The sequence below is a fragment of the Rudaea sp. genome, from assembly GCF_047601565.1.
GTDB lineage: Bacteria > Pseudomonadota > Gammaproteobacteria > Xanthomonadales > Rhodanobacteraceae > Rudaea.
In genome coordinates this window covers 3381952-3496704 of record NZ_JASGIY010000001.1, presented here as the reverse complement: position 1 = coordinate 3496704, position 114753 = coordinate 3381952, and the positions used below count along the sequence as shown (strand labels likewise).

The 114753-nt window shown below is 65.1% G+C and carries 96 protein-coding genes, 6 tRNA genes, 1 other RNA gene and 9 pseudogenes (2 of these 112 cut by a window edge); 72 read left to right on the top strand and 40 right to left on the bottom strand.

What is annotated here, in order from left to right; all coding sequences use genetic code 11:
- The 3 genes from orn to QM741_RS15510 all read left to right on the top strand — a co-directional run.
- Nucleotides 1-491: the 3' portion of an oligoribonuclease gene (gene orn / locus QM741_RS15520; protein ID WP_415208553.1), read on the top strand. Its footprint begins 79 nt before the window's first position; the window shows 491 of its 570 coding nt (coding positions 80-570); its start codon lies off the left edge, out of view; it ends in the stop codon at nt 489-491.
- A gap of 76 nt (nt 492-567) precedes the next feature.
- Nucleotides 568-658 (top strand) — tRNA-Ser (locus QM741_RS15515).
- A gap of 132 nt (nt 659-790) precedes the next feature.
- Nucleotides 791-1192 carry a DUF6165 family protein gene (locus tag QM741_RS15510; protein WP_415208552.1) on the top strand — a complete coding sequence of 134 codons (402 nt, stop codon included), beginning with the start codon at nt 791-793 and terminating at the stop codon, nt 1190-1192.
- A gap of 39 nt (nt 1193-1231) precedes the next feature.
- On the opposite strand, the gene QM741_RS15505 is transcribed toward QM741_RS15510, so the two are convergent.
- On the bottom strand, nt 1232-2293 hold the full coding sequence (locus QM741_RS15505; protein ID WP_415208551.1) for a glycosyltransferase family 9 protein: 1062 nt from the start codon (nt 2291-2293) through the stop codon (nt 1232-1234).
- Between the two features lie 54 nt (nt 2294-2347).
- On the opposite strand from QM741_RS15505, the gene QM741_RS15500 reads away from it, so the two are divergent.
- The 14 genes from QM741_RS15500 (at nt 2348) to mobF (ending at nt 14268) form a co-directional block, all read left to right on the top strand.
- Nucleotides 2348-3121 carry a 3-deoxy-D-manno-octulosonic acid kinase gene (locus tag QM741_RS15500; RefSeq protein WP_415208550.1) on the top strand — a complete coding sequence of 258 codons (774 nt, stop codon included), beginning with the start codon at nt 2348-2350 and terminating at the stop codon, nt 3119-3121.
- On the top strand, nt 3118-3876 hold the full coding sequence (locus QM741_RS15495) for an MBL fold metallo-hydrolase (RefSeq protein ID WP_415208549.1): 759 nt from the start codon (nt 3118-3120) through the stop codon (nt 3874-3876). Before QM741_RS15500 ends, QM741_RS15495 begins: the two co-directional genes overlap by 4 nt.
- 17 nt (nt 3877-3893) lie before the next feature.
- Nucleotides 3894-4937 carry a GTP 3',8-cyclase MoaA gene (gene moaA, locus QM741_RS15490; protein ID WP_415208548.1) on the top strand — a complete coding sequence of 348 codons (1044 nt, stop codon included), beginning with the start codon at nt 3894-3896 and terminating at the stop codon, nt 4935-4937.
- Between the two features lie 92 nt (nt 4938-5029).
- Nucleotides 5030-5533 carry a cyclic pyranopterin monophosphate synthase MoaC gene (gene moaC / locus QM741_RS15485; RefSeq protein WP_415208547.1) on the top strand — a complete coding sequence of 168 codons (504 nt, stop codon included), beginning with the start codon at nt 5030-5032 and terminating at the stop codon, nt 5531-5533.
- The gene (locus QM741_RS15480; RefSeq protein WP_415208546.1) at nt 5530-5769 is read left to right on the top strand and encodes a MoaD/ThiS family protein; all 240 of its coding nucleotides are present in this window, start codon (nt 5530-5532) and stop codon (nt 5767-5769) included. Before moaC ends, QM741_RS15480 begins: the two co-directional genes overlap by 4 nt.
- Nucleotides 5770-5773: 4 nt before the next feature.
- Nucleotides 5774-6205, top strand: coding sequence for a molybdenum cofactor biosynthesis protein MoaE (locus QM741_RS15475; protein WP_415208545.1), 432 nt, complete (start codon nt 5774-5776; stop codon nt 6203-6205).
- An 80-nt stretch (nt 6206-6285) separates the two neighbouring features.
- Nucleotides 6286-6378: transfer RNA gene (locus tag QM741_RS15470), tRNA-Ser, on the top strand.
- 139 nt (nt 6379-6517) lie between these two features.
- Nucleotides 6518-7681: a tyrosine-type recombinase/integrase gene (locus tag QM741_RS15465; RefSeq protein WP_415208544.1), complete on the top strand. Its 1164-nt coding sequence runs from the start codon at nt 6518-6520 to the stop codon at nt 7679-7681.
- Nucleotides 7678-8634: a hypothetical protein gene (locus QM741_RS15460; RefSeq protein ID WP_415208543.1), complete on the top strand. Its 957-nt coding sequence runs from the start codon at nt 7678-7680 to the stop codon at nt 8632-8634. Before QM741_RS15465 ends, QM741_RS15460 begins: the two co-directional genes overlap by 4 nt.
- 127 nt (nt 8635-8761) lie before the next feature.
- On the top strand, nt 8762-8968 hold the full coding sequence (locus QM741_RS15455; RefSeq protein WP_415208542.1) for a helix-turn-helix transcriptional regulator: 207 nt from the start codon (nt 8762-8764) through the stop codon (nt 8966-8968).
- Between the two features lie 115 nt (nt 8969-9083).
- Nucleotides 9084-9632 carry a hypothetical protein gene (locus tag QM741_RS15450; RefSeq protein ID WP_415208541.1) on the top strand — a complete coding sequence of 183 codons (549 nt, stop codon included), beginning with the start codon at nt 9084-9086 and terminating at the stop codon, nt 9630-9632.
- A 207-nt stretch (nt 9633-9839) separates the two neighbouring features.
- A complete protein-coding gene (locus QM741_RS15445) occupies nt 9840-10211 on the top strand; it encodes a hypothetical protein (RefSeq protein ID WP_415208540.1) in 372 nt (123 codons plus the stop codon).
- Complete coding sequence (locus tag QM741_RS15440) at nt 10208-12064, top strand: type IV secretion system DNA-binding domain-containing protein (RefSeq protein ID WP_415208539.1); 1857 nt, start codon at nt 10208-10210, stop codon at nt 12062-12064. The genes QM741_RS15445 and QM741_RS15440 overlap by 4 nt, the downstream gene beginning before the upstream one ends.
- On the top strand, nt 12064-14268 hold the full coding sequence (mobF, locus tag QM741_RS15435; RefSeq protein WP_415208538.1) for a MobF family relaxase: 2205 nt from the start codon (nt 12064-12066) through the stop codon (nt 14266-14268). Before QM741_RS15440 ends, mobF begins: the two co-directional genes overlap by 1 nt.
- A gap of 81 nt (nt 14269-14349) precedes the next feature.
- On the opposite strand, the gene QM741_RS15430 is transcribed toward mobF, so the two are convergent.
- Genes QM741_RS15430 through QM741_RS15415 form a run of 4 tightly spaced genes read right to left on the bottom strand, consistent with a single transcriptional unit; the run spans nt 14350 to nt 17709 of the window.
- Complete coding sequence (locus QM741_RS15430) at nt 14350-14766, bottom strand: very short patch repair endonuclease (RefSeq protein WP_415208537.1); 417 nt, start codon at nt 14764-14766, stop codon at nt 14350-14352.
- Nucleotides 14763-15623 (bottom strand): hypothetical protein, encoded by an 861-nt coding sequence (locus QM741_RS15425; protein WP_415208536.1) that lies wholly within the window; start codon nt 15621-15623, stop codon nt 14763-14765. The genes QM741_RS15430 and QM741_RS15425 overlap by 4 nt, the downstream gene beginning before the upstream one ends.
- A complete protein-coding gene (locus tag QM741_RS15420) occupies nt 15620-16567 on the bottom strand; it encodes a DUF4928 family protein (RefSeq protein WP_415208535.1) in 948 nt (315 codons plus the stop codon). Before QM741_RS15420 ends, QM741_RS15425 begins: the two co-directional genes overlap by 4 nt.
- The gene (locus tag QM741_RS15415; RefSeq protein WP_415208534.1) at nt 16564-17709 is read right to left on the bottom strand and encodes a DNA cytosine methyltransferase; all 1146 of its coding nucleotides are present in this window, start codon (nt 17707-17709) and stop codon (nt 16564-16566) included. Before QM741_RS15415 ends, QM741_RS15420 begins: the two co-directional genes overlap by 4 nt.
- 498 nt (nt 17710-18207) lie before the next feature.
- Here QM741_RS15415 and ffs point away from each other — a divergent pair.
- From ffs to QM741_RS15390, 5 genes are all read left to right on the top strand, one after another.
- Nucleotides 18208-18304, top strand: an RNA gene (gene ffs, locus QM741_RS15410) — signal recognition particle sRNA small type.
- 194 nt (nt 18305-18498) lie between these two features.
- Nucleotides 18499-20196, top strand: a complete 1698-nt coding sequence (dnaX, locus tag QM741_RS15405; RefSeq protein ID WP_415208533.1) for a DNA polymerase III subunit gamma/tau — start codon at nt 18499-18501, stop codon at nt 20194-20196.
- Between the two features lie 30 nt (nt 20197-20226).
- On the top strand, nt 20227-20550 hold the full coding sequence (locus QM741_RS15400; protein WP_415208532.1) for a YbaB/EbfC family nucleoid-associated protein: 324 nt from the start codon (nt 20227-20229) through the stop codon (nt 20548-20550).
- 53 nt (nt 20551-20603) lie between these two features.
- Entirely contained in the window at nt 20604-21203 is a 600-nt protein-coding gene (gene recR / locus QM741_RS15395; RefSeq protein ID WP_415208531.1) for a recombination mediator RecR, read from the top strand.
- An 11-nt stretch (nt 21204-21214) separates the two neighbouring features.
- The gene (locus QM741_RS15390; RefSeq protein WP_415208530.1) at nt 21215-21559 is read left to right on the top strand and encodes a histidine triad nucleotide-binding protein; all 345 of its coding nucleotides are present in this window, start codon (nt 21215-21217) and stop codon (nt 21557-21559) included.
- A gap of 12 nt (nt 21560-21571) precedes the next feature.
- On the opposite strand, the gene QM741_RS15385 is transcribed toward QM741_RS15390, so the two are convergent.
- From QM741_RS15385 to QM741_RS15360, 6 genes and pseudogenes are all read right to left on the bottom strand, one after another.
- A complete protein-coding gene (locus tag QM741_RS15385) occupies nt 21572-22189 on the bottom strand; it encodes a Slp family lipoprotein (RefSeq protein WP_415209142.1) in 618 nt (205 codons plus the stop codon).
- Between the two features lie 110 nt (nt 22190-22299).
- Entirely contained in the window at nt 22300-23349 is a 1050-nt protein-coding gene (locus tag QM741_RS15380; RefSeq protein ID WP_415209141.1) for a transglutaminase-like domain-containing protein, read from the bottom strand.
- Nucleotides 23341-24287, bottom strand: a pseudogene (locus QM741_RS15375) (DUF3488 domain-containing protein); the annotation flags it as partial. The pseudogene QM741_RS15375 and the gene QM741_RS15380, both read right to left, overlap by 9 nt.
- Complete coding sequence (locus QM741_RS15370) at nt 24284-25279, bottom strand: DUF58 domain-containing protein (RefSeq protein WP_415208529.1); 996 nt, start codon at nt 25277-25279, stop codon at nt 24284-24286. The gene QM741_RS15370 and the pseudogene QM741_RS15375, both read right to left, overlap by 4 nt.
- A 34-nt stretch (nt 25280-25313) precedes the next feature.
- Nucleotides 25314-26279, bottom strand: coding sequence for an AAA family ATPase (locus tag QM741_RS15365; RefSeq protein ID WP_415208528.1), 966 nt, complete (start codon nt 26277-26279; stop codon nt 25314-25316).
- 96 nt (nt 26280-26375) lie between these two features.
- A complete protein-coding gene (locus QM741_RS15360; protein ID WP_415208527.1) occupies nt 26376-26975 on the bottom strand; it encodes a Maf family protein in 600 nt (199 codons plus the stop codon).
- 105 nt (nt 26976-27080) lie between these two features.
- Here QM741_RS15360 and QM741_RS15355 point away from each other — a divergent pair, with 105 nt between their 5' ends.
- The 21 genes and pseudogenes from QM741_RS15355 (at nt 27081) to QM741_RS15255 (ending at nt 46765) form a co-directional block, all read left to right on the top strand.
- The gene (locus QM741_RS15355; protein WP_415208526.1) at nt 27081-27584 is read left to right on the top strand and encodes a YceD family protein; all 504 of its coding nucleotides are present in this window, start codon (nt 27081-27083) and stop codon (nt 27582-27584) included.
- Between the two features lie 23 nt (nt 27585-27607).
- On the top strand, nt 27608-27802 hold the full coding sequence (gene rpmF / locus QM741_RS15350) for a 50S ribosomal protein L32 (RefSeq protein WP_415208525.1): 195 nt from the start codon (nt 27608-27610) through the stop codon (nt 27800-27802).
- Between the two features lie 138 nt (nt 27803-27940).
- Complete coding sequence (locus QM741_RS15345; protein ID WP_415208524.1) at nt 27941-28909, top strand: beta-ketoacyl-ACP synthase III; 969 nt, start codon at nt 27941-27943, stop codon at nt 28907-28909.
- Between the two features lie 54 nt (nt 28910-28963).
- A complete protein-coding gene (gene fabD, locus QM741_RS15340; RefSeq protein ID WP_415208523.1) occupies nt 28964-29938 on the top strand; it encodes an ACP S-malonyltransferase in 975 nt (324 codons plus the stop codon).
- A 37-nt stretch (nt 29939-29975) separates the two neighbouring features.
- Nucleotides 29976-30719 carry a 3-oxoacyl-ACP reductase FabG gene (gene fabG / locus QM741_RS15335; RefSeq protein ID WP_415208522.1) on the top strand — a complete coding sequence of 248 codons (744 nt, stop codon included), beginning with the start codon at nt 29976-29978 and terminating at the stop codon, nt 30717-30719.
- Between the two features lie 111 nt (nt 30720-30830).
- Entirely contained in the window at nt 30831-31070 is a 240-nt protein-coding gene (acpP, locus tag QM741_RS15330) for an acyl carrier protein (RefSeq protein ID WP_018974565.1), read from the top strand.
- Between the two features lie 193 nt (nt 31071-31263).
- Entirely contained in the window at nt 31264-32502 is a 1239-nt protein-coding gene (fabF, locus tag QM741_RS15325) for a beta-ketoacyl-ACP synthase II (protein ID WP_415208521.1), read from the top strand.
- A gap of 10 nt (nt 32503-32512) precedes the next feature.
- Complete coding sequence (locus QM741_RS15320) at nt 32513-33868, top strand: aminodeoxychorismate synthase component I (protein WP_415208520.1); 1356 nt, start codon at nt 32513-32515, stop codon at nt 33866-33868.
- A 79-nt stretch (nt 33869-33947) separates the two neighbouring features.
- On the top strand, nt 33948-34973 hold the full coding sequence (gene mltG / locus QM741_RS15315; RefSeq protein WP_415209140.1) for an endolytic transglycosylase MltG: 1026 nt from the start codon (nt 33948-33950) through the stop codon (nt 34971-34973).
- Complete coding sequence (gene tmk, locus QM741_RS15310; RefSeq protein ID WP_415208519.1) at nt 34970-35626, top strand: dTMP kinase; 657 nt, start codon at nt 34970-34972, stop codon at nt 35624-35626. Before mltG ends, tmk begins: the two co-directional genes overlap by 4 nt.
- Entirely contained in the window at nt 35623-36696 is a 1074-nt protein-coding gene (locus QM741_RS15305; RefSeq protein ID WP_415208518.1) for a DNA polymerase III subunit delta', read from the top strand. The genes tmk and QM741_RS15305 overlap by 4 nt, the downstream gene beginning before the upstream one ends.
- On the top strand, nt 36696-37061 hold the full coding sequence (locus tag QM741_RS15300) for a PilZ domain-containing protein (RefSeq protein WP_415208517.1): 366 nt from the start codon (nt 36696-36698) through the stop codon (nt 37059-37061). Before QM741_RS15305 ends, QM741_RS15300 begins: the two co-directional genes overlap by 1 nt.
- 67 nt (nt 37062-37128) lie before the next feature.
- Nucleotides 37129-38487 carry a phosphoglucosamine mutase gene (gene glmM / locus QM741_RS15295; protein ID WP_415208516.1) on the top strand — a complete coding sequence of 453 codons (1359 nt, stop codon included), beginning with the start codon at nt 37129-37131 and terminating at the stop codon, nt 38485-38487.
- A gap of 139 nt (nt 38488-38626) precedes the next feature.
- The gene (locus tag QM741_RS15290) at nt 38627-39568 is read left to right on the top strand and encodes an isopenicillin N synthase family dioxygenase (protein WP_415208515.1); all 942 of its coding nucleotides are present in this window, start codon (nt 38627-38629) and stop codon (nt 39566-39568) included.
- 176 nt (nt 39569-39744) lie between these two features.
- Nucleotides 39745-40890, top strand: coding sequence for a pyridoxal phosphate-dependent aminotransferase (locus QM741_RS15285; protein ID WP_415208514.1), 1146 nt, complete (start codon nt 39745-39747; stop codon nt 40888-40890).
- Nucleotides 40878-41675, top strand: coding sequence for an amidohydrolase (locus QM741_RS15280; protein WP_415208513.1), 798 nt, complete (start codon nt 40878-40880; stop codon nt 41673-41675). The genes QM741_RS15285 and QM741_RS15280 overlap by 13 nt, the downstream gene beginning before the upstream one ends.
- Nucleotides 41676-41680: 5 nt before the next feature.
- Nucleotides 41681-42361 (top strand): SGNH/GDSL hydrolase family protein, encoded by a 681-nt coding sequence (locus tag QM741_RS15275; protein ID WP_415208512.1) that lies wholly within the window; start codon nt 41681-41683, stop codon nt 42359-42361.
- A 64-nt stretch (nt 42362-42425) separates the two neighbouring features.
- The gene (serC, locus tag QM741_RS15270; protein ID WP_415208511.1) at nt 42426-43511 is read left to right on the top strand and encodes a 3-phosphoserine/phosphohydroxythreonine transaminase; all 1086 of its coding nucleotides are present in this window, start codon (nt 42426-42428) and stop codon (nt 43509-43511) included.
- A 74-nt stretch (nt 43512-43585) separates the two neighbouring features.
- A pseudogene (gene pheA, locus QM741_RS15265) lies at nt 43586-44729 on the top strand (prephenate dehydratase).
- Nucleotides 44729-46042, top strand: coding sequence for a 3-phosphoshikimate 1-carboxyvinyltransferase (gene aroA, locus QM741_RS15260; protein ID WP_415208510.1), 1314 nt, complete (start codon nt 44729-44731; stop codon nt 46040-46042). Before pheA ends, aroA begins: the two are co-directional and overlap by 1 nt.
- A 69-nt stretch (nt 46043-46111) precedes the next feature.
- Nucleotides 46112-46765, top strand: a complete 654-nt coding sequence (locus QM741_RS15255) for a response regulator (RefSeq protein WP_415208509.1) — start codon at nt 46112-46114, stop codon at nt 46763-46765.
- Nucleotides 46766-46835: 70 nt separating this feature from the next.
- Here the strand turns inward: QM741_RS15255 and rne are convergent, their stop codons facing one another.
- Complete coding sequence (gene rne / locus QM741_RS15250; protein ID WP_415208508.1) at nt 46836-49640, bottom strand: ribonuclease E; 2805 nt, start codon at nt 49638-49640, stop codon at nt 46836-46838.
- A 480-nt stretch (nt 49641-50120) separates the two neighbouring features.
- On the opposite strand from rne, the gene QM741_RS15245 reads away from it, so the two are divergent.
- A complete protein-coding gene (locus QM741_RS15245) occupies nt 50121-51062 on the top strand; it encodes an RluA family pseudouridine synthase (protein WP_415208507.1) in 942 nt (313 codons plus the stop codon).
- Here the strand turns inward: QM741_RS15245 and QM741_RS15240 are convergent.
- Nucleotides 51059-51412 (bottom strand): 4a-hydroxytetrahydrobiopterin dehydratase, encoded by a 354-nt coding sequence (locus tag QM741_RS15240; RefSeq protein WP_415208506.1) that lies wholly within the window; start codon nt 51410-51412, stop codon nt 51059-51061. The genes QM741_RS15245 and QM741_RS15240 overlap by 4 nt on opposite strands.
- 143 nt (nt 51413-51555) lie before the next feature.
- On the opposite strand from QM741_RS15240, the gene QM741_RS15235 reads away from it, so the two are divergent.
- Nucleotides 51556-52164 carry an NfuA family Fe-S biogenesis protein gene (locus tag QM741_RS15235; protein ID WP_415208505.1) on the top strand — a complete coding sequence of 203 codons (609 nt, stop codon included), beginning with the start codon at nt 51556-51558 and terminating at the stop codon, nt 52162-52164.
- Between the two features lie 78 nt (nt 52165-52242).
- On the opposite strand, the gene QM741_RS15230 is transcribed toward QM741_RS15235, so the two are convergent.
- Both QM741_RS15230 and QM741_RS15225 read right to left on the bottom strand, forming a co-directional pair.
- A complete protein-coding gene (locus QM741_RS15230) occupies nt 52243-52587 on the bottom strand; it encodes a c-type cytochrome (RefSeq protein ID WP_415208504.1) in 345 nt (114 codons plus the stop codon).
- A 23-nt stretch (nt 52588-52610) separates the two neighbouring features.
- Complete coding sequence (locus QM741_RS15225) at nt 52611-52949, bottom strand: c-type cytochrome (RefSeq protein ID WP_415209139.1); 339 nt, start codon at nt 52947-52949, stop codon at nt 52611-52613.
- A 506-nt stretch (nt 52950-53455) separates the two neighbouring features.
- Here QM741_RS15225 and QM741_RS15220 point away from each other — a divergent pair.
- The 6 genes and pseudogenes from QM741_RS15220 to QM741_RS15195 all read left to right on the top strand — a co-directional run bounded on the left by QM741_RS15220 (nt 53456) and on the right by QM741_RS15195 (nt 65740).
- Nucleotides 53456-54658, top strand: a complete 1203-nt coding sequence (locus tag QM741_RS15220) for an efflux RND transporter periplasmic adaptor subunit (protein WP_415208503.1) — start codon at nt 53456-53458, stop codon at nt 54656-54658.
- A gap of 9 nt (nt 54659-54667) precedes the next feature.
- Nucleotides 54668-57166, top strand: a pseudogene (locus QM741_RS15215) (efflux RND transporter permease subunit); the annotation flags it as partial.
- A 138-nt stretch (nt 57167-57304) separates the two neighbouring features.
- Nucleotides 57305-58147 (top strand): annotated as a pseudogene (locus tag QM741_RS15210) (efflux RND transporter permease subunit); the annotation flags it as partial.
- Between the two features lie 40 nt (nt 58148-58187).
- Nucleotides 58188-61262 (top strand): efflux RND transporter permease subunit, encoded by a 3075-nt coding sequence (locus QM741_RS15205; protein WP_415208502.1) that lies wholly within the window; start codon nt 58188-58190, stop codon nt 61260-61262.
- Between the two features lie 148 nt (nt 61263-61410).
- Nucleotides 61411-64470, top strand: coding sequence for an efflux RND transporter permease subunit (locus QM741_RS15200; protein WP_415208501.1), 3060 nt, complete (start codon nt 61411-61413; stop codon nt 64468-64470).
- A 55-nt stretch (nt 64471-64525) separates the two neighbouring features.
- The gene (locus QM741_RS15195; protein ID WP_415208500.1) at nt 64526-65740 is read left to right on the top strand and encodes an amidohydrolase family protein; all 1215 of its coding nucleotides are present in this window, start codon (nt 64526-64528) and stop codon (nt 65738-65740) included.
- Between the two features lie 132 nt (nt 65741-65872).
- Here QM741_RS15195 and QM741_RS15190 read toward each other — a convergent pair whose 3' ends face one another.
- The 4 genes and pseudogenes from QM741_RS15190 to QM741_RS15175 all read right to left on the bottom strand — a co-directional run bounded on the left by QM741_RS15190 (nt 65873) and on the right by QM741_RS15175 (nt 73861).
- On the bottom strand, nt 65873-67273 hold the full coding sequence (locus tag QM741_RS15190; RefSeq protein WP_415209138.1) for an MGH1-like glycoside hydrolase domain-containing protein: 1401 nt from the start codon (nt 67271-67273) through the stop codon (nt 65873-65875).
- A 54-nt stretch (nt 67274-67327) separates the two neighbouring features.
- Nucleotides 67328-67744 (bottom strand): annotated as a pseudogene (locus QM741_RS15185) (hypothetical protein); the annotation flags it as partial.
- 259 nt (nt 67745-68003) lie between these two features.
- The gene (locus tag QM741_RS15180; RefSeq protein WP_415208499.1) at nt 68004-70538 is read right to left on the bottom strand and encodes a TonB-dependent receptor; all 2535 of its coding nucleotides are present in this window, start codon (nt 70536-70538) and stop codon (nt 68004-68006) included.
- A 263-nt stretch (nt 70539-70801) separates the two neighbouring features.
- Complete coding sequence (locus QM741_RS15175; protein ID WP_415208498.1) at nt 70802-73861, bottom strand: aminotransferase class III-fold pyridoxal phosphate-dependent enzyme; 3060 nt, start codon at nt 73859-73861, stop codon at nt 70802-70804.
- Between the two features lie 131 nt (nt 73862-73992).
- On the opposite strand from QM741_RS15175, the gene QM741_RS15170 reads away from it, so the two are divergent.
- Entirely contained in the window at nt 73993-74451 is a 459-nt protein-coding gene (locus tag QM741_RS15170; protein WP_415208497.1) for an Lrp/AsnC family transcriptional regulator, read from the top strand.
- Between the two features lie 11 nt (nt 74452-74462).
- On the opposite strand, the gene QM741_RS15165 is transcribed toward QM741_RS15170, so the two are convergent.
- Nucleotides 74463-75776 carry an amino acid permease gene (locus tag QM741_RS15165; RefSeq protein WP_415208496.1) on the bottom strand — a complete coding sequence of 438 codons (1314 nt, stop codon included), beginning with the start codon at nt 75774-75776 and terminating at the stop codon, nt 74463-74465.
- Between the two features lie 257 nt (nt 75777-76033).
- On the opposite strand from QM741_RS15165, the gene QM741_RS15160 reads away from it, so the two are divergent.
- Entirely contained in the window at nt 76034-78166 is a 2133-nt protein-coding gene (locus QM741_RS15160) for a beta-galactosidase (RefSeq protein ID WP_415208495.1), read from the top strand.
- 10 nt (nt 78167-78176) lie between these two features.
- Here QM741_RS15160 and QM741_RS15155 read toward each other — a convergent pair whose 3' ends face one another.
- The 6 genes from QM741_RS15155 to ykgO form a co-directional block, all read right to left on the bottom strand.
- Nucleotides 78177-80651, bottom strand: coding sequence for a DUF349 domain-containing protein (locus QM741_RS15155; RefSeq protein ID WP_415208494.1), 2475 nt, complete (start codon nt 80649-80651; stop codon nt 78177-78179).
- Nucleotides 80648-81868 (bottom strand): TraB/GumN family protein, encoded by a 1221-nt coding sequence (locus tag QM741_RS15150; RefSeq protein ID WP_415208493.1) that lies wholly within the window; start codon nt 81866-81868, stop codon nt 80648-80650. Before QM741_RS15150 ends, QM741_RS15155 begins: the two co-directional genes overlap by 4 nt.
- Nucleotides 81869-81982: 114 nt before the next feature.
- Nucleotides 81983-82867, bottom strand: a complete 885-nt coding sequence (locus QM741_RS15145; protein WP_415208492.1) for a carbon-nitrogen hydrolase — start codon at nt 82865-82867, stop codon at nt 81983-81985.
- Nucleotides 82864-83898 carry an agmatine deiminase family protein gene (locus QM741_RS15140; protein ID WP_415208491.1) on the bottom strand — a complete coding sequence of 345 codons (1035 nt, stop codon included), beginning with the start codon at nt 83896-83898 and terminating at the stop codon, nt 82864-82866. The genes QM741_RS15145 and QM741_RS15140 overlap by 4 nt, the downstream gene beginning before the upstream one ends.
- A complete protein-coding gene (locus QM741_RS15135) occupies nt 83895-84239 on the bottom strand; it encodes a hypothetical protein (protein WP_415208490.1) in 345 nt (114 codons plus the stop codon). The genes QM741_RS15140 and QM741_RS15135 overlap by 4 nt, the downstream gene beginning before the upstream one ends.
- 167 nt (nt 84240-84406) lie before the next feature.
- Nucleotides 84407-84532: a type B 50S ribosomal protein L36 gene (gene ykgO, locus QM741_RS15130; protein ID WP_298070998.1), complete on the bottom strand. Its 126-nt coding sequence runs from the start codon at nt 84530-84532 to the stop codon at nt 84407-84409.
- A gap of 130 nt (nt 84533-84662) precedes the next feature.
- Between ykgO and QM741_RS15125 the strand changes: the two genes are divergently transcribed.
- The 10 genes from QM741_RS15125 (at nt 84663) to QM741_RS15080 (ending at nt 92685) form a co-directional block, all read left to right on the top strand.
- A tRNA-His gene (locus tag QM741_RS15125) sits at nt 84663-84739 on the top strand.
- An 84-nt stretch (nt 84740-84823) separates the two neighbouring features.
- Nucleotides 84824-84899 (top strand) — tRNA-Lys (locus QM741_RS15120).
- A gap of 131 nt (nt 84900-85030) precedes the next feature.
- Nucleotides 85031-85115, top strand: a tRNA-Leu gene (locus tag QM741_RS15115).
- A 105-nt stretch (nt 85116-85220) separates the two neighbouring features.
- Nucleotides 85221-86525: a trigger factor gene (tig, locus tag QM741_RS15110; protein ID WP_415208489.1), complete on the top strand. Its 1305-nt coding sequence runs from the start codon at nt 85221-85223 to the stop codon at nt 86523-86525.
- Between the two features lie 89 nt (nt 86526-86614).
- Nucleotides 86615-87250 (top strand): ATP-dependent Clp endopeptidase proteolytic subunit ClpP, encoded by a 636-nt coding sequence (gene clpP / locus QM741_RS15105; RefSeq protein ID WP_415208488.1) that lies wholly within the window; start codon nt 86615-86617, stop codon nt 87248-87250.
- A gap of 193 nt (nt 87251-87443) precedes the next feature.
- On the top strand, nt 87444-88718 hold the full coding sequence (clpX, locus tag QM741_RS15100) for an ATP-dependent Clp protease ATP-binding subunit ClpX (RefSeq protein WP_415208487.1): 1275 nt from the start codon (nt 87444-87446) through the stop codon (nt 88716-88718).
- Between the two features lie 28 nt (nt 88719-88746).
- Nucleotides 88747-89238, top strand: coding sequence for a regulatory protein RecX (locus QM741_RS15095; protein WP_415208486.1), 492 nt, complete (start codon nt 88747-88749; stop codon nt 89236-89238).
- Between the two features lie 162 nt (nt 89239-89400).
- Complete coding sequence (alaS, locus tag QM741_RS15090) at nt 89401-92034, top strand: alanine--tRNA ligase (protein WP_415208485.1); 2634 nt, start codon at nt 89401-89403, stop codon at nt 92032-92034.
- A 246-nt stretch (nt 92035-92280) separates the two neighbouring features.
- Nucleotides 92281-92484 (top strand): carbon storage regulator CsrA, encoded by a 204-nt coding sequence (csrA, locus tag QM741_RS15085; protein ID WP_415208484.1) that lies wholly within the window; start codon nt 92281-92283, stop codon nt 92482-92484.
- 108 nt (nt 92485-92592) lie between these two features.
- A tRNA-Ser gene (locus QM741_RS15080) sits at nt 92593-92685 on the top strand.
- Between the two features lie 251 nt (nt 92686-92936).
- Here the strand turns inward: QM741_RS15080 and QM741_RS15075 are convergent.
- Both QM741_RS15075 and tadA read right to left on the bottom strand, forming a co-directional pair.
- A complete protein-coding gene (locus tag QM741_RS15075) occupies nt 92937-93524 on the bottom strand; it encodes a hypothetical protein (RefSeq protein ID WP_415208483.1) in 588 nt (195 codons plus the stop codon).
- A gap of 75 nt (nt 93525-93599) precedes the next feature.
- Complete coding sequence (gene tadA, locus QM741_RS15070; protein WP_415208482.1) at nt 93600-94094, bottom strand: tRNA adenosine(34) deaminase TadA; 495 nt, start codon at nt 94092-94094, stop codon at nt 93600-93602.
- A gap of 86 nt (nt 94095-94180) precedes the next feature.
- On the opposite strand from tadA, the gene QM741_RS15065 reads away from it, so the two are divergent.
- Complete coding sequence (locus tag QM741_RS15065) at nt 94181-95224, top strand: threonine aldolase family protein (protein WP_415208481.1); 1044 nt, start codon at nt 94181-94183, stop codon at nt 95222-95224.
- A gap of 30 nt (nt 95225-95254) precedes the next feature.
- Here the strand turns inward: QM741_RS15065 and QM741_RS15060 are convergent, their stop codons facing one another.
- Nucleotides 95255-96268: a zinc-binding alcohol dehydrogenase family protein gene (locus tag QM741_RS15060; protein ID WP_415208480.1), complete on the bottom strand. Its 1014-nt coding sequence runs from the start codon at nt 96266-96268 to the stop codon at nt 95255-95257.
- A gap of 136 nt (nt 96269-96404) precedes the next feature.
- Between QM741_RS15060 and QM741_RS15055 the strand changes: the two genes are divergently transcribed.
- Nucleotides 96405-97193 (top strand): sulfite exporter TauE/SafE family protein, encoded by a 789-nt coding sequence (locus QM741_RS15055; RefSeq protein WP_415208479.1) that lies wholly within the window; start codon nt 96405-96407, stop codon nt 97191-97193.
- On the opposite strand, the gene QM741_RS15050 is transcribed toward QM741_RS15055, so the two are convergent.
- From QM741_RS15050 to QM741_RS15040, 3 genes and pseudogenes are all read right to left on the bottom strand, one after another.
- A complete protein-coding gene (locus tag QM741_RS15050; protein WP_415209137.1) occupies nt 97190-97396 on the bottom strand; it encodes a hypothetical protein in 207 nt (68 codons plus the stop codon). The two genes, QM741_RS15055 and QM741_RS15050, sit on opposite strands and share 4 nt — an antisense overlap.
- 167 nt (nt 97397-97563) lie before the next feature.
- Nucleotides 97564-98535 carry a PDDEXK nuclease domain-containing protein gene (locus QM741_RS15045; RefSeq protein WP_415209136.1) on the bottom strand — a complete coding sequence of 324 codons (972 nt, stop codon included), beginning with the start codon at nt 98533-98535 and terminating at the stop codon, nt 97564-97566.
- Nucleotides 98536-98553: 18 nt separating this feature from the next.
- A pseudogene (locus QM741_RS15040) lies at nt 98554-99051 on the bottom strand (type IV secretory system conjugative DNA transfer family protein); the annotation flags it as partial.
- A gap of 189 nt (nt 99052-99240) precedes the next feature.
- Between QM741_RS15040 and QM741_RS15035 the strand changes: the two are divergent.
- A complete protein-coding gene (locus QM741_RS15035; RefSeq protein ID WP_415208478.1) occupies nt 99241-99669 on the top strand; it encodes a nuclear transport factor 2 family protein in 429 nt (142 codons plus the stop codon).
- 348 nt (nt 99670-100017) lie between these two features.
- On the opposite strand, the pseudogene QM741_RS15030 reads toward QM741_RS15035, so the two are convergent.
- A pseudogene (locus QM741_RS15030) lies at nt 100018-100110 on the bottom strand (DUF2958 domain-containing protein); the annotation flags it as partial.
- A 229-nt stretch (nt 100111-100339) separates the two neighbouring features.
- On the opposite strand from QM741_RS15030, the gene QM741_RS15025 reads away from it, so the two are divergent.
- On the top strand, nt 100340-101419 hold the full coding sequence (locus QM741_RS15025; protein ID WP_415208477.1) for a hypothetical protein: 1080 nt from the start codon (nt 100340-100342) through the stop codon (nt 101417-101419).
- Here QM741_RS15025 and QM741_RS15020 read toward each other — a convergent pair.
- Together QM741_RS15020 and QM741_RS15015 are read right to left on the bottom strand one after the other, a co-directional pair.
- Complete coding sequence (locus tag QM741_RS15020) at nt 101341-102108, bottom strand: hypothetical protein (protein WP_415208476.1); 768 nt, start codon at nt 102106-102108, stop codon at nt 101341-101343. The two genes, QM741_RS15025 and QM741_RS15020, sit on opposite strands and share 79 nt — an antisense overlap.
- A 7-nt stretch (nt 102109-102115) precedes the next feature.
- Nucleotides 102116-102454, bottom strand: coding sequence for a DNA-binding protein (locus QM741_RS15015; protein WP_415208475.1), 339 nt, complete (start codon nt 102452-102454; stop codon nt 102116-102118).
- A 102-nt stretch (nt 102455-102556) separates the two neighbouring features.
- Here QM741_RS15015 and QM741_RS15010 point away from each other — a divergent pair, with 102 nt between their 5' ends.
- The 5 genes and pseudogenes from QM741_RS15010 to QM741_RS14990 form a co-directional block, all read left to right on the top strand.
- Entirely contained in the window at nt 102557-103636 is a 1080-nt protein-coding gene (locus tag QM741_RS15010; protein ID WP_415208474.1) for a site-specific integrase, read from the top strand.
- A gap of 254 nt (nt 103637-103890) precedes the next feature.
- Nucleotides 103891-104787: a nucleotidyltransferase gene (locus QM741_RS15005; RefSeq protein WP_415208473.1), complete on the top strand. Its 897-nt coding sequence runs from the start codon at nt 103891-103893 to the stop codon at nt 104785-104787.
- Between the two features lie 437 nt (nt 104788-105224).
- Nucleotides 105225-105581 (top strand): hypothetical protein, encoded by a 357-nt coding sequence (locus tag QM741_RS15000; RefSeq protein WP_415208472.1) that lies wholly within the window; start codon nt 105225-105227, stop codon nt 105579-105581.
- A 44-nt stretch (nt 105582-105625) separates the two neighbouring features.
- Nucleotides 105626-106735 (top strand): HNH endonuclease, encoded by a 1110-nt coding sequence (locus QM741_RS14995; protein ID WP_415208471.1) that lies wholly within the window; start codon nt 105626-105628, stop codon nt 106733-106735.
- A 322-nt stretch (nt 106736-107057) separates the two neighbouring features.
- Nucleotides 107058-107183: pseudogene (locus QM741_RS14990) on the top strand (short-chain fatty acyl-CoA regulator family protein); the annotation flags it as partial.
- A gap of 173 nt (nt 107184-107356) precedes the next feature.
- Here the strand turns inward: QM741_RS14990 and QM741_RS14985 are convergent.
- The 5 genes and pseudogenes from QM741_RS14985 to QM741_RS14965 form a co-directional block, all read right to left on the bottom strand.
- Nucleotides 107357-108593, bottom strand: a pseudogene (locus QM741_RS14985) (electron transfer flavoprotein-ubiquinone oxidoreductase).
- A gap of 90 nt (nt 108594-108683) precedes the next feature.
- The gene (locus tag QM741_RS14980) at nt 108684-109622 is read right to left on the bottom strand and encodes an electron transfer flavoprotein subunit alpha/FixB family protein (protein ID WP_415208470.1); all 939 of its coding nucleotides are present in this window, start codon (nt 109620-109622) and stop codon (nt 108684-108686) included.
- A 157-nt stretch (nt 109623-109779) separates the two neighbouring features.
- A complete protein-coding gene (locus QM741_RS14975) occupies nt 109780-110526 on the bottom strand; it encodes an electron transfer flavoprotein subunit beta/FixA family protein (protein WP_415208469.1) in 747 nt (248 codons plus the stop codon).
- Nucleotides 110527-110601: 75 nt separating this feature from the next.
- A complete protein-coding gene (locus QM741_RS14970) occupies nt 110602-114204 on the bottom strand; it encodes a methylmalonyl-CoA mutase family protein (protein WP_415208468.1) in 3603 nt (1200 codons plus the stop codon).
- Nucleotides 114205-114214: 10 nt separating this feature from the next.
- On the bottom strand, nt 114215-114753 hold the 3' portion of the coding sequence (locus tag QM741_RS14965; protein ID WP_415208467.1) for an SDR family oxidoreductase. Its footprint extends 373 nt past the window's final position; only the last 539 of its 912 coding nucleotides appear in the window; its start codon lies off the right edge, out of view; it ends in the stop codon at nt 114215-114217.

Sequence of the window (114753 nt, the reverse complement as noted above, 5' to 3'; positions counted from 1 at the left end):
CCATTCTCGAAATCGCCACAATAATCACCGATAACTCATTGAATATCCTTGCTGAAGGACCGGAAATTGCGGTCGTGCATCCGCTTTCCCGATTGCAGGCGATGGACGACTGGAATCGCAGCCAGCATGCCAAGTCGGGCCTCTGGCAGCGCGTGCTCGATTCGCAGATCGACATGGCGCGCGCCGAAGCGCTGACGATGGATTTCCTCACGCGCTGGGTGCCGGCGGGCAAGTCGCCGATGTGCGGCAATTCGATCTGCCAGGATCGCCGTTTCCTGCATCGGCTGATGCCGCGGCTCGAACGGTTTTTCCACTACCGCAACCTCGACGTGTCGACGGTCAAGGAATTGGCCCGCCGCTGGGCGCCGGAACTGGCGCTCGGGTTCGCGAAGGAATCGCGGCACACGGCGTTGTCGGACATCCGCGATTCGATCGCCGAACTGCGTTACTACCGGCAATTCATGGGCGAGTTGGCCGGGCGAAGGGACTGAGCGCACTCGTTGCGCGGTTGTAACTTTGCGCCGCGGCCCTTATCATGCGCGCCCTTCGATCGTCGAAACCTTTTTCGGAGAGGTGGCAGAGTGGTCGATTGTACCTGACTCGAAATCAGGCGTGCGTTCATAGCGCACCGTGGGTTCGAATCCCACCCTCTCCGCCAGAAAAGCACAACGGCCCTTCGCGGGCCGTTGTGCTTTTCTGATGGTGCGAGGTTAGTGGACGAACCCTTCGGGCGATCTGGCAAAGAATGATCGTCGGTTAGAATCCGCTTTTCGCCAACATCCTCCTTCCCATGTCCGAACTTCTCACCCCGATTTCCTACGGCGAACTGATCGACAAGATCACGATTCTCGAAATCAAGGCCGTGCACATCCGCGACGCCGCCAAGCTCGCCAACGTGCGCACCGAACTGGACTTGCTCAACGCGACCTGGGCTGCGCATCCGGCGTCCGCCACCGACATCTCCGCCGAACGCGCGCAATTGAAGGCCGTCAACGAGGCGTTGTGGAAGATCGAAGACGACATCCGCCTCAAGGAGAAGGCGCAGGCCTTCGACTCCGAGTTCGTCGAGCTGGCGCGCGCGGTCTACTTCCGCAACGACGAGCGCGCCGCGGTGAAGAAGGCGATCAACCTCAAGCTCGGTTCGAAGCTGATCGAAGAAAAATCCTATCAGGACTACAAAGCCCAAAATTGAAGAGTGCGGCCAAGGATGGCCGCTTCGTGATCTTCGCGATCAGGGATGAGCGCACGAGAAGCGGTCGAAGCGTTCGATCACTGCTTCGGTTTCGATCAACTCCATCACACCCGGATACTCGATCTTCGTGCCCCACGGCAGTTCGGCGGCGGGTTTGCCCTTGTACTTGCGCGCGGCGGCATCGTAGCGGTCCACGCACCAACGGCGATCGGAGTAGGGGCCGGAACGGTGGGGATTGCTGGCCGCGTGCAGCCCGAGCACCTTGGTGCCAGTCGCGTTGGCCATGTGCATCGGTCCCGAGTCGGGCGTCAGCACGAGTCGCGCGCGCCGGCACAGCGCGAGGAATTGCTTGAGCGTGTCGCGGCCGATCAGGTCGAGCGGCTTGCTGCGGCATCGGGCGACGATGGCGTCGCCGAACTCGCGCTCGAATTTGCCAGGGCCGCCACAAAGCGCGACGCGCCAGCCTTGCGCAGCCGCGTGGTCCATCACAGCTGCGTAGCGCTCCGGCAGCCAGTTGCGCACGACATGACTGGAACACGGGCTGACGAGCAACGTCTTTGCGTCGCCCGGCAGGTGCGTTTCGGCGAATTCCGTGGCCGTATCGGGAATCGGGATGTCCCAGCACGTTTCGGTCTGTTTCAGTCCCAGCGGTTCGAGGAAACTCGCCATCGCGTCGAGCACGTGTTCGCCGCTGCGCGCGGCGATGCGACGATTGACGAACAGACCGTGCAGGTCTTTCGAGCGCGCGGGGTCGTAGCCGATGCGCAGCGGCGCGCGCACGCAGGCACTGATCAGATTGGCGCGCAGCGCGACCTGCATGTGCAGCAGGGCATCGAAGCGCCGCGCGGCAAGCCGGGCGCGCAGGTCGCGCAGGCCACGCCAGGCGGCGCCCTTGTCGAAGACGAGGAACTCGACGCCGGGCAGGTCGCCGACCAGCTTGTGTTCGAGCTTGCCGACGATCCAGGTCAGCGTCGTCTGCGGCGCCTTGGCCTGCAAGGTGCGAATCATCGGCACGACGTGGGTCACGTCGCCGAGCGCCGAGGTGCGCAGCAGGCAGAGCGAATGCGGCAGGCGCGGCACGGAAGAAAGGATATCGGGCATCAGGCTTGCTAGACTTCAGCAACGAGGTTGCAACGGGACACGAGTCGGGCAATCATGACGGGGGCGGGCACCAACGCGATACGCCGGCAGGAAACCGCCGACGGCGCGATTCTGTTCGACGCGGGCGCGCTCGCGCAAGGCGAGCGCTTCGACCCGCGCTGGTTCGAGGCCGATTTCTGGCGCTTGCAGGGCCGCGCCACCGAGGCGCCGGGCGGGCGCGGCGGCATCGTGTTCGCGCACACCCCCTGCGGCGACTGGGCGTTGCGCCACTACCGGCGCGGTGGTTTCGCCGCGCGCGTGCTCGGCGACCGGTACTTGTGGAGCGGTGCCGGGAATACGCGCAGCTTCGCCGAGTTTCGCCTGCTGCACGATCTGGGGGAACGCGGCTTCGATGTGTCGCGGCCGGTCGCCGCGCGCTACCGGCGCAGCGGCGCCCACTACCGCGCCGACCTGATCACGCAGTTCATTCCCGATGCGGCCACGCTGACCTGGCGCATGCAGCATGGAGGCATCGACGCTGCGACGCTGGCGCGGGCCGGCGAGGCGATCGCGCGGCTGCATGCGGCCGGCGTGTACCACGCGGATCTGAACGCGCACAACGTGCTGGTCGATGCGCACAAGGTCTGGCTGATCGATTTCGACCGCGGCGAATTGCGCGCCCCACGGAGGGCGTGGCAGCGCGCCAACCTCTTGCGCCTCAAGCGGTCGCTGGTCAAGATCGGCGCCGCGCGCGACGGCGAGGGAGCGTTCGAGCGCGACGTCTGGCGACCGTTGATGGACGCTTACGAAAACCGCTTGCACGCGCCCGTGGGGGAAACCGGCCGATGAACCTGACGTTGCGATTCCTGGGCGTCGGCGCGGCGCAGGCGGTGGAACTGGGCTCGTCGGGCGCCGTGCTCGAACGCGACGGCGCACCGCTGCTGCTGATCGATTGCGGCCCGGAAACGCTGACCACGTTCGAGGCGGTCTACGCCTCGCTGCCTCGCGCGGTATACGTCACGCATACGCACATGGACCACGTCGGCGGGCTCGAGCGCCTGTTCTACCGGGCCTATTTCGATCCTGCCCTGCGCGGCAAGGTGCGGCTGTATGCGCATGCGGCGCTGATTACGCATCTGCAGAGCCGCGTCGCCGACTATCCGGACGTCGTCGCCGAGGGCGGCGCGAATTTCTGGGACGGCTATCAGCTCGTGCCGTGCTCGCGCGGCTTCTGGCACGAGGGGTTGTGGTTCGACGTCTTTCCGACCCGCCACCACATGCCGATGACCTCGTTCGCGCTGGCGCTGCGCGGCAGCTTCGTCTGGACCGGCGACACGCGGCCGATTCCCGAGATGCTCGCGCAGTACGCCGCGCACGGCGAAACGGTGGCGCACGATTGCGGCCTGATCGGCAATCCCTCGCACACCGGCGTGGACGACCTCGACCGCGAGTATCCGGACGAGTTGCGTTCGCGCCTCGTGCTCTACCACTACGGCAGCGAGGCCGACGGCGCCGCGCTGGCCGCGCGCGGCCAGCGCATCGCGCGTGCGGGCGACACGCTTGCGCTGGCGCCGCCGCGCCCCGATGTCATGGTCGAAGCCTGAACGAAGCGCATGCGGTGATGACCAGACTCATTCCAGTCGAACTGCTTTCGCCGCCGCACGACGCGCTCGCGCGTCCGCTGCGCGACCTGCGCATCTCGGTGATCGACCGCTGCAACTTCCGCTGTCCGTATTGCATGCCCGCGGACCAATACGCGCAGGACTACGAATTCCTCGCCAAGGACCAGCGCCTGCGCTTCGAGGAAATCGAGCGCCTGGCACGCGCCTTCGCCGCGCTCGGCGTGCGCAAGCTGCGCCTGACCGGCGGCGAACCGTTGCTGCGCCGCGACCTGCCGCGGCTGGTCGAGCGGCTCGCGTGCATTTCCGGCATCGACGACCTTGCGATGACGACCAACGGCGTGCTGTTGCCGAAATTCGCGCAGGCGCTGCGCGATGCGGGGTTGCGCCGCTTGACCGTCTCGCTCGATACGCTCGATCCGGCGACGTTTCGCACATTGTCCGGCGGTCGCGGCGAGGTCGACGACGTGCTGGCAGGCCTTGCTGCGGCCGAGCGCGCTGGTTTCGCCAGGATCAAGATCAACTGCGTCGTCGTGCGCGGGGTCAACGACGCGCACGCGCCCGATCTCGTCGAGCGCTTCCGCGGCACCGGGCATATCGTTCGCTTCATCGAGTACATGGACGTCGGCACGCTCAACCACTGGCGCGGCGACGCCGTCGTTCCCAGCGCCGAACTGATCGCGCGCATCGGCGCGCGTTGGCCGCTCGAACCACTGGAACCGAACTACCGTGGCGAGGTCGCCGAACGCCATCGTTTCAGGGACGGCGCGGGCGAGATCGGCTTCATCAGTTCGGTTTCGCAGCCGTTCTGCGGCGATTGTTCGCGCGCGCGCTTGTCGGCCGACGGCAAGCTCTACACTTGCCTGTTCGCGCGCAGCGGCCACGACCTGCGCGGACCGTTGCGCGCCGGCGCAAGCGACGCGGAATTGGCCTCATTGATATCGCAACGCTGGTCGCGGCGCGCCGATCGCTACAGCGAACAGCGTGCCGAATTGCGCGCATGCGGCGAACAGAAGCACGTCGAGATGTTTGCGGTGGGTGGGTGATGAAGCGCGCGCGTACTTCGAAACCGTCATTCCCGCGAAAGCGTGAATCCAGCTTTTTACCCTCGGTGGAAGGCAAGGAACTGGATTCCGACTTGCGCCGGAATGATGGGCAAAGACTGAGCCATCTCGATGCCAGCAACCGCCCGCGCATGGTCGATGTCGGCGCCAAGGCCGTCACCGCGCGCAGCGCGACCGCGCAAGCCATCGTGCGCTTCCCGCGCGAAGTCGCGCGCGCGCTGCGCGAGGGTGGCATGCGCGCGAAGAAGGGCCCGGTGATCGATACGGCGATCATCGCCGGGACGCTCGCGGCCAAGCGCACGCACGAGCTGATCCCGTTCTGTCATCCGCTCATGATCGAGCGCTGCGATATCGCGGCAGGATTCATCAACGAGATTGATCTCGAAATCCGCTGCACCGTAGCGGTTTCGCACAAGACCGGCATCGAGATGGAAGCGCTGACCGGCGCGAGCGTGGCCGCGCTGACCGTCTACGATATGTGCAAGGCGCTGTCTCACGAGATCGTGATTGCCGACCTTCGCCTCGTCGAAAAAAACGGCGGCAAGCGCAAGGTGCAAGGCGGTAAAATCATCAAATGAATTATCGCGTGCTTTATTTCGCCTCGCTGCGCGATCGTGCAGGCGTGGATTGCGAGGAGATCGACTCGTTCGCGGTCGACGCGCGTGGCCTGTATGGTGAACTTCGCGCGCGCCACGGGTTCGGCATGAACGAAGACCGCCTGCGCGTGGCGGTCAACGGCGAATTCGCGGCCTGGGACCACGCGCTGAACGACGGCGACGAAGTCGTTTTCATTCCGCCGGTATCGGGAGGCTGAGCGCATGCGCTTTTGCATCAGCGCCGAAGCCATCGACGTCGTTGCGCAGGCGCGCACACTGGCGAGCGCGCAGGCCGGCGCAAGCGTGAGCTTCGAGGGCCGGGTGCGCGACCACAACGAAGGCCGCGCGGTCGTGCGGCTCGACTACCAGGCCTACGCACCGCTCGCGCAGGCGGAAGGCGAGCGCATCGTCGCCGAAGCCTGCGCGCGTTTCGCGACCGTCGACGCCGCATGCGTGCACCGCGTCGGCGCGCTCGCGATCGGTGATCTCGCCGTCTGGGTCGGCGTCAGCGCAGCGCACCGCGGCGCCGCGTTCGACGCCTGCCGCTACGTCATCGATGAAGTGAAGAAGCGCGTGCCGATCTGGAAGAACGAGCACTATGCCGATGGAGAGTCGGGGTGGTTGCATCCGGACGATACGCCGGTCGGGCAATAGGGGTATACAATTCGCTCGTTGCACAAAGGGTTTGCTTGTTTGCCGCGCCTTCGTCCTGTATCCTGCGCGACCTTTCCCGCGGAGCGGTGTCCGAGTGGTTGAAGGAGCACGCCTGGAAAGTGTGTAAGCGGCTTATACCCGCTTCGCGGGTTCGAATCCCGCCCGCTCCGCCAACACCCTTTTTCACCACATTTCAAATCGTATCAAAAACGGCTGATTTCAGCTGGTTTTCGGCGTTTTGATGTTCGATTGCGTATGCTCCGATTGCATGGTATCCCACATATCACGTGGTAATAAATGTGGGAGCATATCATGGGCCGATTGTCCGCAACGGCGGTTAGGGCGGCGAAGCAGCCGGGGCGCTACGGCGACGGCGACGGCCTCTATCTGCTGATCGGGCGCACGGGCGCGCGTTCATGGGTCTGCCGGGTGCAGAAAGACGGCAAGCGGCGCGACATTGGCCTTGGCAGCGTCAAGAAGGTGTCGCTCGCCTTGGCGCGGGAGCGCGCGGCCAAGGTCCGCACTCAGGTCGAGGTCGGCCTCGATCCCATCGCCGAGCGGCGCAAGGAGGCGGGTATTCCCACATTCCGCGAAGCTGCCGCCAGCGTCTTTGCCGAGAACAAGAAGAACTGGGGCAACGCCAAGCATCGCGACCAATGGCTGACAACCCTCACCAAATACGCCTTTCCCCATTTTGGCGACATGGCGGTGAGCAAGGTCGATGGGCCGCATGTGCGCGATGCGCTGGTGGCTATCTGGCTCGACAAGCCAGAAACCGCGCGGCGGGTGCGTCAGCGTATCGTCAGTGTGATCGACTGGGCCATTGCCAAGGGCTACCGAGACGCGCCCTTGCCGATTGCGGCGATGAACAAGTCGCTGCCCAAAGTGAAGGCCAAGCCCGTTCACCACAGTGCCTTGCCCTATACTGATGTTCCCGCCTTCGTCGCCAAGCTGCGCGAACGGGAATCGGTTGGCCGTCTCGCGTTCGAAGCACTCGTGCTGACCGCCGCCCGTTCGGGCGAGATACGCGGCGCGACGTGGAGCGAACTCGACCTTGAGAAGAAACTCTGGACGATCCCGGCGGACCGGATGAAGGCGGGGCGCGAACATATCGTGCCGCTGTCGGATGCAGCCGTGAGCGTGTTCGAGCGGGCGAAAGCTTACCGGGAGGCACGCAGCGATCTTGTCTTTCCGGGGGTGCGCCACGGCAAGCCGCTGTCCGACATGACGCTGACCAAAATTTGCCGCGATATGGAGATTGCCGCCGTGCCGCACGGGTTCCGGTCCAGCTTCCGCGATTGGGTTGCCGAGGAAACCGATTTCGACGGCGCGGTGGCGGAAATGGTGCTGGCGCATACCATCGAGAACAAGGTGGAAGCCGCTTACCGGCGCGGCAACCTGCTGGAAAAGCGCCGTGCGCTCATGGACGCATGGGAGCAATATTGCTTGCCCGGATCAGCGGAACTGGCCTCGTGATCGAGGTTGAACTACTATGTGATGTTGCGGCCCGCCACAGGGTTCCGCTGGCCCCTGACAAGGGAGAACGGCAGATCGAAGCCCTTGCAAGGCCGCTCTATCGTCGGCTTACGAAGATCAATATAGGCCGCTCCGTGATCGGTGCCTTGGGCGGGCTGGCGGCTATTGTGGGGTTTGCCGTTATCGTCAATGATCCGTCGCAACCCGGTATCTGGATCGCCCAATCGATGGCCGTAGGCGGGGCATCGGCTGCAATGATGAGTTGGTATGCCGGTCGATTGATCCAACGACGCAGGCGCTTCTTCGCGGAGCGCCCGTATGACATTCCGCTTACCCCGGAAATCGAGCAATTGCTGGCCGATCTCGCATCGGGGCGAATGCGGGCCATGATGTCCACGGGATACGGCCCCATCAGCGCGAGCGCGCTACGCGCAACCGATGGGCAGCTTTTCGACATTGTTCTCGCACCGGAGACATTTGCCAATCGGTTCGCACCGATTCTGCTGCTGCGCGATCACCAAACTTTCTCCGCCTTGTGGATGCCGTGGGGTCGCGCTTTGGACCGCCCCATCTATGTCGAGAAAACACCAGCGGAAGAACCGCAGGTCGAGCAGGAGCCGCCGTCCGGGCCACAGGTCGAAACACACTGGATCGCGAAAATCCCGCCGGAGCGATTCGCGGACTGGAAATCCCATGTGCAACAGCGCGGGCCTTGGGATGGCTACGCCCAGATCGAGGTCGGGCAGGTTTTGGACGGCGCGCGCAGGAAGGCCGAAAGCGATGCGCTGGCGGGAAAGAGGTTCAGCGTGAACGGCTTTGCAAAGCGCGCGAGAACGCCGCGACTCGCTGCCGAAACCATCCGCAAGCTGATCGCATGGTCCGGCGACCATGATTATGACTGGGTTCGGAAAAGCGCGGAAACGGCCTCAATTGGTAACGATCAGGTAGGATGATCGAGAATAATACGATATGAATCAGAGGTATATAAAATACCAAGATCAGGTTTTCCGGTAGCCGGATTGCTCGCAACGACGAAGCACATGCAGCCTTGGGCATCTCATCCAGTCAGGAGATTACCCGATGCCGCCCGACGATCCGCCGACACTATTGCTCACCATTGACGATGTGATGCGCCTCACCGGCTACAAAAGCCGGTCGAGCATCTATCGCCTTGTTCGCCAGAACCGTTGTCCGCCGCCCGTTGTGATTGGCGGCGGCAGGGTGCGCTGGCGATCCGGCGAGGTCGAACACTGGCTGCAAGGTCTGCCTATTCAGACTTACGTCTGAGCAGACGCTACGCAGCCCCAGCCTTTTGAGTTGGCGGGCCGCTCCGCGCCTGCGGGCGCTTCCCTACGAACCTCACCAATCATCGCAACCCGTGTTTCACGGGAAAGGAATTGCTATGTCTATTTTCCACCGCGTTCTGGACCGGATCGCCGATTGGCGCTGGACGGGCCGCAAGATCAATCTGCGCTTCGTCGCCGAATATCGCACCGCCTGTTTCGCCTTGCCGATCATCAACGCCATGCTGGCCGAGGACGAGGACGGCGTGACCTACCGCGCCGCGCTGACCGACTGGCGCAGGGCCGAACGCCCGCCGCTCGCCCTCTATCATGGCGACACCAGCTTTTGCCGGATCGATGGGCCGCGCCAGTGGGTGAAAGACCGTCCCTTTCCGCTGGGCGGGTTGATCCTCTCCCCCGGCGTGACCGCGCACCTTGATCCGTTCGAGGCGAGAGAACTGCAAGAGCATATGGAATGGGCCATCGAGCAAGCTATCCGGCAATGGATCGCCGACCATGATCTTCACGACCTTTCCCCGGTCCCGGTGGAGTTCGACCGGCGCGAGGCCGACCGCAAGGCGAAAGCGAAAATCGCGGACTGGGCCGCCCGACAGGAGTGGAGCCGCCCGGTTGCCGATGACGACGCGGAAGGGCCGGATCATGGTTGAGCCGGATCGCCGGAAGGCAATGTTGCGGGGCTGCGATGCTACGCATCGAGCCAGCAATTCAGATACACACCTCACGCACGGGTGCATCCAGCTTTTCCGCCGTTTTTCGAGGCGGCGATCCGACAGCGCCTTTTTCCGGCGTCCCGGAAATGGCGGAAATCTGCCATTTTTCGAGACAGCGGATCGCTGTCACCGGGGAGGTGGACAATGAAGCTGGTCCGCCACACCATTCGCCTGCCGGAATCGCTCGACAAGGCCCTTCGGGTGCTGGCCGAACGGCACGGCATCAGCGTTTACGCATTGCTCCCGCGCGCCGTGAAGGCTGGCGTTGCCGTGCTCGCCAATCCGCCCGCGCCCGACACCTTGCCGCGTGAGATCGTGACCGAACTGGCGTCGGTCAGCACCCGCATCGTGGACGTGGAGCGGACGCTGGACCGGGCCTTGTTCACCGCCTGCGCCGCCTATTGCTACGCCCGCAGCGCGGCGCTGGGCGCGCGCACGAATGACGAAACCATCACCGCCGAGATCAATGCGGCCTATGACCGCCAGCGGCGGCTTTCACAGGAGAAGCGCCCATGACCGCGCGCAGCCAGCCCCATGACCGACGCATCCATGCCGATGCCTTGCGGAAGCAATATCGCGGCAACCAGTGGGACCGCTTCAAGCGGCATTGCGTCATCATGGCGTCATCGGTCGCCCTGGGCGCGGTCGCCGTGCCCTATATCATGCTGGATCAGGACCGGACGGACGCGATAGCCGCCTATGCCACGGCGAAGGCCAAGCTGGCCGTTACGTTCGGCAGGAACGCCGATGCTCCGATCAGCATTCGCTTCCAAGGCCAGACCCTTGACGGCAAGTCTGCCCGCGCGACCATCGCGCATCCCTATTATCGCCAGTCGGTCCACCTCGCCTTTGCCTATGCCATACGCGGCGCGCAATTCGGTTTTGCCGCTTGGCTGTCCGGCCTGTTCCTGTTTCATGGAGCCATGCAGCGGCGGCGCGAACGCGCCTTGCGGGATCGCGTCATCACCGGAACACGGGTCATACCCGAAAAGAAGCTGGCGAAGATGACGCGCCGGGATGCCGGTGCCCGCGCGCTCGCGATCGGCACGGTACCCATTCCGTCCCGTCTGGAAACCCGGCACATGGCGATGATCGGCACGACCGGCAGCGGCAAGACCACGGCCTTGCGGCAATTGCTGGACGGGATCGAGGCGCGGGGCGAGGCCGCCTTGGTCTATGACACCAGCGGCGAGTTCATCGCGCACTATTATAATCCGGCGCGCGGCGACGTGATCCTCAATCCCTTCGATGATCGGTGCGCCTATTGGACACCCTTCGCCGAGATCGCCCATCCCGCCGACGCCGCCCGCATCGCGCACCATTTCATCACCGAGGCGCACGGTCAGCACGGCAATGATGTATGGGTGGAGATCAGCCGCATCCTTGTCGCCAATATCCTTCGTGAACTCTGGAAGCAGGACAAGCCCACATTGGCCGACCTGTTGGCCATGTTGCAGAACATGACCAAGGAGCAATTGAAGGAGCGGCTGAAAGACACGTCATCAGCCCGCACCTTCGCCGAGGATGCCGACCGGGCAACGGGCAGCGTCTTGTTCATGCTCGCCAAGGCTGCCGACCTGCTCCAGTTTCTCCGAGTCAAGGACAGCGGCGGCAAGCCCTTCGCCTTCCGCGACTTCATTCATGGGCTGGACAAGCGCGAAGGTCCGCGCCCGTGGATATTCGTTCCGCGCAAGGAGGATTATTTCGAGGCGTCGAAACCCCTGCTGGCCTGCTGGCTGGAATGCGCGGCCAGCGCCGTGCTGGGCCTTCCCCCGTCACCCGACCGGCGCATCTGGTTCGTGCTGGACGAGCTGGCCGACTTGCCCCGCGTCGATAATCTGGCGCGGCTGTTGCCGGAGGGGCGCAAGTTCGGCGCGGCGGTAGTGCTGACCTTTCAGGCGCTGGGTCAGATGCAGAACCGCTATGGTCCGCAGATTGCGGAATCGATGCTGGGCTGCTGCAACACCAAGCTGTTCCTGCAAACCATCGACGCGGAAACCCGGCAATGGGCGAGCGATGCCATCGGCAGTCAGGAGGTCGAGATCCAGACCATGACCGACGCGCTGGCCGATGGAGACAACGACCCTCGCACCACCTTGGGCCGGATACGCAGGGAGCGGCCCGCCGTGCTGGAAAGCGAATTACGGCTTCCCGCATATCAGGGCTATTTGCTGTTCCCGGACGGCTTGCCGGTGGCCCGGATCAGCCTGACCGCCGATCATATCCAAAGGCGCGGGTCTGCCCGCCAGCCCGGATTCATCGCGGGCAAACCGGGCATGACGCTTTGGGAGCAAATGGGGCTGGCCCCGCCCGAACTGTCGCCGCCGCCGAACCCGCCCGCACCGCCCACCAGTCAGGGGCCGGTATAATGGTCGCGTCCGTTTCCGCGCTCACCAGTTCGGCGCAGGCCGCCAGCTATTACGAGGCCGACGACTATTATTCCGAAGGCGGATTGTCGCCTTCCGAATGGCAGGGCACGGGCGCGGAGGCGCTGGGCCTGTCCGGCGAGGTGGACCGCGACCAGTTCCGCGATTTGCTGGACGGCAAGGTTGCGGGCGAGCAGCTTGGCACGTTTCGGGACGGCCAGCTTGAGCATCGCCCCGGCTGGGACGTAACCTTGAGCGCGCCCAAGTCCGTGTCGATCATGGCCGAGGTCGCGGGCGACCGCCGCTTGATCGCGGCGCATGGCGAGGCCGTGAAGGTGGCGATGACCCATGTAGAAAAGCACATGGCCGCCACCCGCATTCGTGACGGCGGCACCGTCAGTCGGGAGGCGACCGGCAATCTGGTGATCGCGAGTTTCCAGCACGGCACCAGCCGCGCCCAAGACCCGCAGCTTCATACCCATAACGTCATAATGAACGCCACGCGGAACGAGGACGGCGCATGGCGCAGCCTTGAACCGCGCGCCCTCTACCAGCTTCAAAAGCAGATCGGCGCGATCTACCGGCAGGAACTGGCGGTGAAGGTGCGCGAACTCGGTTATGACATCGAGTCGCGGAAAGAGTCCATATTGCGGATCGAGGCGGACGGGCGCGGCGCTCTCTCCCCCATCGCATCCCCGCTTGAGGCCGCAAAGGCTGTTGCCGCCGCATCGGCGCAGGCCGAGCGCGCCTGTCATAGCTGGAACGCGGATCAACGCAGCGCGACCGCGCAGCTTCTAACCAGCCGCAACCGGATCACCGCCGTTCAGGGCTATGCAGGCACCGCCAAGACCACGACCGTTCTGGCAACCTTCGCCCGCGAGGCAGAGGCGCGGGGCGTGTCCATAGTGGCGCTCGCGCCCACCGCATCGGCGGCGATGGTGCTGGGCGAGGCGCTGGACGCGCGCAGCGATACCGTTGCCCGTCATCTGCTGTCGCCGGAGCGTCCCGACCCCACCCGCCCCGCCGCGTGGATCGTGGACGAGGCTTCGCTTTTGTCGGCGCGCGATACCGCGCGGTTGTTCGACCTGGCCGACAAGTATGATGCCCGCATCATCCTTGTCGGCGACGTGAAACAGCTTGGTTCGGTCGAGGCTGGCGCGGCCTTCGCGCAGTTGCAGGGCGCGGGTATGGAAACCGCCAAGCTGGCCGAAATAGTGCGGCAGACCAACGCGGCGACGAAAGACGCGGTGTTGGCGTCTATCGAAGGGGACGCCAGAAAGGCGCTGGCCGCGTTGGACCGGGGCGGCGGGCAGATTATCGAGAACGCTGACCGCGCACAGCGGTTCGCTGCTATCGCCGAGCGATATGCCGGGATGGGTAAGGAAGCGCGCGCTCGCACCCTTGTTATCGAGCCGTCCCGCGAAGGGCGCGATGCCCTCACCGCCGATATTCGCGCGGCGCTCACCCAATCGGGCGCGCTGACCGGCCCCGCCGTCACCGTGGAGAGCCTTGCCAACAAGGGGCTGACTCGTGCCGAGGCCCGCGACCCGATGAGTTACGACAGGGGCGATGTTGTCCGCTTCACCCGTGATTATGCCGACAAGGGTGTGACGCGCGGCGAAGCCTACCGCGTTGAAGCCATCGACCCGGCCAAATCCGCCATCGCGCTCAAATCGGAGGATGGCCGCGAGGTGGATTGGCGGTTGCGGCAATGGGGCGCGGGCCATGCCCAAGCCTTCGCGCCGCAGCCGATGGATCTGAAAACCGGCGACGCCATCCGGTTCACCCGAAACGACCGCGAGGCAGGCCGGATCAACGGCGGGCGCGGCGAGGTGATCGCGGTGGACCAGCAGACCCGAACCGCCACCATCCAGACCGCGCGGGGAACGACCGAAACGCTGAATCTAGATTCCGCCCGCGACCGGCATATTGCCCATGCCTATGTCGATACCGCCTTTGCCGCCCAAGGTCGCACCGCCGATCATGTGATGGTCCATGCTGACAGCGGGGCGACCAACCTTGTCGATCAAAAGAGCTTCTATGTCGGCATATCCCGCGCCAAGGAGTCCGCCACCATCTTCACCAATGATCGCGGCAGGCTGGTATCCGCGATCAATGAGCGCGCCGGGCAGATTCAAACGGCCATCGCGCAGGCGGCCATGACCACGCCAGTTGCTGACAAGGTGGCGGGGGCTGGATTGGGGTAGAAATGGGAACGCTGCCGGAGATGCAGCGGACGCCAGCGAGCAGAGCGGGGCGGCGCTCATTCCAATCTGGAACCTTGCACATCAGCAGTCGCCATCCAGAAACTGCGAAACACGGGCCAAGACAGCTTCAGTGTCCTTCAACTGGCACTCCCAAACAATGGACACACGCCATCCGGCGGTTTGTAGCGCATCCAGCGAACGCACATCCCGCGCAATGTTTCGGGCGATCTTCGCGCGCCAATATTCGGCATTGGCTTTTGGGGCGCGTGCGCCACGTTTGCAGTCATGGCCGTGCCAAAAGCAGCCATGAACGAAGATCACAGCTTTGCGGGCAGGAAATACAAGATCGGGCGAGCCGGGAAGGTCTTTGCGGTGAAGCCGGAAACGAAAACCGGCGCGATGCAATAGGCGGCGCAGCTTTAATTCAGGCGTAGTGTCCTTTGACCGGACAGCCCGCATTGTGCGGCTACGAAGTTCGCTGGGCGCTGGGCCGGTCATGTGCGCCTGATAGCGGTCGCCCCGGATTCCATGACAGTAGCGCCGCCACGCTGAATATGGGTCGTCCGCACGGTGTCCACCCCGGCATATTCAACCTTGAAATCAACATAGCTCACTTCATCCTCACGCCCCTGAAAGCAATCATGCAAGGCTTGGAGAAAATGAACATCGGCGAGCTGCTGCGAAGGCGGATGGGGATTGTTGCGCGCAGTCGGCACGGTCGCAGGAAACACATAGAGGCATGGAGGCGGCAACTCGTAGGGGCCGATAGCCGTGATGCGCGGCTGCCCTTCCTGCTCGATCTTCGGACATGGGCGGCCAATCGTGCCGCACACCATATCCCAGATAATCAGACCATCGACCCTCTGCTGACGGGAGATGATCTCGGCGCTTAATCGGGTGTGGATGCCTGACCATGCGTTGTGTCGCGGGTCAGCGCCCGGATTGGTGCAGACGCTCCAGATAACAAACTCGTTGGCTTGTGGCGGACGGTCGAAAATGTTGGTGTTGTTGCCGTCAAGGCAGCCCTTCAATTCGATGACGGACGTGCGGCCGGACGGCATGGTGACGGTGTAATCATGCCGGTTGGCTTCACCGGCCGATTGCCAGTCGAGGATGAAGTTTTGGTCCTGCATGTAGTTGAGGACGTGCCGGACAAACTCGCGCTTCTCGCGCATCGTCGCGGAAAACTGCCCGCGCACACGCTCAATCGCGCCACGAAAAAGGCCGCTGTTATAGAACTCGGCCTCGTCCAGCCCGTGATCCCCCAGCCTATGCGCCTCGGTTTTCAGCACCTCGGCGTAACGCTCGATCAGTTGGCGCAGTTGGGCGTTTTGCAGGCAGGGCGTGACCGTCATCCGTCAAACTCAATCCTCAAGCTGGGATCGCTCTCGCAATCCGCGACGATGGCATTGTAGCGCGTAACAATTTCGCCAACAGTCGAGGAACGGTTCTCGCGCTGGAATTTGCTCCACTCATAGACGTTGGTGGCGATAAATTGCTCGATCTCGATAATGTCGAGCCGGTCATCAATTCCAGCCTGACGGGCCAGCGCCTTCGCGCCGCCAACGCCATCTTCGGTGGTGACGATCACGGGCCGCAGGCCCGAACCAAGATTGTTCTGGCACTTGTGAATAAGCGCCTCGCCCGGCGCGGTCGTGACATGAATAGCCACGTCACCAATCAGGAAGTCACCGGCGCGGTTCGAGGGCGCGTCTGCGACAGACGCTCCGTGATGGGTGAGGCCGCCGCCCGTCACAATGTCGAGCTTGGCGCCAACAAGGTGCTGCATCACGGCGCCCGCATACATGGTGCCGCGCACTTCGCGCTGCCGTTCAACTGCTTGGGCGAGCAGGTCACGCACCGAAGCCCGAAGGGAGCGCGAAGGATCGAGGCGCAGCGTGAACGGCTGGGAATCGAAAAACTCCAACGCCTTCTCGACCCAGAACGCCTCGGCGGTAGCAAGGTCGAGCGAACCGGAGGCGTGTAGCCCGTTGAGAAGATCAACATATGCTTCCATCCTCTCCATGTTGCCCCGGCTCGTGCGCCCGCCCTCGCTGGAAAGAATACGGTCAATGCCGTGATCGGCGAGTATCTTCTTGACAGCGCCGCCGCCAAGACCCGCGACCTGTCCGCCCTTGCCCGTCACGAAGTCGGCCTTATCGAGCGGAAAATCTTTGGCCTGCGCGTTGCGGGTCAGGATCAGCACCAGCGAAAGCGAGCCTTTGGAAAGCCCGATATGCTGGTCGAAGAATTGATTGAGGCGGTCGCGCTGGATGTTTGTCGATGGAGTCGAACTCATGCAGCCGCCCTTAGTGGATTGTCGTTGTGGTCGATTACGGGGCCAAGGATATGTTCTGCGAGGAAACGGACGACTGGCACGGCCACGCCGTCCCCAGTCAGGTGATACGCCTCGTTATAATTCTCCGGCAGCTTGTATTCGTCGGGCAAGCCCATGAGGCGCGCGGTTTCGCGACTGGAAATCAGCCGTGAACGAACCTTGTCGCCGTCCACGACAAGGATAAGCTGGCGGCTTGACCCGCCAGCAGGCGTGCGCAGGCATCCGGCAATATCGTCAAAGCGCACTTCGGCGCGTTGAACCTTACGGCCATTCTCATCCAAGCGTGTGCGCTTGTAGATGCCACCGACCATGCGCCGCCCCGCCTTTTTGGCGGCGATGACTTTGGCGCGATTAACGTCGCTCATCATGGCAAGTAGGGCGCGGGTTTCCGCTTGCGTGTGCCACGCAACGCTGGTCGGCGCTTCTTCGATCAGGTCCGCGAAGGTGGTGTTGCGGCGCGCTGGTGCCGGCAGGCTCCACCAAATCCAGCCGCGCTTGAGGCGCGGCGGCAGGCGGTCGTGGGCGTTGCGCAGCGCGCGGGTGTGGAATGGCAGGCTGGGCGCGTCAGCGACAAGCGATGCCGGAATCTCCATGTCGCCCCGGATGCCGATAACGAACAGGCGTGGGCGCGAGTGCGGAACGAAATGCGCCGCGTCCACGATCAGCGCGCCGAAACGGTAATCCGCCTGATAGAGCGCATTGCAAATGGCGATGAAGTCCTTGCCGCCGTGTGAGGTCAAGGTGCCATTGACGTTTTCCAGCACGATCACGCTGGGCGCGCGATCATCCTCCTTCAAACCCTTCATCAAAGACCAGAACGGCCAGAACGTGCCGGATCGGTCGCCCTTGAGGCCCGCGCCGCCGCCAGCAAGTGACAGGTCTTGGCAGGGGAACGATCCCCATACGAGATCGGCATAATCGGGAAGCTCTGCGACCTTCACCTTGCGCACGTCGCCGGTGACAAGCTCCTTGTCGCCCCAGTTGTCCTTATAGACGCGGCCCTTCTTATGATCGAAGTCGTTGGCGAACAGGCATTGCCAATCCGCGCCGAGACCAGCGCGCGCCATGCCGCCGCCCGCGAAAAATTCGTAGAAGCTAGGCACGCTTTTCCCCCTCCGGCTCATCGCGCTCCAACTTTTCGAGGATTGCCTCTGTTATCCAAGTGTTGCGCGAGATATTCCCTGGACGTCTAATGCGCGCGCGGTCAATCCTCGCACCGATACCTTGATCGAGGCGAAGCGTGGCGCATGAACGGTCTGAACTGGTGCGGGCTGGTTGCGTCATGAAATCATCATGGCGCCACCTTGGCGCCAAAAGCAAGGACATTTGCAGAACATTCCAACTTCAAGGACAGGAATCTGCTATTTTTCGGGGTTAAGGCTGGCGCGATAGTCTGCCTATTGGCACATTGCATCGATCCGGCGAAGGCGAATTACCGCCCAAATGGACACGAAAAATCCGGCAGGGTTTGCCGGTCGATTTGCGAAATGTGGGAGTTGGTGTGGGAGCAGAAATTTACCCTAAGCGCCAAAAGTATAAGAAAACAAACAATTTTCTGAAATGTTCTACGGACTCCCGCTCCGCCAGTTCAATGGCGGTCCCGCTGGTTCTCTCGCGACGATAGTTTGCAAACCCCGCCAGGGCCGGAAGGCAGCAACGGTAGTGAATGATTCGGGTGCCGGGATGCTGCTGGCGGGACTGCCACCCTTTTGTTCTTGCGTTCGTCCGTGAACGCGAAGATCACGAAGCGGCCATCCTTGGCCGCACTTCTCGACAACGATAGACCCATGCCGGCGTATGCCGGCATTCGTTTTCTCTTTGTTTCAATTCCCGATCTTTGCCTTGCCTGCGGCAACTTGCGACAATCACGGCTTGCAAAAACGGAACGAGCTGTGTCCTACCAAGTCCTCGCGCGCAAGTGGCGGCCGAAGAAGTTCTCCGAACTGGTCGGCCAAGAGCACGTCGTGCGCGCGCTCGGCAACGCGCTCGACACCGGGCGCATGCATCACGCTTTCCTGTTCACCGGCACGCGCGGCGTCGGCAAGACCACGATCGCGCGCATCTTCGCCAAGTCGCTGAACTGCGAAAAAGGACAGTCGTCGAATCCGTGCGGCGAATGCGCGGCCTGTCTCGACATCGATGCCGGCCGGTTCATGGATCTGCTCGAGATCGACGCCGCCAGCAACACCGGCGTGGACGACGTGCGCGAAGTGATCGAGAACGCGCAGTACACGCCTTCGCGCGGACGATTCAAGGTCTACCTGATCGACGAAGTGCACATGCTGTCGAAGTCGGCGTTCAACGCGCTGCTGAAGACGCTCGAGGAGCCGCCGCCGCACGTGAAGTTCCTGTTGGCGACGACCGATCCGCAGAAGCTGCCGGTGACGGTGCTGTCGCGTTGCCTCAAGTTCAATCTGAAGCGCCTGTTGCCCGAGCAGATTTCGGGACAGATGCGGCGCATCCTCGAGGCCGAGCGGATCGCGTTCGAGCCCGAGGCGCTGGCCGAACTCGCGCGCAGCGCCGACGGTTCGCTGCGCGACGGCCTCTCGCTGCTCGACCAGGCCATCGCCTACGGCGCGGGCGCGGTGCGCGCGGACGAGGTGCGTGCGATGCTCGGCACGATCGCGCGCGGCCAGGTGCACGCGCTGGTCGGCCACGTGCATGCCGGCGACGGCGTGGCGCTGGTGGCCGAGGTCGATCGCCTCGCCGAATTTTCGCCGGACTTCGCCCAGGTGCTCGACGAGATCGCCGCCGTGCTGCATCGCGTGCAGCTCAGGCAACTCGTGCGCGACTATGCCGGAACCGAGGAGGACGGCGAGGCGGACATCGCCGCGCTTGCGGCGGCGATGTCGCCCGAAGAAACGCAGTTGTACTATCAGTTGGCCATCGTAGGCCGCCGCGATTTGCCGCTGGCGCCGACGACAAGGGCCGGATTCGAAATGGCCTTGTTGCGCATGCTGGCATTCAGGCCGGCCGGGGATTCAGGATCGGGAATTCGACAAGGCAGCGCCGGCGCTCAAGATCCAAAGGCGATGCCGCCGCAAAAAACCGATGCTGCGTCCAGAACGGTAACGGCGTCTGTCCCCGAACATGCGGCAAAGCCGGTTTCTCCGCCGCCACCGGTATCGGCATTGCGCGCAGCCGAACAGCCGGTTCGCAGGGAGCGGCTCGCATCGAATCCCGAACCCCGAATCCCGAGTCCGGGTTCCCATGACTGGGCCGCTCTGATCGAAACCGCCGGACTCAAGGGCCCGGTCGGCGCGCTCGCCGAACACTGCATGCTGATAGCGATCGAACAAAACGCGGTACGCCTTGCGCTCAAGCCCGAGCACGAGCACTTCAGTGCGCCGCCGCTGGTCGCGGCGATGGAGGACAAGCTCGGGCAGGCGCTGGGCCGCGCGGTCAAGGTACGTTTCGAAAAGAACACTGCCGTGCAGCAGACCGAGACGCTGGCCGAGGCGGCCGGTCGCGCGCGCGACGCGCGCCAGCAGGCGGCCGAGCGCGCGCTCAACGACGATCCGATCGTGCAGGCGTTGATGCGCGACTTCGATGCGCGCCTGATTCCCGAATCCATAAAGCCGGTTGCCTGACCGGAACGACCAACGAGGCGAGGTGGAGAAATGCGCGGACCGATGGCGCAATTGATGCAGCAGGCGCAACGCATGCAGGACGACCTGAAGCGCGCGCAGGAAGAGATCGCCAAGCTCGAGGTGACCGGCCAGGCCGGCGGCGGCATGGTCAGCGTGACGATGAACGGCCGCCACGAAGTGCGCCGCGTCGCGATCGACAGAAAGACGATGGCCGACGATCCGGAGATGACCGAAGACCTGATCGCCGCCGCGTTCAACGACGCGGTCAACAAGGTCGCTGCCGCGAGTCAGGAGAAGATGAGCGGGGTTGCCGGCGGGCTCAATCTGCCGGCCGGGTTCAAGTTGCCGTTCTGATATATCAGCCGTCATTCCCGCTTTCGCGGGAATGACGGCAAAAGCGAAGCACAATGTCGTCACCTTTGCTCAATGAACTGATCGACGCGCTGCGCTGCCTGCCCGGCGTCGGCGCAAAGACTGCGCAGCGCATGGCCTTCCACGTGCTCGAACGCGATCGCACGGGGGCGAAGAAGCTGTCGGACAAACTCGCAGCGGCGGTCGAGCGCATCGGCAACTGCACGCGCTGCCGCACGTTCAGCGAGGACACGGTCTGCGCCACCTGCGCCAGCGCGCAACGCGATGCGAGCCTGCTTTGCGTCGTCGAAACGCCGGTCGACCAGCTCGCGGTCGAGCAGGCGACGGGCTATCGCGGACGCTACTTCGTCCTGCTCGGCCGGCTGTCGCCGCTCGACGGCATGGGGCCCAGGGAGCTCGGCATCGACCTGCTCGCCGCGCGCCTGGCCGAAGGCGAAGTGCGCGAGCTGATCGTCGCGACCAATCCCACCGTGGAAGGCGAGGCCACCGCGCATCTGTTGAGCCAGGTCGCACGCGCCGCGAATGTGCGCGCCACGCGCCTCGCGCACGGCGTACCGCTCGGCGGCGAACTCGAATTCATCGACCGCGGCACGCTGGCGCACGCGTTTGGCGGCCGCCAACTTATCGGCAACTGACGGAGAAGAAAATGGCCGACACCCTGTTCGACAAGATCATCCGCCGCGAAATCCCGGCCGATATCGTTTACGAGGACGACGACGTGCTCGCATTCCGCGACATCAATCCGCAGGCGCCCGTGCACGTGCTGTTCATCCCGAAGAAGCCGTTCGCGACGCTGAACGACGTGACGGCCGGCGATGCGGCCATCTTCGGCAAGCTGCTCGTCGCAGCGACATCGTGGGCCAAGACGCAGGGCTTCGCCGACAACGGTTACCGTTGCGTATTCAACTGCAACAAGGACGGCGGCCAGACCGTCTACCACATCCATCTGCACCTGCTCGCCGGACGGCAGATGCATTGGCCTCCGGGCTGAGCCGCCGCGCCGTCAGTTGCCGGACTTCGGCGTCGGCGGCGGATTCGGCCGCACGATCACGACCGGCGGTGCGCCCCAGTAGCCGCCCCAGCCCCAGCGTCCGCAGCCGCCCCAGCCGGGGCCCCAGAACGGGTCGAAGCACGGCCCGCCCCAGAACGGATCGTAGAAGCCGGGCGGATAGTTCACGCGCTTGGGCCACAGGTAGATCTCGCTCGCGTCGACCTTGGCGAAGGTGTAGTCGTAGTCGCCGACCTTGTGCCGCTCGCTGCCGTCGACGGCGCCGACCACGGTGACATCGCGGCCGGTCGGGTATTCGGCCGGATCGAGGAAGCCCTGCTTGCAGGCGACGAAACGGCCCTGGCTGCGGTCGTCGCGCTTCGGCCGCGCGTCGCTCCAGAGTTCGCGCGCGAGAATCTCGAAGCAGGTGCGGTCTGCGCGCGGTTCGACGCGGATGATCTCGCCGCCCCAGCGCACGCGCTGGCCGCTCGCGTTCTGCGCGACGACCTGCTGCGGCGTGGTCGCGGCGAAATCGTTGCCGGCGAGCGGCGCGGGCACGGTCGCGCAGCCGGCGAGCAGGGCGCCGGCGCCGAGCGCGAATGCCGATGACGATGCTTTCAGGACATGACGCATAAACACCTCGCTGGCTGTCGCTATGGGTACGGACATGGGACCGTTGCGTCACATTTTAAGCGGGTCGTAGCGGCCGGAAACGTAAACATTTGCAAGTGATCGTCGTCCGTTCAGCGGCGATTCGCCAGCCTGAGCCGGCGCACGTCGCGGACGAATCGCGCGATGTCCTGCGCGGAAGGAAACGCACGAGCGTAACGCAGGCTGACATAGTCGGCGATGAGCCGCTGCGCTTCCCCTGCGCGGTCTGCGGACGACGTCGGCGCCACGCGCAGGCGGGCCGCGTAGTCGTACGGGCCCTCGTTCGCGGCGCGTGCTGCGGCGACGCGCGCGAGCTTGGCGCAGAGCGCATCGTAGGCGGCGTCGAGCGGTGCCGCACGCGCACGCGCGGCGCGCATCGCCCACAGGGTCGCCGCCGCGATCAGCGCGCCGGCCGTGGCCACGAGCAGCCAGAGCAGCGTCGCCGGTTCGATACGCTCGATGCCGAACGGGCTCAGCAGCGAAGACTGGCGTTGCGCGTCGAACTGCACGACGAGGTTGTTCCAGCCGCGATTGATCAGGTCGACCCGGTTGCGCAGCGCGAGCAGCCAGCCGCCGCGGTACCAACCGCGCTCGCCGGCCATCGCCGCCTGCGCGCCGAGCTCGACGCGCTGCGGGCTCACGGCCGCGGTCGGATCCACGCGCACCCAGCCGCGGCCGGCCAGCCACACTTCGGCCCAGGCGTGCGCGTCGGACTGGCGCACGAGCAGGTAGTTGCCGACCGTGTTGAAGTAGCCGCCCTGATAGCCGGTGACGACGCGCGCGGGTATGCCGGCGGCGCGCATCAGCACGACGAAGGCCGCGGCGTAGTGTTCGCAGAATCCGCGCTTCGTGCCGAACAGGAAATCGTCCATCGCGTCGCGTCCGAGCAGTGGCGGCGACAAAGTATAAAAGAACGCATTGTGGAAAAGTTCCAGCGCGGCGCGCACGATCGCGCCGTCGTCGCCGAGCTCGCTGCGCCAGTTGCGGCCTTGCTCGACGCTGCGCGGATTGAATCCCCGCGGCAGCGCGAGCGCGGCCGCGCGCAGGTCGGCCGGCAGCGCCGCGTCGAGGCGCAGGCCCGGTGCCGAACGCGCGCGGTAGCGGAACAGGTCGGTGACCGGGCGCCGCCGGATCAGGCTCATGTCGCGGCTGCGCAGCGTGTCCGCGGGAATTTCCACCGGTAGGTCGAGGGCGAACAGCCACGGCTTGTCGCTGGCCTCGAGCGTGACTTCGTAGCTTACCGTGGCGGTATCCGCAGCCACGGTATTCGCCTGCGGCATCGATAAGCCGATGTCGCGCCGCCGCCAGATCTCGCCGTCGAAATCGGTCAGCACGGGGCCGCGCCAGTACAACTGTGCGCGCGGCGGCGGCGCGCCGTCGAAGCCGACGCGGAATGCGGCGCTGTCGTCGAGCAGCAGGTTCTGCACGGCGCCCGGGGTCATCGTGTCGCTGATGCCGGTGCGCCCGCCCGCGTCGGCCGGCGTACGCCACAGCGGGGAGTCGAAGCGCGGGATGAACAGGAACCCGCACAGCGCAAGCGGCGCCGCGAGCGCCAGCGACAGCAGGCTCGCGCGCAGCGGCGGCCAGTACGCGCGCCATTTCCGCACGGGGCGGGAACGGCACTCGTACCCGGTTCCAGCTCGCGCAGCGCGGCGAGCAGCAGGACGAGGCCGGAAAAGGTCGCCAGCGTGAACGCGAGGCTCGTATCGAACAGCAACGCGCTCATCAGGGTGAAGCTGGCGAACGCGATCGCGGCAAGTCCGTCGCGGCGCGCGCGCGTTTCGAGCAGCTTCAGCGCGAGCATCGCGCAGGCGAGCGCGCTGCCGGGTTCGCGGCCCAGCGGGTTGCGGTATTGCAAGATCAACACGAGCGCGAACAGCGCGATCAGGACGAGCTTGGTCCAGCCCGGCAGCGCGAGGCCGCGCCGGCGCAGCAGCCAGGCGACGACGATGATGGCGCCGACGAAGGCGAAGATCGCCGCCGGCAGGTGCGGCGCATGCGCGAGCACGGCCGCGCACACGGCCGCGCCGACGAAGGCGAACTGGCGGGTCGTGAGCGCGGCTGCCGAGCCGCGGCTCATGGCGCGTGCCCCGGCAGCAGCGCGAGTTCGCGCAGGCAGGCATGCCGGTGCGCGGCGCCGAGCGCGGGCCCGATGGCCGCCTGCGGCAGTTCGAGGCGATAGGCGATCTGCGCCGCTTCCGCGCGCTCGACCCAGGCGGCGAGGCGCGAGATGCGCGCCTCGGCATCGAGGCCGTCGAGGCGGTTCCAGGCCAGCACCACTTCGTTGCCGCGCGGCGATTCGAACTGCTTGACCAGGAGATGGTCCTGGCGCGCGCTGGCCTTCCATGCAATCCGCCGGCGCGGATCGCCACTGCGGTATTCGCGCAGCAGGCCGAATTCGTCTTCGTCGCGGCGAACGCTCAGCGCGGCTGCCTCGCCGCCGGCCCGCGGCAGCGGCGGCGCGTCCGCGTCGAGGCGCGGATAGACGAGCGCGTGCGCGTCGGGATGCAGCCAGCTCCAGACGTGGAACAGGCCGTAGGGATATTCCGTCCACACGCTCACGCGCCCGACCGGCAGCCAGCCGCGGCGCGGCGCGGGCAGGCTCGCGGCGACGGTCCGCGTGCCGTTCGCCGCAAGCCCGAATACGGCTTCGTCGGCCGCATCGTCATTCTCCATGCGCAGGCGCAGGCCGCGTTTGGCTGCGGCCTGCGCCGTGGCGAACTGCAGCGACAGGGACAGCCGGCCGCCGGCGTGGCAGGGCGGCATCTGCACGGTTTTCAATTCGACGCGGTTGAGTGCGCGGAAGCCGGCGAACACGCTCAGGTACGCCGCCGCGCCGAGCACGCAGGTCAGCAGCAGCGCGGGGTTGTTCGCATAGTTGAGCGAGCCGATCAGCATGACCAGCAGCATCGTCGAATAGATCAGGCCGAAGCGCGACGGCACGACATAGATGCGGCGGCGATGGAGCAGGATCGGCAGGGTCTCGGCGCGCTTCAGGCGTGTCAGCGCGGGCAGGCGGCGTTCGGCGTGTTGCAGCAGCTTCCACCAGGGCGTCGCGGTTTCGGTTCTCATGCAGGAAAAGGGACGTCGAAGCGCCTTTCGCTTTTCAACGCACCGGCACTTCGTCGAGCAGGCGGCGCGCAAGCGGATCGCGTGCGGCGTGGTCGGTCGCCGCCGGGATCAGCCGGTGCGCGGCGACCGCGACGAACACGGCCTGCACGTCCTCGGGCAGCACGAAGCCGCGGCCGTCGAGCAGCGCATGCGCGCGCGCTGCCTGCAGCAGCGCCAGTCCGGCGCGCGGCGACAGGCCGACGCGGATGGCGGCGTGGCCGCGGCTCGCGGCGAGCAGGGCCTGCACGTAGTCGATCAGTGCGGCGCTGGCGAGCACCTGCGCGACCGCGCCGCGCAACGCGGCGACCTGGGCGGCGTCGAGGCAGGGCGCGAGCCGCGCGATCAGTTCGCGGCGGTCGCTTGCGGTCAACAGGGCGCGCTCGGCGTCGCGATCCGGATAGTCGAGGCCGATGCGCAGCATGAAGCGGTCGAGCTGCGAGTCGGGCAGGGCGAACGTGCCGGCGAGGTCGAGCGGGTTCTGCGTGGCGACGACGAAGAACGGCTGCGGCAGCGCGTGGGTCGTCCCGTCGGCGGTGACCTGCTGCTCGGCCATCGCCTCGAGCAGCGCGCTCTGCGCCTTCGGCGTCGCGCGGTTGATCTCGTCGGCGAGCACGAGCTGGGCGAACAGCGGGCCCGGATGGAACTTGAACGCGCCGTCGCCGCGTTCGTAGATGCCCACGCCGATGATGTCGGACGGCAGCAGGTCGGCGGTGAACTGGATGCGCGAGAACGACAGGTCCAGCGTCGCCGCGAGCGCGTGCGCGAGCGTGGTCTTGCCGACGCCGGGCAGATCTTCGATCAGGAGATGGCCGCCGGCGAGGAAACAGGCGAAGGCGAGCTTCACCGGCGCGGCCTTGCCGAGGACGACGCCGTTGACCTGGGCCACGGCGGCGTCCAAGGCGCGGGCAAGGGCGGGATCGAGCGGCGCGGATGCGGCGGATGAAACGAGCGAGACGGACATGTGTTCTGTGCGGACTCGGGGTGAATGGAGTATAGGCGTCTCGGGTGCAGGCAAGTTCCGCTTTTGCCGTCATTCCCGCTTCGGAAATGCTCGCGTCTACATAATGCTGATGCCCGCCTCGCGCAGCAACCGGCACAGCGCGATCAAAGGCAGGCCGATCAAGGCCGTCGGATCGTGCGATTCGATGCGTTCGAACAGGGCGATGCCGAGTCCCTCCGACTTGAAGCTGCCGGCGCAGTCGAACGGCTGCTCGCGAGCGAGATAGCGCTCGGTTTCCGCCTCGTCGAGGCGACGAAACGCAACCGTGGTCGTATCGAGCGCGTGAAACTCGCGCGCTGGCGCGACACGGGTGTCGATCAGACAGATCGCCGTATGGAAGACGACACGACGGCCGCTGCTCGCGCGCAGTTGCCGGCGCGCGTTGCCGAGGTCGCCGGGCTTGCCGAGGATGCGGCCGTCGCAGTCGGCGACCTGGTCCGAGCCGATCACGAGTGCGTTCGCGTTGCCGGCAGCGACCGCGCGAGCCTTGGTTGCGGCCAGGCGCGCGGCGAGCCGGTCGGGCGGCTCGTCGGGTAGCGCGGTTTCGTCGCTGAGCGGCGACTGCCGGCGAAACGGCGCGCCAAGCCGCGCGAGCAGTTCGCGGCGGTAGGCGGAGGTCGAGGCGAGGACGAGATCGACGTCGGCGAGCGCAGTCATGCACGTATTGTCGCCCGAAACCGCACTCAGGGGCATGTCCAAGGTCGGCGCTAAAACCCGGAAATGATTGACTTTGTGCGCCGCGGAACCTACCATCGCGCACCCGTGAATCACTCCCTGCCCGAGTTGGTCGATCCGTGGCGCATGGTGAGTGCGAGGCGCACGTTCGCGGGTCGCCTGCCTTTGGCCGCCATGAAGCGTCTGGCGGGCGGCCTTGCGGATTCCGTGGGGGAGATCGAATACGAACTCGATTTCGACAAGGATCAGGCCGGCGTGTCCGGCGTCCGCGTCAGGGCCAGCACGGCGTTGCCGCTGATCTGTCAGCGCACGCTGGAACGGTTCGAATACCCGGTCGAGATCGACGCCCGGCTCGGTTTCATCGTCAACGAGGAAGACGAGGCCGCTTTGCCCGCCGGCTACGAGCCTTTGTTGCTCGATCCGGCTGGCTTGCATCCGGCCGACGTGATCGAGGACGAATTGATCCTGGCGTTGCCGGTGTTCCCGGTGAAGCCGGGGACGCAGGAAATGCAGCATGAATGGAAGGAGGCGAATGAGGTCGAAGCGGCCAAGCCCAACCCGTTCGCTGCGCTGAAGAATGTAAAACTGTAGTTGTATATTTTTGGAGAAACAAAATGGCCGTTGCCAAGAGCCGTAAATCCCCATCCCGCCGCGGCATGCGCCGCGCGCACAATGCGTTGAGCGCCAAGCAGCTCGGCACCGACCCGACCTCGGGCGAGACCCATTTGCGCCACAACGTCACCAAGGACGGCTACTATCGCGGCCGCAAGGTGATCGACAGCAAGACGCAGGTTCACGAAGAAGATTGATTCACGGGACTTGCGAACCGCAAGCCGTGATGGCCGCTTCCGCGCCGTCGACAAGCATGTATCGTATCGCCGCCGCGGCCAGGCCGCGGTGTGCGTATGTGCGCGTGTTTTGCGCCTGAATCGGGGATCGGGGAAACCATGAGCTACGCACGCATTGCCGGCACCGGCAGCGCTTTGCCGGAACGCGTCGTCACCAATGCGGAACTGGCCGCGCGCGTCGAGACCTCGGACGAGTGGATCGCCGAGCGCACCGGCATCCGCCAGCGCCATATCGCGGCCGGCGGCCAGACCACGGGCGACCTTGCCTTCGAGGCGGCTAACGCCGCGTTGCAAGCGGCCGGGGTCGATGCCAAGCAGATCGACCTGATCGTGGTCGGCACGACCACGCCCGATCTCGTTTTTCCCTCGACCGCCTGCCTGCTGCAGCATCGCCTCGGTGCGAACGGCTGTGCGGCGTTCGACGTCAACGCGGCCTGTTCCGGCTTCATCTACGCGCTCACCGTCGCCAACCAGTTCATTCGCGCGGGCACGGCGAAGAATGCGCTGGTGATCGGCGCGGAGACGCTCTCGCGTTTCCTCGACTGGTCCGACCGCGCCACCTGCGTACTGTTCGGCGACGGCGCCGGCGCGGTCGTGCTCAAGGCCGCCGACGAACCGGGCATCCTGTCCAGCCACATCCATGCCGACGGCGGTTACAAGGAACTGCTGTGGAATCCGGTCGGCATTTCCGCAGGCTTCAAGGACGAACCGAACCACGGCCTGCGCGTGATCATGCAGGGCCGCGACGTGTTCAAGGTCGCGGTGAAGACGCTCGACCGCGTGGTCGAGGAAACGCTCGAGGCGAACCAGCTCGACCGCCACCAGCTCGACTGGCTGATCCCGCACCAGGCCAACCTGCGCATCATCGAGGCGACCGCGAAAAGGCTCGACATGCCGATGGACCGCGTCATCGTCACCGTCGACAAGCACGCCAACACTTCGGCCGCTTCCGTGCCGCTCGCGCTCGACTACGCGGTGCGCTCGGGCAAGGTCCAGCGCGGCCAACTGCTGCTGCTCGAAGCCTTCGGCGGCGGCTTCACCTGGGGCTCGGCGCTGCTGCGCTACTGAGCGGCGCTGCGTTTCCGCAGGCATTTCATTCATCGCACTCTCGTTTTTCCGCACATGAACGCATCCAGCGCACCCGTGGATCAAGCCGTTTCGAACAAACTCGCCTTCGTCATCCCGGGCCAGGGCTCGCAGTCGTTGAACATGCTGTCCGACCTCGCCGGCGAATTCGCCATCGTCGAGGAAACGTTCAAGGAAGCGTCGGGCAGCGCCGGCGTGGACCTGTGGAAGCTGTCGCAGGAAGGGCCGGAGGACGCGCTCAATCGCACCGAAAACACGCAGCCCGCCTTGCTTGCCGCGGGCGTTGCCGTATGGCGCGTCTGGCGGCAGCTCGGCGGCGCAAAGCCGGATGTGCTGGCCGGGCACAGCCTCGGCGAATACACCGCACTGGTCTGCGCCGAAGCGCTGTCGCTGGCCGACGGCGCCGCGCTCGTCGCCGAACGCGGGCGCCTGATGCAAGCGGCGGTGCCCGCCGGCGTCGGCGCGATGGCCGCCGTGCTCGGCGGCGACGATGCGCAGATCGCGCAGGTCTGCGCCGAGGTGGCGCAAGGGCAAGTCGTCGCGCCGGCGAACTACAACGCGCCGGGACAACTCGTCGTCGCCGGCAACGCCGAGGCGGTCGATCGCGCGCTCGCGCGCCTGGCCGAACTCGGCGTGAAGAAGGCGGTGAAGCTCGCGGTCAGCGTGCCGTCGCATTGCCTGTTGATGCGCGGCGCGGCAGACAAACTGGCCGAGCGCTTCGACAAGATCGCCTGGCAGGCGCCGAGGATTCCCGTCGTGCAGAATGCCGATGCGAAGTCGTTCGATTCGCTGGCGCATATCCGCGCCGCTCTGGCGCGCCAGCTCTACCAGCCGGTGCGCTGGACGGAGAGCGTGCAGGCGCTCGCCGCCGCCGGCGTCCGTCGCGCGGCCGAATGCGGTCCGGGCAAGGTGCTGACCGGCCTGCTCAAGCGCATCGATCGCACGATCGACGGTCGCGCGATCGGCACGCCGGCCGATCTGCAGCAGGCGATCGCCGACTGGAAGAACTGAGCGACCTTTCGACAACCTTATTCACTTCGAGGTGACCATGTCCGCAAGTCTCCAAGGCGAAATCGCCCTCGTCACCGGCGCGAGCCGCGGCATCGGCGCCGCGATCGCCGACAAGCTCGCCGCGCTCGGCGCGAAGGTGATCGGCACGGCCACGACCGATTCGGGCGCGGCCGCGATCGGCGAACGCCTGGCCGCGCACGGCGGCGTCGGCCGCGCGCTCAACGTCACCGACGGTGCCGCGGTCGAGAAACTGATCGACGACATCGCCAAGGAATTCGGCCCGGTCACGATTCTGGTCAACAACGCCGGCATCACGCGCGATCAGCTGCTGATGCGCATGAAGGACGAGGACTGGCAGGCGATCCTCGACACGAACCTGACCTCGGTCTACCGCACGAGCAAGGCGGTGATGCGCGGCATGATGAAGGCGCGCAAGGGGCGCATCGTCAGCATCGCCTCCGTCGTCGGCGTCACCGGCAATCCGGGGCAAGCGAACTACGCGGCGGCCAAGGCCGGCATCATTGCGTTTTCCAAGTCGCTCGCGCGCGAGATCGGCTCGCGCGGGATCACCGTCAACGTCGTTGCGCCGGGTTTCATCGACACCGACATGACGCGCGCGCTTACGGAAGAACAGCGCGGCGCGCTGCTCGGCCAGATCGCGCTCGGCCGCCTCGGCGCGGCGGAGGACATCGCCAACGCGGTGGCCTTCCTCGCGTCGCCTGCGGCGGCTTACGTCACCGGCGAAACGTTGCATGTCAACGGCGGCATGTACATGCCGTAAGACGGTCCGGGCCGCGCTGGTGCGATTGCCGCGTATGCCCTACAATCCGCCGGGTTCGGGGTTATCCCTTTTTCGTAACTTTTCTGCCTACCTTGTGAGGTAAGTACCACCATGAGCACCATCGAAGAGCGCGTCAAGAAGATCGTCGTCGAACAACTGGGCGTCAAGGAAGATGAGGTGACGCCGAACGCGTCCTTCGTCGACGACCTCGGTGCCGATTCGCTCGACACCGTCGAACTGGTCATGGCGCTCGAAGAGGAATTCGAATGCGAAATTCCGGACGAGGAAGCCGAGAAGATCACCACCGTGCAACAGGCGGTGGACTACATCAAGGCGCACGTCAAGCCCTGATCTCTTCGCCATCCGGCGGTACGAACTGCGCCCATGCGGCGCAGTTTGCATTTCTGCTTTCGCGGAACGGCCGTTTGAAAATGCGTTAATCCTGGCTGATTTTTATTGGATAGTGCGGCCATGGATGGCCGCTTCTTGATTTTCGCGATCAAGGACGAGCGCAAAGGTAAATTGCAAAGGCAAACCAAATCTCATGAGCAAGCGGCGCGTAGTGGTCACCGGCCTCGGCATCGTCAGCCCGGTCGGCAACGATGTGGCGACGGCGTGGAAGAACATCCGCGAGGGCGTGAGCGGCATCGGTCCGGTCACGCACTTCGATGCGAGCGCATTCCCGACGCGCATCGCCGGCGAGGTCCGCGACTTTGATCCCGAGGTCTACATCCCGCACAAGGATGTGAAGAAGATGGACCCGTTCATCCACTACGGCGTCGCCGCCTCGGTGCAGGCGCTGAACGACGCGGGCCTGTCGACGCACGAGCACGACGCCGAGCGCATCGGCGTCGCCGTCGGCGCGGGCATCGGCGGCATCCACACGATCGAGGAAACCGCGATTACCTACCACGAGCGCGGCCCGCGTCGGATCTCGCCGTTCTTCGTGCCGAGCTCGATCATCAACATGGCCTCGGGCAACCTGTCGATCATGCTCGGCCTCAAGGGACCGAACATCGCCTGTGTGACCGCGTGCACGACGGCGACGCACAACATCGGCCTGGCGATGCGCATGATCCAGTACGGCGATGCCGACGCGATGGTCGCCGGAGGCGCCGAGTATTCGACCTGCGGCACCGCGATGGGCGGTTTCTGCTCGGCGCGCGCCATGTCCACGCGCAACGACGAGCCGACCAAGGCGAGCCGGCCGTGGGACAAGGACCGCGACGGTTTCGTGCTCTCCGACGGCGCCGGCGTGATCGTGCTCGAGGAATACGAGCACGCGAAGAAACGCGGCGCGAAGATCTACTGCGAACTCGTCGGCTTCGGCATGTCCGGCGACGCCTACCACATCACCGCGCCGAGCGAGGGCGGCGAGGGCGCGGCGCGCTGCATGCGCAACGCGCTCAACGACGGCGGCATCAACCCGGCCGAGGTCCAATACATCAACGCGCACGGCACCTCGACGCCGCTTGGCGACGTCGGCGAGGTGCTCGCGGCCAAGACCGTGTTCGGCGATCACGCCTACAAGCTCGCGGTCAGCTCGACCAAGTCGATGACCGGCCACCTGCTCGGCGCGGCCGGCGGCATCGAGGCGATCTTCTCGATCCTCGCGCTGCGCGACGGCGTGCTGCCGCCGACGATCAACCTCGACGAGCCCGGCGAAGGCTGCGACCTCGACTTCGTGCCGCACACGGCACGCGACGCGAAGATCGACATCGCGGTGTCGAACTCGTTCGGCTTCGGCGGCACCAACGGTTCGCTGGTGTTCCGCCGTATCTGATCCGGCCGCGATGAACTGCGTCCGGCGCGAGCTGCCCGGCGCGCGCGATCTGCTTGCACTCGCGGCGCGTCGGCCGGCACGCTATCCCGGCCTGCTCGAAAGCGCGGCGCAGGGCGGTTCGGCGGCGCGTTTCGACATGCTCTTCGCCACGGACGGCACGGGACTCGTGCTCGACGGCGACGGCCGCGTGCGCGATCTGCGCGGTGCGGATCGCGGCGATTCGTTCCTTGCCGCGCTCGATGCGGACTGGCGATCCTCATCCGCCGGCTGCGCCGATGCGCAATTGCCGTTCCGCGGCGGCTGGCTGGTGTATCTCGGCTACGAACTGGCCGGCGAAATCGAGCCGCGGCTGCGTTCGTGTCTTGCGAGTTGCGCTTTGACGCCCGCCGCGTTGGCGTTGCGCTGCCCGGTCGCGGCGGTCGTCGACCGCCTCGCGCAGAAAACGTGGCTGGTCGCCGAAGCGGGCCAGGAGCACTGGCTCGATGTCCTGACCGCCGATCTCGCGGAACCGGCCGGAACCGCGGCCGCAGCGCTGCCGCAAGCGCGGATCGAGGAAGACGATCCGCAGCGGTTCCTCGACGGCGTCGCGCGCATTCACGAGTATCTGCGCGCCGGCGACACGTTCCAGGTGAACCTGTCGCGCGAGTGGCGCGTGCGCTTCGACCGCGCGCCGACACCCGCGAGTGTTTACGTGTCGCTGCGGCGCGCGAATCCGGCGCCGTTCGCGGGGCTGCTGCAATGGGGCGATTGGGCGGTCGTCAGTTCGTCGCCGGAGCGCCTGCTCGAAATTCGCGGCGGTCTCGCGCAGACGCGCCCGATCGCGGGCACGCGCCCGCGCCGCACCGGCGAGGACGACGCAGTGCGCATCGCCGAACTGGTCGGCCACGCCAAGGAACGCGCCGAGCACGTCATGCTGCTTGATCTCGAACGCAACGATCTCGGCCGCATCTGCGCGCCCGGTTCGGTCGCCGTCGACGAATTGATGACGGTCGAAAGCTATGCGCACGTGCACCATATCGTTTCCAACGTGCGCGGCCGGCTGCGCGCCGGCATCACTCCGGCGCAGGCGATCCGCGCGGTATTTCCGGGCGGCACGATCACCGGCGCGCCGAAGGTGCGCACGATGGAGATCATCGCCGAACTCGAGGCGTGCGCGCGCGGCGCCTATACGGGCGCGCTCGGCTACCTCAATCGCGACGGCGACATGGACCTCAACATCCTGATCCGCACGATGGAGTTGCGGGGACGCGAGGCACGCTTCCGCGCCGGTGCCGGCATCGTCGCTGATTCGGTTGCCGCGCGCGAGCTCGAGGAGACGCGGCACAAGGCGCGCGGACTGCTGCGCGCGCTCGATGCGGCGGAGTAGGGCACAATAGCCATCTCGCTCGACCGGAATGTTCGTGAACCCGCCCGATCCTCGCCGCCGCTTCAGTTTCAAGCGCGTTCTGTTCAACGTCTTCGTGATCCTCGTGCTCGGCGCGCTGGTGCTGGCGGGAAATCTGTATGCGCAGTACCGGCGCTTCGCCGACGCGCCGATCGCCGGACTCGCGCAGGCCACGCAGATCGACGTGCCGATCGGCGCGCGCCTGCCTGCGATCGTCGGCCTGCTCGACGAGCGCGGCCTGCAGCCGGGCAATGCGTATTTCTGGCGCCTGCTCGCGCGCGAGCTCGGCGTCGCCGGCAAGCTGCACGCGGGCGAATATGCGCTCGACGCGGGCATGACACCGCGCGCGCTGCTGAAGAAGATGGCCGCAGGCGAGGTGATCCGGCACAGGTTCACGATCGTCGAAGGCTGGACGTTCCGGCAATTGCGCAAGGCGCTCGATGCAGAGGCGGGTCTGAGCAAGGACGCGTGCGCTGGTGCGGGCGCGTGCGAGGGAAGGGAATTGATGGCGCGCCTCGGTGAGGCGGACGCGGAGCCCGAAGGCCAGTTCCTGCCCGAAACCTACAGTTTCATCAAGGGCATGAGCGACGTCGACGTCCTGCGCCGCGCGCACGAGGCGATGAAGAAGGCGCTCGACAAGCTCTGGGCCGAGCGCGCGGCCGACACGCCGCTGAAATCGCCCTACGAAGCCTTGATCCTCGCCTCGATCATCGAGAAGGAGACCGCGCGCAGCGAAGAGCAGCCGCAGATCGCGCGCGTGTTCCTCTCGCGGCTCAAGCTCGGCATGAAACTGCAGACCGATCCGACCGTGATCTACGGCATGGGCGCAGGCTACAACGGCAATATCCGCCGCAGCGACCTCGACACCGATACGCCGTACAACACCTACACGCGCACCGGCCTGCCGCCGACGCCGATCGCGTTGCCGGGCAAGGCCGCGCTCGAAGCGGTGATCCACCCGGCGCAGACCGATGCGCTGTATTTCGTCGCGCGCGGCAACGGCGCGCACGAGTTCTCGTCCACGCTCGAAGCGCATAATCGCGCCGTGGCCAGATACCAATTGAATCGGCAGTTGCATTCGCAATGAACGCGGCGCGCGGAAAGTTCATCACGCTCGAGGGCGGCGAAGGCGCGGGCAAGAGCACGGTGCTCAACGCGGTGCGCGAGCTGCTTGCCGCGCACGGGCTCGACGTCGTTGTCACGCGCGAGCCGGGCGGTACCACGGCGGGCGAGGCGATCCGCGGCGTACTGCTTGATCCGACCTTGCACGGCCGCATCGCACCCGAGACCGAACTGCTGCTGATGTTCGCCGCGCGCGCGCAGCACGTGCGCGAGACGATCGTGCCGGCGCTCGCGGCCGGACGCTGGGTGCTCGGCGACCGCTTCACCGACGCGAGCTACGCCTATCAGGGCGGCGGACGCGGGCAACCGGATGAACGCATCGCCGAGCTGGAGCGCTGGGCCGCGGCCGGCTTACAGCCCGACCTGACCCTGCTGCTCGACCTGCCGGTCGGCGTTGGCCTCGAGCGCGTCCGCGGGCGCGGGCCGGCGGACCGCATCGAACTCGAAGCACACGAGTTCTTCGAGCGCGTGCGCGCCGCGTATCGCGCGCGCGCGGCCGCGCAGCCGGCGCGCTTCCGCGTGATCGACGCAAGCAGGTCGCTGGACGAGGTGTTGACCCAGGTACGCGCCGCCGTGACGGATTTCCTTGCGGTGAACGCTGCGCGAGGCGCGGCATGACGCTTGCGCCTTGGCAGGAAGAGGCCTGGCGCCTGCTCGCCGCGCGGCGCGCGCGCGGCGCGATGCCGCACGCGATCTTGCTGTGCGGCGCGCCCGGCTTGGGTCAGCGCGATTTCGCCGAGCGCCTCGGCGCGTGGTTGCTGTGCGAGCAGGACGGCGACACGCCGTGTGGGACCTGCCGCGCCTGCCGACTCTACGCCGTGCGCACGCAGCGCGACCCCGAGGAAACGCGCCCCGACGGCGCACTCGCCCAGCCGCACGGCCATCCGAACCATCCCGATGCGCGCTTCGTCGGCTACGCGTGGAACGCGAAGGCGAGCCCGAAGAAGATGTACGGCGAACTGGTCGTCGAGCAGATTCGCGAGTTGTCGGACTGGCTCGCGCTGCCGCCGCAATTCGGCCGCGCGCAGGTGGCGCTCGTCGAGCCGGCCGAGGCGCTCAACGTCGCCGCGGCGAACGCGCTGTTGAAAACGCTCGAAGAGCCCGGCCCGGGCAGGCACCTGATTCTCGTCACGACGCAGCCGGCGCGCCTGCCGGCGACGATCCGCAGCCGCTGTCAGCGCGTGGAACTGCACCCGCCGGCGCTCGCGACCGCCGAAGCCTGGTTGCGCGGGCGCGGCATCGCGGACGCGACCGCGCGTCAGGCGCTCGTCGCCAGCGACGGCAACCCGGGCCAGGCGCTGGAGTGGATCGAAGCGGACAAGCTCAAGTTGCGCAACGAGGTGGCCAAGGATCTGCGCGAGCTGAGCGCGGGCATCGCCGCACCGTTCGAGGTTGCCCAGCGCTGGAGCCGCGACGAGGCCGACTTGCGCCTGCGCTTCGCCGCCGCGCTGGTGCAGCAGCAGGGCCGCGTCCAGGCGCAGGCCGCGTCATCCGCCCCTGCCGGCGGCCCGCTCGCCTTGACCCGCGCAGTGGATTTGGCCAAGCTTGCCGCCTGGTTCGACCGTGCCAACCGCACGCGCGACCTGTTGCGCGGGCCGATCCGGCCGGAACTGGCCATGCTCGAACTGCTCGGCGCATGGCCGACAACGCGGGCATCGGACGGCGGTGTTCAGTCAGGAGTGAAATGATGGTTGCGGGTCCCGCGGGCGGCGCACCGCTGCAAGGCATCTTGTCGCTGTCGATCAAGGACAAGAACGCGCTGTACAACGCCTATATGCCGTTCGTGCGCGGCGGCGGCATTTTCGTGCCGACGGCGAAGCGCTACGGCCTCGGCGACGACGTGTTCATCCTGCTGTCGCTGATGGCCGAGGCCGAGCGCATGCCGATCGCCGGCAAAGTGGTCTGGATCACGCCGCCCGGCGCGCAGGGCAACCGCGTCGCCGGCATCGGCGTGCAGTTCAACGATTCGCCGGAGTGCGAGTCCGCGCGCGTCAAGATCGAGGCGATACTCGCCGAATTGCAAGGGTCGGAAAAGCCGACCAATACGATGTGAAGCGGGGCGGGGGCGAGAAAAGCCGTTTGTGCAAGTCGCCTCCCAACCCTGACCCCTCATAGTGACCATGACCAAACGCTATTTCGGCACCGACGGCATCCGCGGCCGCGTCGGCGAAGAGCCGATCACCGCGGAATTCATGCTGCGTCTCGGGCAGGCGCTGGGCCACGTGCTCGGCGCGGCGCAAGGCGCGGCAGATCGCCGCCCCAGCGTCGTGATCGGCAAGGACACGCGCGTGTCCGGCTACATGTTCGAAGCCGCGCTCGAGGCCGGCCTTGTTTCGGCGGGGACGAACGTGCAAATGCTCGGACCGATGCCGACGCCGGCCGTCGCCTGGCTCGTGCGCGAACTGGGCGCCGACGCGGGCATCGTCATCAGCGCCTCGCACAACCCGTACTACGACAACGGCATCAAGTTTTTCAGCGCGGTCGGCGAGAAGCTCTCCGACGAGGTCGAGCTGGCGATCGAAGCCGCGCTGCGCCTGCCGCTCGGCACGTTGTCGTCGGAGAAACTCGGCAAGGCCGTGCGCGTCGACGACGCGCCCGCGCGCTATCTGGACTACTGCGCGCGCAGCGCGCCGGGCCTGTCGCTGCGCGGCCAACGCATCGTGCTCGACTGCGCGCACGGCGCCACCTATCACGTCGCGCCACGGCTGTTCGCCGAGCTGGGCGCCGAGGTGGTTACGATCGGCGTGCAGCCGGACGGGTTCAACATCAACGACGGCTGCGGCTCCACCCATCTCGGCGCACTCGTGCGCGCCGTGCCCGAACACCGCGCCGACCTCGGCATCGCCTTCGACGGCGACGGCGACCGTGTGCTGATGGTCGACGCGCAAGGCCGCGTCGTCGACGGCGACGACATCATCTACCTGCTCGCGAAAGACCTGATCGCGCAGGGGCAACTGCGCGGCCCGGTGGTCGGCACGCTGATGACCAACTACGGCACCGAACTGGCGCTGCAAAAGCTCGGCGCCGGATTCCTGCGTGCGAACGTCGGCGACCGCTACGTGCTGCAGATGCTGCGCGAGAACGGCGGCGTGCTCGGCGGCGAAGCGTCGGGGCACGTGTTGAACCTGGATCGCAGCGGCACCGGCGACGGCATCCTCAACGCGTTGTTCGTGTTCGAGGCGCTGCGGCGCCTGAACATGCCGCTGGCGGACGTGCGCGCCGAACTGCACCGCTTCCCGCAAGTGCTGCTCAACGTGCGCGCGGCCGGCGGCGCGGCGCTCGTCGCGCACGCCGACGTGCAGCGCGCGCTCGCGGAAGCGCAACGGATCCTGCACGGTCGCGGTCGCGTGGTGTTGCGGCCCTCGGGCACCGAACCGCTGGTGCGCGTGACCGTGGAAGGCGAAAATGCGGACGAGGTGCGGCGATTGGCGCAAGGTCTGGCCGACACCGTAGAATCGGCAGCTTCCGCCAGGCAGTGACCGGCCCGGACCGTTCGCGTTGAGCGTAGTTCGCACGGCGAGTGGAGACGAGGCGTCCGGCAACTTCCGACTTCGCGCCTTCGGTGTACGCTCAAAACGGACGGACTTTGTCCACTGCGACTCACATCGGACGAACATCATGGCGAACCAGGTTCCCACCCTCGACATCCGCCGCTACGACAGTGACCGCAAGGCCTTCGTCGCAGAGATCGGCGCCGCTTATCGCGAATACGGTTTCTGCGGCATTTCCGGCCACGGCATTCCCCAGGAACTGGTCGACCAGTCCTACGACGTGTTCCAGCGGTTCTTCGCGCTGCCTCGCGATGCGAAGATGAAGTACCACGTGCCCGGCACGGGCGGTGCGCGCGGCTACACGCCGTTCGGTGTCGAGACGGCGAAGGATTCGAAGTATTTCGACCTCAAGGAATTCTGGCACGTCGGCCGCGAACTGCCTGCCGGTTCGAAGTACGCCGGGTACATGGCGCCGAATCTGTGGCCGACCGAAGTGCCGGGCTTCAAGGAATATGGCTACGGTTTGTACTCCGCGCTCGACGCGCTCGGCACACGCGTGCTGCGCGCGCTGGCGCTGCATATCGATCTGCCGGAGAGATACTTCGACGACAAGACCGATTTTGGTAATTCCATTCTTCGTCCGATCCACTATCCGCCGATCACGCAGGAGGAAATCCCGAACGTCCGCGCCGGCGCGCACGAGGACATCAACTTCATCACCCTGCTCGTCGGCGCGAGCGCGGAAGGGCTGCAACTGCTCCAACGCGACGGCGAATGGCTGCCGATCACGACGCAGGGCGACACGATCGTGGTCAACATCGGCGACATGTTGCAGCGCCTGACCAACCACGTCTATCCGTCGACGACGCATCGCGTGGTCAATCCGCCGGGCGAAAAGGCGCGCCAGCCGCGTTACTCGGTGCCGTTTTTCCTGCACCCGAACCCGGACGTGGTGCTCGATCCGCTGCCGCAGACGGTCACGGCCGACAACCCGAGCCGCTACGATACCTCGATCACCTCGCACGAGTACCTGCAGCAGCGGCTGCGCGAGATCAAGTTGATCAAGTGAGCGTGAATGAGCGGAGACCGTTTCTTCCCTTCTCCCTGCGGGAGAAGATGCCCGAAGGGCGGATGAGGGAAAGGCCTCGCATGAATCACTGCCGCTGAAATTTGTTACGCTCGTCCCTCATCCGGCGCTTCGCGCCACCTTCTCCCGGCGGGGGAAGGGAAGCAAGGCATCCGTCAATGCAAATCGAAAGCAAACTGCCCAAGGTCGGCACCACCATTTTCACCGTGATGTCGCAGCTCGCCGTGCAGCACAAGGCGGTGAACCTAGGACAGGGGTTTCCCGATTTCGAAGGTCCACAGGCTCTGCGCGATGCGCTCGCGCGCGCGATGAACGAGCACAAGAACCAATACGCGCCGATGACCGGGATTCCCGCGCTACGAGCGCAGATCGCGCTGAAGACCGAAAAGCTCTATGGCGCGAAGGTCAATGCCGATACCGAAGTGACGGTGACGAGCGGCGCGACCGAGGCGCTGTTCGCCGCGATCGCCGCGGTCGTGCATGCGGGCGACGAGGCGATCGTGCTCGATCCGTGCTACGACAGCTACGAGCCCGCGATCGAACTGGCCGGCGGCCGCGCCGTGCACGTGCCGCTGCGCCTGCCGGATTTCTCCGTCGACTGGCAGCGCGTCAAGGACGCGATCACGCCGAAGACGCGGATGATCCTGATCAACTCGCCGCACAATCCGACCGGGGCCGTGCTCTCGGCGGCCGATCTCGATGCGCTCGCCGAAATCGTGCGCGGCACGAATATTTTCGTGCTGTCCGACGAAGTCTACGAGCACATCGTGTTCGACGGCGCGTTCCATCAGAGCGTGCTGCGTCATGCCGAACTCGCCGCGCGCAGTTTCGTCGTGTCCTCGTTCGGCAAGACCTACCACTGCACGGGCTGGAAGATCGGCTACTGCATCGCGCCCGCGATGCTGAGCGCGGAATTCCGCAAGGTGCACCAGTACCTGACGTTCTGCACGTTCAACCCGGCGCAATGGGCGTTCGCCGAGGTGCTCGAAACCGATCCGCAGCATTACCTCGACCTGCCGGCGTTCTACCAGGCCAAGCGTGATCGCTTCCGCGGGCTGATCTCTGCGTCGAAGTTCAAGCCGCTGCCGGTGCGCGGCGCATACTTCCAGGTCGTCGACTATTCGGCGATCAGCGACAAGGACGACCTGAACTTCTGCGAGTGGCTGATCCACCATGCCGGCGTCGCGGCGATTCCGGTGTCGGCGTTCTACGAGACGCCGCCCGACACGCGTCTCGTGCGCTTCTGTTTCGCGAAGAGCGACGAGACGCTCGTGGCTGCGGCGGAGCGGCTATGCAAGCTCTGAAAGTTTCACTCGTCCAGGGCGCGACGCGCTGGCACGACGCGGCGGCGAACCGCGATTACTACGGCGCGCTCGCGCGCTCGCTGACAGGGCAGACCGACCTGATCGTGTTGCCCGAGACGTTCACGAGCGGCTTCACCAACGAGACCCTGCATCAGGCCGAGACGATGCAGGGCGAGAGCTTCGCCTGGCTGAAATCGCTCGCGCAGGAAGTCGGCAGCGTCATCACCGGCAGCATGGTGATCCGCGAAGGCGAGCGCTGCGTTAATCGACTGATCTGGATGCGGCCCGATGGCTCGTTCGAGCTTTACGACAAACGCCATCTGTTCCGCATGGCCAAGGAGCACGAGCGCTACGCGGGCGGCGACAGGCGCCTGATCGTGGAATTGAACGGCTGGCGCATCTTGCCGCAGGTCTGCTATGACCTGCGTTTTCCGGTGTGGCTGCGCAACCGCTACGACAAAACGGCGCAACGTTTCGACTATGACCTTGCGATCTTCGTAGCCAACTGGCCGTCACCGCGCCGCGAGCCGTGGCGCACGCTGCTGCGCGCGCGCGCGCTCGAGAACCTGGCCTACGTCGTCGGCGTCAACCGCGTCGGCGTCGACGGCAACGACTTGTCGTACTCGGGCGACAGCGCGGTGCTCGATTTCGTCGGCGCGCCGCTGGTCGAACTCGGTGCGCAGGAACAAGTCGTGACCGTGACGCTCGATCCGGCCGCGCTCGCCGCGCATCGCGAGCGTTTCCCCGCGTGGATGGACGCGGACGAATTCGAACTGAAGGTATGAAACCGATGAACAGCACCGCCGCACGATTGGCCTCGCTGCTTGCCGCGCTCTATCTGCTGCTGGCGTCTTCCTTCGCCGCCGCGCAATTGCAGACGGGCTCCGCAATCTGGGAGAAGGACATCCAGAAATTCGAAGCGGCGGACAAGGCGAATCCGCCGAAGCCTGGCGCGATCCTGTTCATCGGTTCCTCGTCGATCGAGCACTGGAAGGATGTCGCCAACGACTTTCCCGACAAGCGTGTGCTCAACCGCGGTTTCGGTGGTTCGCGCATCGCCGATTCGACGTACTACGCTGGCCGCATCGTCGTGCCGTACAAGCCGAGCATGATCGTGTTCTATGCGGGCGACAACGACGTCAACGACGGCCACACGGCGCAGCAGGTGTTCGACGACTACGTCGCCTTCGTCGCGCGCGTGCGCAAGGATCTGCCCGTCACGCCGATCGCCTTCATCTCGATCAAGCCGAGCCCGTCGCGCGCTGCGCTGCTGCCGGTGATGAGCGAGGCGAACGCGAGGATCCGCGCGTATGCGGCGTCCCATCCGCATCTCGTCTACATCGATGTTGCGAGCAGGATGCTCGATGCAAAAGGCCGGCCGCGCGAAGAGCTGTTCATCGAGGACCGCCTGCACATGAACCGCGCCGGCTACGATCTCTGGAAAGAGATCATCGCGCCGTATTTGCCTTGATCGCTGCTCTTTGATTGCCACTGCCGCGCTGCGGCATAATGCGGGGTTCCAGCCAGGAGTCCCCATGAGTCGCGGATACAATTTCGCCGCCGGTCCCGCCGCGGTGCCGGAAGCCGTGTTGCGCCAGGCGCAGGCCGAACTGCTCGACTGGGGGCAGGCGCGCGCTTCGGTGATGGAGATCAGCCATCGCGGCAAATGGTTCGCCGAACTCGCGGCCGAATCGGAACGCGACCTGCGCTACCTGCTCGACATCCCCGTCAACTACAAGGTGCTGTTCCTGCAGGGCGGGGCGACGCAGCATTTCGCCCAGATCCCGATGAACTTCGCCCGCCGCGACCGGATCGCCGACTACGTCGTCACCGGCCACTGGGGCGAGAAGGCCGTGCGCGAGGCGAAGTCGCTCGCCGATGTGCGCATTGCGGCGAACAGCGACGCGAGCCGGCACACGGCGATTCCCGCGCGCGACGCCTGGGCGCTGCACGCGGACGCCGCCTACGTGCATTACACGCCGAACGAGACGATCCACGGTGTCGAGTTCCAGCACGTACCCGAAGTCGGCAACGTGCCGCTGATCGCCGACATGTCCTCGGACATCCTTTCGCGCCCGCTCGACGTGCGCAAGTTCGGCCTAATCTATGCCGGTGCGCAGAAGAACATCGGCGCTTCCGGCCTCGTCGTCATGATCGTGCGCGAGGACCTGCTCGAGCGCTGTCCGCAAGACATGCCGAAGATCTTCAACTACGCCGAGCATGCGGCGAACGATTCGATGCTCAACACGCCGAACACGTTCGGCTGGTATCTCGCCAGCCTCGTGTTCAAGTGGCTGCTGCGCGAGGGCGGCCTCGTCGCGATCGGCGAACGCAACCGCGCCAAGGCCGAGCACCTGTACGCCTGCATCGACGGCTCCGGCGGCTTCTACCGCAACCCGGTCGAGAAGGCCTCGCGCTCGTGGATGAACGTGCCGTTCACGCTCGCCGACGAGGAATTGAACGCGCCGTTCCTCAAGGAATCCGAGGCGGCCGGCCTGCTTGCGCTTAAAGGCCACAAGACCGTCGGCGGCATGCGCGCCTCGCTCTACAATGCGGTGACGCCCGAAGCGGTGCGCGCGCTCGCCGATTTCATGCACGATTTCGCTCGCCGCCACGGCTGAAAGGCGGGATCGGCCGCAAAGAGCGCAAACAACGCGAAGGGACAGAAAAATATACTTTGCGTCTTTTGCGGCAAATGGTTTTTGATCTGGCATTCCCCATGACGAACAAGAAAACCAAAACGAAGAAGCCCGCGCCGGCACCCGATCTCGCCCAGGCGCGCACGCGCATCGACGGCATCGACCGGCAGATCCAGGAACTGATCGCCGAGCGCGCCGGCTGGGCGCAGCAGGTCGGCAAGGCCAAAGGGCCGCTCAAGGCGGCGGTCGACTACTACCGGCCCGAGCGCGAGGCGCAGGTGCTGCGCATGGTGATCGACCGCAATCACGGGCCGCTCGCCGACGAGGTGCTCGTGCACGTGTTCCGCGAGATCATGTCGGCCTGCCTCGCCCAGCAGGAACCGCTGAAGATCGGCTATCTCGGCCCCGAGGGCACGTTCAGCGAGCAGGCGATGCGCAAGCATTTCGGCGGCTCGGCGCACGGCCTGCCGCTGGCGAGCATCGAGGAAGTGTTCCAGGAGGTCGAGGCAGGGCATGCCGATTTCGGCGTCGTCCCGGTCGAGAACTCGGGGCAGGGCACGATCCAGATCACGCTCGACATGTTCCTAACCTCGAACCTGAAGATTCTGCGGCGAGGTGGAACTGCGCGTGCGCCAGTTCCTGCTGTCGCGCTCCGGGCATATCGAGGATATCGAGCGCATCTATTCGCATCCGCAGTCGTTCGCGCAGACCAAGGCTTGGCTGCGCGCCAATTTGCCGAAAGCCGAGAAGATTCCGGTGTCGAGTAATGCTGAGGCCGCGCGCCGCGCGCGCAACGCCGATGATGCGGCGGCGATCGCGGGCGAAGCCGCGGGGCACGTCTACGGCTTGAAGAAAGTGGTCGTCAGCCCGATCCAGGACCGCGACGACAACACCACGCGCTTCCTCGTCCTCGGCCGCCAGATTTTCCCGTCGAGCGGGCACGACCGCACCTCGGTGCTCGTGTCGATCAAGGACCAGCCCGGCGCGCTGTTCAACGTGCTCAGCCCGTTCGCGCGCCACGGCGTGTCGATGAGCCGCATCGAATCGCGCCCCTCGCACCATGCGAACTGGGAATATGCGTTCTTCATCGACCTCGCCGGGCATATCGACGATCCGCCGATGAAGGCCGCGCTGGCCGAACTGAAAGCGCATGCGGCGCAAATCAAGGTTCTCGGCTCGTATCCGGTGGCGGTGCTGTAATGTCGAATGGCGCGAATGCACTGACCTGGACGAGTTCCCCCGCGGGCCCGCTGCACGGCGAAATCCGCGTTCCCGGCGACAAATCGATCTCGCACCGCGCGGTCATGTTCGCCTCGCTCGCCGACGGCGTTTCGCGCATCAGCGGATTTCTCGAAGGCGAGGACACGCGCGCGACCGCACGTGCGTTCACGCAGATGGGCGTGCGCATCGACACGCCGAGTGCGAGCGAGCGGGTCGTGCATGGCGTCGGCATCGACGGACTGAAGGCGCCCGCCGCGCCGATCGACTGCGGCAACGCGGGCACCGGCATGCGCCTGCTCGCCGGGCTGCTGGCGGGGCAGAAATTCGATACGACCTTGATCGGCGACGAATCCTTGTCGAAGCGACCGATGCGGCGCGTGATCGATCCGCTCGCGAAAATGGGTGCGAAGATCGAATCGAACGGAGGCGGCCTGCCACCGCTGAGCATTTCCGGCAGCCGCAAGCTGCAAGGCATCGACTACACGCTGCCGGTTGCGAGCGCGCAGGTGAAATCGGCGCTGCTTCTCGCCGGGCTGTACGCGCAGGGCGAAACGCGGGTGCGCGAGCCGCATCCGACGCGGGACTACACCGAGCGCATGCTGCGCGCGTTCGGCTGGCCGATCGAGTTTTGCGAAGGCCATGCTCAGCTCTCCGGCGGCCATCGCCTGCGCGCAACCGACGTCGTCGTGCCGGCGGATTTTTCTTCGGCGGCGTTCTTCCTCGTCGCCGCGAGCATCGTGTCCGAATCGGAACTGACCTTGCGCGACGTCGGCATGAATCCGCGCCGCACGGGCTTGCTGCAGGCGCTGCGCCTGATGGGCGCGGACATCCGCGAGACGAACGCGCGCGAGGCCGGCGGCGAGGCCATCGCCGACCTCGTCGTGCGCCATGTGCCGCTGCACGGCATCGACGTGCCGGTCGAGCTCGTGCCGGACATGATCGACGAATTCCCCGCGCTGTTCGTTGCCGCGGCAGCGGCGCAAGGCACGACGCGTGTGGCCGGAGCGGCGGAACTGCGGGTCAAGGAATCCGATCGCATCGCGGTGATGGCGAAGGGGCTGAGCGCGCTCGGCGCGAAGATCGAGGAAACGCCGGACGGGGCGATCATCGAAGGCGGCGCGCTTGATTCCGGCGAAGCGGACAGCACCGGCGACCACCGCTGCGCGATGAGCTTCTGCATTGCCGGCCTCCTCGCCGACGGCCCCGTGCGCGTACTCGACTGCGCCAATGTGGCGACGTCGTTCCCGGGATTCCTGGAGTTGGCCAACGGTTGCGGATTTGCGCTCGCGTGAGGCGTTCCTTGTAAAGTCGCTTTCGCCGCAGTAACGTAAAAGTCGGGGACAGCCAGGGGAGGGGCTTTTATGATCCGCATCGTGATGATGGACGACCATGCTCTCGTGCGCGCGGGCTTGCGCATGATTCTCGAGAAGCAGCCGGACATGGAGGTCGTCGGCGAGGCGGACGACGGCGAAGCCGGCCTGCAATTGATCCGCAAACTCAAACCCGACGTCGCTCTCGTCGACCTGCACATGCCCAACGTCAACGGCATCGAAGTGACCGAACGCGTGCGCCGCAGCAAGCTCGCCACGCGCGTCGCGGTCCTGACCATGGCGAGCGACGCGCCGTTCCCGCGCCGCCTGCTCGAGGCCGGAGCGAGCGGCTATCTCACCAAAGGCTGCCCGGCGGACGAGCTGGTCAAGGCGATCCGGCAAATCGCCGACGGGCGGCGCTATCTCAGCGGCGACGTGGCGCAGCAGCTCGCGCTCGGCAATGCGCTCGGCAACGGCGGATCGCCGTTCGAAGAATTGTCCACGCGCGAACTCGAAGTGGCGATGATGCTGGCGCGAGGCATGGCCGCGAAGCAGATCGGCGACCGCCTGAAGCTCAGCGAGAAAACGGTAGCCACCTACAAATACCGCCTGTTCGAGAAGCTCGAAATCGACAACGTCGTGGCCCTGACCCACCTCGCTACCGCGCACGGTTTGATGGACAAGCCCCGACGCGAAACGCAGTAGCACCCGGTCGCGGAAACGATACGAAAACGCCCCGGATCGAGGGGCGTTTTCGTCGGCATGCTGTCCGTGGCTACGGGTTTTCGCTGGTCGGTTTCGGCGGCTCTGTGCCCGGCTTCGATGCTGGCGTATCGCGCAGTTCCGCCAGCGCGCGTTCGATGTGCACGTGCAACGGCACTACCTCTTTCGTCGCGACGAGGTCGTTGAAATTCGGCGTCGATACGGGCGCGGGCGGCTGCATCTTGGGGACGGCGGCCGGTGTCGACGCGGCGGCGCTCGCTGCGGTTTTTTCTTCCAGTACCGGTGCGAACGGCAGTTCGGCGTTCGCGGGAGCGGCGGACGGAACGGCGGCAGGTTTGTCGGCGATCGGAGCCTCGGCCGAGGGTGAGGGCGGCACGTGGGCGATCGGCAGCGCCTGCTGGGTCGGTGCGGCGATGGTCGCCGGTTGCCGCGGAGCTTCCGCAGGTACGTGCGGCGTGCCGGACGGCGACGCATCGTCGATCATGGGCGCTACGGCCACCGCGACCGGAGCCGTGGCGGCGCGCGGTGTCGCGGAAGGAACATCGTCTTCGTCGTCGAAATCGAGCACGATGTCGGTGCCGACGACGGCACTGCCGGCCGCTACGCCGGCTTCGCCCTCGCCGCGACGGCGGCGACGGCCGCCGCGCCGACCGCGGCGGCGCGAACGTGTGGCTTCGCCCTCGGGCGAAGCCGGATTCGCTTTCGTCTCCACCGGATTCGATGCCGCTGCATCCGTTGAGGTTCCGGTGACGATCGGGACTATGGGTTTTTCGACCGCAGCGTCTGTCGGCGCTGCGACGACGGACGGGCGCGGCTCGCGTTGGACCGCTGCCGTACCGCTGGTCGCGGCGGGTGGCGTGCTGCGCGACGGCGGCGGCGGCGGGGTGGGGCGGTCAGGTCGGCGGTTTTGCACCGGGTTCGCGTTCTGCTGCTGCGGGCGGCCTTCGCCGCGCGGGCGATTGTCCTGGCGAGAGTCGCGGCGATTCTCGTTGCGAGCGCGCTGCGGATTCTGCTGACCGCGCGGCGCGTCGCCACGACTGCGCTGTTGCTGGCGCGACTCGTTGCCGCGCACGTCGCGCTGGCGTGGCCCATTCGCCGGCTTGCGTTCCTCGACCGCCGGGGCGGTGGAGGCAGGAGCGGGGCCGCCGGTGAACAGGGCGGCGATGCGTGCGAAGAAGCCTTGCGGGACCTTCGCGGGCGCAACCGGCGCCTCGACAGGCGGTGCGGGCGGCGCCTCGACTTCGACGCGCACCGGCGCGGGATTGGCCGGCACGATGCCCGACACGGCGGGTTTTTCCGGCTCATCGCCCGGCTTGGCCACTTGCGGCGGCGGTGCAGAGACGACCGGGGTCAGGCGCTCGTAGCTCGGCTTGTTCTCGCTGCCGAGTTCGTTGCCCTTGATCCGGGTGATCTCGAAATGCGGCGTTTCGAGCTTGTCGTCGGCGACGACGATGATCGGCACGTCGTGGCGCTGTTCGATCTCGACGATGCTCTTGCGCTTCTCGTTGAGCAAGAAGTTGGCGATCGCATGCGGCGCCTGCACGAGCACCTGGCCGGTCTTTTCCTTCATCGCCTGCTCTTCGACCAGGCGCAGCACCGACAGCGAGAGCGATTCGACGCTGCGGATGCGGCCGTGGCCTTCGCAGCGTGGGCACACCGTCTGCGTCGACTCGCCGAGGCTCGGGCGCAGGCGCTGGCGCGACATTTCGAGCAGGCCGAAGCGCGAGATGCGGCCGACCTGCACGCGCGCGCGGTCGAAGCGCAGCGCGTCCTTGAGCTTTTCCTCGACGTCGCGCTGGTGGCGCGGGTTTTCCATGTCGATGAAGTCGATCACGATGAGGCCGCCGGCATCGCGCAGGCGCAACTGGCGCGCGACTTCGACCGCGGCTTCGAGATTGGTGTTGAACGCGGTGTCCTCGATATCCGAGCCCTTGGTCGCCTTCGACGAGTTGACGTCGATCGCGGTCAAGGCTTCGGTCTGGTCGACGACGATCGAGCCGCCGGACGGCAGACGCACGTTACGCTCGAACGCGTTCTCGATCTGCGTCTCGATCTGGTAGCGCGAGAACAGCGGCACCGTCTCCTGGTAGAGCTTGAGCTTGCGCAGGTTGTTCGGCATGACCTGCTGCACGAACTCGCGCGCGTCGTTGTACAGCTCGGGGCTGTCGATCAGGATCTCGCCGATGTCGTTGCGCAGGTAGTCGCGCAGCGCGCGGATGATGAGCTTGGATTCCTGGTAGATCAGGAACGGGGCGGGGCGGCTGACGGCCGCCTCGGAAATCGCCTTCCACACCTGCAGCAGGTAATCGAGGTCCCATTGCAGTTCTTCCGCGTCGCGGCCGACGCCGGCGGTGCGGATGATCAGGCCCATCTCGTCGGGCAGGCTGAGCTTGTCGAGTTCTTCCTTGAGGTTGGCGCGGTCGTCGCCCTCGATGCGGCGCGACACGCCGCCTGCGCGCGGGTTGTTCGGCATCAGCACGAGGTAGCGGCCGGCGAGCGAGATGAACGTGGTCAGGGCGGCGCCCTTGTTGCCGCGTTCTTCCTTCTCGACCTGGACCAGCAGTTCCTGGCCTTCCTTGAGCAGTTCGCGGATGCCGGCGCGGTTGTGGTCGACGCCGGGCTGGAAATACTCGCGCGAGATTTCCTTCATCGGCAGGAAGCCGTGGCGTTCCGCGCCGTATTCGATGAAACAGGCTTCGAGCGAGGGTTCGACCCGGGTGATGCGGCCCTTGTAGATATTGGCCTTTTTCTGCTCTTTGGAGGGGATCTCGATGTCGAGATCGTAGAGCGACTGGCCATCGACGATGGCCACGCGCAACTCTTCACGCTGAGTCGCGTTGATCAACATGCGCTTCATTTTTACATCCTCAACGCGCTCGACCGCTTACGCGTCGCAACGCCTGCGCGCCAGCTCGATGAAACGATGGCAGCGATGGCGTCGCGTCGACCGTGGGCTTGGGTACGCGTCCACGGGAGCGCTTCTTGCCGGCGCGTTTCAGCCGCGCCTGGCGTTAAACATAGCCCTTGCTGTACCGCCGCAAACCCCCGAAGGTCTTGCCGACTTTCGGGCAATTCTCGACTCGAACCGTTACGATTCCTATGTGCGGCCAGATGGGCTCCACTGGAGGCCCGCATCCGTGCACGAAGGGCGTAGCTGAACGAGTGCGTCATTGCGGCCGGCATAGCCGGCCCAGGACGCACGGTACGTCCCGATTGTATCGAATGACCGGCAAAAAATCCAATTCGGACGCGAACTTCAATGAATCTTGCAAGGCCAGATCGAGCTGAATCCTGTGGTGAAAACGAAGCCAAACAAGGCGGCGGGACGGGCGTTGGTGTGCGTTTCGTTCAGGTTTCCGACGACCGCGATGGCCAGCGCATCGACAATTTCCTGATCGGCCAGCTCAAGGGCGTGCCGAAAAGCCTGATCTACCGCATCATGCGTACCGGCCAGGTGCGGATCAACGGCAAACGCGCCAAGCAAGGCGTGCGTCTGGCCGCGGGCGACCAGGTCCGCATCCCGCCCGTGCGCACGGCCGAGCCGGGTGGAGGAGCCGCGCCGCCCGTGGCCTCGATCGAGCAGATCGAACGTACGATCATTTTCGAGGACCGCGATTTCCTCGTCATCGACAAGCCCTCGGGCGTCGCCAGCCACGGCGGCAGCGGCGTCACCTTCGGCGCGATCGAACTGCTGCGTGCGGCGCGGCCGGACGAAACGCTCGAACTCGCGCACCGCCTCGACCGCGACACTAGCGGCGTGCTCGTCTTCGCCAGGAAGCGTTCCGCGTTGACCGGACTGCAAGACCTGATCCGCGAGAACCGTACGACCAAGCAATACCTCGCCCTGCTCAAGGGCCACACGCACAAGGCACGCTTCGACGTCAACGCGCCGCTGCGCAAGTCCATCCTGCAAGGCGGCGAGCGCATGGTGCGCGTTGCCGACGACGGCAAGCCGTCGCTGACGCGCTTCCACGTCGTCGACATCTTCGCCGAGGCGAGTCTGGCCGAAGTGACGTTGTTCACCGGGCGCACGCACCAGATCCGCGTCCATGCCGAGCACGTCGGTCATCCGCTCGCGGGCGACGAGAAGTACGGCGAGAAGGGGTTCAACCAGAACATGCGCGGCGTCGGCTTGAGGCGCCTGTTCCTGCACGCGGCGCGATTCGAATTCGATCTCGGTGGCAAGAGCTACAGCTTCTCGGCGCCGCTCGCGCCTGATCTTGCGGCGGTACTCGATGCGTTGCCGCGCGGCGGGTCGAGGAAGGGCAGGCCGAGCTAGGCCATTAGCGCCTCGGTCTTCGCGGCACAAACAAAATCATTGCGCGACAGCCCGCCGACATCGTGCGTCGAGAAACGCACGAGCACGCGGCCCCAGCCGAGTTCGAGATCGGGATGATGGTTCTCGCGTTCAGCGACGTAGCCGAGCGCATTGACGAAGGCGAGAGCGCGGACGAAATCGGGGAAGCGGAATTCCTTGCGGATGTCGGTGTCGTTCGGTCCGAGGTTCCAGCCGGGTAACGCGGCGAGCCATGTCTTTACTTGCTCGAGCGGCACCGCGTTCTCCGAACCTTTCAGGGAAACGCATTTCGCTGCGGCGAGTTCGGCGAAGTTGACGGCTGCATTGGACATGGGCGTGGTGGTTGGGGAATCGATGTTGCCATTGCATCACCAACGCCGCGATTTCGCCACCACCAGTGACCCGACCTTAAGCCTTTGCGGCGAATGAGGACTACAATGGTCCTTATTCAAAACCGTATGCCATTGCCCAAACCATGATCCGTATTTCCGACAGCGCGAAGAATTATTTCCGCCAACTGCTCGCGCAGCAGGACATCGAAGGCCTCGGCATCCGCATGAAGGCGGTCAACGCCGGTACGCCGAAGGCGGACTGCGTGCTCGAATACGCCGTCGCCGGCGACCTCGCCGGCGACGAAGCGCGCATCGAGTGCGACGGATTCGCCGTCCACATCGACGCGGCCAGCGCGCATTGGCTGGCCGACGCCGAAGTGGATTACCAGGTCAACGCGACCGGCGGCCAGCTCACGATCCGCGCCCCGCACATCAAAGGCAGCGTGCCCGGCGCAGACGCGCCGCTCGCCGATCGCGTGCAATACGTTCTCGAAAGCGAAATCAACCCGCAGATCGCCGCGCACGGCGGCCGCGTGCGGCTCGTCGAAGTCGATGCGGAAGGCGTCGTGCTGTTGCAGTTCGGCGGCGGCTGCCACGGCTGCGGCATGGCCGACGTGACTTTGAAGCAGGGCATCGAGAAGACCCTGCGCGGCCATTTCCCCGAGATCACCGCGGTGCGCGATGCGACCGACCATGCCAGTGGGAGCAATCCGTATTTCCGCAATGGCAGCGGTGCGAGTGCCGTGGGATGAGACTCTCGCCCGAATCGAGGAATGCGGAGGCAAAAAATCGTCATTCCCGCCAAAAGCGCGCGGGGATGACGAGCAAGATCAATTGCCCTGCTCGTGCTTCGACAAATCGTCGAGCTTGGTCGGCATTTCGGCGTAATAGTGCGAGAGCGCATCGATCTCGGCGTCGCTGAGCGGCGCGGCCATGCCGGCCATGATCGGGTTCTTGCGCTCGCCGGATTTGTACTCGTGCAGCGCGCGCGCCAGGTAGTCGTGGTACTGGCCGGCCAGACGCGGATACAGCGCCGTGGAGGCATTGCCATCGGCGCCGTGGCAGGCCGCGCAAGTGGCGGCTTTCTCCTTCACCTTTTCCAGCGGGATCGGCTGCGCGTGCGCGGTGGCGAGTGCGAAACCGCAAACGACGAGGAAGGCAGGGGCGAATTTCATGACGGGGCTATCCTCGGGGCGGGTCACTGGGCGGAAATGCTCGAAAGGAACGTGGCGATGTTCCTGATGTCCTCGTCGGACAGGCTCTCGGCCTGTGCGCGCATGGTCGGATGCGCCCGCTCGCCGGTCTTGTATGCGGTCAGCGCGGCGACGAGGTAGTCGTAGTTCTGGCCGCCGATGCGCGGCACGTGGTAGTTCGGGTAGGCATTCATGTAGCCGGTGACGCCGTGGCAACCGCCGCAGGTGTAGACCAGCGCTTTGCCGGCCTTGGCATCGCCCTTGGGCGCGTCGGCGGCGAAAACGGACGCGGCAAATGCCGCGGTCAGGGCGATCAGGGCGCAGGCAAGCTTCGTTTTCGTCATGTTTTCGGGGCCGGCTACGGGGAGGAATGGCGCGAGAGTATAGCAACGCCCGCGCTCGTTCATCCAGCGGACGAAGGTCGCCCGGCGCGCTGCCGCCACGCCCTCGTGCGTGCCGCCGAAGCCGGGAAAACCGCCGCCGTTGCCGGCATTGTATACATGTGGATTTTGCCGCACCGCCGGAACGAAAAAGTGCGGCCTGCAATACCGAACCAGGGCTGAACATTCCGCCGGCGGACCGCCGCGCATGACTATCGACGCTTACATCTGCAACGTTTTGTGCGCAGACTGCATCCATCGGGCCGCGGTCGGACGAAGGGCAAGGACGGTGCCGCAAGCGAATGCCCTCGAGATTGCCCGACTCGGGACATATGCCGTTCGGACAATCATGACTTCTGGGGGATGTTAAATGTTTGGTGGTGTAGTCTAGTATAACACCATAGCAACAACCCGATTCTTTACTCAATCCCCGCCTGCCGAACAACTCCATGAAAATAAATGAAAAATCTTTGAAATTCAGCACGATTCTGGCGTGCGTCGGGCTGATTTCCCTGTCGCTCTCCGCTTGCGGCGGTGGCAGTCCGGCCCAGGCCAAGGACGCCAAGCCCGAGGTCGTCAACGCGGTGCCGGTGGAGGTCGCGCGCGCGGCGCGCGGACAAATCGCGGCGAGCTACAACGGCACGGCAACGCTGGTCGCCGATCATGAAGCGCAGGTCGCTGCGAAAACGTCGGGCGTGCTGATCAAGCTGTTCGTCGAGGAAGGCCAGTCGGTCAAGGCCGGGCAGGTGCTCGCCCAGCTCGAACAGGACACCGCGCGCGCCAAGCTCGCCCAGGCCGAGGCGCAGATGCGCGCCGCCGACGCCAGCTTCACCTACAACGAAAAGGCGATCCAGAAGCAACTGATCGCGCAGAAGGACTTCGACCAGGCCAAGTACAACATGCAGAATCTGCGCGCGGCCTACGAGGAAGCGCGCCTCAACCTGCAGTTCACTATGATCGTGGCGCCGGTCGACGGCGTCATCGCCGAGCGTTCGGTCAAGCTCGGCAACCTGATCCAGACCAATCAGAACCTGTTCCGCATCGTCGGCATGGATCCGCTGCAGGCCGTGCTCAACGTGCCCGAACGCCAGCTCGGCATCCTCAAGGCCGGACAGCCGGTGACGCTTGACGCCGATGCGCTGCCCGGGCAGAAGTTCACCGGCAACATCCTGCGCATCGCGCCGGTGGTCGATTCGAGCAGCGGCACGTTCCGCGTGACCTGCGAGTTCCGCGACAAGAGCGGCACGCTCAAGCCCGGCATGTTCGGTCGCGTCGGCATCGTCTACGACCAGCGCGCCGACGCGCTGACCGTGCCGCGTTCCGCGCTCATCGAAGAAGACGGCGAAACGGCCGTGTTCGTCGTCGAGAAGGCGCCGGACAAGCCTGCCGACGACAAGAAGGACGGTACGAAGAAGCCCGAGGCCAAGGTGGCCGATGGCGGCAAGAGCGACGCCAAGCCGGTCGCGCCGGGCCTCGTCGCGCACCGCAAACTGGTCAAGGTCGGCTACAGCGACGGCGACAAGGTCGAAATCCGCTCCGGCATCGACGAAGGCACGCGGGTGATCACGGTCGGCCGCAACGCCGTGCGCGACGGCACCGCCGTGCAGGTGCTCAACGTCGACAACGAGGACAAACAGCTCGCGCAGAAGTCGGCCGAAGAAAAGAAGGCTTGATCCATGAACATCGTCGAACTCGCGACCCGACGGCGCGTAACCGTCGGCATGGTCACGCTCACCTTCGTCCTGTTCGGACTCATCGCGCTGTTCGGGCTCAAGGTCAACCTGCTGCCGGACCTGACCTATCCGACCCTGACCGTGCGCACCGAGTACGAGGGCGCCGCGCCGCTCGAAATCGAGAACCTGATTTCGCAGCCGGTCGAGGAGGCGATCGGCGTGGTCAAGAACCTGCGCAAGATCCATTCGGTCTCGCGCACCGGCCAATCCGACGTGATCCTCGAATTCGCCTGGGGCACGAACATGGACCAGGCCGGCCTCGACGTGCGCGACAAGCTCGATACGCTGCAGTTGCCGCTCGATGCGAAGAAGCCGGTGCTGCTGCGCTTCAATCCGTCGACCGACCCGATCATGCGCCTGTCGCTGTCGATGAGCGGCGACAAGGACAAGAAGGCCGAGGTCAACGAAGCGCAGCTGAAGCAACTGCGCCGCTTCGCCGACGACGAGCTGAAGAAGCGCCTCGAGCCGACCGCGGGCGTCGCCGCGGTCAAGGTCGGCGGCGGCCTCGAGGACCAGGTCGACGTCGACATCGACCAGCAGAAGCTGCGCCAGCTCAACCTCAACATCGCCGACGTGACCAAGCGCCTGACCGACGAGAACGTCAACGTCTCGGGCGGTCGCATCGAGAACGGCTCGCAGCGCTACCTCGTGCGCACGGTCAACCAGTTCGCCAACCTCGACGAGATGCGCAACCTGCTCGTCAAGGTCGACAACGGCGTGCCCGTGCGCCTCAAGGACATCGCCGACGTGAAGCAGGGCTTCAAGGAGCGCGAGGGCATCGTGCGCGTCGACGGTCACGAGGCGATCGAGCTGGCGATCTACAAGGAAGGCGACGGCAACACGGTGAGCGTCGCCGGTGCGGTGAAGAAGCAGCTGGCCAAGCTCAACGACATCCTGCCGCCGAACGCCAAGCTCGACACGATCGACGACCAATCGATCTTCATCCAGTCCTCGCTCGACGACGTGCGCAACGACGCGGTCATCGGCGGCGTGCTCGCGATCCTGATCATCTTCTTCTTCCTCGCCGACTCGTGGAGCACGTTCATCATCTCGCTGAGCCTGCCGATCTCGCTGATCACGACGTTCTTCTTCATGGGCCAGGCGAACGTCAGCCTCAACGTGATGTCGCTCGGCGGCCTCGCGCTCGCGACGGGCATGGTCGTCGACGACTCGATCGTCGTGCTCGAGAACATCGCGCGCCTGCGCGAGCACGGCGCGAGCATTCTCGAAGCCTCGGTGAAAGGCGCGAAGGAAGTGTCGATGGCGGTGATCGCCTCGACCCTGACCACGGTCGCCGTGTTCTTCCCGCTCGTGTTCGTGCAGGGCGTCGGCGGCCAGTTGTTCCGCGACCAGGCGCTGACCGTGACCTTCGCGATGCTGATCTCGCTGATCGTCGCGATGACGCTGATCCCGATGCTGGCCTCGCTCAAGGGCCGCGCGCCGCTGGCGTACAAGGAGGAAGAGCCCTCGCAGGGCTGGCAGCCGACCAGCCGTTTCGGCCGCTCCGTGAAGAAGATCGTTTCGCCGGTCTCGCGAGTGTTCTTCCAGTGGATTCCGCGCCTGTTCGCGACCGTCGTGTTCGTGGTGTTCGGCACGATCGGCAAGTTGGTCGGCAAGCTGCTGCGCACGATCGGCCGCTTCGTGATGATGCCCTACAACGCGGCGGCGCACGCCTATCACGCGTTCCTGCCGAAGGCGCTGGCGCATCCGTTGCTCGTGCTCGGTTTCGCCACGCTCGCGTTCGTCGCCAGCGTGCTCGTGATTCCGACGCTGGGCATGGACCTGATTCCGCAGCTCGCGCAGGGCCGCTTCGAGATGACGGTGAAGCTGCCTCCGGGCACGGCGCTGACCGATACCGACGCGCTGGTGAGGGAACTGGAAAACGCGAACGCGAAGGACCCGAACATCGAATTGATCTACGGCGTCAGCGGCACCGGCACGCGCCTCGACGCGACGCCGACCGAGTCGGGCGAGAACATCGCGCGCCTGCTCGTCGTGCTCAAGCACGGCGCCGGCGAGAAGGGCGAGCGCGCCGCGACCGACGCGCTGCGCGCGAGCATGCGGTCGCATCCGGGGTCGGAAGTGAAGTTCTCGCGGCCGCAGCTGTTCAGCTTTGCCACGCCGCTGGAAATCGAACTGCGCGGCTACGATCTCGCCTCGCTCGAAAAAGCCGGCAAGAAGCTCACTAGCTTGATGAATGCCTCGGACCGTTTCGCCGACGTGAAGTCGACCGTCGAGGGCGGCTACCCCGAGATCCAGATCCGCTTCGACCAGGATCGCGCCGCCGCGCTCGGCCTGACGACGAAGCAGATCGCCGACCAGGTGGTCAACAAGGTCAAGGGCTCGGTCGCGACGCGCTACAGTTTCCGCGACCGCAAGATCGACGTGCTCGTGCGCGCGCAGGAGAACCAGCGCGGCTCGGTCGAAGACATCCGCAACCTGATCGTCGGCTTCGCCCAGAGCGGCGCGGCGAGCACGGGCACGAACGCCGCGGGCAACGGCGCGACGGGCGCTTCGGGCAGCTCCGGCACGTCGACCGCGGCCGGCGCCTCGACCGGCGCGTCCACCGGCACCGGTAACAATACGAACTCGAACTCGTCTTCCAACGCGACGTCGGGCAACACGGTCGGCGCGCCGATTCGCCTGTCCGCGGTCGCCGACGTCGTCTCGACGGTGGGGCCGAGCGAGATCCACCGCATCAGCCAGGAGCGTGTTGCGATCGTCTCGGCGAACCTGCACTACGGCGATCTCGGCACCGCCGTCGCCGAAGTGCGCAAGCTCATTGCCGATAATCCGCTCGCGGCGGGCGTGACCACGCACATCGGCGGCCAGAGCGAAGAGCTCGACGCTTCGACCAACTCGCTGATCTTCGCCCTCGTGCTCGCGATCTTCCTCGTCTACCTCGTCATGGCTTCGCAGTTCGAATCGCTGCTGCATCCGTTCGTCATCATGTTCTCGATTCCGCTCGCGCTGGTCGGCGCGGTGCTCGCGCTCAAGCTGACGTTCACGCCGCTCAGCGTGGTCGTGTTCATCGGCCTGATCATGCTCGCCGGCATCGTCGTCAAGAACGCGATCGTGCTGATCGACCGCGTCAACCAGTTGCGCGAGGAGGGCGTGCGCAAGCTCGATGCGATCGCCGAGGCGGCGGAGTCGCGCCTGCGCCCGATCACGATGACGACGCTGTGCACGCTGCTCGGCTTCCTGCCGCTCGCGATCGGTCTGGGCGACGGTGCCGAAGTGCGCGCGCCGATGGCGATCACGGTGATCGGCGGCCTCGCCGTGTCGACGATGCTGACCCTGGTGGTGATCCCGGTCGTCTACAACCTGCTCGACCGGCGCAGCGACGCGGTCTATCGCGAGCGCGGCGAGCGCAAGGCGCGGGCGGTGCTCGACGCCGCCGCGATGGCGCCGCATGGAGCCGTGCCGTGAGCGAAGCAGCAACCGACCCGGAGCGCGCCGGAGCGAGCGCATGACCCTCGCCGAAATGAGCCTCAAGCGCCCGGTCACGGCGATCATGCTGTTCGTGTCGATGACCGTGATCGGCCTGATCGCCGCGTTCCGCCTGCCGCTGGAATCGATGCCGGATATCCAGTTTCCGTTCATGGTCGTCGACCTGCCGTACCAGGGTTCGACGCCGAGCGAGGTCGAACGCACGGTGACGCGGCCGGTCGAAGAGGCGTTGTCGACGCTGACCGGCATCCAGCGCATGGATTCGCTGACGCGCGCGGACGGCGTGCAGATCCAGATGCAATTCAAGTGGGGGCAGGACACGGCGGTGAAGGCGGTCGAGGCGCGCGGCAAGATCGATGCGATCCGCGCCGACCTGCCGAGCGATCTGCTCCGCTACAACGTGTTCAAGTTCGCCTCGAACGATCGCCCGGTGCTGCAGTTGCGCATCTCGTCCGACCGCGACCTGACCAACGCCTACGAACTGCTCGACCGTGCGCTCAAGCGTCCGCTCGAGCGCCTGCCCGGCGTGGCGCGCGTGCAGATCGAAGGCGTGGCCCAGCGCGAGGTGCGCATCGAGATCGATGCCGATCGGCTGACCGCCGCCGGCGTCGGCCTCAACGATCTGTACCAGCGTCTCAATACGGCGAATTTTTCCGCCTCGGGCGGGCTGGTCAAGGACGGCGCCTTGCGCTATCACGTCCAGCCGGTGGGCGAGTGGCACAGCGTCGAGGAAATCCGCGACCTCGCGATCAACGACAAGGGCCTGAAGCTGTCCGACATCGCCAACGTCGAAGTGATGCCCGCGCGCCTGACCTATGCGCGCCATCTCGACCAGCGTCCGGCCGTGGCCGTGGAAATTTCGAAGGAACGCAGCGCGAACCTGGTCGAGGTCGGCCGGCGCGTCATGGCGGAAGTCGACCGCATCCGCGAACAGCCGGAAATGCGCGGGATCAAGATCTACGCGCTCGGCAACCAGGCGAAGAACGTCACCGAAAGCCTGCGCCAGCTCGGCCAGGCGGGGCTCGAAGGCACGCTGCTGTCGGTGCTCGTGCTGTTCTTCTTCCTGCGCGACTGGCCGTCGACGCTGATGGTGTCGCTGGCGATCCCGATCTGCTTCGTCATCACCATGGGCTGCATGCAGTTCTTCGGCATGACCCTCAACATCCTGTCGATGATGGGCCTGCTGCTCGCGGTCGGCATGCTCGTCGACAACGCGGTCGTCGTCGTCGAAAGCATCTATCACTACCGCGAGAAGTATCCCGACAAGCCCTGGTATTGCGCCGTGCAGGGCACCCAGGTCGTCGGCATCGCGATTGCCGCGGGCACGCTCGCGAGCGTGATCGTGTTCCTGCCGATGGTGTTCGGCGAGAAGGACGACATCAGCGTGTTCCTGACCCAGGTGGCGGTGACGATGGCGATCGCGCACCTGGCCTCGTGGCTGGTCGCGGTCAGCCTCGTGCCGATGCTGTCGGCGAAACTGCCGCCGCCGAAATTCATCGGCCGCAAGACATTGGTCACGCGCATGCAGGCGGCGTACGGCGATTTCGTCGCGCGCACGCTGCGCCATCGGCGCTGGACCATGCTCGGGCTGCTCGGCCTGCTCGTGGTCAGCATCGTGCTGCCGGCATCGCATACGAAGATGGACATGTTCCCGAGCGGCGACCGCGACCAGTTGTTCCTCGGTTACCGGCTCAACGCGATGTATCCGCTGGCGGAACTCAAGCGCTCCGTCGATACGGTCGAGACCTACCTCAACGCGCATCGCGACGAATTCCACATCAAGAATATCTACAGCCGTTACGCCGAGGACGGCAACGACACCTTCACCACGATCCTGTTCAAGGACGAGGATCTCGGCAAGATCGACACCAAGGCGATCATGGAGAAGATCCGCAAGGACGGGCCGAAGGTGCCGATCGGCGACATCGTGTTCGATTTCAACAACAACGGCGGCAACGACAACAGCATCCAGCTCAGCCTGAACGGCGATTCCGGCCAGGTGCTGCGCGATCTGTCGGCGACGGTGATTCCGATCCTCAAATCGCTACCCAGCCTGCGCGACGTGCGCGCCGACCAGGACAACGGCAACCGCGAGCTGGCGATCCGCGTCGACCGCGAGAAGGCCAGGGCCTATGGCTTCTCGGCCAACGACGTGGCGCAGTACATCTCGGTGGCGCTGCGCGGCGGCCAGCTCAAGGACTATCACAGCGGCCAGGACCAGTTGCAGGTGTGGATGCGCTTCCGCGGCGCCGACGCGAGCGATCTCAACAGCCTTTCCGACTACAAGCTGCGCCGTTCCGACGGTACGCAGATTCCACTGATGTCGATGGTGCAGGTGACGACGAGCAACGCTTCGTCGGTGATCGAGCGCAGCAACCGGCAGACGTCGTTTTCGATCAAAGCCAATCTCGCCGACGGCAAGACCGGCAACGACGCGCGCGCAGAGATCGAGAAGGTGATGAACAGGGTGCAGTTGCCGCCGGGCTACCGTTGGAGCTTCGGCCAGAACTTCGACCGCGACGACAACGCGGCGGCGAAGATGATGCTCAACCTCGTGCTCGCGCTCGTGCTCGTGTACGTGGTCATGTGCGCGATGTTCGAGTCGCTGATCTATCCGGCCGCGATCCTGACCACGTTCATCTTCTCGATCTTCGGCGTGTTCTGGCTGTTCTGGATCACCGGCACGACGTTCTCGATCATGGCCTTCATCGGCGTGCTGATCCTGATGGGCGTCGTGGTCAACAACGGCATCGTCATGATCGTGCACATCAACCAGCTGCGCCACGAGGGCCTGGATCGCGTCGACGCGCTGATCCAGGGCGCGAAGGACCGCCTGCGCCCGATCCTGATGACGATGGGCACGGCCATCCTCGGCATGGTGCCGCTGTGCATCAGCCGCACCGGCATCGGCGGCGACGGTCCGCCGTACTATCCGATGGCGCGTGCGATCGCGGGCGGCCTGATCTTCTCGACCATCGTCAGCCTGCTCGTGCTGCCGGTGATCTACTCGCTGCTCGACGACGCCAGCCTGTGGGCCAGGCGCGTGCTGCGCGACGCGCGCGCGCGTCGCTGGCGGGGCTTGCGCGCCGCGTGAGGCAAAGATAAAAGCGTTTGGCACGGGTGCGGGCGAGTGGAACAAGCATGACGCGGATGGGGCAAAATCCGAAGAAGGCTTCATCCGCCTGCATGTCTTTAAACATCCGCCTTGATTCGCGTTGAGAATCTTTTGAAGGGGTGATCGCATGACACTGGCGGAACTCAGCCTGAAACGGCCAGTGACCGCGATCATGGTCTTCGTGTCGATGACCGTGATCGGCTTGATCGCGGCATTCCGCCTGCCGCTCGAGGCGATGCCGGACATCCAGTTTCCCTTCATGTTCGTCGATCTGCCGTATCCGGGCTCGACGCCCGGCGAGGTCGAGCGTTCGATCACGCGGCCGGTCGAGGACGCGCTGTCGACGCTGACCGGCATCAAGAACATGAACTCGAATTCGACGCCGGAAGGCGCGCAGATCTTCATCGAGTTCAAATGGAGCCAGGACGCTGCGGTCAAGGCGGTCGAAGCGCGCGGCAAGATCGATGCGATCCGCGACCAGTTGCCGAGCGATCTGAAGCGCTATTCGGTGGAGAAGTTCGGCACTGGCGATCGCCCCGTGCTCGGCATGCTGATTTCGTCCGAGCGCAACCTGACCAATGCCTACGATCTGCTCGACCACAAGCTCAAGCGCCCGCTGGAGCGTCTGCCCGGCGTCGCGCGCGTGCAGTTGCAGGGCGTCTCCCAGCGCGAAGTGCAGATCGAGATTTCAGCCGAGCGCCTCGGCGCGGCCGGCGTCAGTCTCGATGAGTTGTACCAGAAACTGTCGACTGCGAATTTTTCCGCCTCGGGCGGCCTGATCAAGGACGGCGACCTGCGCTATCACGTACAGCCTGCCGGCGAATGGCGCAGCATCGACGACATCCGCACGCTCGCGATCAACGAGCGCGGCCTCAAGCTCAGCGACATCGCCGACATCTCGTTCAAGCCGGCGCGCGCGGACTACGAACTGCATCTCGACACGCGCCCGGCGGTGATCCTGCGCGTGTACAAAGAGCGTGCGGCCAATCTCGTCGACGTCGGCCGCCGCGTCTGGGACGAGATCGACCGCATCAAGCAGTCCGGCCAGATCGACGATCTGCAGCTGGTCGCGTTCAACGACCAGGCGGCCGGCGTCACCGACAGCCTGAAGCAGCTCGGCAAGGCGGGGCTCGAGGGCACCCTGCTGTCGGTGCTCGTGCTGTTCTTCTTCCTGCGCGACTGGCCGTCGACGCTGATGGTGTCGCTGGCGATTCCGATCTGCTTCGTCATCACGCTCGGTTGCATGCAGATGTTCGGCATCAGCCTCAACATCCTCTCGATGATGGGCCTGCTGCTCGCGGTCGGCATGCTCGTCGACAACGCCGTGGTCGTGGTCGAGAGCATCTACCAGTACCGCGAGCACTATCCGGACAAGCCGTGGTACTGCGCGGTGCAGGGCACGCAGATCGTCGGCATCGCGATCGCCGCGGGCACGCTCGCGAGCATCATCGTGTTCCTGCCGATGGTGCTGCGCGAGAAGAACGGCATGAGCATCTTCCTGACCCAGGTCGCGGTGGCGATGGCGATCGCGCACCTGGCCTCGTGGCTGGTCGCGGTCAGCCTCGTGCCGATGCTGTCGGCGAAACTGCCGCCGCCGAAGTTCATCGGCCGCGAGACCGTGATCACGAAGGCGCAGGGACACTACGGCCGCTTCATCGAGAAGACGCTCGCGCACCGGCGCTGGACCATGGTCGGCCTGCTCGCGCTCATGCTCGCGAGCGCGGTGCCGTTGACCCATACCAAGGTCAACATGAACGGCGGCGGCCCGTCGAAGTGGATCTTCTTCCAGATGAACCTCAACGGGCTGTATCCGCTGGCGCAGATGCGCGCGAGCTATGCGACGCTCGAACACTGGCTCGACGAACATCGCAAGGAGTTCCATCTCAAGAACGTCTATGTCTTCTACAACGAGCAGGGCGACAGCGAAATGGCCGCCTTCCTCGATGACGAGGCGCCCGATCAGGTGCAGATCGTCGAAGCGATCCGCCAGGGCCTGCCGAAAGTTCCGATCGGCGAAATCGTCATCGGCTTCGAAGGCGGGGGCGGCAGCGGCAGCCAGCAGCCGAGCGTGGGAATCAATCTCACCGGCGATTCCGGCGCGCAGCTGCGCGAGCTGGCCGCCAACGTCATCCCGATCCTGCGCAGCCTGCCGAGCCTGCGCGACGTGCGCGCACAGCAGAACAGCAGCAACCGAGAACTCGCGGTGCACGTCGACGGGCAGAAGGCGAAGGCGATGGGCTTCTCCGCGAGCGACATCGCGCAATACATCGGCATCGCGCTGCGCGGCTTCCGCCTCAAGGACTACCACGGCGGCGAAGGGCAGGTTCCGGTCTGGCTGCGTTTTTCCGGCAGCGACACGCAGAGCCTCGACAATCTTTCGGACTACAAGCTGCGCCGCGCCGACGGCACCCAGGTGCCGCTGATGTCGATGATCGACATCGATGCGCGCAACGCGGCGGCGACGATCGGCCGGCGCAACCGCCAGACCAGTTTCGCCATCGTCGCCAACTTCGCCGAAGGCAAGACGCCGGACGACGCGCGCAAGGAGATCCAGGCCGCGATGGGCAAGATGGATCTGCCGCCCGGCTACAAATGGAGCTTCGGCGAGAACTTCGACCGCGACGACGAGGCCGGCAGCACGATGCTGTTCAACACGCTGATCGCGCTCGTGCTCGTCTACGTCGTCATGTGCGCGATGTTCGAGTCGCTGATCTACCCGGCGGCGATCCTGACCACGTTCGTGTTCTCGATCTTCGGCGTGTTCTGGCTGTTCTGGATCACCGGCACGACGTTCTCGGTCATGGCCTCGATCGGCGTGCTGATCCTCATGGGCGTGGTCGTCAACAACGGCATCGTCATGATCGTGCACATCAACCAGCTGCGCCATGAGGGCATGGGCCGGCGCCAGGCGCTCGTGCAGGGCGCGAAGGATCGCCTGCGCCCGATCCTGATGACGATGGGCACGGCGATCCTCGGCATGCTGCCGCTGTGCCTCGGCGACGCGGCGATCGGCGGCGACGGTCCGCCGTACTATCCGATGGCGCGCGCGATCGCGGGCGGCCTGATCTTCTCGACCATCGTCAGCCTGCTCGTGCTGCCGACGATCTACTCTCTGCTCGACGACGCGGGTCTGTGGGCGCGGCGCGTGCTGCGCGACGCGCGGGTGCGGCGCTTGCGCACAGCCTGACCGGGCACCGGGGCCGCGAGGCACGAATCGTTTTTCCCGTGGAGGAGGAATGGCTGTGAAATCGGCTCTTGCCGCAATCGGATTCTTCCTGTTTCTTTTTCCATTCGTGCCGACGCAAGGGCAGACGCTGGCACTGCAGGTGGGAAAAGTATACCCATCCCCCGATGCAAAACCGTTGACCGACGCCGCCGTTCTTGTGCGCGACGGCAGGATCGTCGCCGTGGGCCGCGACGGCGCCGTTCCCGGAAATGCGCGAGTTCTGCGATGCGCGCAATGCTCGGTTTTCGCCGGGTTCTGGAACACGCATGTGCACTTTATGGAGCCGCGCTGGGAAGGCGTCGACAAGCTTTCCGCCGATCGATTGAGCGGGCAGTTGCGGGAGATGCTGACGCGGTCCGGCTTCACCACGGTGGTCGATACCGGATCGGATCCGTACAACACCGCGGCGCTGCGTCGACGCATAGAGTCCGGCGAGATTCCCGGGCCGAAAATCTACACGGCGGGTCTCCCTCTATATCCGCACGGCGCGTTGCCTTTCTACTTGCACGATCTGCCGCCGCCGCTGCTGGCCACCCTGCCGCAGCCCGGGACGCCCGCCGACGCGACGGATGCCATCGAGAAGAATATTGCGGCAGGTACGGATATCGTGAAACTGTTCACCGGCTCGATCGTTGCGCCCGGGCAGGTCGTTCCGATGCCCGTCGATATCGCGCAGGCCGCCGTGGCGACCGCGCATGCCCGACGTCAGATTGTTTTCACCCACGCGACTAATCTTGCCGGCGTGCAAGTCGCATTGTCGGCAGGCGTGGACGTCATCGCCCATGCCCCGGAAGTCACCGATGGGGTGAGCGACGAACTGTTGAAAACGTTGGTCCGCCATCACGTCGCGATCGTTCCGACGCTCAAGCTCTTTTCCAAGGATGCGAACATCGGAGCCATCCGCGCAACGGTGAAACGCTTTCACGATCTGGGCGGCACGCTGATGTACGGCACGGATACCGGATTTCTCACCGATCACGATCAGCGCGAAGAATACGAACAATTGAAACTGTGCGGCTTTGCCTTGAGCGACGTCGTGGCGATGCTGACGACGGCGCCGGCCGAACGGTTCGGCGTGGCTCGCGATGAAGGGCGGATCAAGGCGGGAATGGAAGGCGACCTCACCGTCCTGGCCGACGATCCGGCGGCCGCGGGCCTGCCCGCATTGGCGGACGTCAAGTACACCATCCGACACGGCAGGGTCATTTACGACGCGTCGGCGGTGCCTTGACTGCGGCGTGACGCGGATTTCGCGCGCTGTACGACTTTTTCGTCATGCCTCGGCGATCCGCATACAACCTATCTCAAAATCTGCCGCGCTCGAAGAAAGTTCGCGACGATCGTGAGATAGGTTCCAGTCGTTTCATTTGCGCACGAGAAACAGATAACTGGCGGCCGCCCAGCTGAAGTTGCGCGACTGGTGGCCTTCGCCGGTCAGCGGATCGTAGTTTTCGTACATCGGCGCCTGCTCGGTCAGGCCTTTCGCGTTGACGACGAGTCGCCTGGCGACGTCGTCGGCTTGCTTGTCGAAGCCGTAGCGTTTCAACGCTTCGACGCCGAACCAGGCCTGGTCCATCCACACCGGGCCGCGCCAGTAGCCTTTGACCGGCGAAAAGCGCGGATCGTCGGCGGCCAACGTGGGCAACGGCAAACGGGTCGAGAATTTTTTCGGGTCGAGCATCGTGCGTGCGACGGCCTGCGCCTGCTCGGGCGTGGCGACGCCGGCCCACAGCGCGGTCCAACCTTCCGAGCCGTAAACCGGAACGAATTCGTCGCGGCCGAGTTTCACGTCGAAGAAATAGCCGCGCGAGGGATCGAACATGCGTTTCTGGATCGTCGCCTTCATCGCCGCGGCTTCCCTGGTCCACTGTTCGCCGTCGCGCGCTTTGCCGAGCGCATTGGCGATTTCGGCGAGCTCGAGTTTTTCCAGATAGAGGTAGGCGTTGAGGTCGGCCGATTCCTGGTCCATCGACCAGGCGCCGTCACCGTTCTTCAGCATGGCGATCGCGTCGAAGCGCGCGCCGTTGTCCATACCGCTTTCCCACTTCGCGGCGATCTTGGTGCCGTCGGTCGATCCGTATTCGGCGAGGCCGTTGCGGTCGTGATCGCGCCTGGCGAACCACCAGCGGTGATAGCGCACGAGCTTGTCGTACATCTCGGCGAGAAAGGCCTTGTCGGCGGTCGCGCGATAGATTTCGCGCACGGCCCATGCGGCCAGCGGCGGCTTCGTGTCGCGCCAGTTGTTGTTCGCCTTGTCGAGATAGATGCAGTCGGGAACCATGCCGTCGGCGGCCTGGTAGTCGAACATCGCGCGCATCTGGTCGCGCGCGAGCGCGGGCGCGAATGACGCGAGCGCGGCGGCGTGCTTCCACGAATCCCAGGCCCAGAAGCCGTTGAAGTCGGGATTGGAATAGGAAGGAACGACGCCGTCGTGGTGCAGGTCGCCGCGGGCCGCGCGCCAGTTGCCGAGCAGGGTGAGGACGGATTTCACCGCGACGCGTCGTGCGGTTTCATCGGGCACGCCCGCGAGCCGGCTGGCATCGACGGCTTTCAGATAGCCTGACCAGCGCGCGCGATTTTCTGCCCACGCCTGCGCGACCTCCACCTGCGGTTCTTTTCCGTTGCGCGTGTCGTAGGCGAGCGCTTGGTCGAGATAGAGCGTTTTCGTCTTGTTTGCTTCGAGGTGCAGCGGATGCCTCGTGGCGAGACGATAGCCGGCGGCGGTGACGGCGGCTTGGGCAACGCCGTCGCCATTCGTATCCATGGACGTGGCGAGCTCGGAATGCGAATGGGCAAGGGATTGGGTGATTGCGCTGCCCGTTTGGTCCGGCATGGCCGTTTGCGACGGCATCAGCGCGCCTTCGACAGCCAAATCGATGTCCTGCGGTTTCGTCGAAGACAGTTCGATGCGTACGAGCGCATGCCGGGAATCGGCGAAGAAAAGCGTCTCGCTCACTTGCAGGCCGGTCGAGGAGAAGCGGCGAGTCAGATAGCCTGGCAAGGCATGGCTTCCGGCCGGAGCGAGCTCGATGTTCTCGTGATTCGCCGAATCCCGAAGCGACAACCGGGCGAAGCGCGCACCGACCCACCGGCCTTCGCCGAGGCTGTGCACGAACGGCCCGGAGAAGCCCGTGCCGCCGTCGCCGGCGGGCGGGAGGCTATAGCCGTGCCACGCCCCGCGGTCAAAAAATATGTTGAAGCTTCTGTCAGCCGCGGTCTTCGGCGCGCCGTGCATATCGAGGACATCGAGATACTTGTCTTCGTCCGCGACGGCAGGCGCCGCTGCCGCCCACGTGGCGACGTTCGAAAAAAGTGCCGCCGCGAGCGCAAGGAGGAGTCGCAACGCGGCGGTGAAACCCGAATCGAAAGTCGTTGCCAGGGAGGGCACGCGAAGCAGGAAGAAGGATCGGGCGGAACTGGCAGCCATGTGTTTTCTCCCGTGCGCTTCCCGCGCCTGCGGATGGTCGGATCGCCGACCTGACGGCGAGCTGTCCTCAGAACTTGTACTTCACCTGAAAATTCAATTCGCGCCCCTCGATCGAGCGGGCGAGAATGACGCCGCCGCCGCTGGCGAAGCCGAACAGGCGGGCGTTGCCTTCGGTGATGCCGATCTGGTTGGTGACGTTGGTGCCGCGCAGGGTCAGCACCCAGTTCTTGCCGACGTTGGCCATCGCGCCGATCGCGAGATCGTAGTAGTGGCCGAGCGGCTGCATCGAAAGCTGATCGCCGTAGCGGTTGCCGACGTATTCGTAGGTGGTCCAGAGCTTCAGGCTGCCCCAGTCGGTCGGGATCGTGTAGGCCGGCGTGAAACGGTACTGTACCTTGGGCTGGCGGTCGAGCGGCTTGCCGGTGATGCTGTCGCAGCGGTCGCTGCCGTCCTGCGCGGTGTACGGCACGCAGCCCTGATAGTCCGAGTAGTGGCCATCCATGTAGTTGCCGCTGAACGCGAGCGAGAGGTTCTCGATCGGCGTGAGCACGACCTGCGCATTGAGTCCTTTCGTGCTCGAACCGTAGAGCAGGTTGATCTGCCCGGTGTCGAGCGTGATCGAGTAGGGAATGCCGGTGAATTTGCGCTGGTACGCGGCGATGTCCGCGTAGATCCATGGCGCCTGATATTTGAAACCGACTTCGAAGTTGCGGATGCGTTCCACCGGCACGTCCGGCACGTAGACGATGCTGTCGAATCCGGGGAAGAACACGCCGCGGTTCGCGCGCGCGTACGCGCTCATGTTGTCGTTGACCAGGTAGTTGGCGCCGAGCGTCCACGACGAAGCCGTCTTCGAGTACGACGGATGCAGATAATCGTCGGTTACATAAAACGCATTGTTGTTGTAGACCGTGTACGGATTGGCGTCGAGATCGCCCGTCGTGCCGTTCTGGTACCAGCCGCTGGTGTTGTTGTGCTGCACGCGCATGCCGCCGTCGAAGCGCCAGTTGCCGATGTTCCACACGTCGCTGAAGAAGAACGCCGTGGTCGAGGCCCGCCAGTATTCGTTGAACGTCATCCACGATTGCGGATCGTTGTTCCAGAACAGGCCTTGCTTGTCGGTGAGCTGGTACGTGTGCGTGCCGTCGCTCAAGCTGACGACGATCGGGTTCGGATTCGACTTCGCCTGCAGCAGCATGTTGAGGCCGTCGTCCTCGGAATGCGCGATCGAATATCTCGCCGTGTAGTTGCCGAGCGTCAGCGTATTGCCTTCGAACAATTCCCGGCTCAGGTGGATTTCGTTGCTGATCGAATTGATGCGCTTGTGGATGTATTCGGGGTTCTGCACCGAGATGTTTTCGTTCATGTCCGCGGTGCCGCCGTTGCGGTAGGTCGCGGTCGCGGTGAGGCCGGACGGCAGGCCGAACGCGTTCGCGGAGTCGGAGATGAAACTGCCGAGCGTCTGCGGATTCGCCCCCGTGCTGAAGAACGAGTTGATGTCCATGTTGCCGCCGAGCAGCAGGAACTTGTCGGACAACGACCAGCCGTTTTCGAAATCGAGATCGAGGTTGGCGCCGACCAGGTGCAGGTTGCCGCCTTCGCCGTTGGCCATGTCGATGTCGACGCCGCCCGGCGTGCAGCCCGCGGTGAAGCAAGGCTTGTCCTCGAGGAACTGATAGCGATCGGACTTGCTGCCGAACGTGCCGGTCAGCGGATCGAAGTTGGGGTAGGGCGAGAACTTGCCCGGCGCGGGATTGTAGATCGGCGTGTCGGTGACGAACTGGTTCTTGTCCTTGAGCAGGCGCGCGAACACGAGCACCGAGCCGTGGTCGAGATCGTGGCGCAGCGTCGCGGTGAGCTGGCCGCCGTCGTCGGCGGGATATTGCGGATCGCGCACGCCGTCGGATTTGCGCCAGAAGCCGCCGACGCTGCCGTACCAGCCTTCGGCGATCGGGAAGCCGTAGAAGCCGTCGAAACGCCACGAGCCTTCGGAGCCGTAGGTCAGACCGACGCTGCCCGAGGGCGTGCTCGTGCCTTCGCGCAGGATGAAGTTGGCGATGACGCCGGGCTGGCCGTTGCCGTAGAGCACCGAGGGGCCGCCTTGCAACGCTTCGAGGCGGTCGATCGTGTCGTCGAGGCGCAGCATCGCGTCGGTGAAGTAGTCCCAGCGCGGGAACAACGGCGCGCCGTTGACCGCGAACGTCGTGAACGGCGCGCCGCTGTCCGACGGAAAGCCGGCCACTTCGATATTCGCGCCGGTCTGGCCGCCCGAGGACTCGGCGAAGATGCCCGGAGAAATCTTCAGCAGGTCGGCTACGCTGACCGGATTGGCTTCCTTGATCTTCTCGAGATTCGCCGTCGTCACCGAATAGCTGGCCTCGATCTTCTTGATGCCGCCGGCGTTGGCGTTGCCGGTGACGACGATCTGGTCGAGCTCGCGCGTGGGCGCGTCGCCGGCATTCGGGCTCTGCGCCTTGGCCGGTGCGGCCGCCGGTTGCGCGGTTTGCGCAGACGCGTCCTGCGCCTGCGCGGCAACGGTGAACAGCGCGGCGCCGATGGCACAGGCAAGGGCGCCGCGGTGGATGTGCGTTCTGTTTCGCATCGGGGAAGTCCCTCCAGTCGGTAGATGTGCTTGATGCCTCGCGGCCGACATCGTTTTCGTCTTCGCCATGCCCGAGACGAAACGGAGTCCTGGCGTCTGCATCTCTGAATTTTTATGTGGATCGACCGCGGCAATGCCGCCGGTTTTGTACGCAACGAATCTCCACGGAAAGATTCGCATGCACGAAAAAAGCGCGCATCCTGCAAATCGCCGGTTATGCCAGCACTGTGATGAATTGCGCCGGCACTTTATCGGTCGCTCGATCAGAGGCCGCCGGGACGATCGCCCGCCGCGACCAATGCTTCTTCGAGCACCTCGATCAGATGGTCCGCGTTGGCGCGGCTGAAGATCATCGGCGGACGCATCTTGAGCACGTTGTCGTGCGGGCCCTCGGTACCGATCAGCACGCCGCGTGCTTTCATCTCGTCGTTGACGCGTTTCGCCAGCGCCGTGGCCGGGGCCTTGGTCCTGCGGTCTTCGACCAGTTCGATGCCGAGAAACAGGCCCATGCCGCGCACGTCGCCGATCGCGTCGAAGCGCGTCTGCAGTTGCTTGAAGCGCCGGATCAGATAGGCGCCGGTCTCCGACGCGTTCTCGCGCAGGCGATCGCGTTCGATCACGTCGAGCACGGCCAGCCCCGCCGCGCAGGAAACGGGGTTGCCGCCGAAGGTGTTGAAGTACTCCATGCCGTTGTCGAACGAAGCGGCGATTTCGCGTGTCGTGACGAGAGCCGCCATCGGATGGCCGTTGCCGATCGGCTTGCCCATCGTGACGATGTCGGGGACCACGCCCTGCGTTTCGAACGCCCACCAGTGGCTGCCGACGCGGCCGAACCCGACCTGCACTTCGTCGGCGGCGCAGACGCCGCCGGCCGCACGCACCATCGCGTATACTTTTTCCAGATAGCCGCCGGGCAGGAACACCTGGCCGGCGACGCTGGGAATCGATTCGGCGAGGAACAGACCCGGTGCGCGGCCTTGTTTCGCCATCGCCGCGATCTGTTCGGCCACGCTTTCGGCAAAGCGCCCGGCATGTTCCGCGACCGGCCATTCGGCGGGAGCGCGGTAGCTGTCGGGTATCGCCGCCTCGAACACGTGCGCCGGTCGGCCGTTGCCGCCCTTGCGCTTGTACTTGTACGCGCTCAGATCGATCAGCTCCGGCGTCGTGCCGTGATAACCCCAGTCGAGCACGATGGCTTCGCTGCGCCCGGTGCGGGCACGCGCCATGCGCAGCATCAGGCTGTTGGCCTCGCTGCCCGAGCAGGCGAACGCCGCCACGCACAGTTCGGACGGCAGCGTCGCGGTCAGGCGTTCGGCGTAGTCGACGATCAGATCGTGCAAGTAGCGCGTATTGGTGTTCAGCGTCGCCGCCTGTCGCGCGATCGCTGCCACGACCTCGGGATGCGCGTGGCCGAGATGGCAGACGTTGTTGAAGCAGTCGAGATAGGCGCGGCCGCCGTCGTCGATCAACCATACGCCCTGGCCGCGCACGAACTTGATCGGCTCGGAATAGGAGAGGGACAGATTGGGCAACAGCGCGGTCCTGCGCGCCGCCACGATCTGCGACTTCGCGCGTCCCGTGCGCCGGAAGGTCTCCGACGGCAGGCCGACGAGGTCGGCCGGGTTCGGGAACAATTCGCTCCACACGCCGAGATAGCGGGCCTCGCCCGCGCCCGGGATGTCGCGCGCCGCAAGCGCCGGGTCGGTCGATATCTGCAGATGCAGGTGCGGCGCCCAGCCGCCGTTCTCTGCGGGCGTTCCGATCTCGCCGACAAGGCCTCCGGCTTCGATCCGGTCTCCCGGCTCGAGGCGCGCAACCGCTTCGCGCGCCAGGTGACCCCACAACGTCGTGAAGGCGGGGCAATCGTCTGCGGCATGATCGATGGCGACCGCACATCCGTAGCCGAGCGGTTCGTCTTCGATTTCGACGCTTCTCACCACGCCGGCCAGCGGGCAATACAGCTTCGTTCCTGCCGGCATGAAGAGATCGAGGCCGAGATGGCGGTCCCTGCGCTGAGCCTCGATGAACCTCGACCGGAAGAAGTCGCTCGTGTAGACGGTTCGCGCCTCGCCCCAGGCGCCGACCCCGAGCACGATTCCGTGTTCGGCGCAGTGCGCTTCCCACCAGCGGCTCGCCCGGCCGGGTTCTCCGGCCACGGAGGCCGCGACCATCGGATGATCGGGATTGGCCAACGGCACGGTCGCTTTCGCGAGCGTCGCCGGATGGCGATCGAGGATCGATGCGAAGCTCCGCGAGTTCGTCGCGATCCAGCGCGCGATCGCGCGCGCGTGCGGAGCCGCGTCGAAACCGCAGGCATGGCGCAGGATCGAGGTGGCCAGACGCCGATTCATCGCCCCGAGGCGCTTGAGCAGCCGCCACGCCGGCGCTTCGCTGACCGCGAGATAGGGATTGTCGTCGGTCTGCTCCCTGCGCGCGGCGGACAAGGTGACGCTGATCGTCAAACGCATGACGATCAGGTCGAACAGGATGTCGATCTCTTCCTCGAACAACGGATATTCGGCATGGAAGCCGGCCGCAAGCCGCGCCGCCGCGCTGATCGGATCGGGCGTGTCGAGCATGGAGTAGGCGCAGGCGACGGCCACTTCGGCGACGAGCGGCGAATGCAGCGCATCGCCGAAGTCGATCAGCCCGGCCACTTGCTGCGGAGAAGCCGGATCGACCAGCACGTTCCAATCGTTGGCGTCGTTGTGGATGACTTGCGTGCGCAGGTGCGGCAGGCGCGGCGCCACGTTCGCTTCGAAGTGGTCGAGAAAGCGCAGCAGCAACGCCCGCTCGCCGTCGTCGTGAATGTGCGCGAGCCGCTGCCGGGATTCGCCGGCGCGGCGAATGTCCCAGTCGAAACTGCGCAGCGCGCCGGGATGGATGAAACCCTGCAGCGCGCGGTCGAGGCGGCCGAGCGCGGCGCCGAGGCTGTGCAGCAGTTCCGGCGTGCGTTCGCCCTCGGCGAGCGGTCGGCCGGTCATCCACGCGACCAGTCGCATGGCATGGCGCTCGCCGCCGGCGCCGACGGCGTAGGCAAGAGGGTCGCCGGACAACGTGCTCCGCAGGCGCGGTATCGTGACGCCGGGCCGGACTCGGTCGAGGTGATCGAGCAACGCGATCTGGAATGCGGTGTCGATCGCCGGCTCGCTGGCGTTGAACAGCTTGAGCACCCAGTCGCCGTCGTCCGAAGTCAGCCGGAAATTCTGGTCGCGCTCGCTCGCCAGTCGGCTCACGCTGCCGGATATCCCGAAGTGATGGCGCGCGAGGCGTTTCGCCTCGTCCGGCGAAAACGTCGGCGCGGGGTGGGTAATGTCGGTCATGGTCGAACGGATTTGGGCTTGCGAAAGATTGGCATGCACCGAAAAATCATGCATCCTGCAAAACGCCGGTTGCACCTGCACAGTGATGACCTGCGCCGGCAATTTATCGGTTCACGGCCAAGGGGCATGCGATGAAGGAACTCGACGCCAAGGACAGGGACATCCTCCGCATCCTTTCCAAGGAGGCGCGCATTCCGCTGAAGTCGCTGGCGGCGCGCATCGGCCTGTCGCGCAGCGCGACCACCGAGCGCATCGCGCTGCTGGAAAAGAGCGGCGTCATCCGCGGCTATCGCGCCGACATCGGCCAGAAGACGGAGACGAATTTCATCGCCGCCTTCCTGCTGCTGACGCTGACGCGCACGCCTTCGATCAATGTGCTCGACCAGCTGGCGCGTCATCAGGAAGTCCGGCGCGTCTCGTCGATCAGCGGCCAGCTCGACCTGATCGTGGAAGTGGAAGTGCCGTCGATCGATGGACTGAATACGTTGCGCGATCTGATTGCCGCCCACCAGAATGTCGAGGACCTGACCACGTTGATCGTGTTGCGCCGGGATATCGACCGCAGCAGTCTCCTCGACCGGGCGGACTGAATTCGGTCGCTTCAAGCCGGATGGCGGACGCTCGTCCGCATTTGTCCTTTGCGGCGCTGGTGAAAATAGAAAGGCAGCGCCGCAAGCAAAAGACCCGCACCCCAGAGCAGGGCCTCGGCTCCCGTGCCGACGAGCGCCCACAGCCCGTAGACCAGCGCCAGCGCGGCGACGGCAAGACGCCACGCGGACGGCGCAGGCGAACGCAGTTCCAGCTTGAACATCGCCGCGGCGCTGGACGAATACGGCATCAACGCCGCCGCGTTCGACAGGAGAATCGAGGCGGTGAACACCGAGACGAGCGAGCCGGTGAAATTCGCACCGACCAGCAAGGTCGCGAATGCACTGCCGACGACGAGGCCGACGCGCGGCGTGCCGCTTGCGTCGACCCTGGCGAAGTACGCCGGAAACAAGCGGTCGCGCGCCGCCGCGAACGGCACCTGGCCCTGGACCAGAATCCAGCCGTTGAGTGCGCCGAGGCAGGATACGGCCATCGCCACCGCCATCGTGATCCCCGCGCCCGCGCCCCAGAGCCGCGACGCGGCATCGGCGAACGGCGCGGTGGAAGCCGCCAATGCGTTCAGAGGCATCAGGCCGAGCACGACCGTGCAGGCCGCGATCGTCAGCAACGCGGCCAATGCGACGCCGAGGAACGTCGCGCGCGGTATCGTCTTCGCGGCATCGGCCACGTGTTCGGCCGGAATCGTCGCGCATTCCATGCCCTGCAACGCCCAGACCGCCAGCGCGGCGGTGGTCGTCGTCAGCGGCAGCCAGTTCAGCCCGCTCGGGTTGAACGGCACGAACGACGCCGCGTCGAGCCGGGTCGCGCCGGCGACGATCACGACGAACAACGGCAGGAGCTTGATTATCGTGACGACGAGCTGGACGAGGCCCGCCGTACGCACGCCGGCGAGATTGCATGCCGTACCGAGCCATAGCACGACCAGGGCGGATGCGGTCGCCCGCGCGGGCGTGGCGAGCTCGGGAAAGATCGAGGCGAGGCTGCCGCCGAACGCCACGGCGATCGCGGCGACGCCGCACCACGCCGAGATCCAGTAGCTCCAGGCCATGATGAAGCCGGCGAAATCGCCGAACGCGATGCGCACGTACGCGTAGGGGCCGCCGGCCACCGGATGGCGCCGCGCGAGATAGGCGAACACTCCGGCGAGCAGCAACGCGCCTGCGGCAGACAATGCCCAACCGTAGAGGCTGGCCTGGCCGTAGGGCGCCAACGACGCCGGCAGGAGGAAGACGCCCGACCCGATCATGTTGCCGACGACAAGCGCGGTCGCCGACCACAGGCCGAGCGCGCGCGGCGACGCACTCATGCGCGCGGACTGTCGTTGCGGGCTTCGCGATCGGCGCGTGCAACCGCGGTGTGGAACGGCTGGGGCGACATCGAAGCAGTGTCCGTGGCTTTCCGTTTTCCCCGGCATTATTGGCACGCTCGTGGAAAACACGCACCCCGCAAAGCGCCGGTTACGCCCGCACTATGATCGACCGCGCCGGCATTTTATCGGGCCGGAGCAGAGGGCTCGTTGAAAGACCTAATATGCAGGCGTTTTGATTCCGCGGAATGGCCGTCATGTTTCGATCCTTGCTTGCGGCGCTGACGATCGCTCTCGCGACGGCGCCGGCCGTCGCCGCCACGCCGGTCGACAGCGCAGGCCCGCATCCCGCACCCCTGCGCGGCGCGGCGTTGCTGCATCAGCGCGAGCCGATGAGTTTCGGCGTGTTCTATTACCCGACGCAGTGGCCGCGTGAGCAATGGCAGCGCGATTTCGCGGGCATGGCCACGCTCGGTTTCGACTTCACCCACATGGCCGAGTTCGACTGGACCTATCTCGAACCCGAGGAAGGCCGCTTCGATTTCGAATGGCTCGACCGCGCGATCGATCTGGCGGGCAAGGCCGGGCTGCGCGTCATCCTCGGCACGCCGACGGGCGCGCCGCCGAGCTGGATGGACGAGCGCTATCCCGAGGTCTATCGCGTCGACGAACACGGCCAGCGGCATCAGCACGGCATCCGCGCGGAAGTTTCGCTGAGCAATCCGAAGTACCGGGCGTTCGTCGCGCGCCTCGTCAATGCGATGGCCGAGCGCTACGGCAAGGACGCGCGCGTGTGGGGCTGGCAGGTGGACAACGAGCCGGGCACGTTCAACGACTACAGCGACAGCGCGCGCACGGCGTTTCAAGCGTGGCTGCAGAACAAGTACGCCACGATCGATGCGATGGAGAAGGTCTGGGCCGGCTCGTTCTGGAGCACGCGCTACACGAGTTTCGGGCAGGTGCATATTCCCAATGCGACGCTCGCCGGCGAAGACAAGCTCAGCCCGCATGCGCTGCTCGATTTCGCGCGCTTCCAGGCCGACACGCAGGCGCAGTTCCTCGACGACCAGGCGCGGATCATCAAGCAGTACGCGCGCTCCGGGCAATGGGTGACGACCAACTACACGAATGTCACCGAAGCGACCGATCCGCGGCGCAGCCATGCCTTGGATTTCCCGACGTTCACGCTCTATCCGGTCGCCGGCGCGAACGTGCTCGGCGGCGACAGCTACGCGGTCGGCAAGCCGGCCAATCTGATGGAAGCCGCCGCGTATTTCCGTTCGATCAACGGCACGTTCGGCATCATGGAAATGCAGCCGGGCCAGGTGAACTGGGGCGAGATCAATCCGCAGCCGATGCCCGGCGCGGTCGGCATGTGGATATGGCACGCGTTCGGCTCGGGTGCGTCGCTGCTCGGCACATACCGCTATCGCCATCCCCAGCGCGGCAGCGAGATGTACCACGAGGGCATCGTCGGCACCGACGGCGTGACGCTTTCGCGCACCGGCCGCGAATTCGTCGAGACGATGCGCGCGATCAAATCGCTCGAAACCCAACTCGACGAGAAGGCGCCGCTGCCGAAAAAACTCGCCGCCCGCTACACGGGCTACCTGTGGCGTCATGACGTCTTCTGGGATACCGAGATCCAGCCGCAGACCTCGCTGTGGAAGAGCTGGCCTTATCGCAACGGCTACACGCTGGCGGTCAAGAGCACCGGTGCGCCGATGGATTTCATCGCGGAAGACGACGATTTCAACCGCTATCCGTTCCTGATCGCGCCGGCCTACCAGATGGTGAGCAACGCGCTCGCGCAGAAATGGAAGCGCTACGCCGAGCAGGGCGGCCATCTGATTCTGACCAGCCGCACGGGCCAGAAAAATGAACTGGGCCATTTCCACGAAGGGCCATGGGCGCAGCCGATCCTCGATCTGATCGGCGCCGACGTCGAGGGCTTCGACATGCTGCCGGCCGGCGCGAACGGCGAAGTGATCGCGGGCGACAGGAAGCACGCGTGGCATCGCTGGGCCGACATCCTCGCGCCACGCGCGGGAACCACCGTGCTTGCCACTTACGCCGGCCGCTACTACGCGGGCAAGGCTGCGGCGACGACGCGCAAGCTCGGCCGCGGCAGCGTCACGATGATCGGCGTCTCGACCGACGACGGCGAGCTGGAGCGCGCAATCGTGCGCGGCGTCTATCAGCGCGCGGGCGTGGCGATCGAGGACCTGCCCACGGGCGTGTTCATCGACTGGCGCGGCGGCCTGAACGTCATGGCGAACTACAACCCGCAACCATTTTCGGCTGCGCTTCCGACAACGGCGCGGATCGTGCGCGGCCGGTCTCCGCTGGCGCCGGGGCAGGCGCTGGTCTGGAAAGACTCGACGCCGTAGGGCCGTAGGCTCAAGGCAGGGTTTGCATGCCCGCGCGGGCGGCGCGCGCAAACCGATTCTCCAGTCCGGCCGCCTGCGCAGGCTGCTCGAACCAGGCCCGCATCAAGCGGGTGAGTTCGGATTCCGGCGTCGCCGCGCCGCGGTCGCGCATGCGCGAGGCGAGGCGTTGCACCTGGAAATTCATGCGCCGCTGGCGGTCTTCGGACGGCGTTTCCAGGCCGCCGAAGAACTCGAGCTCGACGAGCAGATCGCGCGCCGCGTTTTCGTCGGGTTTTCCGGCAGCGGGCGCCGCCGTCGCGCGCGCGAAGCGGGCATCGAGTACGGCGGCGAAGTCGGCCGGGGCAGGGAGTTCGTGCCATTGCGCCGTGACGCCGTCCATGGCCTGTGCGCCGGTTTCGACGGCGCGCAGCAGGGCGTACTTGGCCAAGGCATCGGCGTAGCGCGCCAAGTGTTTGCGCCGCGCGGCGCCCTGCAAGCCGGATTCGATCGCGTCGTGCGCTTTGCGGTAGCGCTGCTCGATCGCGCGATCGGAACAGCCCAGCGCGTGCCAACGCGCGTCGATGTCGCGCAACCGCGCTTTCGTCTCGTGCGCATCGTCGGCGTTCAAGGCCGCGATTTCGTTGAGCAGGTTCTCCGCCTGCGTGCGCATCGCCGCCGAGGCTTCGTCGCGCTGCCTGCGGGCCGCGTCGAGCCGGCCGAACGCGGCATCGAGGGCGGCGCGGAATTCCTTCCACAGACGCTGGTCGCTGCCGCGGCGGCCTTGGCCTAGCGCGGTCCACTGTGCCTGCAGTTCGCGCGCGTCGCGCGCAACGGTGCGGCCGTCGCCTTGCTGCTGCAGGGCCATGGCGCGCGCGATCAGGCGTCGCTTGGCCGCTTCGACTTCGTCGGCGCGCGCATCGAGGCGCAGTGCGAGCCGATCGAGCGCGACCTTGAGCTGCCTGGCCAGCGCGGTGCGTGTGCGCGGATCGACGCCGTCGAGCGAGCGCAGCGCATCGCCGAGCTTCTGGCGCAGCTGCCCGGCGGCCTTCCAGTCGGTGACCTGGTCCGGTAGCGCCGCGGCGTCCTGCAGCAGCTTGTCGATCTCGCCGGCATGCGACTTGCGCACTTCGTCGCGCTTGTCGAAATAGGCCCTGGCCGGCCTGAGTGCGCGATGGCAGAGCGCATGGAATCGCTTTGTCGGCCCCGACTCGGCCCCGCCGGAAATGCCCTCGGCGGCGTCGAGGCGCTGCCATTCTTCGCGCGCTTCGCGGATGCGTAAGGCCAACGCGTCGGGATGCAGGCCGGATTGGGTGAGCTGGACTACATCGTCGCAGAGCATTTCGCGGCGGCGGCGGTTGGCCCAGGCCTGCTGCTGCTTGAGCTCCGCATAGCGCGCATGCAACGGCGCCAGCTTCGCCTCGATCGAGGCGGGCAGCGGAACGACCATCGCGGTGAGGTTGAGCAGCCGGTCGTGCGGCGCGTGCGCGGCGGAAACGGTGCCGGCTTCGACGGCCGCGGAGTAGCGCGGCAGGATCTGTTCCATTTCGTGGAGATGCGCGCGCCGCAGTTCGCGTTCGCGTTGCGCTTCGCTGGCCGCGTTCGCGAGCGCGGCGTCGAAGCGTGCCTGCGAGGCCAGCATTTCGAGGTTCGTCGCGGCCGGAACGTCGGCCTGCGCCTGCGGTTGCGTTTCCGGTTCGGCGGCCGCGGTTTCGCGTGCCGGCGGATTTTCCACGTTGATCTTCGTCTGCCGCACGAGCGCGTCGGCGCCGCAATAGCGCGCGAGCAGGTCGGTGGGCACGGCGGCGCCCAGCGCGTTCCATTCGCGCGCGATCGCCGCGTACACCGCTTCGTCGCGTACCGGCGTGCGCACCAGGATTTCCATGCGCTCGCAAAGCGCGCGCGCCTTTTGCGCGACGGCAGTCGCATCGCCGCTGCCGATGCGCTGCGCTTCAACCAACTCGCGCGCGCGCCGGCTGACGGCTTTGTCGTTTTTCCGCGCGCGCTCCGCGATGCGCTCGAGGACCGCGGCGTCGGTGATGCGTTCGAGCGCAGCGAGGCGGATCGACGCGTCGCGATCGGTGATCGCGCGCTCGGCGAGCAGCGCGGTTCGCATCACGCGCCTGAGCGCGTCCGCGCGCAGGTCGCGATTCGTCGCCTGCACGGCGACCTTTTCGATTTCGTCCGCACTCAGCGTTTCGAGCTCGGCGACGCGGCGCGGCAGCGGCGGCACGCGCGGATCGTCCGAGCAGAGCAGAGCGAGGTATGCGTTGCGCGCGGCGCGGCGCAGGCCGCCGTCGGCGTCGCCGGTGGAACGCTCGCGCCACGCTTCGTAGTCGCCGAGGCGCTTGAGCGCGGCGAGGCGCACGCCGGCGTCGGCGTCGCCGCGCGCGATCTCGGGCAGCGCGGCAAGCAGTTCCGCATCGCCGGCGTCGGCAACGGCGGCGCGGCGCACCTCGGCGTTCTTGTCCTGCCATTTCGGTTTGAACAGCAGACGCGCGAGATTCATAGCAGCTTGCTCAGGATGCGGATGCCGGCGAGATATTCGCCGAGGATCATGCCAAAGTTGCTCAACAGGAACACGAGCAGGGTGCGCGAGACGCGGTTCTTCCACCAGCCGCGCCAGTCGATCACGTCGTCGCGCAGCGATTCGAAATCGGCGACGCGCGGCCGGCGCAGCGACATTTCGACCGCGGCGGCGACCGCGCCGACCGGCACGAACGGGCGGAACGGCTTGAGCGGCCCGACCACGAACGCGGTCAGCGCGCTCAGGACGTGGCCGCCGCCGAGCAGCGCGCCGAGCGCGGCGAATCCGCCCGTGAACAGCACCCATACCTTGATCGCCTCGACGCCGAAGTGCGCGCCGCGCGTGAACGTCCAGGCGATCGCGCCGATGATGACGGCGAGCACGCCGAACCCGATCCACTTCGGCCACGGCGAGGCCGGCGGAGCGGTATCGAGCGCCAGGGTCAGCTTCGCGGGGTCGTCCGTCTGTTCGCCGATCTCGCGCGTCACCCCGGCGAGATGGCCGGCGCCGATCACCGCGAGCACGCGCTTGACCGGCGCGTCGAGCGCTTGCGCCTTCGCGCTTTCCTCGCGCAGCCGCGCGGACATGAAGCTGTCGCGTTCGGCGATCAGGCTGCGGAACAGCGGCTCGGACTGCTCGGCGAATTCGCTGAACGCGCTCTGCAGCATGTCGCCCTGCTTGAGCTTCTCGATGTCGGCCTCGGCGACTTCGCCGCGCTCGAACAGGCTAGCGACGAGGCCGCCGAGCAGGCCGAAGCGCTGCAGGAAGCCGACGCTGCGGTAGGCGCGCTTGAGCGTTGTCGCCACTTCGCGATCGATCAGCCACACCGGCTTGTGCTGCGCCTCGGCGAGTTCCGCCGCGGTCTTCATTTCCGCGCCGGGCTCGATGCCGAACTGCTCGGCGAGGCGGCGCTGGTAGGCCGACAGCGCCAGGTTGGCCGCGACCATGCCGGCCTTGCCCTGGCGGATGATCTGCAGCAGGTCGAGATTGCGCCAGGCTTCGCGGTCGCGCAGCGCGCGGTAGCGCGTGTCGCAGAGCTCGACCGCGATCGCGTCGAAGTTTTCCGATTCGATCAGCTCGCGCACCGCGGCGACCGAGGCGCGCGACACGTGCGCGGTGCCGAGCAGGGTGTATTCGACGCCGTCGCGGGTGATGCGCGCGAGCGGCTGGTCGGCAATCGGGTGAGTCAGGTCGTTCATCGCTTTTTTTGCCGTCATTCCAGCCCACGCTGGAGTTCGGTTCTATTTTTTGGCGTCGGGGAAGTAAAAAAGGATCCCGGCGAGTGCCGGAATGACGGACATGGAGTGAGAGGCCTAGTCGCGAAAGCGTTTCAGCAGGTCGCCGTACGCATCGATGCGGCGGTCGCGCAGGAACGGCCAGATGCGACGCACGTTTTCGCTGCGCTGCATGTCGATGTCGGCCACGAGCAGCTCGCGCTTGTCCGTCGAGGCTTGCGCAAGGAATTCGCCCTGCGGGCCGGCGACGAAGCTCGACCCCCAGAATTGGATTCCGCGCGCCGCGTCGGGAGCCGCCTCGAAGCCGGTCCGGTTGCAGGCGAGCAGCGGCAGGCCGTTGGCGACGGCATGGCCGCGCTGCACGGTGATCCAGGCCTCGCGCTGACGCGATTTCTCGGCGTCGTCGTCGGCTGGGTCCCAGCCGATCGCGGTCGGGTAGAGCAGCAGGTCGGCGCCGGCCAGCGCCATCAGGCGCGCGCCTTCGGGATACCACTGGTCCCAGCAGACGAGCAGGCCGAGCTTGCCGACCGAGGTCTCGATCGGCTCGAAGCCCAGATCGCCCGGCGTGAAATAGAACTTCTCGTAGAACGCCGGATCGTCGGGGATGTGCATTTTGCGGTATTTTCCACAAATATCTTTTTGCGCATCGAAGACAGCCGCGGTGTTGTGGTAGAGGCCCGCCGCGCGGCGCTCGAACAGCGAGGCGACGACGACGAGTTTCAGTTCCGCGGCGAGCGCGCCGAGGCGCTCGGTGCTCGGTCCGGGAATCGGCTCGGCGCGATCGAACTCGACGACGCTCTCGTGCTGGCAGAAGTACGGTCCGTTGTGCAGTTCCTGCAGCAGCACGAGCCCGGCGCCGGCCTTCGCCGCTTCGCGCAGGCCCGCTTCGATCGCCTCGAGATTGGCTTCGCGGCTGCCGCGGTCGGTTTCCTGCAGCAGCGCGACACGCAGTGTCTTGCTCACTTCAATATTCCTTGCGGGAGTTGCATTGTCATGCAATGCAGACTGCCGTTCTGCCAGATCAGCGGACGGCAGGGAATCGGGACGATCTCGCGGCCCGGATGCGCGGCGCCGATGATGCGCGCCGCTTCGGCATCCGCCGCGTCTTCGTAAGCCGGCACGAGCACGGCGCCGTCGACGATCAAATAGTTGGCGTACGACGCGGCGAGGCGGCGGCCGTCGTCGAGAATGGGTTTGGCCCAGGGCAGGGCGTGCAGACGGTAGGGCCGGCTGTCGAGCGTGCGCAGCGCGGCGAGTTCCTCGCCCATGCGCGCGAGTTCGCCGTAATGGGTGTCGTTCGCGTCGTCGCAGGCCTGGAACACGATCGCGTCGCCGGGGGCGAAGCGCGCGAGCGTGTCGACGTGCGCGTCGGTGTCGTCGCCCTGCAGGTAGCCGTGTTCGAGCCAGAGCACGCGCTGCGCGGCGAGCTTGTCGCGCAGCAGCTGCGACATTTCCTCGCGGCTCTGTTCGGGGTGGCGCTGGTGCAGGCAGCGCCAGGTGGTGAGGATCGTGCCCCTGCCGTCGGATTCGATCGCGCCGCCTTCGAGGGCCCAGTCGACGCGCACGTGCTCGGCCGGCGCGAACACGTCGCGCACGATCAGGTTGCCGATCAGCGCGTCGTCGCGGCTCGCGCCGAACTTGCCGCCCCAGCCGGTGAAGCGGAAATCGGTCAGACGGAAGCGCGTGCCGTCGCCGAGCGCGATCGGACCGGAATCGCGCAGCCAGGTGTCGTCGTAGTCGACGGCGACGAAGCGGATTTTTTCGCTGCGTGCGTTCGCGTCGCGCAGCGCGCGTTCGGCGCGGGCGCGCACGTCCGCGTCGGCGACGCAGAGGACGACGCGCTCGCGCCGCGAAATCGCGGCGATCAGCGCGGCGCAGGTCGCCTCGACGTGCTCCAGCCGCGGCGCCCAGTCGGTGCCGGCATGGGGCCAGGCGAGCAGCACGCCGTCCTGCGGTTCCCATTCCGCGGGCAGGCGGAAAGCGGGCGACGTCATCGGTTGCGAACTGCGCTCTTCGGGCCGATTTCGTCGGGCGAAGCGCGGTTGACCACGGCGTCGATCACGCGGTCGCGCTCGAAGTAGACCGTATAGTCGGCGTAGACCCAGCGGTTGATCGTCGGGTGCCAGCGCGAGTCGCCGCCGGCAGGCGCGAGCTTGCTGGTCGGAGCGCCGTACCGCCGCTCGACCTGCGCCATCGACAGGCCGCGCGCGGGCAGGACATGGCTGCGTTCCTGCTTCACGCGATCGATCAGCAAGGTGTCGGCACGCGCGACGCCGATCGCGTCGACGGCGAGGAGCGCACAGGCGAGAGCCAGCGAAGAACGATGCAGCGTCATGGCGCAATTCTCCAAACGGGACGATCCTTGCGGACGATGTTGCCAAGCCGACCTGGCCGTTGCAAGGTCGGCGGCGGCGATGCGGCCTCGATGTGCGGAAATCGTCCCGGAAAAGGCGAAGGCCGCCCCGAGGCGGCCTTCGCAGCAACCAGGCAGGGACGACCGGCTCAGCGCTGGCGCGCCTTGAAACGCGGATTGCTCTTGCAGATCACGAACACCTTGCCGCGACGGCGCACGATCTTGCAATCGCGATGGCGCTGCTTGGCGGACTTGAGGGAGGACAGGACTTTCATGGGGTTTCCGTAAATTATCGGGACGGCTGACAAACTCAACTGCGCATTCTAACCGAAACCCGGTGCGTTCGTACACCCTTGGTGAGGAGTTCCTTTTCCACGAAGTTGCGCTACAATGCGCGGCTCGATGGTGGGTGTAGCTCAGTTGGTTAGAGTACCGGATTGTGATTCCGGTTGTCGTGGGTTCGAGTCCCATCATCCACCCCAGCCTTCGCCTCTTGCGCGCTTCCGCAAGCGGGGAGGGAGAGTGGCCATCACGCTGCGCGTGATGTCATTCACCGGTTGGAATGGGGGCCGTTAGCTCAGTTGGTAGAGCAGGAGACTCTTAATCTCTTGGTCCAAGGTTCGAATCCTTGACGGCCCACCACTTTTCCCCGCGGAGCGGATCGGCGATCATACGCGGTGTCGGCGAGTGCGCTTCGACTTCCGCCCCAACCCTTGCGACATTTTGATCAGGCGTGGTCCGGGCGTCGCGCACGTCCATTGGATGTAGGCCGGGCGAACGTGGCGGAACTGGTAGACGCACTGGATTTAGGTTCCAGCGGGGCAACCCGTGAGAGTTCGAGTCTCTCCGTTCGCACCAACAGCTAACTTATGATCGCGTCAGTGATCACGCGATTTATCTTTTTCGCAGCAGCAATCGGCCCGCGATATAATTCCCAACTACGGAATTTCCAGGTAAGCCCACATGCAAGTCTCCATCGAAAACCTCGGCAAGCTCGAACGCAAGCTCACTGTCCGCGTTCCCGCCGACCAATACGAATCGCAGGTCAAGGCGCGCCTGGCCGAAGTCGCGCGCAGCGTGCGCCTGAAGGGTTTCCGCCCCGGCAAGATTCCGCCTCGGGTGATCGAGCAGCGTTTCGGCCCCCAGGTGCGCGGCGAGACGATCTCCGAACTGATCCGCAACAGCTTCAACGAGGCCGTGGGCAAGGAAAACCTGCGGCCGGCGATGGCGCCCGAGATCGATACGACCGGTCAGCCGACGGACGGCCAGATCGAATACACCGCCAAGTTCGAAGTGTTGCCCGAGATCGGCCCCATCGACGTCGGCCAGCTGGAAATCACCAAGGTGACCTCGAGCGTGACCGATGCCGATGTCGACGCGATGATCGAAACGCTGCGCGCCCAGCGCCGCGAATGGGTGCCGGCCGCGCGGGCCGCACAGCCGGGCGACATGGCCCTGTTCGAATACGCGGCGCAGGGCAGCGATACGAGCGGCAGCTTCCGCCATCCCGCCGAAGGCATGGATCGCGTCGGCACGATCCTCGGCTCGGGCTCGATGACGACCGGCATCGAAGAGGCGCTGCTCAACCGCGTCGCGGGCGACACGGTGACGGCCGAAGTGGATTTCCCCGCCGACTTCCGCGAACCGGCACTGGCCGGCCGCCGCGCGCAAGTGGAGGCCAAGCTGATCCGCGTCCAGGAATCGAGGCTGCCCGAGGTCGACGATGCCTTCATCAAGGCGTTCGGCATTGCCGACGGCGGCGTCGACAAGTTCCGCGCCGACGTGCGCGCAAACCTCGAGCGCGAACTGAAGGGCATGTTGTCGGCGCGGCTGAAAAACGAAGTCGTCGGCAAACTCGTCGCCACGCACGCGGCCATCGATCTGCCGCAGGGAATGATCGAACGCGAAGCCGAAATGCTCGCGCAGCAGGCGCAGGAGCAGGCGCGCCAGCAAGGGCAAGCCACGCCGGGGCCGGAAGCATACCGCGACGTCGCGCGCCGCCGCGTCGCCGCCGGCGTGCTCGTCGGCGAAATCGCCCGCGCGAACAACATCCGCCTCGACAACCGCCGCGTCGCCGAGACGTTGGCTTCGTTCGCCTCGACCTATGAGGAGCCGGAGCGCGTGGTTGAACTTTACCAGCGAGATCCCCAACTCATGGGCGGGCTGCAGAGCCGCGTCATGGAAGATCAGGTCGCCGACTGGATCGCCGATCACGCCCAGGTGACCGAACAGCATCTGAGCTTCGGCGAGGCGATGCGCCCGAGTTGATTTTTGCAATCCTCCGTGATCGCGAAGATCAATAAGCAGCCTTCCTTGGCCGCACTTTTCAACAAAGCATTTTCTTCGAGGAGCACGCCATGAGTTCCACCGTCGAACCGATACGCAACCTCAACCTCGTGCCGATGGTGGTCGAGCAGACCTCGCGCGGCGAGCGCGCCTACGACATCTACTCACGTCTGCTCAAGGAGCGCGTGGTGTTCTGCGTCGGCCCGATCGACGACTACATGGCCAACGTCATCGTCGCGCAGTTGCTGTTCCTCGAATCCGAGAATCCGGAAAAGGACATCAACTTCTACATCAACAGCCCCGGCGGCGTGGTCACCGCAGGGCTGGCGATCTACGACACGATGCAGTTCGTGCGCTGCGACGTCAGCACGATGTGCGTGGGTCAGGCGTGCAGCGCGGCCTCGCTGCTGCTGACGGCCGGCGCCAAGGGCAAGCGCCTCGCGCTGCCGAACTCGCGCATCATGATCCACCAGCCTTCGGGCGGCGCGCAGGGTCAGGCCACCGACATCGAAATCCAGGCGCGCGAGATCCTCTATCTGCGCAACCGCCTGAACAACATCTACGTCAAGCACACCGGCCAGCCGATCGAGCAGATCGAACGCGACATGGAGCGCGATCGCTTCATGAGCGCGGACGACGCCAAGACTTACGGCCTGATCGATTCCGTGCTCGAATCGCGCCCTGTCGAGTCGATCAAGACGGCTTGACCGTTTCCCCCTCCTTGGAGAGGGAAACGCGAGGCGCCGGACCGTTAAGAGCGTTCCGGGGAAACCGTTCAGGGATCGCGTCCCTGCCTTATCGGCCGCCGCATGCAGTGCCATTCAAGGCATTGCATGCGGCGGCTTCGACCTATGCTATTCTTCCGACTGACATTTCTTTGTAAAGGAACCGGAGCCCGGCATGAGTGACGATCGACAGAGCCGCTCTGGCGACAACAACAAGATCCTCTACTGCTCGTTCTGCGGCAAGAGCCAGCACGAAGTCCGCAAGCTGATCGCGGGCCCCAGCGTGTTCATCTGCGACGAATGCGTCGAGTTGTGCAACGACATCATCCGCGAGGAACTCGAGGAAAAAGCCACCGGCGCGCGCAGCCATCTGCCCAAGCCCAGGGAAATCCTCGACGTTCTCGAGCAGTACGTGATCGGCCAGACGCGCGCGAAGAAAACCCTCGCGGTCGCCGTCTACAATCACTACAAGCGCATGGAATCGCGCAAGGCCAACGACGAGGTCGAGCTGGCCAAGTCGAACATCCTTCTGATCGGCCCGACCGGCTCGGGCAAGACGCTGCTCGCGGAAACGCTCGCGCGCCTGCTCAACGTGCCGTTCACGATCGCCGACGCGACGACGCTGACCGAGGCCGGTTACGTCGGCGAGGACGTCGAGAACATCATCCAGAAGCTGTTGCAGAAGTGCGACTACGACGTCGAGAAGGCGCAGACCGGTATCGTCTACATCGACGAGATCGACAAGATCTCGCGCAAGAGCGAGAACCCGTCGATCACGCGCGACGTGTCGGGTGAGGGCGTGCAGCAGGCGCTGCTCAAGCTCATCGAAGGCACGATCGCCTCGGTACCGCCGCAGGGCGGACGCAAGCATCCGCAGCAGGAATTCCTGCAGGTCGACACCAAGAACATCCTGTTCATCTGCGGCGGCGCGTTCGCCGGCCTCGAAAAGGTGATCCAGCAGCGTTCGGAGTCGACCGGCATCGGTTTCGCGGCCGAAATCCGCAGCAAGATCAAGCACACCAACGTCGGCAAGGTGCTCGCCGACGTGGAGCCGGAGGATCTGGTCAAGTTCGGCCTGATTCCGGAATTCGTCGGCCGCCTGCCGGTCGTGGCGACGCTGGAGGAACTCGACGAGTCCGCACTCGTCAAGATTCTCACCGAGCCCAAGAACGCGATCGTCAAGCAGTTCAAGCGCATGTTCGAGATCGAAGGCACGGAACTCGAGTTCCGCCCCGACGCGCTCACTGCCGTCGCGCGCAAGGCGCTCAAGCGCAAGACCGGCGCGCGCGGCCTGCGTACGATCATCGAATCGGTGCTGCTCGACACGATGTACGAGCTGCCTTCGCTCGAACACGTCAGCAAGGTCGTCGTCGACGAGGCCGTGATCAACGGCAATGCCGAGCCGTATCTGATCTACCGCGGCATCCAGTCGCGCGCCGCCTCGGAGTGACGGCGCCGTAAGGGGGGCAGGGCGTCGAATGGCGCGTCGTTCGCAAAGTGGCCGGCAGGGCGAGGCCTACGACAAGGCGCTCGCCTTTCTCGCGCGGCGCGAACACTCCGCGCGTGAACTGAAGTCGAAGCTCGAACAACGTGGGCTCGACGCCGGCGAAAGCGCCGCGGCGATCGCCGAATTGCAGTTGAAGCATTACCAGAGCGACGAGCGCTTCGGCGAGATGCTCGTGCATTCGCGCCTCGAAGGCGGCTATGGCGCGCGCTGGATCCTCGCCGAGCTGCGCCAGCACGGCATCGACGAGAGCCGCGGACGCGAGCTGATCGAGGCGGCCGAGCCGGACTGGCCACACTTGATCCGCCGCCAGTTGCGACGCCGCTACGGTGGGCGCAAGGCGGTCGATTTCGCCGAGCGCAACAAGCGCGCCGCCTTCCTCTTGCGTCGCGGCTATGACGCCGCAACTGTTAAACTAGTCGTGGGCGAAAGCGTCCTCGCCGACTCGTCCGACGAAGCCGATTGAATCCACCTTCCTTGTCGTTCCGGCGAAAGCCGGAATCCAGCGTCTTTTTCCTGAATGCCTGGTGCAAAGCACAAGGTGCTGGATTCCGGCTTTCGCCGGAATGACGAGCGGTGTTTTCCGATTGCGCCCTATCCGCCGTGTTCAACGCTTTTTCTTGGCTCAATGAAAACCAGCGCCGAAATCCGCCAGATCTTCCTCGACTTCTTCAAGTCCAAGGGCCATACCATCGTGCCCTCGGCGCCGCTCGTGCCGGGAAACGACCCGACGTTGCTGTTCACGAACTCAGGCATGGTCCAGTTCAAGAACGTCTTCCTCGGCAGCGAGAAGTTACCCTACGTGCGTGCGGCCGACGTACAGCGCTGCCTGCGCGCCGGAGGCAAGCACAACGACCTCGACTCGGTTGGCTATACCGCGCGCCATCACACCTTCTTCGAAATGCTCGGCAACTGGTCGTTCGACGACTATTTCAAGAAAGAAGCGATCCACTGGGCCTGGGAGCTGCTCACCGGCGTATACAAATTGCCGAAGGAGCGCCTGCTCGTCACCGTCTACCACACCGACGACGAGGCGTTCGACATCTGGCACAAGGAAATCGGCCTGCCGGCCGAGCGCATCGTGCGCATCGGCGACAACAAGGGCGCGCCGTTCGCCTCTGACAATTTCTGGCAGATGGCCGACACCGGCCCTTGCGGCCCGAGTACGGAAATCTTTTACGACCATGGCTCGGAAATTCCCGGCGGCCCGCCCGGATCGCCCGACGAGGACGGCGACCGCTTCATCGAGATATGGAACCTCGTCTTCATGCAGTTCGACCGCGCGGCCGACGGCACGCTGACCAAGCTGCCCGCACCCTGCGTCGACACGGGCATGGGCCTGGAGCGCCTCGCCGCCGTGCTCCAGCACGTGCATTCCAACTACGAGATCGATTTATTCCAGCGCCTGATCAAGAAGGCCGCGGAACTGACCGGCACGAAGGATCTCGAGAACAAGTCGCTGCGCGTGATCGCCGACCATATCCGCGCGGCAAGTTTTCTCGTCGTCGACGGCGTGTTGCCATCGAACGAGGGCCGCGGCTACGTCCAGCGCCGCATCATCCGCCGCGCGCTGCGCCATGGCTACATGCTCGGCATGCGCGAGCCGTTCTTCTACAAATTGGTCGATACGCTCATTGCGGAAATGGGGCAGGCCTATCCCGAACTCGCGGCGAAGCGGGACGTCGTCGCCAGGGCGCTCAAGGCCGAAGAGGAACGTTTCAGCGAGACACTCGAACATGGCATGAAGGTGTTCGACGACGTCGCTGCGCGCGCCTCGAAGGTCATTCCGGGCGCGGACGCATTCCGCCTCTACGACACCTATGGCTTTCCGGTCGATCTCACCGCCGACATCGCACGCGAACGCGGCCTGGCCGTGGACATGGCCGGCTTCGAGCAGGCCATGAACGAACAGCGCGAACGCGCGCGTGCGGCGAGCCAGTTCGAATCGAAGGCGAACCTGTCAGCCGACCTCGTGCAGAAACTCTCGCCGACACAGTTCCTCGGCTACGAATCGTTGACCGCCGATGGTTTGAACCTCATCGCGATCGTGCGCGGTGATCAAGCTGTCGACATTCTGAACGACGGCGAGGAAGCCACGCTGATTCTCGACCGCACGCCGTTCTATGCCGAATCGGGCGGGCAGGTCGGCGATGCCGGCGCGCTGGCGGCGGGCGAGGGCAGGCTCACTGTAACCGACACGATCAAGCTTGCCGGCAGCTTCCACGGCCATGTCGGGCGCTGGAGCGGCAAGCCGCTGCACGTCGGCGCCGCGCTGCGCGGCGAGGTCGACGGCGCGCGCCGCCAGGCGATCGTGCTCAACCATTCGGCAACCCATCTGCTGCATTCGGCGCTGCGCCGGGTGCTGGGCGAGCATGTCGCGCAGAAAGGCTCGCTGGTCGCACCCGACCGCCTGCGCTTCGATTTCTCGCATAATGCGCCGGTGTCGCGCGCCGACCTGCAGCGCATCGAGACATTGGTCAACGACGAAGTGCGCCGCAACGTCGCCGCCGACGTGCGCCACATGAAATACGACGAAGCGATCGCGTTCGGCGCGATGGCGCTGTTCGGCGAGAAGTACGGCGACGACGTGCGCGTGCTCAAGATGGGAGATTTCTCGATCGAACTCTGCGGTGGCACGCACGTCGGCCGCACCGGCGACATCGGCCTGTTCAAGATCACGGGCGAAAGTGGCGTCGCCTCGGGCATCCGCCGCATCGAAGCGGTCACGGGTGCCGGTGCGCTCCGATACGTCGAAGAGGAGGAGACGCAACTCGACATGATCTCCCGCCTGCTGTCCGCCAGCGGCGGTAGCCTCGTCGACAAGTTGGAAGCGCTGTTCGACAAGCAGAAGAAGCTCGAACGCGAGCTCGATACCCTGAAGGCGAAGGCGGCTAGTGTGGCGGCCGGCGACCTGGCAAGCGGCGCCAAGGACATCGGCGGCATCAAGCTCGTCGCGGCACGGCTGCCCGGCGTCGACGCGAAAGCGCTGCGCGATAGCGTCGACCGGCTCAAACAGCAACTTGTCGACAGCGTCGTGCTGCTTGCCGGTGCCAGCGATGGCAAGGTTTCGCTCGTCGCGGGCGTCAGCGGCAAGGCACTTGCCCGGGTCAAGGCCGGCGATATGGTCGCCCACGTGGCAGCGCAGATCGGGGGCAAGGGGGGCGGGCGCCCCGATATGGCTCAAGGGGGGGGCGAGGATACGCCCGCATTGGGGGAAGCGCTGCGATCACTGTCGCACTGGGTTCAAACACAACTGGTGTAATGTGTATTACAATAAAAAGACTACGAATGTTTCGTTCGTTGCGTGATCGATACCTCGTGGGCTAGTATCCGCGCAACCAGACCGATCTGTACCCGATTCGCCCAGCGAGAGCGCAGGTTGGCCGCCTGACAGGGGACGGACGGTTGTGGGTGCCGTGTGTTCATGCCGTTGCCGTGTGCGCGCCGTCATGGTTGATGTTGCGCATCAAGTCGTTTGGAACGACGAACAGGCCTAAGGAGATTCAAAATGCTTATCTTGACCCGCCGCGTCGGCGAAACATTGATGATAGGAGAATCGGTCAGCGTGACGGTTCTCGGCGTCAAGGGGAACCAGGTTCGAATCGGAATCAACGCTCCCAAGGATGTCGCGGTGCATCGCGAAGAGATCTATCAGCGCATCAAGCGCGAACACTCCGAACAGAATGAAAGCGCACCGCCGTCAAGCCCCTGATCGCACTTTACCCAAGCGCACAAACTGGCTATCTTAGAACTCCCGTCGCTGGCCGAGACGGGCGACTGCCATGTGCTGCTTGGCCCACTAGGCGATCCACAGAATCCCGGAGAGATGCCCGAGAGGCCGAAGGGGCTCCCCTGCTAAGGGAGTATAGGGTCAAAAGCTCTATCGAGGGTTCGAATCCCTCTCTCTCCGCCAGTTCAGTCCACCTCTGGACATACCGGTTGTGGCCGTTTACCAGCAATCGGAGTGTCTGATCCATGTGGATGAATCTTCAAACTCGAAAGAGTGTTGCTCATAAACGAAGATTTGCATGCGGCGACCAAGAGTTTCTCATCTTGGCTCTGACAGGGTATCTTCTGCAGATTATTTTGATTTTACATAATATACATTCACGCAAATCAAAGCCACGGCATCGACGAAAGTGCATAACGTGGTTGCTGCCAGGTCTACAACCCCGAAATGTGTATTGCATGGCGTGACCAATTCACCGGTCCCGGCACCATGTTGGCGCGCATCTGTTTCAGCTCGGCCGCGTCGTGGAAATCGACGTAGGGCGTCAGGTCCAGAGTATCGGGCACCTTGCTGAGATTTTCGTCGCCGATCACCTTGATGTACTTCTCCATGAACTCGTTGTAGGCGTCCCAGGTCACGCCTTCAGCGCGCACCGCGGCCTGCTCGGCGTGCAATGCGATCTGGTGCGAGGTCAGGTAGTGCATGCCGAGCAACTGGATCAGCGACTTTTCGACCGCCTCGTGGACGATCAGGAAACGGTCCGTGTTCACGCGCTTGCCGCGATAGACGAAGCTCCTCGGCATGTGCCGGTCGATGAAGATCGTATGGCCGTCGAGGCTGTAGCCGGCGAGGTAGGGAATGTCGAAACGCCGGTCGAGGTGGACGCGCGCAATGATCGACTTCATCGCCTTGTCCATCATCCCCCTGCCGATCACCCATTCGGGCCAATGCGACTTGGAGTTTTTCTTGGTCGCCGGCGCGAGCGCCTTGTCGAGCTTCGGGTGCCGTCTTGTACCGTGCATGGTCCCCTCCTCCCTACCGGTTTGCGGAGACGGCAGCCTAGCGCAGGCTTTGTTGGAATTTCCCAAGCTGCCGGATCAACCGCGGCGCTGGCGGAAGAATTCGCGCAGCATCACGCCCGCTTCGTCGCCGAGGAGGCCCCCGGAAACGGCGACGCGATGGTTGTGCAACGGCGAGACCAGCGTATCGAAGACGCTGCCCGCTGCGCCGGTCTTCGGATCGGCGGCGGCGTAGACGACCCGCTCGACGCGGGCGTGCACGATCGCACCGGCGCACATGGCGCACGGTTCCAGCGTGACGTACAGCGTCGACCCGGGCAGGCGATAGTTGCCCTCGCGCGCGCCCGCGTCGCGCAACGCGACGATTTCGGCGTGCGCGGTCGCATCGTTGCCGGTGATGCTGCGGTTCCAGCCTTTGCCGATGATCACGCCGCCGCGCACGAGTACGGCGCCGACCGGCACTTCCTCGTGCGCATCGCGCGCGTGCGCGGCGAGCTCGAGCGCGCGGCGCATATGAGCGATGTCGTTCGAGTCAAACATCGGCGACGATGAAAGCGAGAGGTCGGCAGGCATGAAGGGATTTTAACAGTCGCAGAGATGCGGATTCGCCATCCTCCCGTGCGCGAATGCGATACTCCACCGACTCACCGGAGGTCTTCATGCCCGCATCGAACCAGAACTTCGCCAGCGACAATGTCGTCGGCGCCTCGTCTGAAATTCTTACCGCCATCGCCGCGGCCAACGGCGGTGCGCAAGCCTCCTACGGTTCGGACGACTATTCGCAGCGCGTCGAACGCACGCTGCGCGATGTCTTCGAAACCGATCTCGACGTGCTGCTGGTCGCGACGGGTTCCGCGGCCAACGCGCTGTCGCTGGCCGCGATGACGCCGCCCTGGGGCGGCGTGCTCTGCCATGAGGAAAGCCACATCAACAACGACGAATGCGGCGCCCCGGAGTTCTACAGCGGCGGCCGGCTGATCACCCTCGGCGGAGCGGGAGCGAAGCTCGATCCCGGCACGCTGAAGACGCACTCGCTGGCGAAGATCGGCGACGTGCACTGCACGCAGCCCACTTGCGTGAGCATCTCGCAGGTGACCGAACTCGGCACCGTCTATTCGCTGGACGAGTTGCGTGCGATCGGTGCGGTCTGCCGCGAGCGCAAGTTCCGCCTGCACATGGACGGCGCACGCTTCGCCAATGCGCTCGCCGCGCTCGGCTGCACCCCTGCGGAGATGACCTGGAAGTCCGGCGTCGACGTGCTTTCCTTCGGCGCGACCAAGAACGGTGCGCTCGCGGCCGAGGCGATCGTCGTGTTCGACCGCAGCCTCACCACGGAATTGGCTTACCGGCGCAAGCGCGGCGGCCATCTGCTGTCGAAGATGCGCCTGATCGCGGCGCAGATGGACGCCTATCTCGCCGGAGACCTGTGGCTGCGCAACGCGCGTCACGCCAATGCGATGGCGCGGCGCCTGGCCGAAGGATTGCGCGGCGTACCCGGAATCGCCGTGCACGAGGGCTGCAACGCCAACATACTGTTCTGCACCCTGCCCCGGTCGATCAACGACGGCCTGCATGCGCAAGGCTTCCACTTCCACGGCGATCGCTGGGAGCCTGGAGTGGTTCGCCTCGTGACCTCGTTCGCGACGCAAGCTGCCGACGTGGACGCGTTCATCGCGGCCGCGCGCGGCCTCAATTCGAACTGATCTTCGCCACAGAGCGACGAGAGCACGGGATCAAAACCCCTCGAGCACGATCTTGCCGCGCGACGCACCGCTTTCGAGCAGCGCGTGCGCGCGCTTGAGGTTGGCCGCGTTGATCGTGCCGTAATGCTCGGCGACGGTGGAGCGGATCACGCCGCGGTCCACCAGCTCGGCGATGCGGCGCAGGATCTCGCCCTGGCGCGCGAGCTGCGGCGTGCGGAACGTCGAACGCGTGAACATCGATTCCCAGTGCAGCGACAGCGACTTGCGCTTGAACGCGAGCACGTCGAGCGCCTTCGGATCGTCGATCAGCGCGAACTGGCCCTCGGCTTCGAGCAGGTCGGGAATCTGCGCCAGGTAGTCGTCGGTATGGGTGACGCCGATCGCCGCGCTGACCTGCCCAATCCCGACCGCCTGCAGCCCTTGCGCCAGCGGCTTCGCGTGATCGATCACGTGATGCGCGCCGAGTCCGCGCACCCAGTCGCGCGTTGCTTCGCGCGAAGCCGTGCCGACAATGGTCCAGCCGGTCAGCTTGCTCGCCAACTGGACGAGGATCGAGCCGACCCCGCCGCCCGCGCCGATCACGAGCAGCGTATTGTCGCGCGTCGGATCGGCGGTCTGTACCTTGAGCCGGTCGAACAGCAGTTCCCAGGCGGTGATCGAAGTCAGCGGCAATGCGGCCGCGGCCGCATAGTCGAGGCTGGCGGGCATCGGCCCGACGATGCGTTCGTCGACGAGCTGAAGCTCGCTGTTGCTGCCGGCGCGGGTCACGTCGCCCGCGTACCAGACCTTGTCGCCGGGCCTGAACTTGCCCGTCTTCGGACCGGCGGCGCGCACGACGCCGGCGGCGTCCCAGCCGAGGATGCGCGGCTGCCCGTCGGTCGAAGCCGCACGCAGGCGCACCTTGGTATCGACCGGATTGACCGAAATCGCCTTGACCTCGACCAGCAGGTCGAAATCGCCGGGCGTCGGCTCGGCGACGTCGACATCGAGCAGCGAGTCTGCCCGGTCGATTGGAAGGGACTGGAAATAACCTATGGCTTTCATGGAATTGCCCGATTCTCGAAAAGTGGTCCGTGACGCGGAAAGCATGCCGCGGCATATGCAAATTCCCGCGGGTTGTTGGAAGTAGCCAGCGGGGTTCACGAGTATGACGCACGCGACCGCGCCGCGATGCCCTGCAATGCCCGATCTCCACTCGAACAACGCGATCTACACCCTCTGCGGCCTGCTGGTCGGCGTCCTCGTCGGCTTCACCGGCGTAGGCGGCGGTTCGCTGATGACCCCGCTGCTGGTCCTTGTTTTCGGGTTCAATCCGGCCACGGCGGTGGGCACCGACCTGCTCTATGCCGCGCTTACCAAGACGTGCGGCACCTTGGTGCACGGGCGCAACGCGACGGTCGACTGGCGCCTCGTCGGCCGGCTGGCCAGCGGCTCGATCCCCGCCGCGCTCGCGATGATCCTGCTGCTCCGCTATCTGGACCATAGCGGCCGCGGCTCCGATCACCTGATCGGCGGCATGCTCGGCATGGCGCTGATCCTCACGGCAGCCGGTCTGCTTTTCCGCGGTTACTTTCTCGGCCGCCTGGCGCATCGTGTGGCGAGCCTGTCGGAACGGCAGATTCATCGCCTGACCGTCGCGCTCGGTCTGGCGCTCGGCATACTCGTTTCGCTGACGTCCGTCGGCGCCGGCGCGATCGGCATGGTCGTGCTGCTCCTGCTCTATCCCGAGGTGCCGTCCGCCCGCCTCGTCGGCACCGATATCGCGCATGCCGTCCCGCTCGCCTTGGTCGCCGGTCTCGGCCATTGGTATCTCGGCAGCATCGATGGCACGCTGCTCGTATCCCTGCTCGTGGGATCGCTGCCCGGCATCGTCATCGGCAGCCAGTTGGCCGCCTATGTGCCGGACCGCGTTCTGCGCCCGATCCTCGCGACCGCACTCGCGGCGGTGGGCACGCGGTTGATCGCCTAGCTATAGCCCTTCAAATATCCGGTCACGAGGCGCGCGCTCTCGTCGACGAGCGCATCCAGCGTTTCGTCCGAAAGCATCTCGGAATGGTGAAGCACCGCGTTGTGTGTCAACGCTTCGATCGAGGTCACGCATACAAAGGACGCGAGCTCCAGATCGTCGACGCGGAGTTCGTGCCGATGGCTCTCGAGATAGGCCCTGAACAGGACGTAGTTCTCGCGGTTGAAGGCTGCCAGCTTTACCGTCAGAAAAACACGTCCTTTGCTGGCGCGGGTTTACGCAGCATCGGCTCATCATCAATCAGCTTCAATCATACCGAACTGGCGACCGCACTTCAGCCCCGCTCCCCAGAGCAGCTTGACGTGTTCCATCCTCATATGCCCTCCAGCAACCGGGCAATGGCTTCCGGCGACGGCAACTGATCCTTCAGCTTCTTCGGCAGCGTCTTCGTGATTTCATAGGTCGCCACGCCGATGGGCTTACGCGCGTCGCGCAGCGCGTACTCGACGATGGTGCGGGTCTTCTCCTTGCACATGATGATGCCAATGGACGGGTTCTCGTCGTCCTGCCGCACCTGCGCGTCCAGCGCGGCCAGGTAGAACTGCATCTTGCCGACGAACTCTGGCACGAACTTGCCGATCTTCAATTCGATCGCCACCAGCGCACGCAGCCGCCGGTGGAACAGCAAGAGATCAATGAAAAATTCTTCGCCATCTATCTCCAGTCGATACTGGCTGCCCATGAAGGCATACATGCCGCCCATCGCCCGCAGGAAGTCCTCGATGCGGGCAATCAGCGCGCGTTCCAGCTCACGCTCGCTGTGTTGTTCACCGAGTTCGAGGAAGTCGAAGGCGTACTCGTCCTTGACCGCCAGCTTGGCTTGCGCGCGCAGAGCCGGTGTCAACGTCTGGTCGAAATTGGTCTGGCCGAGCAGCGACTTCTCGTAGCTCTGGTTGTCGATCTGGTGCGCAAGCACGTTCTTCGACCAACCGAACTTCCGCGTCATGCGCAGGTAGAACTCGCGCTCCTGAGCGTCCTTGCAGCGCGACAGGATGAGCAGGTTGTGCGCCCAGCCGATTTCTCCAACCAGTGGTTGGAGTTTTGGCGCAGCACTGTATTCCTGAAAGAACTGGCGCATGTACCACAGGTTCTGCGTCGAGAACCCGCCCACGCCGGGGAAGGCTACGCGCAAGTCGGCGGAAAGCTGCTCCACCACGCCCTTGCCCCAGCCCTCGGTCTGCTGCCGCTCGACGATCAGCCGCCCGATGTCCCAATACAGGCCGACCAGTTCCTTGTTGACCGCGCGCAGCGCCGCGTATTGGGCAGACTGGATGCGCGCCTTCACCTCGGCCAGCAAGGCCGGGTACAGCGAAACGGGATGGTGGGATGCGATGAGGTCGGCGATGCGCCAGTCGCAGCGCGAGGTGACGTGGGCCACCGTGGGATCGCGGTACAGACCGAGAAAACTCATCGCGGTGGACAGCACGCCGGAGCGTTCGTTATCGCTCTTGTTGAGCACTTCGCGTGCAGCGGATGCGACGACGGGATGCGGCAGGTCGTCCAGATGCCGCGTCGTCATCATGCGGTGCAGTGTCCACTCAAACGGGCACGCAGGATCGGAGAGGAAGTTGGCGACGCCGCTCAGCGTCTTGTCCTCGCCGGCATACAGCACGTGCAGGATCGCCCCGACCAGCAGCGCGTGCGAGGTCTTCTCCCAATGGTTGCGGCGTTCGAGCGCACCTTCGGGGTCCACGAGAATGTCCGCAATGTTCTGCACGTCGCGCACTTCGTGCGTGCCGCGCCGGACTTCGAGCAGCGGGTTGTAGGCCGCTGAACGGGCGTCGGTCGGATTGAACAGCAGCCCGCCGCTCCCGACCTGACGCTGGCGCGAGCTTGATCGAGCGCGGTAAAGACGCGCGGTACCGCAGCTTCAACTTGTACCAATTGAAGACCAAGGCCATGCAATCAATTTTGGTCGAGAGGCCAATCTCCTTTCATTCATCCTCCCGTTCTTGGAGACGGCGAACAAGCCCCATGCTGGAGCATCGACATGATCAGCCATGAGCAGGCCATCGCCAACCTCATCTATCGCTACGCCTTTCTGGTCGATGATGGCGATTTTGCTGGATTGGGAACGCTCTTTGCGGATGGTCAGCTTACTCTCAACAACGCGCCTGCGGCCATCGGCGCGGACGCAGTGGAACGCTTCGCGCACGCATCACTGCGCATCCACAATGACGGTACACCGGGCACGCGCCATGTGATTAGCAACGTCATCATCGAGATCGACGACGATGCTTTGGCCGCCCACGCCGAGGCTTACTACACCGTCTTCCAGGCACTGCCCGATTTTCCGCTGCAACCTATCGCCTGCGGCCGCTATCAGGATAGGTTCGTGCGACATGGGGATCGCTGGATCTACAAGGAAAAGATTGTCCGCACCGGGTTGATGGGAGACCTCAGCCGTCACCGGCGCTGAAAGTAGGTAGCGAGGACGTGCTGCGTGGGTTAGTTCGACGCGGCGGTCAAGGAATGAAGTTGTCCCCATGACGCCAGGCGCCATCGGCGTGTAGCCTCTAGCAGCCAGGCCATTCCAACAGGCACGGACAGGCATGCAAAGCGCGCTGGCCCGTGAGGGCCGAAGACCGCGCCGGCGTAGCCGGGGCGGCGGGCTTGCAGGGGCGCCAAGTGCAGCGCGGCGGGGATAGCCCGCAGGGCTTTCCCCTGGAGTGCAAGCGGCAGCGCGCAGCGCCGAAGGCGCGAAGGCATCGGCAGCGGACGCAGCAGAAAAAAGCGCGTCGCCCCGAAGGACGACGCGCTTGCGAGGTCACACGACGATCCGCCCGGCGTGCCGCGCTTCGCGCGCATAGGCGCTCAGGCGTTTCTCCGCGCGAAAGTGCAAATCGCGCTCGATCGGCAGGCGTCAGGGATCAACGCCGGATGGCCGCGACTCGGCACGAGGCGCGGGGCGTAGCCCGCGAGCCCGACGGCGGAACGCCGGGACGCCCAGCGGGTCCCGGCCTACGCTGTAGCGGACCTTCCCTCATTCACTGCACAGTAAAAATTGCCATTTGACCGAATATTCGCTAGGATTGGCATATTTACTGAACAGTGAACAATGCTCCTGGTGCTCCATGCTTGAGTCCACCTTGACCGAACGACAGTTGATCACCCGATTCGTGGAGGCCCTACGGGAGCTTCCGGAAGTGGAGGCCGACCTCGAACACTGGGAGTCCCCCGGAGCCCACGGCGACCGTGGATACGACGCCCAGGTCGATCTGCACGTCGCCGACAAGTCCTTCGTCTTGCTGATTGAAGCCAAGAAAGCCGTTTTTCCCCGAGATGTCCGTCAAGTGATCTGGCAGCTCCGGGAAGCGAGTCACGGACGACCTGCAAGGCAAGGGCAAGCGCCGCTGCCACTCCTCGTCGCCGAATCGCTCTCCCCCGGCGCGAAGGAACTGCTCAGAAACGAGCGCGTCGGCTACTACGACAGTGGCGGCAGCCTGTACCTGCCTGCGCCTGGGGCGTACCTCTACATCGACAAACCGCCCCCCAAGACCCTCACAAAGTCCGTGCGTACGCTGTTTACCGGACGACGCGCTCAGGTGCTTCACGCCCTGTTGGTGAAGCACCAGAACTGGTTCGGCGTCACGGATCTGGCACAACAGGCGATGGTGTCGCCTGCCACCACCTCGCAGGTGCTGACCGAACTGGAGCGCTTCGACTGGCTGGTGGCGCGTGGGCAAGGCCCGAGCAAGGAGCGCCACCTTCGCGAGCCGGCGGCCTTGCTGGACGCATGGGCTAGGCAGCTCGCCACCATCCGCCCCTCACCTCTGCGCCGGTACTACGTGCCGGGCACGAAGGCAGATACGCTGGCAACGCGGCTCGGCCAGGTCTTCGACGCGCACGACGTCCAGTACGCAATCAGCCACGAGGCCGCCGCACAGCGCTACGCGCCATTCCTTTCCAACGTCTCCCAGGTGCGCGTGCGCGTGTTGATCGGCGCAAACGCCGATGCCGCGATCGGCGACGTGGACGCGCGTGTCGTCAGCGAAGGCGCCAACCTGGGCGTCATCGAAGCCAAGTCGCCGGGTGAATTGCTGTTCCGCGAGCGGGTCGATGGCCTGTGGCTGGCGAGCCCGATCCAGATCTATCTCGACCTGCTGCGCGGCGAAGGCCGCTCCAAGGAAATGGCCGAGCATTTCCGCAAAGAAAGGATCGGCTTCTGATGGCCAAGCCCGCAACGCTCGACGGCTACAGCGACCAGTACACGGTGGACTGCGAACGTGTCCTCGTGACGCTGCTGCGCGGTCTCGGACCGTGGAAGGATTCGATCTATCTGGTCGGAGGGCTCACACCACGTTACCTCGTCGCCGCACGGCCGCCCGCCGTTCCGGCGCACGCCGGTACGCTGGACGTGGACATCGTGATCGACCTTCAAATCCTGGCCGACACCGAGGCCTATCACACGCTGGAGGACAACCTCAAGAAGATGGGCTTCGAGCGCGCCGAGAACGAAGCCGGAAAGAAGCTCTCGTGGCGTTGGCAAACCCGCACCGAACACGGTGCGCTGATGGTCCTGGAACTGCTGGCCGACGCACCGGACCTCGCTGGCGGCAAGGTGCAGCCGCTGCCAACGGAAGGCACGATCTCGGCTCTGAACATCCCGCACTCGTCGATCGTTTTCGACCTGAACCAAGTCACCGAAATCCAGGCGGAACTGCTGGGCGGCAACGGCGTCGCCACCGAGAAGATCAAGCACGCCAATCTCGTCAGCTTCACCTGCCTGAAGGCCTTCGCGTTCGACCAGCGCTTCGAGCGCAAAGACGCGCACGACCTGATCTATTGCATCGAGCACGCGACCGAGGGCATGGACGCCGTGGCTGAGGCCTTCCGCAACGAGCGAGGAGGCAAGCACGGTGCCGTCATTGAGGCCTCGCTGGCGATCCTGCGCAGCCGCTTCGCTGGCGACGAGAGGACCGAGGGCTATCGCAAGGATGGTCCGATATCGGTCGCAAAGTTCGAGCTGGATGAAGGCGATGAGCCGGAGCAGCGCGAAGCGCGATCTCTGGCAATTGCGCCCGTGCCTGCGCGGCCAGGCGCCCGGCCAATTCCGCCCACCACACCTCGATCAGACGCAGCAGCGTGTTCGGCGATCCGGTGCCGAGTTCGGCGCGAACCTTTTCGATCGTCGGCCGCTCGCCACGGGCCAGCAAAGCATCTGCGGCCTTCGTTACCTGGTCTTGCGTTACGCCGCGTGCCATTTTCGCCTCCGATGTCGTCGCCCCACTCTTTTGCTTTTCTACTAACGATAAGTGATGATTATCGTTAGTATGATCCTTATTTCGTAGTATAGACTACATTGTATGAAAGAAAAAAAATCCCTACCTGCGCTCGCTTCCCCCGCTTCCCAGCTGCTGCTGCCGGAACAATTGGCCGAACAAGCGGCCAATGCGGTGCGCGAACTGCTGGCCGAAGCCGCTGCCGCGAACACCACGCGTAGTTACGCGAGCGCCCTGCGCTATTGGGCCGGCTGGCATCGCGCGCGCTTCGGCATCGAGTTGGCGCTCCCAGTCAGTGAGGCCACGGTGATTCAGTTTCTCGTCGACCATATCCAGCGGCGCAGCAAGGCTGGCCTGGCTTGTGAGCTACCGCCCGAGATCGACGCGGCGCTGGTCGCGGCCGGACTCAAAGCCAAAATCGGGCCGCTGAAGCTCTCCAGCGTCGCGCATCGCGTCGCGGTGCTGTCGACCGCGCATAAGCTCAAGCGCCGGCCGAATCCGTGCGAACTGCCGACCGTACGTACACTGCTCAGCCGCGCTCGTCGTGCGTCCGTCAAACGCGGCGAACGGCCGACCAAGAAAACCGCGATTACCCGACCGGAGCTCGAGGCGATGCTGGCGACGTGCGACGACAGCCTCGAGGGCCTGCGCGACACCGCCCTGCTCTGCTTTGGCTTTGCCAGTGGCGGCCGTCGGCGCAGCGAGATCGCCGCGGCGGATATGCGGGATCTCCGCCGGACCAGCGAGGAGACCTATATCTACCGGCTGGAGCACAGCAAGACGCAACAGGCCGGCGTGACTGCCAATTCGACACCGGACAAGCCGATCATTGGGCGCAGTGCGTGGGCACTGACCGAGTGGTTGGAGGCCGCAGACATTATCGAAGGGGCGATGTTTCGACGGATCTGGAAGAACCGGGTCGGTCCGGCGCTCTCCCCTGCTTCCGTCGGCCAGATCGTGCAGCGGCGGGCTCGGCTCGCCGGGCTGGAGGGGAATTTTGGGGGACATAGCCTTCGCTCGGGCTTCGTTACCGAGGCCGGTAAACAAGGCGTGCCGCTGCCGGCGGTGATGGCGATGACGGAGCATCGGTCGGTCGCGAGTGTGGTCGGGTATTTTCAAGCCGGGGCAGCTGAAGAGAATCCGGCTGCGCGCCTGTTGAAATGAAATCAACAAGAAAGGTCAAATTCTGACGCGGAATAATGGTGAATTATCCCGCCTTAAGCCGACTTTTCTTCCCGAAGTGGGTTCACCGCGGTATGAAATTGCTTCCCTCGGTGTTATTTCAGCAACCGCTTGAAACTGTGATCGATGACCCATAGATGTTGGGTTTCGGACCACGCCCGAACCCAATTTGTAGCGCTGTCGCGGGAATTGAGACGGCCAGCGGGTACGGTGTGGCCCTCTAAACAGGAGGGACTATGAACGATTTGAACATCGGCATCGTGCCATCGCGTGACGCTGTCACCGCCGCGCTTTTAAGCCGCCTCGCGTACAACCTCGATCTCACCTCGACACAATATGAGCGAGCGCGTTCTGCCTACGAGACAGTCGGCAGTGTCCTTGCCGCCGACCTGCGTCTCCCTCTTGCCCGTTCGAAAGTGTTTCCACAGGGTTCGTTTGCGCTGGGTACAGTAGTAAAGCCATTGGCTGACAGCGACGAAGGATTCGATGTTGATTTGATATGCCGGCTTGCCAGCACCGAGGCATTGCTGCCGGCGCAAGCCAAGGCGTTGGTTGGAACCTGCCTGGCAAACGATGGCCGCTACAAGGATAAGCTTAAGGAGAAAGCGCGATGCTGGCGCGTAGTGTTCGCGGGCGAGTTCCATATGGACATTGCGCCAGTCGTACCCCGTCTTGCTGGCGGCGATCTGATTCCCGATCGCGAGTTGCGCGTTTGGATTCCGACAGCGCCCGAACTCTATGCCACCTGGTTCAATCGGTTGGCCGATGCCGCGCAAACCCGACGACTAACCGAGGCCTATGTCATCAAAGCCGAAGTTATCCCGTTTCCTGACGATCCGGCGGAACGAGGCTGGCTTCGCCGTCTCGTACAGGTACTGAAGCGACACCGTTGTGTTTGGCGAGACAGCTTGCCGGCGACCCGCCGCGACTACGCGCCAATCTCGATCATCATCACGACGTTGGCGGCGTACGCGTTTGGTGAAGTCGCATCGGCGCAGCGATTCGACTCGCCACTAGATTCTGCTTCGAGCCGTTGTCGACGGTATGCCGACGTTTGTCGAGCATCGCTCGTTGCCCAACGGGCGCGCTCAATGGTGGGTACAAAGCCCCGTTGCGGACGAGAACTTTTCTAACCGCTGGAACGAAGCGCCCGAATGGGCCGAGTGCTTTTACAGTTGGCACTCCAGCGTTGTGCAATTGCTCGATTCGTTGAAGAAAGCGGAAAGCTTGGACGAACGGATCGAACAATTCCGTGAAGCGTTCGGAGAGACAGCTACAAAGGGCGTTGTGAAGGACTACGGAGACCACATGCTGAAGGTTCGTGAAGCCGGAGGGCTTCGGCTGACTAGCTCTGGACTTACGGCAACCTCGGCAGCGATCGGCACTCGAGTTCAACCGCATACCAATTTCGGTGGCTAAGCCGAGCATTCATCGTTCGAAGCTAACGGCGGCTCAGCAATGGGCAGCGCTCAGGTATGCCCATTTGGAAGGTTGGACAGGTCGATTGGGTCCTCACAGTTTCGAGGCCGCATTCGATATCCGTCCCCTTCCCGCTTCGCGGCAGTACCGCGTGAGCATCGCCTATAAGAACGGCGGGAGTCCAAAGATTCAAGTGCTAACGCCGAATTTATTCGAACTCGCGCATGGCAAGGAGCCGCCGCACCTGTATCCGCCAATGAGACATCCGGCCAGCCTTTGTCTGTTCCATCCAGATCGTTACGAATGGACACGCCAAATGCGAATCGTCGACACAATCGTTCCCTGGACTGCCGAATGGCTTTTTCACTACGAGTTGTGGCTCGGTACCGGTGAATGGCACGGTGGCGGTGAGCATCCTGAATCCGGACGCTCGCGAGGTTATAGCCGACGCTTGAGTGAACGCTGGCTTCGCCAGCGACCGATGACTTCCTCGGGAGCCGTGGCATGAGGCGATGCTCCCAAGGCCGCGAGCAACTGGCAACCTACGACAGAATGTATCTGTGGGCGCGGGCAGGAGGCGCGTGCGCGCTCTGTGGTACCGACCTCGCGCAAGATGTCCGAACGTTAAAGCGTGTCGCATGGGGCGAATTGGCACATATCATTGGAGCTCGACCTGACGCAGCCCGAGGCGATGTCGTTGCATCGCCCGAGCTGGCAAAGGATCCGGACAACATTGTCTTGTTGTGCCCGTCGTGTCATACGAAAGTAGACAAAGACGAAACCGCCTATTCGGTCGAACTTTTGCGTCGAGCCAAACAGTGGCACGAAGAACGTGTGCGTGCTGCTGCGAGATATCCCGCTTCGGCGCAAGCCTTGCCGATTGCTCTTACTAGCAAGATTCGGGATACCCCGAACGAAATTACCGACAATCTGATTGCAGAGGCGATGCTCCAGGTAGGACTGGTCCGCGGCCGCGACGACGTATTTCGGATCGATCTCGGCGATCCGGCTGAACACGGAGGTCGTACTAACGAGTACTGGGCGACACAGATGCGTCGCCTGCGGTTCGTATTGGAAGGTCAGCTTGATGGCCGCTCCGCGGATCAGGGGCCCCTTTCGGCGATCGCTCTCTTCGGCCGCGCAGACATGTCGTCGCTCATTGCAGCAGGAACACTTGTCGGTAACCGTTGTGCACTTCATGTGTTTCAACCACGCCGACGAGACGGGCGCTGGCTATGGGCTGATCTTGCAGCGAAAGCACCAGCCTTCAAATGGAATGCGACTACGCCCCTAGAGGGCGATGGGCCACTCGTTTTGGTGTTTTCGTTGTCCGTGCGTGTGCCGATAGCAGACGTCCTGGCGGTGTTCCCGGATGATCCTAGGCCACGCGTCGTCGAGTTCACTGTCGACGAGCCTGGACACGAGCTTGTGCAAGGCCCGCTTGTCGGCCCGGCGTTTCATGATGCCGCGCGAGCGTGTGTGTCCGAGTTGGAATCCCATTTGCGAGCAGATCGTTCCGTACATGTCATACCGGTCATGCCGGCCTCACTCGCCGTCCATTTCGGTGCAGCGATCACACTCAACTATATGCCGACGTACCACATCTACGAGCGCAATGGTGACCAGGCCTTTGAATTGGCAATGCAACTGCCTTTGCCGTAGTTAGTGCCAACGATACGTCGTCGTCTATCACGGTGATCATTTACTTCACCGATAGCGAGTGGAAGCGGGTGAAAAGATCTTGCAGGAGCTGAAAGTCGATAAGGTCAAGCACATTGTCCTGATCGACGGCCGGTCCACCAACAAGCCCTCTGCATCAACTGTGAAGTAGTCCAAGGCGTTGCGATCGAGGCGATCACAATGTGGATGTCTGCTCTATCGATAGCTGCCCTTCCCTTTCCCTACCCGCGATAAGGTTCCCTAATCGCAATCGCCTGAACCCGTGCCCAGCGATATCCCATCAAAAGAATAGACAAACATGGGCTTCGCCGTCGCCCTCGGTTGTGATTTACGGCACGCGAAACGCCTGATCTATTCGCGCGGCCTCGACATCAACGACATGAGCGCGGCCACCGCCATCGGCCCCGGCTGCAAGGTTTGCGAACGTTGAGGCTGTCGACAGCGCGCCTTCCCCGCGCTGCATCTCACACCGACTGGCCGGCAACATTAGAACTGCCACGAAGCCATTACTCAGGTGTAGCCGCTCCCACTGCGATCGCCCTGCGAAACAACGCGCGTTTTTGCTCCATCCAATCTGGTTTCGGGCAGACGCTGTAGATGCCACTACATGCCCGCGTAGTTCGGGCCGCCGTCTTGCGGCGCGATCCACACGATGTTCTGTGTCGGATCCTTGATGTCGCAGGTCTTGCAATGCACGCAGTTCTGCGCATTGATCTGCAGCCGCGGCTGCCCTTCGTCGACGCCGACGAACTCGTACACGCCCGCCGGGCAGTAGCGCAATTCGGGGCCGGCATACTGCTTCCAGTTGACGCAGACGGGCACGGACGGATCCTTCAACGTCAGGTGGCTCGGCTGGTCCTCGTCGTGGTTCGTGCTCGACAGATACACCGAACCGAGGCGATCGAAGCTCACGACGCCGTCCGGCTTCGGATAGTCGATCCTTGCGTGCTTCGACGCAGGTTCGAGGCAGGCATGGTCGGGCTTCTTCCGATGGATCGTCCACGGCGGACTGCGCAGGCCCAGTTTCGGCAGCAGCCACTGCTCCACGCCGGTCATCAATGTGGCCACGGTGCGCCCCTTCTTGAACCACTGTTTGAAGTTCTTGGCGCGCAACAGCTCCACATGCAGCCAACTGCGTTCGAACGCGGCCGGATAGGCGGCCAGTTCGTCGTTCGCGCGCCCGGCGCCGAGGGCGTCGAACGCCGCGTCGGCCGCGAGCATGCCGGTCTTGATCGCCGCATGGCTGCCCTTGATGCGGCTGGCGTTGAGATAGCCCGCTTCGCAGCCCACCAGCGCGCCGCCGGGGAACACCGTCTTCGGCAGCGACAAGATGCCGCCCGCGGTGATCGCGCGCGCGCCGTAGGCGATGCGTTGCCCGCCTTCGAGGTGCGCGCGGATGGCGGGGTGCGTCTTGAAGCGCTGGAACTCCTCGAACGGACTCAACCAGGGATTTTTGTAGTCGAGCCCGACGACGAAGCCGACGGCGATTTTTCCGTCCTCGGCGTGATACAGGAACGAACCGCCGTAGGTATCCGAATCCAGCGGCCACCCGGCCGTGTGGACGACGAGTCCAGGCCGATGGCGGCCCGGCGCCGCCTGCCAGAGTTCCTTGATGCCGATGCCGTAGCTCTGCGGATCGCTGCGCCCAGTCGGGGAAGAGTTCGGTCAGCGCGCCGGGATCCATGATCGCGCCGGAGAGAATGTGTGCGCCGGGTTCGGAACCCTTCTCGATCACGCACACCGACACCTCGCGCCCCGCCTGCGCGGCAAGCTGCTTCAGGCGGATCGCCGTGGCGAGCCCAGCCGGCCCCGCGCCGACCACGACGACGTCGTATTCCATCGATTCGCGCGGGCCGTGCGAGGCCAGGAGTTCTGCGGAGGTTCTCACTCGGGGTTCGCTCTGAAAGGAAATGCCGCGAAGATCGGGCTGCTAAATCGCCGCCTCGATCTCGGGAATGATCTTGAACAAGTCTCCGACGAGACCGATGTCGGCGACCTCGAAAATCGGCGCTTCGGCGTCCTTGTTGATCGCCACGATCGTGCCGGCGTCCTTGATGCCGGTCAGGTGCTGGATCGCGCCGGAGATGCCGATGGCGACGTACAGTTCCGGCGCGATGATCTTGCCGGTCTGGCCGACCTGCATGTCGCTCGGCACGTAGCCCGCATCGACCGCCGCGCGCGAGGCGCCGACCGCCGCGCCGATCTTGTCGGCGAGCTTGAAGACGATGGCGAAGTTCTCCGCCGAGCCGACGCCGCGGCCGCCGGAGACGACCTTCGAGGCGCTTTGCAGGTCCGGCCGGTCGCTCTTGCCCTGCGCCAGTTCGACGAAGCGCGTGTGCGTGGGCAGTTCGACGTTGACGCTCAGTGCTTCGACCGGCGCGCTGCCGCCGTTTGCCGCGGCTGGCCACGAGGCCGTGCGCACGGTGGCGACGAGAATCTGGTCGGCCGGCGCCTGCACGGTGACGATGGCATTGCCCGCATAGATCGGCCGCGTGAACGTGTGCGCATCGGCCACGCTCATGATGTCGCTGACCTGACCCACGCTGAGCAGCGCGGCGACGCGCGGGGCGACGTCCTTGCCGAACGTGGTCGAGGGTGCGAGCACATGCGTATAACCCTTGGCCGCTTCGACGACCTGCGGCGCGTAGATGGCCGCGAGCGCGTGCGCATTGGCCGCGTTCGTCACCGTGAGCACTTTCGTCACGCCCGCGATCTTCGCCGCTTCCGCGGCAATCGCATCGGGCGCATCCGTGAGCACGAGCACGTCGATCGCCTCGGCTTTGATCGCCTGCGCGCAACTCACGCAGCGCGCGGTGCTCGGATTGAGTTTGCCGTTGAGGTGTTCGGCGAGGATGAGAACTTTCGACATCGGAGTTTCCTTTGTTTTCCTTCTCCCGCCGGGAGAAGCCGCGAGAGCCGCAGCGCCGGATGAGGGAAGAGCCTTACACTTTGTAGTGCCTTGAAATGCGGCGAGGCTTTTCCCTCATCCGCCCTTCGGGCACCTTCTCCCGGTGGGAGAAGGGAAGCTAGAGCAATCCTTTGGTTTTCAGCGCGGCGACGAGTTCGGCGGCGTCCTTGACCATCACGCCCTTGCTGCGTTTGGCCGGTGGCGCGTAGCTAGTGGTCTTGAGCATATCGCCCGAGGCGACGCCGAGGTCCGCCAGTTGCAGTGTCTCCAGCGGCTTGGACTTGGCCTTCATGATGTCCGGCAGCTTGATGAAGCGCGGTTCGTTGAGGCGCAGGTCCGTGGTGATGACGGCCGGCAGGTCGACTTCGATCGTCTCGAGGCCCGCATCGACTTCGCGCGTGACCTTCGCCGCGTTGCCGCTCACTTCAACCTTGGACGCAAACGTGGCTTGTGGCCGATTCCAAAGTGCGGCCAGCATCTGCCCGGTCTGGTTGCAGTCGTCGTCGATCGCCTGCTTGCCGAGCAGGACGATCTGCGGCTGTTCCTTTTCGATCAGCTTGAGCAGCACGCGCGCGGCGGTCAGCGGCTGGATCGCCTCGCTCGTGACGACGTGGATCGCGCGATTCGCGCCCATCGCGAGACCGTTGCGCAAATGCGCCTGCGCATCGGCCGGCGCGATCGTGGCGACGATCACTTCCGTCGCGATGCCTTTCTCGCGCAGGCGCAGCGCCTCTTCGAGCGCGATGTCGTCGAACGGATTGGCCGACAGCTTCACGCCGTCCGTCACCACGCCCGAACCGTCGGGCTTCACCTGGATGCGCACGTTGTAATCGACGACGCGCTTGTATGCTACGAGAATTTTCATGCCGGCAATGAGCCCTTCTTTGTCGTTCAAATCGCTGCGTGGACCAGGAGCCGAACCCTTCCGGGGGCGTTGGCGCTACATGTTGCGACGGTACTCGCCACCCACCTCGTAAAGCGCGTGGCTGATCTGCCCTTCGGAGTTGTACTTGACCGCCTCGACCAACTGCTCGAACACGTTCTTGCGATCGCGCGCCACCTGCTGAAGGCGCTTGAGACTTTCCGGGGCGAGACCGTTTCGGTTCTTCTGGAACGCACCGACATTGGCAATCTGCTGCCCCTTCTCCTCGATGGTCGAGCGGATCAGTTCGATCGTCGTGGTGATGTCACCACCGTGCTCCTTGGGCAGGAAGGTGTTGACGCCGATCAGCGGCAGGCTGCCGTCATGCTTCTTGTGTTCGTAGTACAACGACTCTTCTTGAATTTTCCCGCGCTGGTACATGGTGTCCATCGCGCCGAGCACGCCGCCGCGTTCGCTGATCGCCTCGAACTCCTTGTAGACGGCTTCTTCGACGATGTCGGTGAGCTTGTCGATGATGAAGCTGCCTTGCCAAGGATTTTCACAGAAGTTGAGGCCGAGTTCGCGGTTGATGATGAGCTGGATGGCGACGGCACGGCGCACAGATTCTTCGGTCGGCGTGGTGATCGCTTCATCGTAGGCGTTGGTGTGCAGGCTGTTGCAGTTGTCGAACAGCGCGTACAGCGCCTGCAAGGTGGTGCGGATGTCGTTGAACTGGATTTCCTGCGCGTGCAGCGAACGTCCGCTCGTCTGGATGTGGTACTTCATCATCTGGCTGCGCTCGTTGGCGCCGTAGCGCTCGCGCATGGCGCGCGCCCAGATGCGCCGTGCGACGCGGCCGATGACACTGTATTCCGGGTCCATGCCGTTGGAGAAGAAGAACGACAGGTTTGGGGCGAAGTCGTCGATGCGCATGCCGCGCGCGAGGTAGTACTCGACGATGGTGAAGCCGTTCGACAGCGTGAAGGCGAGCTGCGAGATCGGGTTCGCGCCGGCCTCGGCGATGTGGTAGCCCGAGATCGACACCGAGTAGAAGTTGCGTACCTTGTGGTCGACGAAATACTGCTGGATGTCGCCCATCATGCGCAGCGCGAATTCGGTCGAGAAGATGCAGGTGTTTTGCGCCTGGTCTTCCTTGAGGATGTCGGCCTGCACGGTGCCGCGCACGGCAGCGAGGGTTTCGGCCTTGATGCGCGCGTAGGTTTCGGCATCGACGAGTTGGTCGCCGGTGACGCCGAGCAGGCCCAGGCCGAGGCCATTGTTTCCGGCGGGCAGGTCGCCGCCGTAGGTCGGTTGCGTCTTGCCTTTGTAAAGTTCGGCGATCCTCGATTCCGCTTCGGCCCAGCGCGCGGCATCGGCCTTGAGGTATTTCTCGACCTGCTGATCGATCGCGGTGTTCATGAACATCGCAAGGATGATCGGAGCGGGACCGTTGATCGTCATCGACACCGAGGTGCTCGGCGCGGCCAGGTCGAAGCCGGAGTACAGCTTCTTCATGTCGTCGAGCGTGGGGATGTTGACGCCCGAGTTGCCGATCTTGCCGTAGATGTCGGGGCGTCGATGCGGGTCTTCGCCGTACAGCGTAACCGAGTCGAACGCGGTCGAGAGGCGCGTCGCCTTCTGCCCCTGCGAGAGGTAGTGGAAGCGGCGGTTGGTGCGCTCGGGCGTGCCCTCGCCCGCGAACATGCGCAGCGGATCTTCGCCGGTGCGCCGGTACGGGTAGATGCCGCCCGTGTACGGGTACGCGCCGGGCAGGTTTTCCTTCATCAGGAAGGTGACGAGTTCGCCCCAGCTCTTGTAGGTCGGCGCGGCAACCTTCGGCACTTTCTGGTGCGAGAGCGATTCGACGTAGTTGTCGCCGTCGACCGGCTTGCCGCGCACGAGGTAGGTGTAGTGGTCGTCGGTGATCGATTTGAGCCGCGCGGGCCATTCGCGCAGGAGGTTGAGCGCGTCGCTGCTGAGCGCCTTGATTGCGTCGTTGTAGTGTCGGCGCAGGGGAAGCAGCAAATCGTGTTGCTTCCCTTCCCCCGCCGGGGGAAGGTGGCGCGCAGCGCCGGATGAGGGAAGAGCCACACCCGTTTGGTGCGGAATGGCATCTTGCGAGGCCCTTCCCTCATCCGCCCTTCGGGCACCTTCTCCCGGGGGGAGAAGGGAATCAGGAGCATACAAATCCAGCGCCTTCGGAAGATGCGGGTCGCCGAGTTCCTTCAGCGCAGTCCACAGCGCCTGCGCGCGGTCGGCGCTCTCGGCCTGACGCACGATTTGCGCATTGATACCGCGGCCGCCTTCGGCGATCTCGGCGAGGTAGCGCACGCGCGCGCCGGGGATCAGCACGGTCGCGCGCGGTTCCTTGAGCGAGGTGTCGAGTTGCGGAGCGAAGTCGCAATGTTTCGAGGCGATCCCCGGCAGCTTCTCGCGCAGCAGGCGGCACAGATTGACGAACATCCAGGTCACGCCGGGATCGTTGAACTGGCTCGCGATGGTCGGGTAGACGGGCACGTCTTCGTCCTTGAGCGTGAACGCGACGCGATTGCGCTTCCACTGCTTGCGCACGTCGCGCAGCGCATCCTCGGCGCCGCGCTTGTCGTACTTGTTGAGCACGACGAGTTCGGCGAAGTCGAGCATGTCGATCTTCTCGAGCTGGCTCGCCGCGCCGTAGTCGCTCGTCATCACGTAGATCGGGAAATCGACGAGGTCGACGATCTCGGAGTCGGACTGGCCGATGCCCGCAGTCTCGACGATGACGAGGTCGTAGCCCTGCCCTTTGAGGAACGCGATGCTGTCCTTGAGCACCGCACTGGTCGCCGCGTGCTGGCGGCGCGTCGCCATCGAGCGCATGAACACGCGATGCGAGCGCAACGAGTTCATGCGGATGCGGTCGCCAAGCAGCGCGCCGCCCGAGCGGCGCCGCGTCGGATCGACCGCGAGCACGGCGATGCGCATCTGCGGGAACGCATGCAGGAAACGCAACACGAGCTCATCCACCGCGCTCGACTTGCCCGCGCCGCCGGTGCCGGTGATGCCGATGACCGGCGTCTTGCCGCCTGCGATCTGCCATTCCTTGCGCAGGCGCGCAAGCCCGGCTTCGTCGTGGCGGCCTTCCTCGATCGCGGTCAGCGCGTGGCCGACGGCGATCTCGTCGTCGATCGCGACCTTGGCTTGCGCTGCATGCGTCTTCGCTTCGCCGCTCAGGCGCGCGTCCGCGGCCTTGCGCGCGCGCGCGACTACGTCCTCGATCATCTGCACGAGGCCCAGGTGCATGCCGTCGTTCGGGTGATAAATGCGCTCGACGCCGTAAGCCTGTAGCTCGGCGATTTCCTCGGGCGTGATCGTGCCGCCGCCGCCGCCGAACACACGGATATGCGCCGCGCCTTTCTCGCGCAGCATGTCGACCATGTACTTGAAATACTCGACGTGGCCGCCTTGGTAGCTCGACAGCGCGATCGCGTCGGCGTCTTCCTGCAGCGCCGCGCGCACGACGTCTTCGACGCTGCGGTTGTGGCCGAGATGGATGACTTCCGCGCCCAGCGCCTGGATCAGCCGGCGCATGATGTTGATCGCGGCGTCATGGCCGTCGAACAGGCTCGCCGCGGTGACGAAGCGCAGCGGTGACGCCTCGGCAGACTCGTTCGCCGAGGGCAGTGTCGATGCGACGGTGCTCATGGTTGGATCCTCAGGATTGCGTGCGTTGGGCCTTTTCCTTGACCGCCTTTGCGCGCACGATGTCGCGCGCCTGCGCCCAGTCTTCCGCAGTCATCTTTTCCATCTCCGCGAACGTGCTCGGCGCGGCCAGATGATGGCCGCCGTCGATCGCGATGGTCTGGCCGGTCAGGTATTCGGTCCCGTCGGCCTGCAGGAACAGCATCAGGTTGCACAGCTCGCTCATGCGGCCGTAGCGGCCCATCGGCACCTGTGCGTCGGACGCCGCGCCGACGTTCGCCTTGGGAATCGGAGCAAGCTTTTCCCATGCGCCCTCGGTGGGAAAAGCGCCGGGGGCGACGGCGTTCACGCGTACGTTGTGCTTGCCCCACTCCACCGCCAGAGACATCGTCATCGCGTGCAGCGCGGCCTTCGACATGGCCGACGGCAACACGAAGGGCGAACCGGTCCAGATCCAAGTTACGAGCACGCTGACCACCGAACCCGGCAGGCCCTGCGCGATCCAGCGGCGGCCGCAGGCCAGTGTGGAATGCAGCGCACCGTCAAGCACGG

What these genes read in the sequence shown, in the direction of transcription:
- QM741_RS15510 (WP_415208552.1), top strand. Translation starts at nt 791, where the DNA reads ATGTCCGAACTTCTCACCCCGATTTCCTACGGCGAACTGATCGACAAG.
- QM741_RS15505 (WP_415208551.1), bottom strand. Translation starts at nt 2,293, where the DNA reads ATGCCCGATATCCTTTCTTCCGTGCCGCGCCTGCCGCATTCGCTCTGC.
- QM741_RS15500 (WP_415208550.1), top strand. Translation starts at nt 2,348, where the DNA reads ATGACGGGGGCGGGCACCAACGCGATACGCCGGCAGGAAACCGCCGAC.
- QM741_RS15495 (WP_415208549.1), top strand. Translation starts at nt 3,118, where the DNA reads ATGAACCTGACGTTGCGATTCCTGGGCGTCGGCGCGGCGCAGGCGGTG.
- moaA (WP_415208548.1), top strand. Translation starts at nt 3,894, where the DNA reads ATGACCAGACTCATTCCAGTCGAACTGCTTTCGCCGCCGCACGACGCG.
- QM741_RS15480 (WP_415208546.1), top strand. Translation starts at nt 5,530, where the DNA reads ATGAATTATCGCGTGCTTTATTTCGCCTCGCTGCGCGATCGTGCAGGC.
- QM741_RS15475 (WP_415208545.1), top strand. Translation starts at nt 5,774, where the DNA reads ATGCGCTTTTGCATCAGCGCCGAAGCCATCGACGTCGTTGCGCAGGCG.
- QM741_RS15465 (WP_415208544.1), top strand. Translation starts at nt 6,518, where the DNA reads ATGGGCCGATTGTCCGCAACGGCGGTTAGGGCGGCGAAGCAGCCGGGG.
- QM741_RS15455 (WP_415208542.1), top strand. Translation starts at nt 8,762, where the DNA reads ATGCCGCCCGACGATCCGCCGACACTATTGCTCACCATTGACGATGTG.
- QM741_RS15450 (WP_415208541.1), top strand. Translation starts at nt 9,084, where the DNA reads ATGTCTATTTTCCACCGCGTTCTGGACCGGATCGCCGATTGGCGCTGG.
- QM741_RS15445 (WP_415208540.1), top strand. Translation starts at nt 9,840, where the DNA reads ATGAAGCTGGTCCGCCACACCATTCGCCTGCCGGAATCGCTCGACAAG.
- QM741_RS15440 (WP_415208539.1), top strand. Translation starts at nt 10,208, where the DNA reads ATGACCGCGCGCAGCCAGCCCCATGACCGACGCATCCATGCCGATGCC.
- mobF (WP_415208538.1), top strand. Translation starts at nt 12,064, where the DNA reads ATGGTCGCGTCCGTTTCCGCGCTCACCAGTTCGGCGCAGGCCGCCAGC.
- QM741_RS15430 (WP_415208537.1), bottom strand. Translation starts at nt 14,766, where the DNA reads ATGACCGGCCCAGCGCCCAGCGAACTTCGTAGCCGCACAATGCGGGCT.
- QM741_RS15425 (WP_415208536.1), bottom strand. Translation starts at nt 15,623, where the DNA reads ATGACGGTCACGCCCTGCCTGCAAAACGCCCAACTGCGCCAACTGATC.
- QM741_RS15420 (WP_415208535.1), bottom strand. Translation starts at nt 16,567, where the DNA reads ATGAGTTCGACTCCATCGACAAACATCCAGCGCGACCGCCTCAATCAA.
- QM741_RS15400 (WP_415208532.1), top strand. Translation starts at nt 20,227, where the DNA reads ATGCGCGGACCGATGGCGCAATTGATGCAGCAGGCGCAACGCATGCAG.
- recR (WP_415208531.1), top strand. Translation starts at nt 20,604, where the DNA reads ATGTCGTCACCTTTGCTCAATGAACTGATCGACGCGCTGCGCTGCCTG.
- QM741_RS15390 (WP_415208530.1), top strand. Translation starts at nt 21,215, where the DNA reads ATGGCCGACACCCTGTTCGACAAGATCATCCGCCGCGAAATCCCGGCC.
- QM741_RS15385 (WP_415209142.1), bottom strand. Translation starts at nt 22,189, where the DNA reads ATGCGTCATGTCCTGAAAGCATCGTCATCGGCATTCGCGCTCGGCGCC.
- QM741_RS15380 (WP_415209141.1), bottom strand. Translation starts at nt 23,349, where the DNA reads ATGAGCCTGATCCGGCGGCGCCCGGTCACCGACCTGTTCCGCTACCGC.
- QM741_RS15370 (WP_415208529.1), bottom strand. Translation starts at nt 25,279, where the DNA reads ATGAGAACCGAAACCGCGACGCCCTGGTGGAAGCTGCTGCAACACGCC.
- QM741_RS15365 (WP_415208528.1), bottom strand. Translation starts at nt 26,279, where the DNA reads ATGTCCGTCTCGCTCGTTTCATCCGCCGCATCCGCGCCGCTCGATCCC.
- QM741_RS15360 (WP_415208527.1), bottom strand. Translation starts at nt 26,975, where the DNA reads ATGACTGCGCTCGCCGACGTCGATCTCGTCCTCGCCTCGACCTCCGCC.
- rpmF (WP_415208525.1), top strand. Translation starts at nt 27,608, where the DNA reads ATGGCCGTTGCCAAGAGCCGTAAATCCCCATCCCGCCGCGGCATGCGC.
- QM741_RS15345 (WP_415208524.1), top strand. Translation starts at nt 27,941, where the DNA reads ATGAGCTACGCACGCATTGCCGGCACCGGCAGCGCTTTGCCGGAACGC.
- fabD (WP_415208523.1), top strand. Translation starts at nt 28,964, where the DNA reads ATGAACGCATCCAGCGCACCCGTGGATCAAGCCGTTTCGAACAAACTC.
- fabG (WP_415208522.1), top strand. Translation starts at nt 29,976, where the DNA reads ATGTCCGCAAGTCTCCAAGGCGAAATCGCCCTCGTCACCGGCGCGAGC.
- acpP (WP_018974565.1), top strand. Translation starts at nt 30,831, where the DNA reads ATGAGCACCATCGAAGAGCGCGTCAAGAAGATCGTCGTCGAACAACTG.
- fabF (WP_415208521.1), top strand. Translation starts at nt 31,264, where the DNA reads ATGAGCAAGCGGCGCGTAGTGGTCACCGGCCTCGGCATCGTCAGCCCG.
- QM741_RS15320 (WP_415208520.1), top strand. Translation starts at nt 32,513, where the DNA reads ATGAACTGCGTCCGGCGCGAGCTGCCCGGCGCGCGCGATCTGCTTGCA.
- tmk (WP_415208519.1), top strand. Translation starts at nt 34,970, where the DNA reads ATGAACGCGGCGCGCGGAAAGTTCATCACGCTCGAGGGCGGCGAAGGC.
- QM741_RS15305 (WP_415208518.1), top strand. Translation starts at nt 35,623, where the DNA reads ATGACGCTTGCGCCTTGGCAGGAAGAGGCCTGGCGCCTGCTCGCCGCG.
- QM741_RS15300 (WP_415208517.1), top strand. Translation starts at nt 36,696, where the DNA reads ATGGTTGCGGGTCCCGCGGGCGGCGCACCGCTGCAAGGCATCTTGTCG.
- glmM (WP_415208516.1), top strand. Translation starts at nt 37,129, where the DNA reads ATGACCAAACGCTATTTCGGCACCGACGGCATCCGCGGCCGCGTCGGC.
- QM741_RS15290 (WP_415208515.1), top strand. Translation starts at nt 38,627, where the DNA reads ATGGCGAACCAGGTTCCCACCCTCGACATCCGCCGCTACGACAGTGAC.
- QM741_RS15285 (WP_415208514.1), top strand. Translation starts at nt 39,745, where the DNA reads ATGCAAATCGAAAGCAAACTGCCCAAGGTCGGCACCACCATTTTCACC.
- QM741_RS15280 (WP_415208513.1), top strand. Translation starts at nt 40,878, where the DNA reads ATGCAAGCTCTGAAAGTTTCACTCGTCCAGGGCGCGACGCGCTGGCAC.
- QM741_RS15275 (WP_415208512.1), top strand. Translation starts at nt 41,681, where the DNA reads ATGAACAGCACCGCCGCACGATTGGCCTCGCTGCTTGCCGCGCTCTAT.
- serC (WP_415208511.1), top strand. Translation starts at nt 42,426, where the DNA reads ATGAGTCGCGGATACAATTTCGCCGCCGGTCCCGCCGCGGTGCCGGAA.
- aroA (WP_415208510.1), top strand. Translation starts at nt 44,729, where the DNA reads ATGTCGAATGGCGCGAATGCACTGACCTGGACGAGTTCCCCCGCGGGC.
- QM741_RS15255 (WP_415208509.1), top strand. Translation starts at nt 46,112, where the DNA reads ATGATCCGCATCGTGATGATGGACGACCATGCTCTCGTGCGCGCGGGC.
- rne (WP_415208508.1), bottom strand. Translation starts at nt 49,640, where the DNA reads ATGAAGCGCATGTTGATCAACGCGACTCAGCGTGAAGAGTTGCGCGTG.
- QM741_RS15240 (WP_415208506.1), bottom strand. Translation starts at nt 51,412, where the DNA reads ATGTCCAATGCAGCCGTCAACTTCGCCGAACTCGCCGCAGCGAAATGC.
- QM741_RS15235 (WP_415208505.1), top strand. Translation starts at nt 51,556, where the DNA reads ATGATCCGTATTTCCGACAGCGCGAAGAATTATTTCCGCCAACTGCTC.
- QM741_RS15230 (WP_415208504.1), bottom strand. Translation starts at nt 52,587, where the DNA reads ATGAAATTCGCCCCTGCCTTCCTCGTCGTTTGCGGTTTCGCACTCGCC.
- QM741_RS15225 (WP_415209139.1), bottom strand. Translation starts at nt 52,949, where the DNA reads ATGACGAAAACGAAGCTTGCCTGCGCCCTGATCGCCCTGACCGCGGCA.
- QM741_RS15205 (WP_415208502.1), top strand. Translation starts at nt 58,188, where the DNA reads ATGACCCTCGCCGAAATGAGCCTCAAGCGCCCGGTCACGGCGATCATG.
- QM741_RS15200 (WP_415208501.1), top strand. Translation starts at nt 61,411, where the DNA reads ATGACACTGGCGGAACTCAGCCTGAAACGGCCAGTGACCGCGATCATG.
- QM741_RS15190 (WP_415209138.1), bottom strand. Translation starts at nt 67,273, where the DNA reads ATGGATACGAATGGCGACGGCGTTGCCCAAGCCGCCGTCACCGCCGCC.
- QM741_RS15180 (WP_415208499.1), bottom strand. Translation starts at nt 70,538, where the DNA reads ATGCGAAACAGAACGCACATCCACCGCGGCGCCCTTGCCTGTGCCATC.
- QM741_RS15175 (WP_415208498.1), bottom strand. Translation starts at nt 73,861, where the DNA reads ATGACCGACATTACCCACCCCGCGCCGACGTTTTCGCCGGACGAGGCG.
- QM741_RS15170 (WP_415208497.1), top strand. Translation starts at nt 73,993, where the DNA reads ATGAAGGAACTCGACGCCAAGGACAGGGACATCCTCCGCATCCTTTCC.
- QM741_RS15165 (WP_415208496.1), bottom strand. Translation starts at nt 75,776, where the DNA reads ATGAGTGCGTCGCCGCGCGCGCTCGGCCTGTGGTCGGCGACCGCGCTT.
- QM741_RS15160 (WP_415208495.1), top strand. Translation starts at nt 76,034, where the DNA reads ATGTTTCGATCCTTGCTTGCGGCGCTGACGATCGCTCTCGCGACGGCG.
- QM741_RS15155 (WP_415208494.1), bottom strand. Translation starts at nt 80,651, where the DNA reads ATGAATCTCGCGCGTCTGCTGTTCAAACCGAAATGGCAGGACAAGAAC.
- QM741_RS15150 (WP_415208493.1), bottom strand. Translation starts at nt 81,868, where the DNA reads ATGAACGACCTGACTCACCCGATTGCCGACCAGCCGCTCGCGCGCATC.
- QM741_RS15140 (WP_415208491.1), bottom strand. Translation starts at nt 83,898, where the DNA reads ATGACGTCGCCCGCTTTCCGCCTGCCCGCGGAATGGGAACCGCAGGAC.
- QM741_RS15135 (WP_415208490.1), bottom strand. Translation starts at nt 84,239, where the DNA reads ATGACGCTGCATCGTTCTTCGCTGGCTCTCGCCTGTGCGCTCCTCGCC.
- ykgO (WP_298070998.1), bottom strand. Translation starts at nt 84,532, where the DNA reads ATGAAAGTCCTGTCCTCCCTCAAGTCCGCCAAGCAGCGCCATCGCGAT.
- tig (WP_415208489.1), top strand. Translation starts at nt 85,221, where the DNA reads ATGCAAGTCTCCATCGAAAACCTCGGCAAGCTCGAACGCAAGCTCACT.
- clpP (WP_415208488.1), top strand. Translation starts at nt 86,615, where the DNA reads ATGAGTTCCACCGTCGAACCGATACGCAACCTCAACCTCGTGCCGATG.
- clpX (WP_415208487.1), top strand. Translation starts at nt 87,444, where the DNA reads ATGAGTGACGATCGACAGAGCCGCTCTGGCGACAACAACAAGATCCTC.
- QM741_RS15095 (WP_415208486.1), top strand. Translation starts at nt 88,747, where the DNA reads ATGGCGCGTCGTTCGCAAAGTGGCCGGCAGGGCGAGGCCTACGACAAG.
- alaS (WP_415208485.1), top strand. Translation starts at nt 89,401, where the DNA reads ATGAAAACCAGCGCCGAAATCCGCCAGATCTTCCTCGACTTCTTCAAG.
- csrA (WP_415208484.1), top strand. Translation starts at nt 92,281, where the DNA reads ATGCTTATCTTGACCCGCCGCGTCGGCGAAACATTGATGATAGGAGAA.
- QM741_RS15075 (WP_415208483.1), bottom strand. Translation starts at nt 93,524, where the DNA reads ATGCACGGTACAAGACGGCACCCGAAGCTCGACAAGGCGCTCGCGCCG.
- tadA (WP_415208482.1), bottom strand. Translation starts at nt 94,094, where the DNA reads ATGCCTGCCGACCTCTCGCTTTCATCGTCGCCGATGTTTGACTCGAAC.
- QM741_RS15065 (WP_415208481.1), top strand. Translation starts at nt 94,181, where the DNA reads ATGCCCGCATCGAACCAGAACTTCGCCAGCGACAATGTCGTCGGCGCC.
- QM741_RS15060 (WP_415208480.1), bottom strand. Translation starts at nt 96,268, where the DNA reads ATGAAAGCCATAGGTTATTTCCAGTCCCTTCCAATCGACCGGGCAGAC.
- QM741_RS15055 (WP_415208479.1), top strand. Translation starts at nt 96,405, where the DNA reads ATGCCCGATCTCCACTCGAACAACGCGATCTACACCCTCTGCGGCCTG.
- QM741_RS15035 (WP_415208478.1), top strand. Translation starts at nt 99,241, where the DNA reads ATGATCAGCCATGAGCAGGCCATCGCCAACCTCATCTATCGCTACGCC.
- QM741_RS15015 (WP_415208475.1), bottom strand. Translation starts at nt 102,454, where the DNA reads ATGGCACGCGGCGTAACGCAAGACCAGGTAACGAAGGCCGCAGATGCT.
- QM741_RS15010 (WP_415208474.1), top strand. Translation starts at nt 102,557, where the DNA reads ATGAAAGAAAAAAAATCCCTACCTGCGCTCGCTTCCCCCGCTTCCCAG.
- QM741_RS15005 (WP_415208473.1), top strand. Translation starts at nt 103,891, where the DNA reads ATGAACGATTTGAACATCGGCATCGTGCCATCGCGTGACGCTGTCACC.
- QM741_RS14995 (WP_415208471.1), top strand. Translation starts at nt 105,626, where the DNA reads ATGTATCTGTGGGCGCGGGCAGGAGGCGCGTGCGCGCTCTGTGGTACC.
- QM741_RS14980 (WP_415208470.1), bottom strand. Translation starts at nt 109,622, where the DNA reads ATGTCGAAAGTTCTCATCCTCGCCGAACACCTCAACGGCAAACTCAAT.
- QM741_RS14975 (WP_415208469.1), bottom strand. Translation starts at nt 110,526, where the DNA reads ATGAAAATTCTCGTAGCATACAAGCGCGTCGTCGATTACAACGTGCGC.
- QM741_RS14970 (WP_415208468.1), bottom strand. Translation starts at nt 114,204, where the DNA reads ATGAGCACCGTCGCATCGACACTGCCCTCGGCGAACGAGTCTGCCGAG.